The organism is Paracoccus sp. J55 (assembly GCF_000513975.1).
Lineage (GTDB): Bacteria > Pseudomonadota > Alphaproteobacteria > Rhodobacterales > Rhodobacteraceae > Paracoccus.
Genome location: NZ_AZVA01000008.1, coordinates 54,117 through 164,640 on the forward strand (window position 1 = coordinate 54,117; position 110,524 = coordinate 164,640).

General features: G+C 69.7%; 108 protein-coding genes and 1 other RNA gene (2 of these 109 only partly in view). 48 read left to right on the plus strand and 61 right to left on the minus strand.

Annotation, left to right across the window (positions count from 1 at the left end):
* The 4 genes from PARJ55_RS0109660 to PARJ55_RS0109675 all read left to right on the plus strand — a co-directional run.
* On the plus strand, positions 1-1,010 hold the 3' portion of the coding sequence (locus PARJ55_RS0109660) for an acyl-CoA dehydrogenase family protein (RefSeq protein WP_028712845.1). The gene continues 136 nt to the left of window position 1, outside the view; the window shows 1,010 of its 1,146 coding nt (coding positions 137-1,146); the start codon falls outside the window, past its left edge; its stop codon occupies positions 1,008-1,010.
* Positions 1,011-2,018, plus strand: a complete 1,008-nt coding sequence (locus PARJ55_RS0109665) for an enoyl-CoA hydratase/isomerase family protein (protein ID WP_028712846.1) — start codon at positions 1,011-1,013, stop codon at positions 2,016-2,018.
* The gene (gene mmsB / locus PARJ55_RS0109670) at positions 2,015-2,890 is read left to right on the plus strand and encodes a 3-hydroxyisobutyrate dehydrogenase (RefSeq protein ID WP_028712847.1); all 876 of its coding nucleotides are present in this window, start codon (positions 2,015-2,017) and stop codon (positions 2,888-2,890) included. Before PARJ55_RS0109665 ends, mmsB begins: the two co-directional genes overlap by 4 nt.
* An 80-nt stretch (positions 2,891-2,970) precedes the next feature.
* A complete protein-coding gene (locus PARJ55_RS0109675; RefSeq protein ID WP_028712848.1) occupies positions 2,971-3,285 on the plus strand; it encodes a hypothetical protein in 315 nt (104 codons plus the stop codon).
* On the opposite strand, the gene recN is transcribed toward PARJ55_RS0109675, so the two are convergent.
* The 15 genes from recN to PARJ55_RS0109750 all read right to left on the minus strand — a co-directional run bounded on the left by recN (position 3,282) and on the right by PARJ55_RS0109750 (position 19,773).
* Positions 3,282-4,925: a DNA repair protein RecN gene (gene recN / locus PARJ55_RS0109680; protein ID WP_028712849.1), complete on the minus strand. Its 1,644-nt coding sequence runs from the start codon at positions 4,923-4,925 to the stop codon at positions 3,282-3,284. The two genes, PARJ55_RS0109675 and recN, sit on opposite strands and share 4 nt — an antisense overlap.
* A 33-nt stretch (positions 4,926-4,958) precedes the next feature.
* A complete protein-coding gene (locus PARJ55_RS0109685) occupies positions 4,959-5,801 on the minus strand; it encodes an outer membrane protein assembly factor BamD (RefSeq protein WP_028712850.1) in 843 nt (280 codons plus the stop codon).
* 130 nt (positions 5,802-5,931) lie between these two features.
* Complete coding sequence (gene lpxC / locus PARJ55_RS0109690) at positions 5,932-6,873, minus strand: UDP-3-O-acyl-N-acetylglucosamine deacetylase (RefSeq protein ID WP_028712851.1); 942 nt, start codon at positions 6,871-6,873, stop codon at positions 5,932-5,934.
* Positions 6,874-7,107: 234 nt separating this feature from the next.
* Positions 7,108-8,748: a cell division protein FtsZ gene (gene ftsZ / locus PARJ55_RS0109695; protein WP_028712852.1), complete on the minus strand. Its 1,641-nt coding sequence runs from the start codon at positions 8,746-8,748 to the stop codon at positions 7,108-7,110.
* Positions 8,749-8,964: 216 nt separating this feature from the next.
* Positions 8,965-10,299, minus strand: a complete 1,335-nt coding sequence (ftsA, locus tag PARJ55_RS0109700) for a cell division protein FtsA (protein WP_028712853.1) — start codon at positions 10,297-10,299, stop codon at positions 8,965-8,967.
* Between the two features lie 21 nt (positions 10,300-10,320).
* Positions 10,321-11,343, minus strand: a complete 1,023-nt coding sequence (locus PARJ55_RS0109705; RefSeq protein WP_028712854.1) for a cell division protein FtsQ/DivIB — start codon at positions 11,341-11,343, stop codon at positions 10,321-10,323.
* Positions 11,331-12,254: a D-alanine--D-alanine ligase gene (locus PARJ55_RS0109710; RefSeq protein WP_028712855.1), complete on the minus strand. Its 924-nt coding sequence runs from the start codon at positions 12,252-12,254 to the stop codon at positions 11,331-11,333. Before PARJ55_RS0109710 ends, PARJ55_RS0109705 begins: the two co-directional genes overlap by 13 nt.
* A gap of 130 nt (positions 12,255-12,384) precedes the next feature.
* Positions 12,385-13,305 (minus strand): UDP-N-acetylmuramate dehydrogenase, encoded by a 921-nt coding sequence (murB, locus tag PARJ55_RS0109715; RefSeq protein ID WP_028712856.1) that lies wholly within the window; start codon positions 13,303-13,305, stop codon positions 12,385-12,387.
* A 116-nt stretch (positions 13,306-13,421) separates the two neighbouring features.
* Entirely contained in the window at positions 13,422-14,117 is a 696-nt protein-coding gene (locus PARJ55_RS0109720) for a metal-binding protein ZinT (protein WP_028712857.1), read from the minus strand.
* 120 nt (positions 14,118-14,237) lie between these two features.
* Positions 14,238-14,606 (minus strand): hypothetical protein, encoded by a 369-nt coding sequence (locus PARJ55_RS0109725; protein WP_028712858.1) that lies wholly within the window; start codon positions 14,604-14,606, stop codon positions 14,238-14,240.
* Between the two features lie 4 nt (positions 14,607-14,610).
* Positions 14,611-14,877 (minus strand): DUF2484 family protein, encoded by a 267-nt coding sequence (locus PARJ55_RS0109730; RefSeq protein WP_028712859.1) that lies wholly within the window; start codon positions 14,875-14,877, stop codon positions 14,611-14,613.
* Entirely contained in the window at positions 14,874-16,301 is a 1,428-nt protein-coding gene (gene murC / locus PARJ55_RS0109735) for a UDP-N-acetylmuramate--L-alanine ligase (RefSeq protein ID WP_028712860.1), read from the minus strand. The genes PARJ55_RS0109730 and murC overlap by 4 nt, the downstream gene beginning before the upstream one ends.
* Positions 16,298-17,401 (minus strand): undecaprenyldiphospho-muramoylpentapeptide beta-N-acetylglucosaminyltransferase, encoded by a 1,104-nt coding sequence (gene murG, locus PARJ55_RS0109740; protein ID WP_028712861.1) that lies wholly within the window; start codon positions 17,399-17,401, stop codon positions 16,298-16,300. The genes murC and murG overlap by 4 nt, the downstream gene beginning before the upstream one ends.
* Entirely contained in the window at positions 17,398-18,567 is a 1,170-nt protein-coding gene (locus tag PARJ55_RS0109745; RefSeq protein ID WP_028712862.1) for a putative peptidoglycan glycosyltransferase FtsW, read from the minus strand. The genes murG and PARJ55_RS0109745 overlap by 4 nt, the downstream gene beginning before the upstream one ends.
* Positions 18,568-18,792: 225 nt before the next feature.
* A complete protein-coding gene (locus PARJ55_RS0109750; RefSeq protein ID WP_028712863.1) occupies positions 18,793-19,773 on the minus strand; it encodes a TerC family protein in 981 nt (326 codons plus the stop codon).
* 271 nt (positions 19,774-20,044) lie between these two features.
* Here PARJ55_RS0109750 and PARJ55_RS0109755 point away from each other — a divergent pair, with 271 nt between their 5' ends.
* The 8 genes from PARJ55_RS0109755 (at position 20,045) to PARJ55_RS22995 (ending at position 27,705) form a co-directional block, all read left to right on the plus strand.
* Complete coding sequence (locus tag PARJ55_RS0109755) at positions 20,045-20,935, plus strand: hypothetical protein (RefSeq protein ID WP_028712864.1); 891 nt, start codon at positions 20,045-20,047, stop codon at positions 20,933-20,935.
* A complete protein-coding gene (metA, locus tag PARJ55_RS0109760; RefSeq protein ID WP_028712865.1) occupies positions 20,935-21,861 on the plus strand; it encodes a homoserine O-succinyltransferase in 927 nt (308 codons plus the stop codon). The genes PARJ55_RS0109755 and metA overlap by 1 nt, the downstream gene beginning before the upstream one ends.
* Before the next feature lie 2 nt (positions 21,862-21,863).
* Positions 21,864-22,796 (plus strand): polyphosphate kinase 2, encoded by a 933-nt coding sequence (gene ppk2, locus PARJ55_RS0109765; protein WP_156929467.1) that lies wholly within the window; start codon positions 21,864-21,866, stop codon positions 22,794-22,796.
* Positions 22,797-22,817: 21 nt separating this feature from the next.
* Positions 22,818-23,609 (plus strand): YgcG family protein, encoded by a 792-nt coding sequence (locus PARJ55_RS21835; protein ID WP_232215688.1) that lies wholly within the window; start codon positions 22,818-22,820, stop codon positions 23,607-23,609.
* 231 nt (positions 23,610-23,840) lie between these two features.
* On the plus strand, positions 23,841-24,893 hold the full coding sequence (locus PARJ55_RS0109775) for a PotD/PotF family extracellular solute-binding protein (RefSeq protein WP_028712867.1): 1,053 nt from the start codon (positions 23,841-23,843) through the stop codon (positions 24,891-24,893).
* A gap of 175 nt (positions 24,894-25,068) precedes the next feature.
* Positions 25,069-25,422: a transfer-messenger RNA gene (gene ssrA, locus PARJ55_RS23310) on the plus strand.
* Positions 25,423-25,492: 70 nt separating this feature from the next.
* The gene (locus PARJ55_RS0109780; protein WP_028712868.1) at positions 25,493-26,764 is read left to right on the plus strand and encodes a glutamate-5-semialdehyde dehydrogenase; all 1,272 of its coding nucleotides are present in this window, start codon (positions 25,493-25,495) and stop codon (positions 26,762-26,764) included.
* Positions 26,764-27,705, plus strand: a complete 942-nt coding sequence (locus PARJ55_RS22995) for an alpha/beta hydrolase (protein ID WP_051416227.1) — start codon at positions 26,764-26,766, stop codon at positions 27,703-27,705. The genes PARJ55_RS0109780 and PARJ55_RS22995 overlap by 1 nt, the downstream gene beginning before the upstream one ends.
* 3 nt (positions 27,706-27,708) lie before the next feature.
* Here the strand turns inward: PARJ55_RS22995 and PARJ55_RS0109790 are convergent, their stop codons facing one another.
* On the minus strand, positions 27,709-28,365 hold the full coding sequence (locus tag PARJ55_RS0109790) for a histidine phosphotransferase family protein (protein ID WP_028712869.1): 657 nt from the start codon (positions 28,363-28,365) through the stop codon (positions 27,709-27,711).
* 40 nt (positions 28,366-28,405) lie between these two features.
* On the opposite strand from PARJ55_RS0109790, the gene PARJ55_RS0109795 reads away from it, so the two are divergent.
* From PARJ55_RS0109795 to PARJ55_RS0109805, 3 genes are all read left to right on the plus strand, one after another.
* Positions 28,406-28,585 carry a DUF3553 domain-containing protein gene (locus tag PARJ55_RS0109795; RefSeq protein WP_028712870.1) on the plus strand — a complete coding sequence of 60 codons (180 nt, stop codon included), beginning with the start codon at positions 28,406-28,408 and terminating at the stop codon, positions 28,583-28,585.
* 139 nt (positions 28,586-28,724) lie between these two features.
* Positions 28,725-29,504 (plus strand): GNAT family N-acetyltransferase, encoded by a 780-nt coding sequence (locus tag PARJ55_RS0109800; protein ID WP_028712871.1) that lies wholly within the window; start codon positions 28,725-28,727, stop codon positions 29,502-29,504.
* The gene (locus PARJ55_RS0109805) at positions 29,501-30,334 is read left to right on the plus strand and encodes a 1-acyl-sn-glycerol-3-phosphate acyltransferase (protein WP_028712872.1); all 834 of its coding nucleotides are present in this window, start codon (positions 29,501-29,503) and stop codon (positions 30,332-30,334) included. The genes PARJ55_RS0109800 and PARJ55_RS0109805 overlap by 4 nt, the downstream gene beginning before the upstream one ends.
* A gap of 177 nt (positions 30,335-30,511) precedes the next feature.
* On the opposite strand, the gene PARJ55_RS0109810 is transcribed toward PARJ55_RS0109805, so the two are convergent.
* The 4 genes from PARJ55_RS0109810 to ubiE all read right to left on the minus strand — a co-directional run bounded on the left by PARJ55_RS0109810 (position 30,512) and on the right by ubiE (position 35,569).
* Positions 30,512-32,290, minus strand: a complete 1,779-nt coding sequence (locus PARJ55_RS0109810; protein ID WP_028712873.1) for an SLC13 family permease — start codon at positions 32,288-32,290, stop codon at positions 30,512-30,514.
* Between the two features lie 98 nt (positions 32,291-32,388).
* The gene (locus PARJ55_RS0109815; protein WP_028712874.1) at positions 32,389-33,207 is read right to left on the minus strand and encodes a TIGR00282 family metallophosphoesterase; all 819 of its coding nucleotides are present in this window, start codon (positions 33,205-33,207) and stop codon (positions 32,389-32,391) included.
* A gap of 60 nt (positions 33,208-33,267) precedes the next feature.
* Positions 33,268-34,803: a 2-polyprenylphenol 6-hydroxylase gene (gene ubiB, locus PARJ55_RS0109820; RefSeq protein ID WP_028712875.1), complete on the minus strand. Its 1,536-nt coding sequence runs from the start codon at positions 34,801-34,803 to the stop codon at positions 33,268-33,270.
* Between the two features lies 1 nt (position 34,804).
* Entirely contained in the window at positions 34,805-35,569 is a 765-nt protein-coding gene (gene ubiE, locus PARJ55_RS0109825; RefSeq protein ID WP_028712876.1) for a bifunctional demethylmenaquinone methyltransferase/2-methoxy-6-polyprenyl-1,4-benzoquinol methylase UbiE, read from the minus strand.
* Between the two features lie 99 nt (positions 35,570-35,668).
* Here ubiE and mutM point away from each other — a divergent pair, with 99 nt between their 5' ends.
* The 6 genes from mutM to recF all read left to right on the plus strand — a co-directional run bounded on the left by mutM (position 35,669) and on the right by recF (position 41,967).
* Positions 35,669-36,514, plus strand: a complete 846-nt coding sequence (gene mutM / locus PARJ55_RS0109830; RefSeq protein WP_028712877.1) for a bifunctional DNA-formamidopyrimidine glycosylase/DNA-(apurinic or apyrimidinic site) lyase — start codon at positions 35,669-35,671, stop codon at positions 36,512-36,514.
* Between the two features lie 119 nt (positions 36,515-36,633).
* Complete coding sequence (locus tag PARJ55_RS0109835) at positions 36,634-37,410, plus strand: enoyl-CoA hydratase (RefSeq protein WP_028712878.1); 777 nt, start codon at positions 36,634-36,636, stop codon at positions 37,408-37,410.
* Between the two features lie 147 nt (positions 37,411-37,557).
* Entirely contained in the window at positions 37,558-37,827 is a 270-nt protein-coding gene (rpsT, locus tag PARJ55_RS0109840; protein WP_028712879.1) for a 30S ribosomal protein S20, read from the plus strand.
* 509 nt (positions 37,828-38,336) lie between these two features.
* Complete coding sequence (gene dnaA, locus PARJ55_RS0109845; RefSeq protein ID WP_028712880.1) at positions 38,337-39,683, plus strand: chromosomal replication initiator protein DnaA; 1,347 nt, start codon at positions 38,337-38,339, stop codon at positions 39,681-39,683.
* A gap of 89 nt (positions 39,684-39,772) precedes the next feature.
* Entirely contained in the window at positions 39,773-40,891 is a 1,119-nt protein-coding gene (gene dnaN, locus PARJ55_RS0109850) for a DNA polymerase III subunit beta (RefSeq protein ID WP_028712881.1), read from the plus strand.
* Positions 40,888-41,967 (plus strand): DNA replication/repair protein RecF, encoded by a 1,080-nt coding sequence (recF, locus tag PARJ55_RS0109855; protein ID WP_028712882.1) that lies wholly within the window; start codon positions 40,888-40,890, stop codon positions 41,965-41,967. Before dnaN ends, recF begins: the two co-directional genes overlap by 4 nt.
* A gap of 53 nt (positions 41,968-42,020) precedes the next feature.
* Here the strand turns inward: recF and ade are convergent, their stop codons facing one another.
* Positions 42,021-43,802, minus strand: coding sequence for an adenine deaminase (ade, locus tag PARJ55_RS0109860; RefSeq protein ID WP_028712883.1), 1,782 nt, complete (start codon positions 43,800-43,802; stop codon positions 42,021-42,023).
* A gap of 63 nt (positions 43,803-43,865) precedes the next feature.
* Here ade and recO point away from each other — a divergent pair, with 63 nt between their 5' ends.
* A complete protein-coding gene (gene recO / locus PARJ55_RS0109865; protein WP_028712884.1) occupies positions 43,866-44,594 on the plus strand; it encodes a DNA repair protein RecO in 729 nt (242 codons plus the stop codon).
* Here the strand turns inward: recO and PARJ55_RS0109870 are convergent.
* A complete protein-coding gene (locus tag PARJ55_RS0109870) occupies positions 44,563-44,952 on the minus strand; it encodes an META domain-containing protein (protein WP_232215689.1) in 390 nt (129 codons plus the stop codon). The genes recO and PARJ55_RS0109870 overlap by 32 nt on opposite strands.
* A 22-nt stretch (positions 44,953-44,974) precedes the next feature.
* Positions 44,975-45,400 carry an META domain-containing protein gene (locus tag PARJ55_RS0109875; RefSeq protein WP_028712886.1) on the minus strand — a complete coding sequence of 142 codons (426 nt, stop codon included), beginning with the start codon at positions 45,398-45,400 and terminating at the stop codon, positions 44,975-44,977.
* Between the two features lie 271 nt (positions 45,401-45,671).
* Here PARJ55_RS0109875 and PARJ55_RS0109880 point away from each other — a divergent pair, with 271 nt between their 5' ends.
* A complete protein-coding gene (locus tag PARJ55_RS0109880; protein WP_028712887.1) occupies positions 45,672-46,346 on the plus strand; it encodes a nitroreductase in 675 nt (224 codons plus the stop codon).
* A 196-nt stretch (positions 46,347-46,542) separates the two neighbouring features.
* Here the strand turns inward: PARJ55_RS0109880 and PARJ55_RS0109885 are convergent, their stop codons facing one another.
* Genes PARJ55_RS0109885 through PARJ55_RS0109905 form a run of 5 tightly spaced genes read right to left on the minus strand, consistent with a single transcriptional unit; the run spans position 46,543 to position 50,730 of the window.
* On the minus strand, positions 46,543-47,655 hold the full coding sequence (locus tag PARJ55_RS0109885; RefSeq protein ID WP_028712888.1) for a thiolase family protein: 1,113 nt from the start codon (positions 47,653-47,655) through the stop codon (positions 46,543-46,545).
* Complete coding sequence (locus PARJ55_RS0109890; protein ID WP_028712889.1) at positions 47,652-48,815, minus strand: AMP-binding protein; 1,164 nt, start codon at positions 48,813-48,815, stop codon at positions 47,652-47,654. Before PARJ55_RS0109890 ends, PARJ55_RS0109885 begins: the two co-directional genes overlap by 4 nt.
* The gene (locus tag PARJ55_RS0109895; protein ID WP_028712890.1) at positions 48,812-49,387 is read right to left on the minus strand and encodes a biotin transporter BioY; all 576 of its coding nucleotides are present in this window, start codon (positions 49,385-49,387) and stop codon (positions 48,812-48,814) included. The genes PARJ55_RS0109890 and PARJ55_RS0109895 overlap by 4 nt, the downstream gene beginning before the upstream one ends.
* 4 nt (positions 49,388-49,391) lie before the next feature.
* On the minus strand, positions 49,392-50,009 hold the full coding sequence (locus PARJ55_RS0109900) for an energy-coupling factor transporter transmembrane protein EcfT (protein ID WP_028712891.1): 618 nt from the start codon (positions 50,007-50,009) through the stop codon (positions 49,392-49,394).
* Complete coding sequence (locus tag PARJ55_RS0109905) at positions 49,984-50,730, minus strand: energy-coupling factor ABC transporter ATP-binding protein (protein WP_036697517.1); 747 nt, start codon at positions 50,728-50,730, stop codon at positions 49,984-49,986. The genes PARJ55_RS0109900 and PARJ55_RS0109905 overlap by 26 nt, the downstream gene beginning before the upstream one ends.
* Positions 50,731-51,769: 1,039 nt before the next feature.
* Here PARJ55_RS0109905 and PARJ55_RS0109915 point away from each other — a divergent pair.
* Entirely contained in the window at positions 51,770-53,140 is a 1,371-nt protein-coding gene (locus tag PARJ55_RS0109915; protein WP_084637819.1) for an amidohydrolase family protein, read from the plus strand.
* Between the two features lie 2 nt (positions 53,141-53,142).
* Positions 53,143-53,871 (plus strand): hypothetical protein, encoded by a 729-nt coding sequence (locus PARJ55_RS0109920; protein WP_028712895.1) that lies wholly within the window; start codon positions 53,143-53,145, stop codon positions 53,869-53,871.
* A 272-nt stretch (positions 53,872-54,143) separates the two neighbouring features.
* Here the strand turns inward: PARJ55_RS0109920 and PARJ55_RS0109925 are convergent, their stop codons facing one another.
* The 5 genes from PARJ55_RS0109925 to PARJ55_RS0109945 all read right to left on the minus strand — a co-directional run bounded on the left by PARJ55_RS0109925 (position 54,144) and on the right by PARJ55_RS0109945 (position 60,399).
* Positions 54,144-55,430 (minus strand): glycosyltransferase, encoded by a 1,287-nt coding sequence (locus PARJ55_RS0109925; protein ID WP_036697515.1) that lies wholly within the window; start codon positions 55,428-55,430, stop codon positions 54,144-54,146.
* Between the two features lie 34 nt (positions 55,431-55,464).
* Complete coding sequence (locus PARJ55_RS0109930; RefSeq protein ID WP_028712897.1) at positions 55,465-56,202, minus strand: HAD family hydrolase; 738 nt, start codon at positions 56,200-56,202, stop codon at positions 55,465-55,467.
* Complete coding sequence (locus PARJ55_RS21845) at positions 56,199-57,743, minus strand: glycosyl hydrolase (RefSeq protein ID WP_036697513.1); 1,545 nt, start codon at positions 57,741-57,743, stop codon at positions 56,199-56,201. The genes PARJ55_RS0109930 and PARJ55_RS21845 overlap by 4 nt, the downstream gene beginning before the upstream one ends.
* A 338-nt stretch (positions 57,744-58,081) precedes the next feature.
* The gene (locus PARJ55_RS0109940; protein WP_028712898.1) at positions 58,082-59,683 is read right to left on the minus strand and encodes a glucan biosynthesis protein; all 1,602 of its coding nucleotides are present in this window, start codon (positions 59,681-59,683) and stop codon (positions 58,082-58,084) included.
* Positions 59,684-59,850: 167 nt separating this feature from the next.
* On the minus strand, positions 59,851-60,399 hold the full coding sequence (locus PARJ55_RS0109945) for a cytochrome b (RefSeq protein WP_028712899.1): 549 nt from the start codon (positions 60,397-60,399) through the stop codon (positions 59,851-59,853).
* A gap of 93 nt (positions 60,400-60,492) precedes the next feature.
* Here PARJ55_RS0109945 and PARJ55_RS0109950 point away from each other — a divergent pair, with 93 nt between their 5' ends.
* The 6 genes from PARJ55_RS0109950 to PARJ55_RS0109975 are packed head-to-tail and all read left to right on the plus strand — an operon-like array spanning position 60,493 to position 67,164.
* Positions 60,493-61,230, plus strand: coding sequence for a CDP-alcohol phosphatidyltransferase family protein (locus PARJ55_RS0109950; protein ID WP_028712900.1), 738 nt, complete (start codon positions 60,493-60,495; stop codon positions 61,228-61,230).
* Positions 61,227-62,825, plus strand: coding sequence for a sulfatase-like hydrolase/transferase (locus PARJ55_RS21850; RefSeq protein ID WP_036713997.1), 1,599 nt, complete (start codon positions 61,227-61,229; stop codon positions 62,823-62,825). The genes PARJ55_RS0109950 and PARJ55_RS21850 overlap by 4 nt, the downstream gene beginning before the upstream one ends.
* Positions 62,822-63,817, plus strand: coding sequence for an ABC transporter substrate-binding protein (locus tag PARJ55_RS0109960; RefSeq protein WP_028712901.1), 996 nt, complete (start codon positions 62,822-62,824; stop codon positions 63,815-63,817). Before PARJ55_RS21850 ends, PARJ55_RS0109960 begins: the two co-directional genes overlap by 4 nt.
* Positions 63,807-64,577, plus strand: a complete 771-nt coding sequence (locus PARJ55_RS21855; protein WP_028716516.1) for an ABC transporter ATP-binding protein — start codon at positions 63,807-63,809, stop codon at positions 64,575-64,577. The genes PARJ55_RS0109960 and PARJ55_RS21855 overlap by 11 nt, the downstream gene beginning before the upstream one ends.
* A complete protein-coding gene (locus PARJ55_RS0109970; protein ID WP_028712902.1) occupies positions 64,574-66,118 on the plus strand; it encodes an ABC transporter permease in 1,545 nt (514 codons plus the stop codon). Before PARJ55_RS21855 ends, PARJ55_RS0109970 begins: the two co-directional genes overlap by 4 nt.
* Positions 66,115-67,164, plus strand: coding sequence for a glycosyltransferase family 4 protein (locus tag PARJ55_RS0109975; protein WP_028712903.1), 1,050 nt, complete (start codon positions 66,115-66,117; stop codon positions 67,162-67,164). The genes PARJ55_RS0109970 and PARJ55_RS0109975 overlap by 4 nt, the downstream gene beginning before the upstream one ends.
* Before the next feature lie 30 nt (positions 67,165-67,194).
* Here the strand turns inward: PARJ55_RS0109975 and PARJ55_RS0109980 are convergent, their stop codons facing one another.
* From PARJ55_RS0109980 to PARJ55_RS0110045, 14 genes are all read right to left on the minus strand, one after another.
* Entirely contained in the window at positions 67,195-67,698 is a 504-nt protein-coding gene (locus tag PARJ55_RS0109980; protein WP_028712904.1) for a cell wall hydrolase, read from the minus strand.
* 201 nt (positions 67,699-67,899) lie between these two features.
* Positions 67,900-69,270: an aspartate aminotransferase family protein gene (locus PARJ55_RS0109985; RefSeq protein WP_028712905.1), complete on the minus strand. Its 1,371-nt coding sequence runs from the start codon at positions 69,268-69,270 to the stop codon at positions 67,900-67,902.
* Entirely contained in the window at positions 69,270-70,721 is a 1,452-nt protein-coding gene (locus PARJ55_RS0109990; protein WP_028712906.1) for an NAD-dependent succinate-semialdehyde dehydrogenase, read from the minus strand. Before PARJ55_RS0109990 ends, PARJ55_RS0109985 begins: the two co-directional genes overlap by 1 nt.
* The gene (gene doeB / locus PARJ55_RS0109995; RefSeq protein ID WP_028712907.1) at positions 70,718-71,728 is read right to left on the minus strand and encodes a N(2)-acetyl-L-2,4-diaminobutanoate deacetylase DoeB; all 1,011 of its coding nucleotides are present in this window, start codon (positions 71,726-71,728) and stop codon (positions 70,718-70,720) included. Before doeB ends, PARJ55_RS0109990 begins: the two co-directional genes overlap by 4 nt.
* Before the next feature lie 4 nt (positions 71,729-71,732).
* Positions 71,733-72,914: an ectoine hydrolase DoeA gene (doeA, locus tag PARJ55_RS0110000; protein WP_028712908.1), complete on the minus strand. Its 1,182-nt coding sequence runs from the start codon at positions 72,912-72,914 to the stop codon at positions 71,733-71,735.
* An 11-nt stretch (positions 72,915-72,925) separates the two neighbouring features.
* The gene (locus tag PARJ55_RS0110005; RefSeq protein WP_028712909.1) at positions 72,926-73,906 is read right to left on the minus strand and encodes a cyclodeaminase; all 981 of its coding nucleotides are present in this window, start codon (positions 73,904-73,906) and stop codon (positions 72,926-72,928) included.
* Complete coding sequence (gene eutB, locus PARJ55_RS0110010) at positions 73,903-74,853, minus strand: hydroxyectoine utilization dehydratase EutB (RefSeq protein ID WP_028712910.1); 951 nt, start codon at positions 74,851-74,853, stop codon at positions 73,903-73,905. Before eutB ends, PARJ55_RS0110005 begins: the two co-directional genes overlap by 4 nt.
* Entirely contained in the window at positions 74,850-75,593 is a 744-nt protein-coding gene (locus PARJ55_RS0110015; RefSeq protein ID WP_028712911.1) for an aspartate/glutamate racemase family protein, read from the minus strand. Before PARJ55_RS0110015 ends, eutB begins: the two co-directional genes overlap by 4 nt.
* Positions 75,590-76,249 carry an ectoine/hydroxyectoine ABC transporter permease subunit EhuD gene (gene ehuD, locus PARJ55_RS0110020; protein ID WP_028712912.1) on the minus strand — a complete coding sequence of 220 codons (660 nt, stop codon included), beginning with the start codon at positions 76,247-76,249 and terminating at the stop codon, positions 75,590-75,592. The genes PARJ55_RS0110015 and ehuD overlap by 4 nt, the downstream gene beginning before the upstream one ends.
* A 1-nt stretch (position 76,250) precedes the next feature.
* Complete coding sequence (ehuC, locus tag PARJ55_RS0110025; RefSeq protein WP_028712913.1) at positions 76,251-76,907, minus strand: ectoine/hydroxyectoine ABC transporter permease subunit EhuC; 657 nt, start codon at positions 76,905-76,907, stop codon at positions 76,251-76,253.
* 60 nt (positions 76,908-76,967) lie between these two features.
* Positions 76,968-77,789 (minus strand): ectoine/hydroxyectoine ABC transporter substrate-binding protein EhuB, encoded by an 822-nt coding sequence (ehuB, locus tag PARJ55_RS0110030; RefSeq protein ID WP_028712914.1) that lies wholly within the window; start codon positions 77,787-77,789, stop codon positions 76,968-76,970.
* Between the two features lie 22 nt (positions 77,790-77,811).
* Positions 77,812-78,597: an ectoine/hydroxyectoine ABC transporter ATP-binding protein EhuA gene (gene ehuA / locus PARJ55_RS0110035; RefSeq protein ID WP_028712915.1), complete on the minus strand. Its 786-nt coding sequence runs from the start codon at positions 78,595-78,597 to the stop codon at positions 77,812-77,814.
* Between the two features lie 97 nt (positions 78,598-78,694).
* Positions 78,695-80,080 (minus strand): PLP-dependent aminotransferase family protein, encoded by a 1,386-nt coding sequence (locus tag PARJ55_RS0110040; protein WP_028712916.1) that lies wholly within the window; start codon positions 80,078-80,080, stop codon positions 78,695-78,697.
* A gap of 129 nt (positions 80,081-80,209) precedes the next feature.
* Entirely contained in the window at positions 80,210-81,403 is a 1,194-nt protein-coding gene (locus tag PARJ55_RS0110045; RefSeq protein ID WP_036713999.1) for a winged helix-turn-helix domain-containing protein, read from the minus strand.
* A 68-nt stretch (positions 81,404-81,471) separates the two neighbouring features.
* Here PARJ55_RS0110045 and PARJ55_RS0110050 point away from each other — a divergent pair, with 68 nt between their 5' ends.
* The 3 genes from PARJ55_RS0110050 to fes all read left to right on the plus strand — a co-directional run bounded on the left by PARJ55_RS0110050 (position 81,472) and on the right by fes (position 84,818).
* Positions 81,472-81,783, plus strand: a complete 312-nt coding sequence (locus PARJ55_RS0110050; RefSeq protein WP_028712918.1) for an H-NS family nucleoid-associated regulatory protein — start codon at positions 81,472-81,474, stop codon at positions 81,781-81,783.
* A 96-nt stretch (positions 81,784-81,879) separates the two neighbouring features.
* Positions 81,880-82,836 (plus strand): agmatinase, encoded by a 957-nt coding sequence (gene speB / locus PARJ55_RS0110055; protein ID WP_028712919.1) that lies wholly within the window; start codon positions 81,880-81,882, stop codon positions 82,834-82,836.
* A 356-nt stretch (positions 82,837-83,192) separates the two neighbouring features.
* A complete protein-coding gene (gene fes / locus PARJ55_RS0110060; RefSeq protein ID WP_036697505.1) occupies positions 83,193-84,818 on the plus strand; it encodes an enterochelin esterase in 1,626 nt (541 codons plus the stop codon).
* 156 nt (positions 84,819-84,974) lie between these two features.
* Here fes and PARJ55_RS0110065 read toward each other — a convergent pair whose 3' ends face one another.
* Positions 84,975-85,157, minus strand: a complete 183-nt coding sequence (locus PARJ55_RS0110065; protein WP_028712921.1) for a DUF3008 family protein — start codon at positions 85,155-85,157, stop codon at positions 84,975-84,977.
* Positions 85,158-85,387: 230 nt separating this feature from the next.
* Between PARJ55_RS0110065 and PARJ55_RS24305 the strand changes: the two genes are divergently transcribed.
* The 5 genes from PARJ55_RS24305 to ilvD all read left to right on the plus strand — a co-directional run bounded on the left by PARJ55_RS24305 (position 85,388) and on the right by ilvD (position 89,873).
* Entirely contained in the window at positions 85,388-85,564 is a 177-nt protein-coding gene (locus PARJ55_RS24305; protein ID WP_198019343.1) for a hypothetical protein, read from the plus strand.
* Positions 85,565-85,709: 145 nt separating this feature from the next.
* On the plus strand, positions 85,710-86,342 hold the full coding sequence (locus PARJ55_RS0110075; protein WP_028712922.1) for a lysophospholipid acyltransferase family protein: 633 nt from the start codon (positions 85,710-85,712) through the stop codon (positions 86,340-86,342).
* A gap of 3 nt (positions 86,343-86,345) precedes the next feature.
* The gene (locus PARJ55_RS0110080; protein ID WP_028712923.1) at positions 86,346-87,284 is read left to right on the plus strand and encodes a phosphatidate cytidylyltransferase; all 939 of its coding nucleotides are present in this window, start codon (positions 86,346-86,348) and stop codon (positions 87,282-87,284) included.
* Positions 87,281-87,928: a CDP-alcohol phosphatidyltransferase family protein gene (locus tag PARJ55_RS0110085; protein ID WP_028716509.1), complete on the plus strand. Its 648-nt coding sequence runs from the start codon at positions 87,281-87,283 to the stop codon at positions 87,926-87,928. Before PARJ55_RS0110080 ends, PARJ55_RS0110085 begins: the two co-directional genes overlap by 4 nt.
* A 106-nt stretch (positions 87,929-88,034) precedes the next feature.
* Positions 88,035-89,873 carry a dihydroxy-acid dehydratase gene (gene ilvD / locus PARJ55_RS0110090; RefSeq protein ID WP_028712925.1) on the plus strand — a complete coding sequence of 613 codons (1,839 nt, stop codon included), beginning with the start codon at positions 88,035-88,037 and terminating at the stop codon, positions 89,871-89,873.
* An 89-nt stretch (positions 89,874-89,962) separates the two neighbouring features.
* Here ilvD and PARJ55_RS0110095 read toward each other — a convergent pair whose 3' ends face one another.
* From PARJ55_RS0110095 to PARJ55_RS0110115, 5 genes are all read right to left on the minus strand, one after another.
* Positions 89,963-90,895 carry a pirin family protein gene (locus PARJ55_RS0110095; RefSeq protein ID WP_028712926.1) on the minus strand — a complete coding sequence of 311 codons (933 nt, stop codon included), beginning with the start codon at positions 90,893-90,895 and terminating at the stop codon, positions 89,963-89,965.
* Positions 90,896-90,923: 28 nt separating this feature from the next.
* A complete protein-coding gene (locus PARJ55_RS0110100) occupies positions 90,924-91,439 on the minus strand; it encodes a gluconokinase (protein ID WP_028712927.1) in 516 nt (171 codons plus the stop codon).
* Positions 91,436-92,812 (minus strand): GntP family permease, encoded by a 1,377-nt coding sequence (locus PARJ55_RS0110105; protein ID WP_028712928.1) that lies wholly within the window; start codon positions 92,810-92,812, stop codon positions 91,436-91,438. The genes PARJ55_RS0110100 and PARJ55_RS0110105 overlap by 4 nt, the downstream gene beginning before the upstream one ends.
* Before the next feature lie 127 nt (positions 92,813-92,939).
* Positions 92,940-93,206: a hypothetical protein gene (locus tag PARJ55_RS0110110; RefSeq protein ID WP_028712929.1), complete on the minus strand. Its 267-nt coding sequence runs from the start codon at positions 93,204-93,206 to the stop codon at positions 92,940-92,942.
* Between the two features lie 61 nt (positions 93,207-93,267).
* Positions 93,268-94,041: an FCD domain-containing protein gene (locus tag PARJ55_RS0110115; protein WP_028712930.1), complete on the minus strand. Its 774-nt coding sequence runs from the start codon at positions 94,039-94,041 to the stop codon at positions 93,268-93,270.
* A gap of 213 nt (positions 94,042-94,254) precedes the next feature.
* On the opposite strand from PARJ55_RS0110115, the gene dld reads away from it, so the two are divergent.
* The 7 genes from dld to PARJ55_RS0110150 all read left to right on the plus strand — a co-directional run bounded on the left by dld (position 94,255) and on the right by PARJ55_RS0110150 (position 101,977).
* Positions 94,255-95,964, plus strand: coding sequence for a D-lactate dehydrogenase (gene dld, locus PARJ55_RS0110120; protein WP_036714001.1), 1,710 nt, complete (start codon positions 94,255-94,257; stop codon positions 95,962-95,964).
* Between the two features lie 77 nt (positions 95,965-96,041).
* Positions 96,042-97,808, plus strand: coding sequence for an L-lactate permease (locus PARJ55_RS0110125; protein WP_028712932.1), 1,767 nt, complete (start codon positions 96,042-96,044; stop codon positions 97,806-97,808).
* A gap of 10 nt (positions 97,809-97,818) precedes the next feature.
* Positions 97,819-98,589, plus strand: a complete 771-nt coding sequence (locus PARJ55_RS0110130) for a (Fe-S)-binding protein (protein ID WP_028712933.1) — start codon at positions 97,819-97,821, stop codon at positions 98,587-98,589.
* Positions 98,586-99,995, plus strand: coding sequence for a lactate utilization protein B (locus PARJ55_RS0110135; RefSeq protein WP_028712934.1), 1,410 nt, complete (start codon positions 98,586-98,588; stop codon positions 99,993-99,995). The genes PARJ55_RS0110130 and PARJ55_RS0110135 overlap by 4 nt, the downstream gene beginning before the upstream one ends.
* Complete coding sequence (locus tag PARJ55_RS0110140) at positions 99,992-100,636, plus strand: LUD domain-containing protein (protein ID WP_028712935.1); 645 nt, start codon at positions 99,992-99,994, stop codon at positions 100,634-100,636. The genes PARJ55_RS0110135 and PARJ55_RS0110140 overlap by 4 nt, the downstream gene beginning before the upstream one ends.
* A gap of 48 nt (positions 100,637-100,684) precedes the next feature.
* A complete protein-coding gene (locus tag PARJ55_RS0110145) occupies positions 100,685-101,254 on the plus strand; it encodes a 2'-5' RNA ligase family protein (protein WP_028712936.1) in 570 nt (189 codons plus the stop codon).
* A gap of 54 nt (positions 101,255-101,308) precedes the next feature.
* Positions 101,309-101,977 (plus strand): GntR family transcriptional regulator, encoded by a 669-nt coding sequence (locus PARJ55_RS0110150; protein WP_028712937.1) that lies wholly within the window; start codon positions 101,309-101,311, stop codon positions 101,975-101,977.
* Here the strand turns inward: PARJ55_RS0110150 and PARJ55_RS0110155 are convergent.
* From PARJ55_RS0110155 to PARJ55_RS0110190, 8 genes are all read right to left on the minus strand, one after another.
* Positions 101,974-102,717: a methyltransferase domain-containing protein gene (locus PARJ55_RS0110155; RefSeq protein ID WP_028712938.1), complete on the minus strand. Its 744-nt coding sequence runs from the start codon at positions 102,715-102,717 to the stop codon at positions 101,974-101,976. The genes PARJ55_RS0110150 and PARJ55_RS0110155 overlap by 4 nt on opposite strands.
* A complete protein-coding gene (locus PARJ55_RS0110160) occupies positions 102,714-103,319 on the minus strand; it encodes a pimeloyl-ACP methyl esterase BioG family protein (protein ID WP_028712939.1) in 606 nt (201 codons plus the stop codon). Before PARJ55_RS0110160 ends, PARJ55_RS0110155 begins: the two co-directional genes overlap by 4 nt.
* Entirely contained in the window at positions 103,316-104,596 is a 1,281-nt protein-coding gene (gene bioA, locus PARJ55_RS0110165) for an adenosylmethionine--8-amino-7-oxononanoate transaminase (protein ID WP_028712940.1), read from the minus strand. Before bioA ends, PARJ55_RS0110160 begins: the two co-directional genes overlap by 4 nt.
* The gene (gene bioD / locus PARJ55_RS0110170; protein ID WP_028712941.1) at positions 104,596-105,213 is read right to left on the minus strand and encodes a dethiobiotin synthase; all 618 of its coding nucleotides are present in this window, start codon (positions 105,211-105,213) and stop codon (positions 104,596-104,598) included. Before bioD ends, bioA begins: the two co-directional genes overlap by 1 nt.
* On the minus strand, positions 105,210-106,331 hold the full coding sequence (locus PARJ55_RS0110175) for an aminotransferase class I/II-fold pyridoxal phosphate-dependent enzyme (protein WP_028712942.1): 1,122 nt from the start codon (positions 106,329-106,331) through the stop codon (positions 105,210-105,212). Before PARJ55_RS0110175 ends, bioD begins: the two co-directional genes overlap by 4 nt.
* On the minus strand, positions 106,328-107,290 hold the full coding sequence (bioB, locus tag PARJ55_RS0110180) for a biotin synthase BioB (RefSeq protein ID WP_028712943.1): 963 nt from the start codon (positions 107,288-107,290) through the stop codon (positions 106,328-106,330). The genes PARJ55_RS0110175 and bioB overlap by 4 nt, the downstream gene beginning before the upstream one ends.
* A gap of 139 nt (positions 107,291-107,429) precedes the next feature.
* Positions 107,430-107,687 carry a PepSY domain-containing protein gene (locus PARJ55_RS0110185; protein WP_028712944.1) on the minus strand — a complete coding sequence of 86 codons (258 nt, stop codon included), beginning with the start codon at positions 107,685-107,687 and terminating at the stop codon, positions 107,430-107,432.
* A 92-nt stretch (positions 107,688-107,779) separates the two neighbouring features.
* On the minus strand, positions 107,780-108,454 hold the full coding sequence (locus PARJ55_RS0110190; RefSeq protein ID WP_028712945.1) for a hypothetical protein: 675 nt from the start codon (positions 108,452-108,454) through the stop codon (positions 107,780-107,782).
* 484 nt (positions 108,455-108,938) lie between these two features.
* Between PARJ55_RS0110190 and PARJ55_RS0110195 the strand changes: the two genes are divergently transcribed.
* A complete protein-coding gene (locus PARJ55_RS0110195; RefSeq protein ID WP_028712946.1) occupies positions 108,939-110,243 on the plus strand; it encodes an AAA family ATPase in 1,305 nt (434 codons plus the stop codon).
* Positions 110,240-110,524: the 5' end (the start) of a ParB N-terminal domain-containing protein gene (locus PARJ55_RS0110200; RefSeq protein WP_028712947.1), read on the plus strand. It continues 819 nt past the right edge of the window; 285 of the gene's 1,104 nt are visible here — the first part of the coding sequence; it begins with the start codon at positions 110,240-110,242; its stop codon lies off the right edge, out of view. Before PARJ55_RS0110195 ends, PARJ55_RS0110200 begins: the two co-directional genes overlap by 4 nt.

Sequence of the window (110,524 nt, forward strand, 5' to 3'; positions counted from 1 at the left end):
CCGAGCTGGGCTTCGGCGGGGTCTATGTCGGCGAGGATCACGGCGGCACCGGGCTGTCGCGTCTGGACGCCACGCTGGTCTTCGAGGCGCTGGCCATGGCCTGCCCCTCGGTCGGATCGTTCCTGTCGATCCACAACATGTGCGGCGGCATGATCGACAAGTTCGGCACCGACGCGAACAAGGCGCGCTGGCTGCCTGGCCTGTGCAGCATGGAAAAGGTGTTCTCCTATTGCCTGACCGAGCCGGGCTCGGGCTCGGACGCCGCGGCGCTGCGCACCCGGGCCGAGCGGGTGCCGGGCGGCTGGAAGCTGAACGGCACCAAGGCCTTCATCTCGGGCGGCAGCTATTCGGATTGCTACCTGGTCATGGTCCGCACCGGCCAGGACGGGCCGCGCGGCATCTCGACCATGGTGGTCGAGGCCGGCACCCCGGGCCTGAGCTTCGGCGCGCTCGAACAGAAGATGGGCTGGAAGGCGCAGCCGACCGCGCAGGTGCAGTTCGACGATTGCGTGATCCCCGAGGAGAACCTGATCGGCGAGGAAGGCCGCGGCTTTGCCTATGCCATGGCCGGCCTGGACGGCGGGCGGCTGAACATCTCGGCCGGGGCACTTGGCGGCGCGCAGGCGGCGCTGGACGCGACGCTGCGCTACATGGGCGAGCGTCGCGCCTTCGGTCAGACGCTGGACCAGTTCCAGGCGCTGCAGTTCCGCCTGGCCGAGATGGAGACGGCGCTGCAATCCGCGCGCATCTTCCTTCGCCAGGCAGCCTGGAAGCTGGACCGGGGCGAGCGCGACGCGACCAAGTTCTGCGCCATGGCCAAGCTGCATGTGACCGACCGCGCCTTCGAGGTCGCCAATCAATGCCTGCAACTGCATGGCGGCTACGGCTATCTTGCCGATTACGGGATCGAAAAGATCGTGCGCGACCTGCGCGTGCACCAGATCCTGGAAGGCACCAATGAAATCATGCGGCTGATTATCGGCCGCGCCCTGCTGGCGGAGCGTGACTGAATGACCGAGATGATCATCCGCAAGGACCGCCGCGCCGGGCGGCTGACCTTCAACCGCCCGCAGGCGCTGAACGCGCTGAGCCACGAGATGGCGCTGGCCATCGACGCGGCGCTGCAAGAGTGGCGCGACGATCCGGAGGTGGCGCTGGTCGTCATCGACGCCGAGGGCGAGCGCGCCTTCTGCTCGGGCGGCGACATCGCCGCCGTCTATCGCGCCGGGCTGGAGGGCGACCACCGGGTCGGGCGCGAGTTCTTTCGCGACGAATACCGCATGAACGCGCGGATCGCCGAGTATCCCAAGCCCATCGTCGCCTTCATGCAGGGCTTCGTCATGGGCGGCGGCGTCGGCGTCGGCGGCCATGCCAGCCACCGCATCGTCGGCGACAGCACCCAGATCGCCATGCCCGAGACCGGCATCGGCCTGATCCCGGACGTGGGCGGCAGCTGGCTTCTGGGCCATGCGCCCGGCCGCTGCGGCGAATATCTGGGCCTGACCGGGGCGCGCATCGGCGCCGGCGACGCGATCTTCACCGGCTTCGCCGACAGCTATATCCCAGAGGCGGAATGGCCGGCGCTGATCGACCGGCTGGCCGAGACCGGCGACGTGGCCGCGATCGCGCCCCACCCCCGCCCCGAGGCGCCGCTGGAAGGCCGCGACCTTTCGGCCTTCGGCGGCCATACCGTGGCCGGGATCGTCGCCGCGCTGGAGGCGGCGGGCGACGAGGCGGCGCTGAAGCCCTTGCGCCGCAACTCGCCCCTGTCGATGGCCGCGACGCTGGCGCTGGTGCGCGCGGCGCGCGGCGATGCCAGCCTGCGCGACAGCCTGGCGCGCGAGCTGCGCTTCACCGCCCGCGCCACGGCCGAAAGCGATTTCCTGGAAGGCGTGCGGGCGCAGATCATCGACAAGGACCGCAATCCGCAATGGTCGGCCGATGCCAGCCCCGCGCATGTCGCGGCGATGCTGGCGCCGCTGGGCGAGGATGAAATCGAATGGGAGGACCGGACATGAAGATCGGATTCATCGGCTTGGGCAATATGGGCGGCCCGATGGCGGCCAATCTGGCCAAGGCAGGGCACGCGGTCGCGGGCTTCGACCTGGCCGCGCCGATGCCCGAGGGCGTCGTCAAGGCCGCCAGCGCCGCCGAGGCGGCGCAGGGCGCCGAGGTAGTGATCACCATGCTGCCGAACGGCGCCATCCTGCGCGCGGTCGCGGAGGAGGTAATTCCGGCCATGACCGCGGGCGCGGTGTTCTGCGACTGCTCGACGGTGGACGTGGAAAGCGCCCGCGCGGTGGCGGCGCAGGCGCAGGCGGTGGGCTTGGGCGCGCTGGACGCCCCGGTCTCGGGCGGGGTTGGCGGCGCGACCGCCGGCACCCTGACCTTCATGGTCGGCGGCTCGGCCGAGGCTTTCGACAAGGTGAAGCCGCTTTTCGACGTCATGGGTCAGAAGGCGGTGCATTGCGGCGCGGCGGGCGCCGGCCAGGCGGCCAAGATCTGCAACAACATGATCCTGGGCGTGACCATGATCGCCACCTGTGAGGCCTTTGCGCTGGCCGACAAGCTGGGGCTGGACCGGCAGAAGATGTTCGACGTGGTCTCGACCTCCTCGGGCTACAGCTGGACGATGAACGCCTATTGTCCGGCGCCGGGCGTGGGTCCGCAATCGCCTGCAGACAACGGTTACAAGCCGGGCTTCGCCTCCGAGCTGATGCTGAAAGACCTGCGGCTCAGCCAGCAGGCCGCCGAGGCCGCGGATGCCGACACGCCGATGGGCGAGCTGGCCGCCGCCCTCTATGCCCGCTTCGTCGAGGACGAGGACGGAAAGGGCCGCGACTTCTCGGCCATGCTGCCGAGATTCGAAAAACGTCACCGGCACGACTGATTTCTCGCATTCGTGAGGGAGCCGATCAGGGGTTTGCGGCGTTTAATCCCTGATCAAGATTATCGTGCCAGGCTGGAGCCATGTTCCGCAACCGCCAGAGCCTGTTTATCGCCGTCGGCCTTTTGGCCCTTGCTCCGGCTACTCTTGCCCAGAACGCCGGGCAGGCAGCGGCACCGGCCGCCCAGGTCGCCGCCGAGCCGCCGGGCATGCTGCGCGTCGGCGACCGCCTCGACAGCGCGCGCCTGCATCAGGTGACGCGCCCCGGGCTTTACGGCATGAGCGAGGCGCCTTCCGGCAGCCGCTACGGCATCGTCGACGGCAAGCTGATCCGCTATGATCCGGAAAGCGCCCAGGTGCTGTCCATCATCCGGCAGGTGGACCGGATCATGGATTAACCCTGCAGCAAGGCCCGCGCCGCCTCTTTCGCGGCCGGGGTGACCTCTTCGCCCGAGAGCATGCGGGCGATTTCCTCGATGCGCTGGCTGGCGGTCAGGGCGGCGACATTGGAGGTGGTCATGCCGCCCTCGACCGATTTCGCCACCCGGAAATGATGCCCGCCAAGCGCCGCCACCTGCGGGCTGTGCGTGACGACCAGCACCTGCGCCCCCTCGGCCAGCCGGGCCAGGCGCCGGCCCACCGCATCGGCGGTGGCGCCGCCGACGCCGCGGTCGATCTCGTCGAAGATCAGCACCAGCGCGTCGTTGCCGCGCGCCAGGCAGACCTTGAGCGCCAGCAGGAAGCGCGACAACTCGCCGCCCGAGGCGATGCGGTCCAGGGGTCCGGCCGGCGCGCCCGGATTGGTGGCGACGGTGAAGGCCACGGCATCGCGGCCCTCGGGGCCGGGCTCGGCGCCGGAGAGCCGGGTCTCGAAGACCGCGCGCTCCATCTTCAGCGGCGCGAGCTCGGCCGCCATCGCGGCATCGAGCCGCTCGGCGGCCAGGGCGCGCTGTTGCGACAGGGCAGCCGCGGCGGCGTCATAGGCGGCGTCGGCCGCCGCCACGGCCTCGCGCAGGCGCGCCAGATCCCCCTCGCCCGCGTCGATGCGGGACAGCCGGGCCCGCAGCGCGTCGGCGAGGCCCGCCAAGTCATCGGCCAGCACGTCATGCTTGCGCGCCAGCGCGCGCAGGGCAAAGAGCCGCTCCTCGGTGGCTTCCAGGTCGCGCGGGTCGAAATCCATCGCCTCCAGCGCCGCCTCGACGCCCGAGACCGCCTCGCCCAGCTCGATCAGCGCCCGCTGCAGGGCCGCGGCGGGGGCCTCCAGCCGGCCCTCGGCGCGCTCGGCGGCGCCATCGAGCCAGCGCACGGCGTCGAGCATGGCGCCCTCGGCCCCTTCCGACCCCAGGGCCTGCAAGGCCCGCGCCACGTCCTCGCGGATGCGCTCGGCGCCCTGCATGGCGCGGCGGCGGGTGTCCAGTTCTGCCTCCTCGCCCGGCTGCGGGGCAAGCTTGTCGAGCTCGGCCACGGCATGGCGCAGGAATTCCTCCTCGCCCTTCGCCGCCGCCAGCGCCGCCTCGGCCCGCTCCAGCGCCGCGCGCGCCTCGCGGCGGGCGGCCCAGGCGGCACGGGTCGGGCCCAGGTCAACGCCGGCAAAGGCGTCGAGCAGCAGCCGGTGGCCGCGCGGATTCAACAGCCCCCGGTCGTCGTGCTGGCCATGCAGCTCGACCAGCAGTTCGGAAAGCGTCCGCAGCACCTCGCCCGAGGCGCGCCGGTCGTTGATCCAGCCGGTCTTGCGCCCGTCGCCGGCATTCACGCGGCGGATGATCAACTCGTCCGAGACCGGGAAGCCCGCCTCGTCCAGCAAGCTGCGGGCGGGATGGCCGGGCGGCAGGTCGAAGACTGCCGTGACCTCGCCCTGGCTCGCGCCCTGGCGCACCAGGTCGGCTCGGCCGCGCCAGCCCAGCACGAAGCCCAGGCAATCGAGCAGGATCGACTTGCCCGCCCCGGTCTCGCCGGTCAGCACGTTCAGGCCCGGCCGGAACGCCAGTTCCAGCCGGTCGATCAGCAGCATGTCTCGGATTTCAAGCGAAAGCAGCATCACCCCACCCGTAGGGCGCGCTTCAGCGCACCCTCACAGCCATTTGCCCTGGATGACCTGGCGATAGACGCGGGTCAGCCAACTGTCGCCGCGCGCCTCGGGCTGCAACCCATGGCCGCGCAGCTGCGCATAGGCGTCCTGATAGAAGGGCGAGGAGCGGAAATTGTGGCCCAGGATCGCCCCCGCCGTCTGCGCCTGATCGTTCAGGCCAAGCGCCAGATAGGCCTCGACCAGCCGCATCAGCGCCTCGGGCGTGTGGGTGGTGGTCTGGAACTCCTCGACCACCACGCGGAAGCGGTTGATCGCCGCGGTGTAATGGCCGCGCTTCAGATAGTAGCGGCCGATCTCCATCTCCTTGGCGGCGAGATGGTCGAAGGCCAGATCGAATTTCAGGATGGCCGAACGGGCGTATTCCGTATCGGGATATTGTTCGATCACCTCGCGCAGCGATTGCAGCGCCTGGAAGGTCAGGCCCTGGTCGCGGCCGATCTCGTCGATCTGGTCGTAGTAGGAAAGCGCCAGCAGGTATTTCGCATAGGCCGCATCCTCATCGCCCGGATAGGTGTCGATGAAACGCTGCGCCGCGCCGCGCGCCTCTTCGTAGTCGCGGGCGCGGTGATGGGAATAGGCCTGCATGATCAGCGCGCGCTTGGCCCATTCGGAATAGGGATAGAGCCGCTCGACCTCGGTGAAATACTTCACCGCATCCTTCGGCTTGCGCGTGTTCTCAAGCTCGTATTCGCCGCGCTTGTAGATTTCCTCGGCGGTGAAATTCTCGAATGATTCGGGCTGATTGCCCGAGCCGCCGCCACAGCCCGCCAGAAGGCCCAACGACAGCACAGCCGCGACCAAGGAACCCGATCTGATGCCTGTCATTCCACCCTGCCCGTCAGAAATTCATGCCGCCGCACGGGCGGGAAGGCCCGCGCGGCCCGGTCGTCCTAGCACAGAAAATCGGGCTGCGCAAAATGCCAAAACCGCAAAAGCGGCGGCATGCCCGTCACCTTCAGGCGACGGCCAGCTGGCGGGCGCGGGGCGCAAGGCGCGCGGCCGAGGCCAGCACCCCGGCGCCGGGCAGGCGGCTTTCCATCGCCGGGGTCAGCGTGACCCATTCCCAGGCATCGGGCTGGGCGAAAAGCGCACGCAGCAGCTTGTTGGTCATGGCATGCCCGGCGCGATGGCCGGTATAGCGCGCCAGCAGCGGCGCACCGGCCAGCGCCAGGTCGCCCACCGCGTCCAGCATCTTGTGGCGCACCGCCTCGTCGCGGTGGCGCAACCCGCCGGGCGAGAGCACCTTGTCGCCATCGACGACAACGGCGTTCAGATAGGTGCCGCCAAGCGCCAGGCCGTTCCGCTGCATCTGCACCACATCGGCCTGGCGGCAGAAGGTGCGGCTGTCCATCAGCTCGTGCACGAAACTGCCATTGGCCATGTCGAGGCGCTTTTCCTGGTGGCCGATCGCCGCATCCGCGAAGTCGATGTCGAAATGGATCTCCAGGTGGTCGGCAGGCGACAGGCGGGCGAAGGCCTCGCCCTGCTGCACCTCGACCTCGCGCAGCACGCGGATGGCGCGCAAGGGCGCACCGGGTTGCTGGCGCAGGCCGGCCTCGAGGATACCCTGGACGAAGGGGGCCGAGGAGCCGTCGAGGATCGGCACTTCCGGCCCGTTCACCTCGACTACGGCATTGTTGATGCCGGTGCCGGCCAGCGCGGCCATCACATGCTCGACCGTCGAGACGGTGGCGCCGCGACCGTTGTCCAGCAGCGTGCAGAGCTGCGAAGGGGTGACGTGATCCCAATGCGCCGGAATACGCGCGCGGCCCAGATCGGTGCGCACGAAGATGATGCCGTGATCGGCGGGCGCCGGCAGGATCGCCAGGCGCACGGCCGCACCCGAATGCAGCCCGACGCCGCGGAACTGGGCTTTCTGAGCGATGGTGGTCTGCATGGTCTTGCCTGCCGCTTGCTGTGAACTTTCGTTGGCCGCGGGCGTGGCCACGGCGTGAAGCTCAGTTAGGCATGCCGGAGCGATTGCTCAATTAACGTTTTGTAACGGGGTGAAACAATCGCCGCGGCGCAGCATCGGCAGCCGCAGGACTGCCTGCAAGAGATTGATCCCAAAAGGGAAAAGGACCGCCTTGGCGGTCCCTTCCAATTCCGGGGCTGAAATAATGTGATCGGCTCAGTTCGCCTGGCGGCGCAGGAAAGCCGGGATCTCGACATTGTCGCCGGCCCGGTCGGGGCTGGCCAGATCGTCGAAACCGGCGTCGAAGCCGCTGCGGTTGCGGGCCGCGACGCGCTCGTTCACGCGCTCGGCGATGGTCGAGGGTGCCGGCTTCTCGGCCTGCTCGCCATGGCCCGAGATGCGCTCCAGCATGCGGCTCAGCCCGCCCATGCGACCCTGGGCCCGGCCCTGCTCGGCGGGCTGCTGCTGGGCGGCGCGGTTCTGGGCGGCGGCCTGACGCTCGGGCGCCTTCTGCACCGCGGCGGCCAGCCGCTGCATGACCGCATCCGAGGGGGTGCCGGCCGGGGCTTGCGGACGGCGGGTCGGGGCGACGAAGCCGCCGGCATCGCCGTTCAGCGCATCGCCTTGCGCGGCGGGTGCGGACGGCTGGCGCAGGTCGGGCTGATAGGCCGGGCGAGGCATGTCGTCCTCGTCGTAGCGCGCCGCCGGGGCGGCGGGCTGCGGACGCGCGACCGGCGCGGCGGCCGGTTGCGGCGCGGCCTCGGCCAGCGGCGCGGTGCGGCGCGGCGGCACCGGCAGCTCGTCCTCGACCGACTTTTGCGCCACGGGCGGGTGCTGGGTCAGCGGCTCTTTCATGCCACGGCGCGGCACGGGCAGTTCGGCCGCCGAGGCGTCGATGCCGGTGGCCACCACCGAGACGCGGATCGAGCCTTCCATCGACGGGTCCAGCGTCGAGCCGACGATGATGTTGGCGTCGGGATCGACCTTTTCGCGGATTTTCTCGGCTGCCTCGTCCATCTCGAACAGGGTCAGGTCGTAGCCGCCGGTGATGTTGATCAGCACGCCCTTGGCGCCGTTCAGGCTGATCTCGTCCAGCAGCGGGTTGGCGATGGCCTTCTCGGCGGCCTGCACGGCGCGGTTCTCGCCCGAGGCCTCGCCGGTGCCCATCATCGCCTTGCCCATCTCGTCCATCACCGCGCGCACGTCGGCGAAGTCGAGGTTGATCAGGCCCGGGCGCACCATCAGGTCGGTCACGCCCTTGACGCCCTGGTAGAGCACGTCGTCGGCCATGGCGAAGGCTTCGGTGAAGGTGGTCTTTTCGTTGGCCAGCCGGAACAGGTTCTGGTTCGGGATGATGATCAGCGTGTCCACGACCTTCTGCAGGGCCTCGACGCCCTCCTCGGCCTGGCGCATGCGCTTGGTGCCCTCGAACTGGAAGGGCTTGGTCACGACGCCGACGGTCAGGATGCCCATCTCGCGCGCGGCCTGGGCGATGATCGGCGCGGCGCCGGTGCCGGTGCCGCCGCCCATGCCGGCGGTGATGAAGCACATATGCGCGCCCATCAGGTGATCGACGATATCCTCGATGGTTTCCTCGGCGGCCTTGGCGCCGATCGAGGGCTTGGCGCCGGCGCCCAGCCCCTCGGTCACCTTGGGACCGATCTGGATGCGGCTTTCGGCCTTCGAGGACTGCAGCGCCTGGGCATCGGTATTCGCCACGACGAATTCGACGCCCTCCAGCTGCTTGTCGATCATGTTGTTGACCGCATTGCCACCCGCACCACCGACGCCGAAGACGGTGATGCGCGGCTTCAGTTCCTGGTCATCATTCAGCATCAGGTGGATCTGCCGTTCCATGTCTCGCCTGCCTTATGTTTGCGCCGGACATGTGCGCAGTCCGGTCGAATCCCCTATGCGGGCAGCCTAGCCAGATTCGCCCCCAGCGTCACCCGAAAAACACAGGTGACCCACCAAATATGGCGGTCAGAGCTGTTATTCTCGGCGGTATCTTGCCCATTCTCCACCATGTGGTGTGGACACCGGTCCACACCACCGCATCCGGGTTCCGCTCGCCTACCAGTTGTTGCGGAACCAGCGATAGGCCCGGCGCAGGCTGCGCGCCGGGTAATGTTCGGCGGGCATGTCGAAATCCCACCATTCGTCCTGCGGATGCGCCGTCAGCAGGGCCAGCCCGATGGCCGAGGAAAAGCCCGGCGCGGTGGCGTTATGCGGCAGGCCCTGGATGCGCAGCGGCCGGCCGATGCGCACGCTTTGCCCCAGCATGCGCGAGGCCAGCACGTCCAGCCCCGGGATCTGGCTGCCGCCGCCGGTCAGCACGATCTGGCGCGAGGGCATGCAGTCGAAGCCCGCCGCATCCAGGATCTCGCCCACCTTTTCCAGGATCTCCTCGACCCGCGGGCGCATGATGCCGATCAGGTCGGCGCGGCTGACGCTGCGGCGGTCCGTTTCCCAGTCGCCGGTCTCGCCGCCCAGCTCGATCATCTCGCGGTCGTCGCGGCCGGTGGCCTCCAGCCCGCCATGCAGGGTCTTGAGCCGTTCGGCCACGGCATGGCTGACCCGCAGCCCCTTGGCGATGTCCTGGGTGATCAGCTCGCCCCCGACACGGACGGCATCGGCGAAGATCATGTGCTTCTTGATGAAGACCGAAACCCCGGTCGTGCCGCCGCCCAGGTCGATGCAGGCGGCGCCCAGTTCCTGCTCGTCCTCGACCAGCGCGGCAAGGCCCGAGGCATAGGAGGCCGAGGCCACCCCCGCCAGTTCCATGTCGCAGCGCCGGATGCAATGCACCAGGTTGCCGGCCGCGTCGCCGTCGATAGTCAGCACATGCATGTCGCAGGCCAGCCGGCCGCCCGACTGGTCGCGCGGGTCCGACAGCCCCGAGCGACCGTCCAGGGCGAAGTTCACCGGCTGGGCGTGCAGCACCTCGCGGCCACGGCCGAAATCGGGCACGTCGCAGGCGGCCAGCACGCGGGCCACGTCGCCCTCGCCCACCTTGCCGGCGGGCAGCACGATCTCTCCCGCCAGGCCGTAGCTTGCCGGGCGCGCGCCCGAGATGCAGGCGATGACGTGATCGACGCGCACGCCCGCGACCTTCTGCGCCGACTGGATCACGGTGCGGATGGCGCGCTCGGTCTCGGCCATGGTCTCGATCTCGCCGTAGCGCATGCCGCGCGAGCGGGTGGTGGCGGTGCCGATGACGCGGAAATTCGACTGGCCGGCCATGGGGCCGACCCCGTCCGTCTCGCGGAACTGGCTGGGGCCGTCGAATTGCAGGACCAGGCAGGCGATCTTCGAGGTGCCGATGTCGAGAACCGCGATGACCCCGCGCTGCATGGCTTGGCGGCGCATGTTCCGCATCGCCCGCTGGCCCTGATACAGATCCTTCATATCCGCTGACTCCCCAAGCTGTTAACCGCTCTTCTTCGTGCTTTTGCCGGTCTTGCCCGCCGTCGCCTCCGGCTTGACCGGCAATCCGTCCGGACCAAGCTCGGGCTGGCCGCGGGCGCGGCGGATGGCGTTCTGCGCCTCCAGCCCCAGCCGGACCACCGGACGCGCCTCCTGCCGCAGGTCGACGACCGAGATGTCGCGGTCCAGCATGTGCAGGGCGCGGTCCAGCGCGATGGCGCGCTCCAGCGCCTGAAGCGCCTTGTCCTCGGGCAGCTGGATGCGCTGACCGCGGTCCAGAACCACGTCCCAGCGCCGTTCGCCCATGCGCTCCAGCCCGCGCAGGCGTGGCAGGATGGGCCCAGAGGCATCGATCAGCGCCAGCGCCTCGCGTGCGGCGCGGTCGGCGCCCTCGCCGGCGATGATCGGCAGGTCGGTGCGCACGTCGCGCGAGGTGACCGAGGCGACCCGGTGCCCGGTCTTGTCCAGAAGCTCGATGCCGCGTCCATGGCGCCACAGCACCACCGGCACCCGCTCGGTCACCACGGCCGACAGCACGCCGCCCGGCTTGATGCGCAGTTCCACCGCCTCGACCGCGTCGAGCTTCAGCACCCGCTCGCGCAGCTTTTCCAGGTCGATGTCGAAGCTCGATGCCGGCAGTTCGACCGGCAGCATGGCGCGCAGCCCCTTGTCCACCGCCGGCGAGGCGCCCTCGATGGTCATCATCTTGACCATGAATTCGTCGCGGTGCTGGATGCGGTCCACGATGGCGTCGATGCCGCCGGTCAGATTGGCGCGGCGGGTGTCGTCCGACAGCCAGATCCCCGCCACCAGCGCCGCCAGAAAGGCGGGCAGGCCGACATGCACCAGCCGGCGCACGATGGGCCGCAGCATCATCCGGTTCAGCCGATAGGCCAGCCGCGAGGGGGCCGGGTCCCTGCGCGGCGCGCGCGCCGCCATCGGCGCCGGGCGCGCAGGCGCGGGGCGCGTCGGGGCCGGGCGCCCGCCGTCGCCCTGTCCGCGGTGGAAGGGGTTCAGGCCCTGCATAGCGCCTCCTCGACGATCCAGCGGCAGAGCGCGGGGAAATCCATGCCGGCATGCGCCGCCTGTTCGGGGGCAAGCGAGGTGGGGGTCATGCCGGGCTGGGTGTTCACCTCCAGGATGATCAGCCCGGCCAGCCCGCGGCTTTCGTCCCAGCGGAAATCGGTTCGGGTCAGCCCCCGGCATCCCAGCGCCTGATGCGCCCGCACCGCCTGCTCGCGGCAGGCGGCGGCGATCTCGTCGGGGATCGCGGCCGGGATCACATGGGTCGAGCCGCCGGGCTTGTATTTGGCGTCGTAGTCATACCAGCCCTCGGTCACGATCTCGGTCACGCCAAGCGCGCGGTCGCCCAGCACCGCCACGGTCAGCTCGCGGCCCGGCGCATAGGTTTCGACCATGACCCGGGCCGGCATCTGCGGGGAAAGCTGCGGCGGGCCGTTCGCGGCCTCGTGCACGATATAGACCCCGACCGAAGAGCCCTCGTCATTCGGCTTGACCACATAGGGCGGCGCCATGACATGGCCGGCGCGCACCTCGTCCGCATCGGCGATGAGGCTGTCCACCACCGGCAGCCCGGCCTCGCGCAGCGCCTGCTTGGCCCGGGACTTGTCCATGGCCAGCGCCGAGGCCAGCACGCCGGAATGGGTATAGCGCCAGCCCAGCCATTCCAGCAGGCCCTGCACGCAGCCGTCCTCGCCCCAGCGGCCGTGCAGGGCGTTGAAGACCACATCCGGCGCATGCTCGGCCAGACGCGCGGGCAGATCCCTGCCCGCGTCCAATTCGACGACTTCATAGCCCGCCTGCCGCAGCGCAATCGCGCATTCACGCCCCGACGAAAGCGACACCTCGCGCTCGGCCGAGGGTCCGCCCATCAGGACCACGACTTTCGGGGCTGTCCTGCTCGACCTGCCCGCCAATTTCTGCCTCTTGTCCCCGGTTGATCCGGGTATTTGTCGGGTCAGGATAGCGGGTCGGGCGGAATCGCAAAAGTCCCTTTTCGCGTTCCACGCGATATTTCCGGCAATGCCGGCGGGTTACGGCCGGTTCCTAGGGCTGGCCTACGCGGATCACTTCCCATTGCAGCTCGTGCCCGCTGGTCTCGCGCACCTTCTGCCGCACCAGTTCGCCCAGGGCCTCCAGCTCGGCGGCGGTGGCGCCGCCGGCATTGAGCAGGAAATTCGGATGCTTTTCCGACATCTGCGCCCCGCCCAGGCGGTGGCCGCGCAGGCCGGCGGCATCGATCAGCGACCAGGCCTTCAATTCGTGGCTGTCATCCGCCCGCCCGGTCGAGGAAAAGCCGGCCGGGTTGCGGAAGGTCGAACCGGCGCTACGGTCCCGGGTCGGCTGGCTGGCGTCGCGACGCGCCAGCTGCTCCTCCATCCGCGCGGCCAGTTCGGCGGGATCGCCCGGCTCGGCGCGGAAACGGGCCTCGGTCACGACCCAGTCCTCGGGGATCTCGGAATGGCGATAGCCGAGGCGCAGGTCGGCGGCCGCGATCTCGTGCAGGCTGCCGTCGCGGGCCACGGCACGGACCGAGATCAGGTGATCGGCGACATAAGCGCCGTAGCAGCCGGCATTCATCCGCACCGCGCCGCCGATGCTGCCGGGAATGGTGCGCAGGAAGGTCAGGTCCAGCCCCGCCTCGGCGGCGCGGCGCGCGACATGGGCATCCAGCGCGGCGGCCCCGGCGGTAACGATGCCGCCCTCGCAGGAGATGGCGTTGAAGCCGCGTCCCAGCCGGATCACCACGCCGCGGATGCCGCCATCGCGCACGATCAGGTTCGAACCGACGCCCATCGGAAACACCGGCAACGCCGGATCGAGGCCGCGCAGGAACTCGGACAGATCCCCCTCGTCCGCGGGCTGGAACAGCCAGTCGGCCGGGCCGCCGACCCGCAGCCAGGTCAGATCGGCAAGGACACGGTTCGGGGTCAGGGCGCCGCGCGGGCTGGGAAGCGTCTGGGTCATGCCGCGCTCCTAATCAGCGCGGGCCGGGCCGTCAATGCGCCCGCATCCGCGCCGCCGGCATTGCGCGGCATGCCGCAAGCCGGCGGCCCCCGACGGGCCGGCGGCCTGGCCGGCGATCAATGCGCCATCATCTCGGCCAGGATCTGCGCGCCATCCAGCGAAGCGGGGTAATAGGTCGGCCAGTTCGTCACCTCCTGCAGCAGCGCCGCACGGTCGTCGCCCCAATAGAGGTGATAATGGTCGGCCTTTTCGGGCGCGATGCGGTGGTCGCTGAACTGGATGAATTGCGGAGCCGCCTCGTCGCCCGCGGTCTTCCTGAAGACATAGCGCACGCCGCGATTGCCCTTGGCATAGGTCAGGATCTCATGGCCGTCGCCGGCATATTGCCCCGAGACCACGGCATCGCCGCTGCGGAAGCTGACGCGGTCGCCCTCGATGGTGATGCGGTCGACATCGGTCTTGTAGCCGGCCTCGTAATAGGCGCGATATTCCTCGGCCGTCTTGTCGCCATGTTCGGCCTTATGCGCCATGACCGGGTCCAGCGTCCCGTCGCGCAGATAGGGATAGACCGATTGCCAGTCGCCCTGCCAGTCCGACAGCGGACGGTCCCGGACCTGATCGTCCTCGAAATAACCGTTATGGATCGCCTCCTGGGCGGCATCCTTGTGCTCATGCGCATGGTCGTGGCCGTGGTCGTGGCCGTGGCTGTGGTCATGGCCGGCATCGCTGGTCTGCGCGACGGCCGCGGCCGCGAAAAACAGCATCGAACCCAGCGCCAGCGCGCCGATCTGCGTGGTGATTGCCCTTTGCATCTGGTCAGACCTCTAGCGGTTGTCGGAGACATATATGAAATGTGATTACATCACATTCATTGCCTAGACGGCTTTCCCCGCCGTGACAAGGGAGGCGCAGCATTTACGCGGCGGGCGGCTTCATTCGACCGCGCTGAGGATCACTGCTAGCGCGGCGAAGGCGCCAAGGCCCATCAGGTCCCAGGCCGGGCGCAGGGCCGCGCGCGGCGGCGCGGGCGGGCTCAGCCGTTCGTAGAGCCAGCGCAGCAGCGTCCCGGCCAGCACGCCGCCGGCGGCGATCAGCATCAGCAGGCACAGAAGCATGCCGACGATGCCGGCAAGATAGCCACCGGTCTTGGCCTCGCCGATCAGCCAGCACAGGCCGGCCGAACCCAGCAGCACCGCCAGCCCCGCCCCCAGCACCCCGAAGGAGCGCGCACCCATGCGCGCCGCACCGAACCACAGCGTCGCGGCCAGCGTGACGCCGATGACCAGCCAGACGATCTCCATGGGCTCAATGCGCGCCGTGCCGGCGCCGGCGGCGACGCGGGTCGAAAGGCGGCCAGACCAGCAGGGACAGGCCAAGGGACAGGAACAGCACGCCGAAGCCGGGACCGCACAGATAGGTCAGCCAGCCCAGCACCGGCACGCCGCACAGCACCAGCGCCCAGAGCGCCGAATGACGCCAGCGCAGCCGCACGAAGGGCAGAAGGCAGGCCGCGATGCCCCAGAGCACCGCGCAGAACGCCGCCGTGGCGGGATGGCTCGCCAGCGCGATCACGCGGCTTTCTCCGTCAGCCGCTCAGGCAGGTTGTTGGCCCAGGTCGAGATGGTGCCGGCACCCAGACAGACCACCATGTCGCCCGGCCGCGCCTGCTCGCGCACCAGCCGTTCCAGGTCGCCCTCGTCCATCACCGCGCGGGCGTGGCGGTGGCCGTGGGCGATCAGCCCGGCGACCAGATCGTCGCGCGAGGCGCCGGGGATCGGCTCTTCACCGGCCGAATAGACCTCGGCGATGGCGACGACATCGGCCTCGTTGAAACAGGTGCAGAAATCGTCGAACAGGCTCGACAGCCGGCTGTAGCGATGCGGCTGATGCACGGCGATCACCCGGCCCTTGGTGGCCTGCCGGGCTGCCTTCAGCACCGCCGCGATCTCGACCGGGTGATGGCCGTAATCGTCGATGATGGTCACCCCGTTCACCTCGCCCACACGGGTGAAGCGGCGGCTGACCCCGCCGAAGCGCGCCAGCGCCTCGCGGATCTGGGCGCGCTTCATGCCCAGGTGGCGGGCGACGGCCACGGCGGCCAGCGCATTGCTGACATTGTGGTCGCCCGGCATCGGCAGGCTGCAGCCCTCGATCACCGGCACCTCGCCGTCGTTCAGCTCGGCCTCGCCTTGCAGCGCGATGTCGAAATGCGCCACGCCGTTCTCATAGCGCAGGTTCACGGCCCGCACGTCGGCCTGGGCGTTGAAGCCGAAGGTCGCCACGCGGCGATCGGTCAGCTTGCCGACCAGTGCCTGCACCTCGGGGTGGTCGGTGCAGCAGACGGCGAGCCCGTAAAAGGGGATGTTCGAGACGAAATCCTGGAAGCCCTTGCGCAGCGCGTCGAAGCTGCCCCAGTGCTCCATATGCTCGGGGTCGATATTGGTGACGATGGCGATGGTGGCGGGCAGGCGGTTGAAGCTGCCGTCGCTCTCGTCCGCCTCGACCACCATCCACTCGCCGGCGCCGGCGCGGGCGTTCGAGCCGTAAGCGTGGATGACGCCGCCGTTGATCACGGTCGGATCGAAGCCGCCCGCGTCCAGCAGCGTCGCGACCATGGTGGTGGTCGTGGTCTTGCCATGGGTGCCGGCGATGGCGACGTTGGATTTCAGCCGCATCAGCTCGGCCAGCATCTCGGCCCGGCGCACCACGGGCAAGCCGCGACGGCGCGCCTCCTCAAGCTCGGGATTGCCCTTCTTGATGGCGGTCGAGATCACCACCACCCCGGCCTCGCCGATATTCTCGGCACGCTGGCCTTCGAAGACGGTGGCGCCCAGGCTTTCCAGCCGGTCGGTGATCTTGGAGCGTTTCGCGTCCGAACCCTGCACCTGGTAGCCCAGCGTCATCAGCACCTCGGCGATACCGGACATGCCGATGCCGCCGATGCCGACGAAATGGATGGGGCCCAGTTCGCCCGGGAGTTTGGTCGCTGCGTTCATCGGGTCAGTTCCGTCACTAGTTCTGCAAGGCGCTGCGCCGCATCGGGGCGGCCCAGCGACAGCGCCGCGGCTGCCATGGCGGTGGCGCGGGCGCTGTCGGAAAGGATGTCCCGCATGTCGCGCCTGAGGCTCTCGGCGTCAAGCACGGATTCGGGCAGGACGACAGCGGCACCGGATTCCGCAAGGGCACGCGCATTGGCGGTCTGGTGGTCGCCGGTGGCGGCGGCATAGGGGATCAGGATGGCCGGACGGCCGATCACGGTGATGTCGGCGATGGACGATGCCCCCGCCCGACTGACCACCAGCTGCGCCTGCGCCAGCCGCTGCGGCACGTCGTCGAAGAAGGGCCGCACCACGGCGTCGATGCCGGCCGCGGCATAGGCGGCGGTCACCCGCTCGGCATCCTCGGCCCGGGCCTGGTGACTGACCGACAGGCGGGCGCGCAGCTCCTCGGGCAGGCCGGCGACGGCCTGGGGCACCACATCGGAAAGCACGCGCGCGCCCTGGCTGCCGCCGATGACCAAGAGGTTCACCGGCCCGTCCGAGGAGGGCGGCAGATAGGGCGCGGCGGCGCGGTCCAGCACTGCCTGCCGCACCGGGTTGCCGGTATGGATGCCCTGCACGCCCGGCGGCAGCGCGGTCGGCCAGGTGCCGCAGGCAACGCGGTCCACCCGGCGGGCGAAAGCCATATTGACCCGGCCCATGATGCCGTTCTGCTCGTGGATCATGCGCGGGATCTTCAGCGCCAGCGCCGCCGACATGGCGGGAATGGTCGGATAGCCGCCGAAGCCCACCACCACGGCCGGACGGTCGGTCCGCATCCGGCGCATGGCCGAAAGCACGCCCGCAGCGATGCGGAAGGGCACGGCGAGTCTGGCCAGCGCACCGCCGCGCGCGGTGGTGGCGGAGCTGACCACCTCGCGCGCGACCTCGGCCGGGAAGGCGCCGGCATAGCGGGCGCCCCGTTCGTCGGTGGACAGCTTCACGCGCCAGCCTTGGGCCAGCAACACCTCGGTCAGCGACTGCGCCGGGAACATGTGCCCGCCGGTGCCGCCGGCGGCGATCAGGCAAAGCCGCCGCTGGGCCTGAGGAACGCTCATCCCCGACCCCGGCCCAGCACGTCGCCGATGCGGCCCTGCGGGCGCGATCGGGTCAGCGCCAGAAGCATCCCCATGGCGATGCCCGAGGCGATCACCGACGAGCCGCCATAGCTGACGAAGGGCAGCGTCATGCCCTTGGCCGGCAGAAGCCGCACCGCCACGCCCATGTTGATCAGCGCCTGCACGCCGAAGGCGCAGGCCAGCCCGGTGCCGGCGATGCGCACGAAGGGATCGCGTTCGTCCTGCAGCCGCAGGAGCGAGCGGATGACGATGGTAGAATAAAGCGCGATGATGATGAGGACCAGGATCAGCCCGTATTCCTCGGCCGCCACCGCGATGATGAAATCGGTATGCGCGTCCGGCAGCGACCACTTGACCGAGCCCTCGCCGACGCCGACGCCGAAGAAGCCGCCCTCCTGGATGGCGTTGGTGGCATAGCCGAGCTGGGTGCGCGGATCGACCTCGGCCGCGAGGAAGCCGTTGATGCGGCGCGCGAAATGTTCCGAGGCGCCATAGGCGAAGATGCCGCCGACGCAGGCCAGCCCCATCACCCCCCCCAGAAGGTAAAGCGGCGCGCCGGCGATGAAATACATCACGCACCAGGAAAACAGCACCAGCGAGGCCTGGCCGAAATCGGGCTGCATCGCCAGAAGCAGCACCACGATCACCGCCAGCCCGAACGAGAAGGACTTGCCGGGCGGGCCGCCGACCTCCTGGCTTGCGGCCATGAACCAGGCGCAGATGGCGACGAAACAGGGCTTGAGGAACTCCGAGGGCTGGACCGACATGCCGCCGGGCAGCCGCAGCCAGCGCACCGCGCCCTTGCCGAAATCGGTGCCGACGAAGGGCAGTATCGCCAGGATCAGCAGCGCCACCAGAAAGCCCAGCACCCCGATGCGCCGCACCTGCCGGGGCGAGAAGGTCGAGATCACCAGCATCACCCCCAGCGCCATGGCGCCGAAGACCGCCTGGCGGCTGACGTAGTAGAATTGCGGCAGGCCGTTCTTTTCGGCCAGCGGCACCGAAGCCGCCAGTCCCAGAAGAAGCCCGACCGCGAACAGTCCCAGCACGCAGGCCAGGGACCATCGGTCCAGCGTGCGCCACCAGCGTGGAAGAATCGGATCACCTGCCCGCACGGGCGTGGTGCCAAAGACCATCTCGGTCATGGGTTACCGCCGTCACTGCCTCGTTTGCATCGCCCGTTTTCCGGGTCTGAGCGGCAGCATAGCGCGATTGAACCCGAGGCGCTACTGCGGATTGGTTAACGCTGCGGCAACCCGGATCACATCGCACGGAGACGGCCGGGTCTCGCACCCCGCCTCCCCGCTTTCTCTGTTTCTCAAATACCCACGGCTACCGCACGGCCGGGCGCGGCGCCGCGGGTTTGGCGCTCAGGCCTGCGCCGCGTCCTTGCGGGTGCGCCACAGCGACCAGCCGACGCCGGCGCCGAGGATGGCGAAGGTGATGCCCAGCGAGACCGCGGGCGGGAATTTCGCCAGCCCCATCAGATCGGCCAGGAACACCTTGGAGCCGATGAAGATCAGCAGCACCGCCAGCGCCTGCTTGAGATATTCGAAGCGGTGGATGATCGCCGCCAGCGCGAAGAACAGCGCGCGCAGGCCCAGGATGGCGAAGATGTTCGAGGTATAGACGATATAGGGGTCGATGGTGATGGCAAAGACCGCCGGCACCGAATCCACCGCAAAGATCACGTCGGCGATCTCGATCATCACCAGGGCCAGCAGCAGCGGCGTGGCGTAACGGCGGATGCGGCCGGTCGCGGGGTCGGACCTCTTCACGACGAAGGCATGGCCGTGCAGTTCGTCGGTCAGCCGCATCCGGCGGCGCAGGAAGGCCAGGATGGGGTTCGATCCCATGTCATGCTCCTTGTCGCCGATGAACAGCATCTTGATGCCGGTCAGGATCAGGAAGCCGGCGAAGATATAGAGGATCCAGCCATATTGCGCGACCAGCGTCGCGCCGACGCCGATCATGATGCCGCGCAGCACGATCACGCCCAGGATGCCCCAGAACAGCACCCGGTGCTGGTAGCGGCGCGGGATCGACAGCGTGGCGAAGATCAGCGCGATGACGAAGACATTGTCCATCGCCAGCGTCTTTTCGACCACGAAGGCGGTCATGTATTCTGCGGCGGCATTGCTGCCCAGCTGATACCAGACGAAACCGCCGAACAGCACGCCCAGAGTGATGTAGAAGGCCGAAAGCTTGAGGCTTTCAGTCACGCCGATTTCCTTGTCGCCGCGATTCAGCACGCCAAGATCGAAGGCCAGCAGCGCCGCGACGAGGCCGAAGAAGACCAGCCACAGCCAGATCGGCGTGCCGAGAAAGAGGGTCAGGTAGAAAGGTTCCATGTCAGACTCCGCATTGGACGAATGCCGGTGCGAAGCCTTGGCGAGGAATGGGTTCCGGGCTGGCACCGAGCAAGGCTCGATGCGGTCCGACATCACGACATGCGTCGTCAGAGGGGCCCGGTCCGCCCGTCCCAGATAGGGGCTCGGGGTCGGGATGCAATGGCTGGCCGGCCGCTTTTCCGGGCTGCGGGCCGAGGGGCGGGGACAGCCACCCCTTTTCCTTGGCCCTGCGCAGGACTAACTATCGCCAAGCCCCGCAAAAGGATCGCCCATGCTCTACAAGACCCAAGCCGAATGGCTGGCCGCACCCCGCAAGCGCGTGCTGTTCTTCGGCATGTCGGGGCTGGGCAAGACCTTCCTCGCCTCGATGCTGCGCGGCTCGGGGGAATGGTTCCACTATTCGGTCGATTACCGCATCGGCACCCGCTACATGGGCGAGCTGATCGCCGACAACTTCAAGCGCGAGGCGATGAAGGTGCCCTTCCTGCGCGAGCTGCTGCTGTCGGATTCGGTCTATATCGCCAGCAACATCACCTTCGAGAACCTGGCGCCGCTGTCCACCTATCTGGGCAAGCCCGGCAGCGTGACCCGCGGCGGGCTGGAATTCGACGAATACATGCGCCGCCAGGACCAGCACCGCATGGCCGAGATCGCGGCGCTGCTGGATACCGGCCACTTCATCCGCCGCGCGCAAGAGATCTACAATCTGGGGAATTTCGTCTGCGATTCCGGCGGCTCGGTCTGCGAGGTGGTGGACCCCTGGGCCGAAAGCGACCCGGTGCTGGACGCGCTGGAACGCGACCTGCTGCTGGTCTGGATCAAGGGCTCGGCCGAACATACCGAGGAGCTGGTGCGCCGCTTCGACCGCGCGCCGAAACCGATGTATTACCAGCCGGACTTCCTCGACCGCGCCTGGACCGACTATCGCGTGGAAAAGGGCCTGACCGAGGAGCAGGTCAATCCCGACGACTTCATCCGCTGGACCTATGCCCGGGCGCTGGCCCACCGGCAGCCGCGCTACGAAGCCATGGCGCGGCGCGGCGTGACCCTGCTGGCCGAGGAGGTGGCGCAGGTGAAAAGCCCCGACGACCTGCTCCGCCTGGTCGGCCAGGCGATCGACAGGCGGGCCCCCGAAGAAAAGACCGACAGAAAGGACGCATGATGCCCATCACCCTGCCCAATGACCTGCCCGCCTTTGACATCCTGTCGAACGAAGGCGTCATGGTCATGTCGCCGGGCCGGGCGGCGATGCAGGACATCCGGCCGCTGCGCATCGGGCTTCTGAACCTGATGCCCAAGAAGATCCAGACCGAGAACCAGTTCGCCCGGCTGATCGGCGCCACGCCCCTGCAGATCGACTTCCAGCTGATCCGCATGTCGGACCACGAAAGCCGCAACACGGCGGCCGACCACATGGAAAGCTTCTACCGCCGCTTCTGCGAGGTCGAGGAGACGGGCGAGAAGTTCGACGGGCTGATCATCACCGGCGCGCCCATCGAGCACCTGCCCTTCGAGCAGGTGACCTATTGGGACGAGATCACCCGCGTCTTCGAATGGACGCAAAGCCATGTGCATTCCACCTTCGGCGTCTGCTGGGGCGGCATGGCGATGGCCTGGCATTTCCATCGCCTCGAAAAGCACATGCTGGACCACAAGGCCTTCGGCTGCTTCCGCCACCGCAACCTCGCCCCCGCCTCGCCCTATCTGCGCGGCTTCTCGGACGACGTGCTGGTCCCGGTCAGCCGCTGGACCGAGGTGCGCCAGGACGAGGTGGACGCCATCCCGGCGCTGCGGACGCTGATCGCCTCGGACCAGGTCGGGCCCTGCCTGATCGAGGATGCCGGCCACCGCGCGCTCTATGTCTTCAACCATTTCGAATATGACAGCACGACGCTGAAGGACGAATACGACCGCGACGTGGTCTCGGGCAAGCCGATCAACGTGCCGGTGAACTACTACCCGGACGACGATCCCGGCCAGACGCCGACGAACCGCTGGCGCAGCCATGCGCATCTGCTCTATGGCAACTGGATCAACGAGATCTACCAGACCACCCCCTTCGACCTGAACCGCATCGGCGAGGCATAGGCATGGGCAAGAACGGCAATGGCTGGAAGGATGGGAAGGACGGGACCGGGGCGCCGAAATCGCTGCCCGACCTGCCCTTCGTGGGCGCCATCACCCGCTACCTGGAAAAGCAGGCGCCCGAGGCATTGCGCAAGGCCGTGAAGGCGGCGGAAAAGGGCCGCATCCTCGACCCCTCCTATCCCTATCCCGAGGAGATGAAGGGCAAGGATTACGACGAGCGCATGGCCGGGCTGCAGTTGCAGCTGGTGCGGCTGATGCGCGACGTGATCCATACCGGCAAGCGCATGGTGGTGCTGTTCGAGGGCCGCGACGCCGCCGGAAAGGGCGGCACCATCGAGCGGGTGCGCGAGAACCTCAACCCGCGTTCGGCCTATATCGTCGCCCTGCCCAAGCCCAGCGAGCGCGAGGCCGGGGAATGGTATTTCCAGCGCTATGTCGACTGGCTGCCCGCGCGCGGCGAGATCGCGCTCTTCGACCGCAGCTGGTATAATCGCGGAGTGGTCGAGAAGGTCTTCGGCTTCTGCACCGACGCGCAGCGCGAGACCTTCTTCCGGCAATTGCCGCCCTTCGAGACCATGCTGGCCGACGACGGGGTGATCCTGGTCAAGCTGTGGCTGGAGGTGGGCCGGCCCGAGCAGCTCCAGCGTTTCCTCGACCGCGAGCGCGATCCGCTGAAGCAATGGAAGCTCAGCGCGATCGACGTGGACGGGCTGGCGAAATGGGACGATTACAGCGCCGCGATCCGCGACACGCTGCTGCGCAGCCATTCCGGCATCGCGCCCTGGACGGTGATCCGCGCCGACGACAAGAGGCGGGCGCGGATCGCCGCCATCCAGACCATCCTGCGCGCGGTCGATTTCGCCGGCCGCGACGACGAGGTGATAGGCCAGCCCGACCCGCAGATCACCGGCGGCCCCGAGATCCTGCCGGGATAGGGCGCAAGACGAGAAGCGACGATGGATAGCCCGTTCAGGACCGCCCCGCCCGCCAAGATCCCGCAGCGCGCCATCCGGGCGGCGGCATGGCTGTCCGCGCTCCTCTGGCTGGCGCTGCTGGCCCCGGCCCATGCGCAGACCCTGCCCGACTGGCAGCACCTGCGCATCAACGATTTCGCCGGGCTGCTCACGCCCGAGGATGCCCAGACCGTCGACGCGGCGCTGAGCACGCTCCGGGACCAGGCCGGCATCGAGGGCACGGTCGTCACGCTGGCCGACCGGGCGCGCTACGGCGGGACCGACGGGCTGGAGCCCTTCACCACCCGGCTTTTCAACCATTGGGGCGTGGGCGACGCCGCGCGCAGCGACGGCTTCATGGTCCTGGTGCTGGCCGGAGACCGCGAGGCGCGGATCGAACTCGGCCGCGGCTACGAGAACGACGCCGACATCCTGCCGCAGGAGATCATGCGCAACACCATGCTGCCCGCCTTTCGCGACGGCCGGATGTCGCAGGGCATCCGCGACGGCACGCTGGCGGTGATCGAGCTGATCGCCCGGCCGGTCGCGGCGGGCCAGCCGGCCGGGGCGCCCGAACGCGGGCTGATGGACAGGATCATCCCCTTCCTCTTCGGCGGCGCCTGGCTGCTGATCCTCGGCGCCATCGCGCGGCAGGCCTGGCGGCGCAACCGCTGCCCGCAATGCGGCCGTCGCGGCCTCGAGACGCAGGTCGCGCCGCTGGAAACCCCGCTGCCCGAGGGCGGCTACATGGTCTCGCATGACAATGTCACGCGACGCTGCCCGGCTTGCGGCTAGTCCGACAGCCGGCAACGCCTCCGCCCGCAGACCGTCTGGCATGGGCCGACCGGCACGGTGCTGCGCAGCGAGCCGACGCCCGGCTATCGCGCCTCGCGGGGCGCCTCGGGCTTCGGCGGCGGCTCGTCGCGCGGCGGCGGCGCATCGGGGCGCTGGTAGGCGCGGGCGCGCTTGCGAGGTCGCCGCGGGGCGGCTAGCGTCGTGCCAGACTGCCTCAACGAAAGCTCCGACATGAAACCTCTCCGCTTCCCCGCCCTGGCGCTCGCACTTGCCAGCACCAGCCTGACGGCCGCCTGGGCCGCCGACCCCGAACTCACGGTCTTCGACTGGGCCGGGTTCGAGGAACCGGTGATCTTCCAGGGCTATATCGACAAGCACGGCACCGGCCCGACCTTCGCCTTCTACGGCGATGACGACGAGGCCTATCAGAAGCTCGCCTCGGGCTTCAAGGCGGACGTGGCGCATCCCTGCTCGCAGATGGTGTCGAAATACCGCGACGCCGGGCTGATCGAGCCCTGGGATGTCTCGAAGATCCCGGCCTTCGAAACCCTCGACCCGGAATTCCTCGATTCGGAAATTTTCAAGGACGACGAGGGCGTCTGGTACATCCCGACCGACTGGGGCGCCACCGCCGTCGCCTACAATACCGAAACCGTGCCGGCCGAAGATGTCGCCAGCCTGAACATCTTCATCGACCCGAAATACCAGGGCCGCACCTCGCTGCCCGATTCGGCCGACGATGTCTGGGCGCTGGCCTATCTGGCCACCGGCACCACCGACTGGACCGAGGTCACGGATGAGCAGTTCGCCGCCGCCGCCGACTGGCTGCGCCAGGCGCATCAGAACGTCGCGGCCTATTGGGCCGACCCGGCCGAGCAGGCGCAGCTGATGGCCTCGGGCGCGGTAGACGTGGCCTGGTCGTGGAACGACGGCGTGGTGCTGCTGGAAAACGACGGCTTCCCGGTCGGCTTCCAGCGCGCGGCCAAGGAGGGCAGCTCGACCTTCTTCTGCGGCTTCATCAACCTCAAGAACGGCCCGGGCAACGAGGACAAGGCCTACGATTTCATCAACGCCTGGCTCGCGCCCGAATCGGCCAAGGGCCTCCTCGACACGATCGGCTACGGCCATACCTCGACCGTCGCCATGGAGACGATCAAGGACGAGCCGGCGGTGCAGGAAGGGCTGTCGCCCGTGGACGCCCCGATCCTGGCCCAGACCCCGAACGACCCGCAGCAGCGCGAGCGCCAGCTGCAGGAATTCGAAAAGATCAAGGCCGGCTTCTGACGCCTTCTCTTGCAGCGCCCCGCCCCTCGGCGGGGCGTTTCGCCGGCGAAGCGGCTGAATGAGTATTCAAGGAACGAAGAAGGCCGGGCACCGCGCCCCGGCTTTCTCCGTTTTGCAAATACTCCAAGGGGTGAATTGGCCCGCGCAGCGGGACAAGAGGGGAACGGCGTTCCCCTCCCTTGCGTGCCGGAATGGCGGCGCCTATATTCGTGGGGTCCGGGTTCGCCCGGACTATGGACATAAACGCGCAGGTAATAAGCGGATCGGACCCGGGGGCGGTACCCGGCGGCTCCACCATCATCCCTCGTTGGGGGCACATGGGGCCGAAACAGGATCGACGAACGTCTAAAGCTGTTTGCTTTGTCTCGGTGAGCTACCACCGTCATCGGTGCAAAATGTACAGTTGCCAACGACAACCGTGCTCCGGTGGCTCTGGCTGCGTAAGCAGCTCGGGTAACCGAAACCTAAGCCCTTCCGCCTAGCAGCGTAAGGCGGGGCCCGCAGGAGCCTGGCAACAGAATCCTGCACCTTCCCCCTTTCCTCTCTGGTTTTTCGGCACGCCCGGGCCTATCTCAGGCCTCATGCAAGGGAATGCCGCCATGAAAGACCTGACCACTTCCGAGGCCGATGCGCTGATCGCGGATCTGGGGCAAAAGGCCCGCGCCGCCGCCGCCGTGCTGGCCGAGGCCTCGCCCGAGCGCAAGCATGCCGCGCTGATCGGCACCGCCGAGGCGATCCTCAAGGCCGAGGACGCGATCCTCGACGCCAATATCCTCGACATGCACCATGCCGAGGAAAAGGGCCTTTCCCCCGCCATGCTGGACCGGCTGAAGCTCGACCCAGCGCGCATTCGCGCCATGGCCGAGGGGCTGCGCTCGGTCGCGGCGCAAGAGGATCCGGTCGGCAAGGTGCTGGCGGAATGGGACCGGCCGAACGGGCTCAACATCCGGCGCGTCGCGACGCCGCTGGGCGTGATCGGCGTGATCTACGAAAGCCGGCCCAATGTCACCGCAGATGCCGCGGCGCTGGCGCTGAAGGCCGGCAATGCGGTGATCCTGCGCGGCGGCTCGGAAAGCCTGGAAAGTTCGACCGCCATCCACGAGGCGCTGGTCGCGGGCCTGAAGCAGGCCGGGCTGCCCGAGGCGGCGATCCAGATGGTCCCGACCCGCGACCGCGAGGCCGTCGCCGCCATGCTGCGGGCGCAGGAATTCATCGACGTCATCGTGCCGCGCGGCGGCAAGGGCCTGGTCGGGCTGGTGCAGAGAGAGGCCCGCGTGCCGGTCTTTGCCCATCTGGAGGGCATCTGCCATGTCTATGCCGACCGCGACGCCGACCTGGAAAAGGCGCGCCGCGTGGTGCTGAACGCCAAGACCCGGCGCACCGGCATCTGCGGCGCCGCCGAATGCCTGCTGATCGACTGGCAGTTCTACACCAAGCACGGCCCCGTGCTGGTGCAGGACCTGCTGGATGCCGGCGTCGAGGTGCGGGCCGAGGGCGAATTGGCCAAGGTGCCCGGCACGGTCCCGGCCGAGCCCTCGGATTTCGGGCAAGAGTTCCTGGACAAGATCATCGCCGTCAGGCTGGTCGACGGCGTCGAGGAGGCGATCGCCCATATCCGCCGCTACGGCTCGGGCCATACCGAATCGATCCTGACCGAGAACGACGCCACCGCCGAACGCTTCTTCAAGGGGCTCGACAGCGCCATCCTGATGCGCAACGCCTCGACGCAATTCGCCGATGGCGGCGAGTTCGGCATGGGGGGCGAGATCGGCATCGCCACCGGCAAGATGCATGCGCGCGGGCCGGTCGGCGCCGAGCAGCTGACCAGCTTCAAGTATCTGGTCACCGGCGACGGCACCATCCGCCCCTGATGCGGGCCGAACAGCTGCACCAGGACGACCGCCACCGCATCACGCTGTTCCGCGGCGCCGGCGACGGGCGCCGCGCCGTGGTCGGCTTCGAACATGGCCGGGACCGCATGGCGGGCTTCGCGCCCGCCGCCGCGCCGCGCCACGCCGAAAGGCTGGGGATCGACGCGCTGGTGGTGCAGACGGCGCGGCGCGACTGGTTCGTCCCGGACCGCGACGCCGCGCTGGCCGGGGCGCTGCGAGAGGCGACCCGGAACTATGCCGAGGTCATTGTGACCGGATTCTCGATGGGCGGCTATGCGGCGCTGCTCTATTCCGCCGCCTGCCATGCCGACCGGATCATGGCGGTCTCGCCGCAATATTGCATCGACCCGGCGGTGGCGCCCTTCGATCCCGACCGCCATGCGAAATTCGCCCGCATCGGCCGGCCCATGCCGCGGCCCGAGACGCTGGGCAATCGCGGCGCGCGCGGCGCGCTGATCTATGATCCGGCCATCCGCGCCGACCGTGCCCATGCGGCGCTGATCCGGGCCGGGTTTCCGCATCTGACGCCCATCGCCCTGCCCTTCGGCGGCCATCCGGCGACCGGGGTGATCGGCGCGACGGGCGGCACCGGCCGCATCGCCGAGATGGTGGTGCAGGACCGGCTGGACGCGGCGCTGGTCCGGCAGATGCATCGTGCCGCACGGCCCCGGGCCGAGCTCTACCGGCTGAACCTGGCGGCTGCCGCCCTGACCCGACATCCCGCCCGCGCGCTGCGCGAATTGCGGGCGCTGGCGGCCGGTGCCACCCCGCGCATCCGCCTGGAGGCGGGGCTGATCCTGCTGGAACGGGGCGAGGAGCTGGCGGTCGCACTGCTGTCCGAACTGCTCGACAGCGTCGAGGCTGTCCCGCCGGCGCTGGCGCGACGGCTGGACCGGGCGCTGAAGTCCGGCGGGATCTGACGCTCAGAACGCGATCTCGCCGCCCGTCTCGTCCAGCTCCCAAGCGAGGGGCCGGCCGGCGGCACGGGCGAAACCGGCAAGCAGCGGAAAATGCACCTCCGAGGCGGCGGGCTCGGGCCGCTCGCGCCCGGGGGCGGCATCGAGCCAGGACCACAGCGCCGGATCGGGCTTGGTGCGGCTGCATTCGGCCACCAGCCGCCAGCCGCTGGCGCCGCGGCAGACCAGCACGCCGCCGCCCCAGGGCATCGCGGTCTCGAAACACATCAGCGCCAGCAGGATCATGCGGCCCTCGGCGCGCGGCAGGTCGCCCTCGGCTTCCAGCCGGACGCGGATGCGCCCGCCCCGCTCGACATCGGCAAGCAGCGCCGCCAGCTCGGCCAGGCTCAGCCGCTGGTCGGGCGCGGCTTGGCCGAAGGCCATGCGGAACCAGCGCACCCGCGCCCGGGCCGCCTCGACGCTTTCCGCCATCAGCTGCATCTCGGCGCTCTTGCCGATGCCCGGCCAGGCGCCGGACAGCTGCAAGAGCTCCAGCCCGTTGCCGATGGCGCCCAGCGGCGAGACGATGTCGTGGCAGAGCCGCGAGCCGACCAGCGCTGCAAGACGCTCGGGCGGGATCGCCGCGGATGCATCGGGCGGGCGGCGGATTGTCAGATCGTCCATGAAAGGCTAGCCTGCATGTTTCCTCGGGAAAGGGCGTGAGATGAATGAAATCCTGGAACCCGGCATGATCGTGCGCCATCCCGGCGCCCCCGAATGGGGCACCGGACAGGTCCAGTCGCGCATCGGGGATCGCATCACCATCAATTTCACCAATGCCGGAAAGCAGGTGGTGAACGGCAGGCATATCGAGCTTGAACTGGTCACAACCGAGCCCCATTAAGCGATACGTGCAGAGTAATTCAACTTTTGCGTTAGTCAATCGCCGTTGAATCGCGCGACGCGCCAGCGGTTGCAATGTCGCGCCCCCCCGCCTAGACACGGGGCCAGAGACCATCAGCCCGGGTTCCAAGGCCGTAACGATGACGCCAGAGACGTCCTATTTCGCGACCCGTCTTGCCACGGACGAGACCGACCTTCTGGCGGCGCAGCGCCTGCGCTATCGCGTCTTCGTCGAGGAGCTGGGCGGCGACGGGCCGCTGGTCGATCATCAGTCCCGGTTCGAGCGCGACGAGTTCGATCCGGTCGTCGATCATCTGGTGCTGGTGGACAATCGCCGCTCGCGCGAGGCGCTGGACCATGTGGTCGGCGTCTATCGCCTGCTGCCGGGCGACCGGGCCGAGGCGTTCGGCCGCTTCTATTGCGACAGCGAATACGACCTCGCGCCGCTGCGCGCCTCGGGGCGGTCGCTGCTGGAGCTGGGCCGGTCCTGCGTCGATCCGGCCTATCGCGGCGGCTCGGGCATGTTCCTGATGTGGAACGCCCTGGCCGATTACGTGCTGGCGCGCGGCATCGAGATCCTGTTCGGCGTCGCCTCGTTCCACGGCACCGACGTGCAGGCGCTGGCCCAGCCGCTCAGCTGGCTCCACCATCATCACCTCGCGCCCGAGGCGATCCGTCCCCGCGCCCGTCCCGACGGCTATCGCCGCATGGACCTGATCCCGCCCGGGCAGCTGGACCGCCGCGCCGCCATGACCGGCATGCCGGCGCTGATCAAGGCCTATCTGCGGCTGGGCGGCATGGTCGGCGAAGGCGCCTGGCTGGACCGCGCCTTCAACACCACCGACGTGTTCCTGCTGGTCGATACCAAGGCCATGTCGGAAAAGCACCGCAAGTTCTACGAAACCCGGCAGGGGCAATGAGCGGGGGCGCCCGCGCCACCTGGCGGGACGAAGTGCCGCCGCCCGCCATCCCGCGCCCCGGCGCATTGGGCTGGCTGCTGGTCCTGCTGCGCGGCGGCGGCATCGTGCTGGTTCTGGCGCTCGGCGTGCTGCTGATCCTGCCGCTGCGCCTGGCCGAGCGGCTGTTCACCGGCCCGCGCCGGCCCGTCACCGGGCCGCATGTGCAGATCGTCTGCCGCCTCTGCCTGTGGATCATGGGACTGCGATGGCGCTGCATCGGCCGGCCGATGCGCGGCCCCGGGGCGGCGGTGGCGAACCATTCCAGCTGGCTCGACATCTTCGTGCTGAATGCGGCGATGCCTGTGTTCTTCGTCTCGAAATCCGAGGTGGCGGGCTGGCCGGGCATCAACATCCTGACCCGCGTGACTGACACGCATTTCGTCGCCCGCGACCCCCGCCTGGCCCGCGCCCAGGCCGAGGAATTCGCCGAGCGCACCCGCGCCGGCCATCGGCTGCTGTTCTTTCCCGAGGGCACCAGCAGCGACGGCTGCCGGGTGCTGCCCTTCAAGCCGACGCTGTTCCAGGGCTTCCTCGACCCGGCCCTGCCCGAAGGGCTGGCGATCCAGCCGATGAGCGCACATTACCATGCGCCGGAAAGCCGCGACCCGCGATTCTACGGCTGGTGGGGCGACATGGATCTGGGGCCGCATCTGCTGGCGGTGCTGGCGCAATATCCGCAGGGCTCGGTGACCGTGCGGCTGCACGCGCCGATCCCGGTGGCGGGCGAGACGCGCAAGACGCTGGCGATCAGGGCCGAGACCGAGATTCGCGAAGGTTTTTCGCAGGATTGAGCGGCAGCGCTTCAAGGCCGACCGCCATGCGAGCGGCACGGCCGCATGGGTATTTTCAAAACAGAGAAGTCATGGGCCGGCCCGCCTAGCTGCGGGCGGCGTTTCTGGTCTTCTCTGTTTTGAAAATACCCATGCAACAACGAAGCCCGGGCGAAGGCCGGGAATCGAGCACCGAGCTCAGAGCGGCCAGAACAGCGGAATCGTCAGGCAGGCGACAATGCCGCAGATGATGTCCAGAGGCACGCCGACCTTGACAAAATCGCTGAACCGGTAGCCGCCGGGGCCGTAGACCATCAGATGCGTCTGGTAGCCGATGGGGGTGGCGAAGGCGACGGTGGCCGAGAACATCACCGCCACCACATAGGCGCGCGGATCGTGGCCCAGCGATTTCGCCAGCGCGATGGCCACCGGGGTCAAGAGCACCGCGACGGCGTTGTTCGACAGCACCTCGGTCATGACGAGGCCGAGGAAATAGACCGCAATCAGGGTGGCGAAGGGCGGCAGGCCGCGCAGGTGGGGCGCCACGGCATCCACCACCAGATTGACCGTGCCGGTGTGCTCCAGCGCCTCGCCCACCGCCAGCATGGCGAAGATCATCGCCAGCAGCCGGGCATCGACAAACGAGAACGCTTCCTCGGCATCAACGCAGCGGGTGATCAGGATGATCGCCGAGGCGATGAAGGCCAGCGCCATGATCGGCGCCACGTCCAGCGCCGCCAGCGACACCACCGACAGAAGGCAGAGGATGGCGATGGGCGCGCGCTCGCGGCGGAACGGCCGGGCCGAGGGGCGCGAGACGTCGACCAACTCCATGTCGGCGGCCAGCCGGGCGATATCCTCGGGCGCGCCTTCCAGAAGCAGCGTGTCGCCGACCTGCACCACCAGGTCGTCGAGCTGGCGGCCGATGTTCTGGCTGCGGCGATGCGCGGCCAGGACATAGACCCCGTATCGGCGGCGCAGGCGCATGTCGCCCAGCCGGCGCCCGACCAGCCGCGCGCCGGGCGAGATCAGCACCTCGACGGTCTCGGTGGCGACCGAGCTGAGCTTGTCCACCATCTGGAAATTCTTGTTGGCCTGCATCTCCAGCAGATCGGCCATTTCCGAGCGCAGCACCACGCGGTCACCCGGCTCCAGCGCCACCTCGGCCAGGTTGCGGCGCAGCGAGGCATCGCCGCGCAGCACGTCGATCACCCGCACCGCGTCGCGCTTGAAGATCGGCGCGGTCAGCACCGGCTGGCCGACCAGGCTGGATTCCTCGGGGATGGCCACCTCGGTGAAGTATTTCATCTCGCGCCGGGTGCCGAGGAAGCCGGCCAGCGAGGTGCGGTCGGGCAGAAGCCGCCAGCCGATGGTGGCGAAATAGGCGATGCCCGCCAGCGTGATGGCGATGCCGACCGGGGCGATCTCGAAGATGGTGAAGGGCACCATGCCCTGCTCGCGCGCCACGCCGTCGACCAGCAGGTTGGTCGAGGTGCCGATCAGCGTCATCATCCCGCCCAGGATGGTGAAATAGCTCAGCGGCATCAGCAGCTTCGAGGGCGAGAACCCCAGCCGCAGCGCCAGCTGGATGAAGATGGGGATCATGACCGCCACCACCGGCGTGTTGTTCATGATCGCCGAGGCCAGGATCACGAACAGGAACAGCGCGCCGATGGTGAAGCGCGGATGGCTGGCCGCCCGCGCGGTCACGAGGCGGGACATGATTTCCAGGGCACCGGTCCGCAGAAGTCCGCCCATGATCAGGAACATGAAGGCGATGGTCCAGGGCGCCGAGTTCGACAGCACCCCGGCCGCGTCCTTGATCGGCAGAAGGCCCAGCAGCATCATCACCGCGGCGGTGCCGATGGCCACGACTTCGGGCGGATGCTTTTCGCGAATGAACTCGATGAACATGATGGTCACGATGATCAGCATCGCGAATGCCGCATTGGTTCCGGTCAGTTCAAAGCCCAGCATGCAATCCCGTCCCGTGCGCCGCTAAATCACGGCCTGTTCGATGGGTCATAGAATTATTTTCCCCCGCGTCGCAAGCAAAAGCGGGGGCCATGGCCGGTTCAGGCGGGAAGCTGCGTCGGGGCCAGCCGGCCGCCCCGGCGCAGCGGCTCGACCGCCACCGCCTTGCCGGTGCGATCGTCGGTCGTGACCAGCACGCCCGACAGCGTGGCCTCGCCCTCGGCGGGGGTGAAGCGTTCCTGGGCCATGCCGGTCAGGAAGCGGCGCAGCGGCTCGGCCTTCTCCATGCCGATCACGCTGTCGTAGTCGCCGCACATGCCGGCATCGGTCTGGTAGGCGGTGCCGCGGTTCAGGATCGTCGCATCGGCGGTGGGCACATGGGTATGGGTGCCGACGACCAGGCTGGCGCGGCCGTCGCACCAATGGCCCATCGCCATCTTCTCGCTCGTCGCCTCGGCATGGATGTCCACCACGCTGGCCTGCACCAGCCCCCCCAGCGGATGGGCGCGCAGCACCGCGTCGATGGCCGAGAACGGGTCGTCGAAGGGCCGCTTCATGAAGACCTGGCCCAGCACCTGCGCCACCAGAACCTTGCGGCCGCGCGTCGCCTCGAAAACCCGGGCGCCGTGGCCGGGTGCGACCTTGGAATAGTTCAGCGGCCGGATGATGCGCGGTTCGGTCTCGATATAGGACAGCATCTCCTTCTGGTCGAAGGCATGGTCGCCCAGCGTGATGCAGTCGGCGCCGGCATCGAGGATCAGCTTGGCATGCCCTCCGGTCAGGCCCATGCCGCCGCTGGCATTCTCGCCGTTCACGATGGTGAAATCGACGCCCAGTTGCTGCTTCAGGGGCGCAAGCCCCTCTGCAATCGCGCGCCGGCCCGCGCGTCCCATCACATCGCCAAGATACAGAATCCGCATGGGGCAGCGTTAGGCGAAAGCGGGCGCGCGCTCAAGCCCCGGCGGGGGGCCCGGGCGGCCTTATCCCAGCCATGCGCCAAGCGCCGCGCCCGCCAGCGCGACCATGGCGCCAAGCGCGATGCCCGCGGCGAATCCCGGGCGTCTCCGCGTCTGGGCCGGCGGCGGCGGCTCGCGCAGGAGTTCGGGCATGCGGCGTTCCAGGAATTCCGGCAGGAGCGGCGCGAAGCGCCCCAGCACCTGCGCGGCCCGGGTCAGGTCGCGCACCGCGGCGCGCGGCCCGAGATTGTCGCGGATATAGCTTTCCACCACCGGCCGGGCGACCTGCCACATGTTGATCTGCGGGTCGAGCGAGCGCGCCACGCCCTCGACCACCACCATGGTGCGCTGCAGCAGGATCAATTCGGTCCGCGTCGCCATGCCGAAGCGTTCGGTGACCTCGAACAGATAGGCCAGCAGGTTGGCCATCGAGATCCGGCTGGCATCGGCGCCGAAGATCGGCTCGCCCACGGCACGCAGCGCGCGGGCGAATTCCTTGATGTCGCGGTCGCGGGGCACGTAGCCCGCCTCGAAATGCACCCGCGCCACGCGCTCGTAGTCGCGGCGGATGAAGCCCATCAGGATCTCGGCATAGACGCGGCGGGTATATTCGTCGATCTCGCCCATGATGCCGAAATCGTAGATGACGATGTCGCCGTTCGCCGCCACCTTCAGATTGCCCTGATGCATGTCGGCGTGGAAATAGCCGTCGCGCAGCGCATGGCGCAGGAACAGCTGCAGCACCCGCGCGCCGATGGTCGGCAGGTCGTGTCCCGCCGCCCGCAGCGCGGCGATATCGCCCATCGGCACGCCCTCGGCCCAATCGGTGGTCAGCACCCGCCGGGCGCTGAGATGCCAATAGGGGGCGGGCACCGCCATGCCCTCGTCGCCCGCGGTGTTCTCGGCGAATTCCGAGGCCGAGGCGGCTTCGAGCCGCAGGTCCAGCTCTCCGGTCACCACCGATTCGAAATGCGCCACCACGTCGCGCGGCCGCAGCCGGCGGGTGGCCGGCGACAGCCGCTCGATCATGCCGGCGGCGAAGTGGAAGGCGTCGATGTCGCGGCGGAAGGCGGATTCGATCCCCGGGCGCAGCACCTTGACCGCGACCTCGCGGCCATTGTCGGCGCGGCGCGCACGATGCACCTGGGCGATGGAGGCGGCGGCCACCGGTTCGGAGAACTCGCTGAACAGCGTCTCGACCGGGCGGCCCAGCTCGGCCGCGACGGTGCGCAGCGCCTGGTCCTGCGGAAAGGGCGCCAGCCGGTCCTGCAGCATCGAAAGCTGGTCGGCCAGGTCCACCCCCACCACGTCCGGCCGGGTCGAGAGGATCTGGCCGAATTTCACATAGGCCGGCCCCAGCGCGGTGATGGCGCGGGTGACGGGCGGCAGGGCCGGGTCGCCCTTGTAGCCCAGCCAGGCGAAGGGCCAGCCCAGGATGCGGGCGGCGATGCGGATGCGGGCCGGCGCATCCGCCGCGTCCAGCGCCACCTTCATCGCGCCGGTGCGCTCGAAGGTGGCGCCGGTGCGGATCAGGCGCCAGATATTGTGAGGACCGCGCATGTCAGAGCTTCCAGCCGGAATGCAGCGCGGCGATGCCCATGGAGAGGTTGCGCCATTGCACGCGGCCGAAGCCCGCCTCGCGGATCATGGTGGCGAAGGTTTCCTGATCGGGGAACTTGCGGATCGATTCGACCAGATACTGATAGCTGTCGCGGTCGTTCGCGACGATCTGGCCCATGACCGGGATCACGTTGAAGGAATAGCGGTCGTAGAGCCATTGCAGCATCGGCACCGGCATCTGGCTGAATTCCAGCACCATCAGCCGGCCGCCGGGGCGCAGGACGCGCCGCGCCTCGGCCAGGGCATCGGGGATGCGGGTGACGTTGCGGATGCCGAAGCTGATCGTATAGCGGTCGAAGCTGTCATCGGCGAAAGGCAGCTGCATGGCGTCGCCGGTGACCCAGGCGAGCCGGTCGGCGAGCTTGCCGGCCTCGGCCCGCTTCCTGCCCTCGACCAGCATCGACTCGGTCATGTCGCAGACGGTGACGCGGGCGCCCGGCGCGCGGTCCAGGAAGCGGAAGGCGATGTCGCCGGTGCCGCCCGCCACGTCCAGCAGGTGCTGGCCGTCGCGCGGCGCCAGCCAGTCCATCATCGCGGTCTTCCAGATGCGGTGAATGCCGGCGCTCATCAGGTCGTTCATCACGTCATAGCGCGAGGCGACGCGAGAGAAGACGCCATGGACCAGCCCGGCCTTGTCCGCCTCGGCCACGGTGCGAAAGCCGAAATGGGTTTCCCCGTTGCTGTTGCCGCGCTCGTCAGAGGTCATATCGCTTGTCCATCCGTCGTTTCGCGCCCAGATAGTCCGAAAGCGCGCCGCGCGCCATAGCTGGGACGCGGGCCGCACCATGCGACGAACGGGAAGAAAATGCCAGAACTGCCAGAGGTCGAAACCGTCCGACGCGGCCTTCAGCCGCATCTTGAGGGGCGGGTGATCGCCCGCGCCGAAGCCCGCCGCCCCGACCTGCGCCGGCCCCTGCCGCCCGATCTGGTGCAGGTTCTGACCGGGGCGCGGGTGACGCGCCTGCTGCGACGCTCGAAATACATCCTGGCCGAGCTGGAGGATCGCGGCAGCCTGCTTCTGCATCTGGGCATGTCGGGGCGGATGCTGATCGAGGGGAAAAGCCAGGGCGAGTTTCACCGCGACCCGGCGATCCTGCCGCGCCATGACCATGTCGTGTTCTGGACCGACCAGGGCACGCGCATCACCTTCAACGACGCGCGGCGATTCGGCATGGTCGATCTGGTGGCGCCGGGGGCGACGCATCCGCTGCTGGCGCATCTGGGGCCCGAGCCGCTGTCGGAGGCCTTCACCGCCGAGGCGCTGGGACGCGCCTTCGCCGGGCGGCGCATGCCGGTCAAGGCGGCGCTGCTCGACCAGCGAATCGTGGCCGGGCTGGGCAATATCTACGTCTCCGAGGCGCTCTACCGCGCCGGCATCGACCCCCGCCGGCTGGCCGGGGCGGTCGCGGCGCCCGAGCTGGCGGCGCTGGTCGGCCATGTCCGCGCCGTGCTGGAGGAGGCGATCGCGGCCGGCGGCTCGTCCCTGCGCGACCACCGGCAGGCGACGGGCGAGCTGGGCTATTTCCAGCACTCCTTCCGCGTCTACGACCGCGAGGGGGCGCCCTGCCCCAGGCCGGGCTGCGCGGGCACGGTCCAGCGCATCGTGCAATCGGGCCGGTCGAGCTATTTCTGCCCGCTCTGCCAGCAGTGAAGCGGCCCCTGGCCGCTGCCTCCGGCGGGGGTATTTGGACAACAGAGAAGCGCGCTGGCCTTGCGGTCGCGCTTTTGTTACGAGTCGCGGTCAGCTTGTTTGCGAAAGGCTAGGAGTCGATGGCTTACCAGACCCTCACCGTCGAGATCGACGATTATGTGGCGCTGATCCGGCTGAACCGGCCCGAGGCGCTGAACGCCCTCAACTCGCAGCTCCTGGGAGAGCTGGGCGATGCACTGGCCGAGGCCGACCGGAACGAGAAGGTGCGCTGCATCGTGCTGACCGGCAGCGAAAAGGCCTTCGCCGCCGGCGCCGACATCAAGGAGATGTCGGCCAAGAGTTTCGTCGATGTCTATACCGAGGACCTGTTCGGCGCCGAGATCGACCGCATCACCGCCACCCGCAAGCCGATCGTCGCCGCCGTCTCGGGCTATGCGCTGGGGGGCGGCTGCGAGCTGGCCATGGCCTGCGACTTCATTCTCTGCGCCGACAACGCCAAGTTCGGCCAGCCCGAGATCAACCTCGGGGTGATGGCCGGCATCGGCGGCACCCAGCGCCTGACCCGCTTCGTCGGCAAATCGAAATCGATGGAGATGCATCTGACCGGGCGCTTCATGGATGCGGCCGAGGCCGAACGCTCGGGCCTGGTCAGCCGCGTGGTGCCGGCGGCCAGGCTGATCCCCGAGGCGCTGGCGGCGGCGAAGAAGATCGCCGAAAAGAGCCAGATCGCCGTGCTGGCCGCCAAGGAGGCGGTGAACCGCGCCTATGAGACCACGCTGCGCGAGGGCATCCTGTTCGAGCGCCGCAGCTTCCAGGCGCTGTTCGCCACCGAGGACCAGAAGGAGGGCATGGCCGCTTTCCTGGAGAAGCGCGAGCCGCAGTTCCGCGACCGCTGATTTCGCTTGGCATTCGGCCCGGGGCGCTGTATAGGCCCGGGCTTACATGCGCGTGGGCCCGCTTAAGGCAAGAATCATGACCGTCCGGCAAGGGACGGGGCCGTGGGGCTTTTGCGTAATCGAAATACGAGAAAGAGAATAGGACCCATGGCCAACACGCCCCAGTCGAAGAAGCGCGCCCGCCAGATCGAGCGCCGCACCGCCGTCAACAAGGCCCGCCGCTCGCGCATCCGCACCTTCCTGCGCAAGGTCGAGGAAGCCATCGCCAGCGGCAATGCCGAAGCCGCCCGCGAAGCCCTGCAGAGCGCCCAGCCCGAACTGATGCGCGGCGTGACCAAGGGCGTCGTCCACAAGAACACCGCCGCGCGCAAGATCTCGCGCCTCTCGGCCCGGGTGAAGGCGCTGGCCACCGCCTGATCGGCTGCGGCATTTGTGCAACTATCAGTGGAATTGCCTAGGGGCGCGATCCATCGGAACGCGCCCTTTCGCATGAGGAAGCCCCGGGTTTTCCCACATTTTCCAGCCTGTTGGCGACCACCCCGCCATGCCCGCGAAGCGGCGAGATTCGATCCGGCAAAGTGACTGTCAAGCGCGAAGATCGGTTGCTGGCCGGCTGCGGTTCTTGCTAGCTTGTTTTCTGCGATTCACCGTCGCGCCTGGGGGACATGCTCTGAACCGTCGGCTTTGCCGCCGACAGGCAGGGTGGCAGCAGGATCAGACAGATCCGCTACCGATAATGCGCAAAGCCGGCTGCCACCGGCCTGCGCTGCGTGTCTGAAAGTTTCGGCCGCAGGACGGCCCGCACACCGCCTTGGCGGCGCGGGCTTTCTGTTGCCGAAACTTCATGCGTTCAGGCCGCGGCACCGAATCGCCTCACGCCGGAAAATCCCGGCGGCATGTGGGGACAAGAGACGGAACTGGGCGAGATGGACAGACTTTGGGGGCAGGCGCGTGAAGAACTTCAGAAGATCGTCGGAGCGGACAGTTTCTCCACCTGGATCGAGCCCCTGCGCCTGACCGGCGTCGCGGACGGCACCGCCACCATCGCCTGCCCGACCCGCTTCCTGTCCGACTGGGTCTCGCGCCATTACAGCGACGATATCCTCAAGGTGCTGGACCGCATGGGCGGCCCCGTGCAGCGCCTGAGCTTCGAGACCCGCAGCCAGACCGCCCGCCAGGCCGCCGCGCCCGCCGTCAAGCGCCCCGCCGCCCCGCGCCCCTCGGGCGAAGAGGACCTGGCCGCGCCGCTGGACAGCCGTTTCACCTTCGAGAATTTCGTGGTCGGCAAGCCGAACGAGCTGGCCCATGCCGCCGCCCGCCGGGTGGCCGAGGGCGGGCCGGTGACCTTCAACCCGCTGTTCCTCTATGGCGGCGTCGGCCTGGGCAAGACCCACCTGATGCATGCCATCGCCCGCGAGATCCAGATGCGCCAGCCCGAGGCGCGGGTGCTCTATCTCTCGGCCGAACAGTTCATGTATCGCTTCGTCCAGGCGCTGCGCGACCGCACGGTGATGGATTTCAAGGAACTGTTCCGCACCGTCTCGGTGCTGATGGTCGATGACGTGCAGTTCATCGCCGGCAAGGAATCCACGCAGGAGGAATTCTTCCACACCTTCAACACCCTGGTCGATCAGGGCAAGCAGATCGTCATCTCGGCCGACCGCGCGCCGGGCGAGATCAAGGACATGGAGGAGCGCATCAAGTCCCGCCTGCAATGCGGGCTGGTGGTGGACCTGCACCCGACCGATTACGAGCTGCGCCTGGGCATCCTGCAAAGCAAGACCGACAGCTTCCGCGTGCAATATCCCGGGCTGCTGATCGCGCCGGGCGTGCTGGAATTCCTGGCGCACCGCATCACCTCGAATGTCCGGGTGCTGGAAGGCGCGTTGCAGCGGCTCTTCGCCTTCGCCAGCCTGATGGGCCGCGAGATCACGCTGGACATGACGCAAGAATGCCTGGCCGACATCCTGCGCGCCAACGACCGCAAGGTTTCCATCGAGGAGATCCAGCGCAAGGTGGCCGAGCATTACAACATCCGCCTGGCCGACATGATCGGGCCCAAGCGCGTGCGCACCGTCGCCCGGCCGCGGCAGATCGCCATGTATCTGTCCAAGCAGATGACCTCGCGCAGCCTGCCCGAGATCGGGCGGCGTTTCGGCGGCCGCGACCACACCACCATCATGCATGGGGTGAAGAAGATCGAGGAGCTGCGCAGCGCCGACCGCGGCCTGGCGGAAGACATCGACCTGCTGCGCCGCCTTCTGGAAGCCTGAACGCATGCGCTTGACCTTGCGCGGGAATGTGCCAAATTGGCGCCCCGCGCCAGACCGGCATGAGACCAGAAGGACATGAGGGTGGACCTATGAAATTTTCGATTGAACGCGCCGATCTGGTCAAGGCCGTTTCCCAGGCCCAGTCCGTCGTCGAACGCCGCAACACCATTCCGATCCTGGCCAATGTGCTGATCGAGGCTACGCCCGAAGGCGTCAGCTTCCGCGCCACCGACCTGGATACCGAGATCGTGGACCGCGCGCATGCGCAGGTCGAGCGGCCCGGCGCCACCACCGTCTCGGCCGGGATGCTCAACGACATCGCCCGCAAGCTGCCGGACGGCGCGCTGGTGCAGCTCAGCCTCGACGCTGCCTCGCAGCGGCTGTCGGTGCAGGCCGGGCGCTCGAATTTCAGCCTGGCGACGCTGCCGCGCGAGGATTTTCCGGTCATGTCCTCGTCGGAATATTCGGCGAATTTCTCGGCCCCCGCCGTGGTGCTGCGCCGGCTGTTCGACAAGTCGAAATTCGCCATCTCGAACGAGGAAACCCGCTATTACCTGAACGGCGTCTACATGCATGTCGCGCAGGGCGAGGACGGCCCGACCCTGCGCTGCGTCGCCACCGACGGCCACCGGCTGGCGCGGATCGACGCGCCGCTGCCCTCGGGCGCCGAAGAGATGCCGGGCGTGATCGTGCCGCGCAAGACCGTGGCCGAACTGCGCAAGCTGCTGGACGACGACGAGGCCGAGATCGCGGTTTCGGTCAGCGAAACCAAGGTGCGCTTTGCCACGCCCACCATCACCCTGACCTCGAAGGTGATCGACGGCACCTTCCCGGATTACAGCCGCGTGATCCCCTCGGCCAATGCCCGCAAGCTGGAAGTCGATGCCGGCGATTTCGCCAAGGCCGTCGACCGGGTGGCCACCGTCAGCAGCGAGCGTTCGCGGGCCGTCAAGCTGTCCCTGGACGAGGACCGGCTGGTCCTGTCGGTGAACGCCCCCGATGCCGGCGCGGCCGACGAGGAGCTGCCGGTGGCCTATGCCGACGATCCGCTGGAGATCGGCTTCAACGCCAAATACCTGCACGAGATCGCCAGCCAGATCGAGCGCGAGAATGCGGTCTTCCTGTTCAACGGCTCGGGCGACGCGGCGCTGATCCGCGAAGGCGGCGACACCAGCGCGGTCTATGTCGTCATGCCGATGCGCGTGTGACGCTGACCCGGCTGCACCTGACCCAGTTCCGCAGCTGGGCCAGGCTGGAGATCGAGGCCGACCGCCGCCCCGTCGCCATCCACGGCCCGAACGGGGCGGGCAAGACCAATATCCTGGAAGCCATCTCGATGCTGTCGCCCGGCCGCGGCATGCGCGGCGCCGCGCCCGGCGACCAGGCCCGCAAGGGCCCGGATGTCGGCTGGCAGATCCGCGCCCGGATCGGCAAGCGTGAGGTCCTGACCCGCGCCCTGCCCGGCGAGCGGCGCGAGGTCGTGATCGACGACAGGCCCGCGACGCAGATCGCGCTTGGCGGGCTGATGCGGCTGATCTGGCTGACCCCGGCCATGGACCGGCTGTGGACCGACGCGCCGGAACAGCGGCGGCGCTTTCTCGACCGCGTGACGCTGAGCTTCACCCCCGGCCATGCCGAAGATGCGCTGGCCTATGACAAGGCCATGCGCGAGCGCAACCGGCTGCTCAAGGACGAGATCCGCGACCCCGGCTGGTATCGCGCGCTGGAGGCGCAGATGGCCGAGACCGGCTCGGCGGTGACGCGCAACCGGCTGGACGCCATCGCCCGGATCATGGCGGCGCAGGACGGGGCCGGCACCGCCTTTCCCTCGGCCAGCCTGACCCTGCTGCCCGGCGAGGGTTTTGCCTGCGATCCCGATCCCGACAGCATCGCCGCCCGGCTGGCCGAGGGCCGCAGCCGCGACATAGCCGCCGGCCGCACCCTGACCGGCCCGCATCGCGCCGACCTGGGCGCGCATTGGGGGCCGCATTCCATGCCCGCGGCGCTGTCCTCGACCGGCGAGCAGAAGGCGCTGCTTCTGTCGCTGGTCCTCGCCAATGCCCGGGCGCTGGAGGGCGAAACTCCGGTGCTGCTGCTTGACGAAGTGGCGGCGCATCTGGACGCCGAGCGCCGCGCCGCGCTTTACGACGAGATCTGCGCGCTTGGCGCCCAGAGCTGGCTGACCGGCACCGGGCCGGAACTGTTCGAGGCGCTGCACGGCCGGGCGCAATTCCTGGCGATCGAGCGGCAGGGTGAGACTTCGACCCTCGCAATGGGTATTTGAGGAGCAAAGAAGCCGGTTTCACGTCGATTTGAGTATTTGGGAAACGGTGAAGCTCAGGGGTCGAGCATCAAGTCCACCCGTTCGAACCGGCTCACGTCGATGATGCCGAGATCCGAGATCCGCAGTTCCGGGATCACCACCAGCGCCAGCAGCGAATGCTGCATATAGGCGTTGTTGAGCGTGCAGCCGCAATCCTGCATCGCCTTGACGATGGCCTGCGCGGCCTCGGCCACCTCCTCGGCCGGGCGGTCGGACATCAGCCCGGCGATGGGCAGCGGCACGGTCGCCAGTTCCTCGCCGTCGCGGAACACGGTGACGCCGCCGCCGATCCCGCCCAGGTGGTTCGCGGCCGCCGCCATGCTGTCGCGATCCGTGCCGACGACGATCATGTGGTGGCTGTCATGCGCCACGGTCGAGGCGACCGCCATCCGGCCCCGGTAGCCGAAGCCCGAGACGAAGCCGTTCACCACGCCGCCCGTCGCCCGGTGCCGTTCGACCAGGGCGATGTGGCAGGTGTCGCCCTGCCCCTCGATCACGCCGTCGCGGATCGGCAGCTCGGCGGTCAGCGCACGGGTCGGCGCCTGGTTCTCGACCACGCCGATGACGCGGACGCGGGCGCTGGCGCCGGTGGCGCGGACCTCGAAATCCGGGGCGGCGAGGCGCTTGCCCAGATGCACCGAGTTGCGCGCCGCTTCGGGCCAGGCGATGCGCGGGCAATCGACCAGCAGCCTGCCGGCTTCCGCCACCAGCCGGCCCTGGGCGATCACCGCCTCGATGGGCAGGGTCCGCAGCTCCGAGGTCAGGATCACATCCGCCCGCCGGCCCGGGGTGATGCTGCCCAACTCGCGTTCCAGCCCGAAATGCTGCGCCGCATTGATGGTCGCCATCTGGATCGCCACCAGCGGATCGCAGCCGCAGTCGATGGCGTGGCGCACCACCCGGTTCATGTGGCCCTCATGGACCAGCGTGCCGGAATGGCTGTCATCGGTGCAGAGGATGAAGAAGCGCGGATCGAGCCCCTTTTCGGTGATCGCGGTGATCTGGCTTGCCACGTCATACCAGGCCGAGCCGAGGCGCATCATGCAGCCCATGCCCTGCCGCACGCGGGCGATGCCCTGCGCCTCGGTCGTGGTCTCGTGGTCGTCGTTGGCACCGCCGGCGACATAGGCGTGGAAGGGCCGGCCGAGGTCGGGGCTGGCGTAATGCCCGCCCACCGTCTTGCCGGCGGCGCGGGTCGCCGCGATCTCGGCCAGCATCTGCGGGTCGCCCGCGGCCACCCCGGGAAAGTTCATCATCTCGCCCAGGCCGACGATGCCGTCCCAGCCCATGGCCTGCGCCACCTCGCCCTCGGTAATCGGCTGGCCGGTGGTTTCCAGCCCCGGCGCCGAGGGCGCGCAGCTGGGCATCTGCGTGAACATGCTGATCGGCTGGAGCAGCGATTCGTCGCGCATCAGCCGCACGCCCTCCAGCCCCAGCACATTGGCGATCTCGTGCGGGTCGTGGAAGATCGTCGTGGTGCCGTGCGGGATCACCGCCGCCGCGAAGCCGGCAGGCGTCAGCATCCCCGATTCGACATGCATATGCGCATCGATCAGGCCCGGGACCATGAAACGGCCCGCGGCCTCGATCACCTGCGTATCGGGGCCGATCGAGGGTCCGGCATCGGGGCCGACATAGGCCACCCGGCCATCGGCCACCGCCAGGTCGATCCCCGGGATCACCTCGCGCGCATGGACATTGACCCATTGCCCGCCCCGGATCACCAGATCGGCCGGGGCGCGCCCCGCCGCCACCTCGACCAGCCGGGCCTGCGATTGGATCCACGGTTTCAACATGCCTGCCTCCTTGTTCATCGCCCCCAGATTGCGGCAGGGTGGCGCGGAAGGAAAGGCGGCGCGATGGAATGGAGCGGCGAGGCCAGCGTGATGGCGCAGCAAAGGCACGGCGAAAGCGCCGTGATCCTGACCGTGCTGACGCGCGACGCGGGGCTGATCCGCGGCCTCGTTCCCGGCGGGGCCAGCACCAAGCGCGCCGCCATGCTGCAACCGGGCAACCGGATCAGCCTGCGCTGGCGGGCGCGGCTGGAGGAGCAGCTGGGCACCTTCGCCGTCGAACCGGCGCGGGCGCGGCCGGGGCTGCTGGGGGGCGCCGATGCGCTGGCCGGGGTGAACGCGGTCACGGCGCTGCTGACCTATGCCCTGCCCGAGCGCGACCCGCATCCGCGCCTGGCCGACGCGACCGAGGCGCTGCTGGACCTGATGGATGCGGGCGGGAACTGGGCCGAGGCCTATCTGCGCTGGGAGATGCGGCTTCTGGACGAGCTGGGCTTCGGCCTCGACCTGGCCAGCTGCGCGGTGACCGGCTCGCGCGAGGGGCTGGCCTATGTCAGCCCGCGCTCGGGCCGGGCGGTTTCGGCCCAGGCGGCGGGGGAATGGGCGCCGCGGCTGCTGCCCTTGCCGGCCATGCTGGGCGGGCGCGGCAATGGCGGCATCGAGGATGCGCTGGCCCTGACCGGGCATTTCCTGCGATCGCGGCTGGCCGAGGCGCATGCGGGCAAGCCCTTGCCGTCCGCCCGCGCCCGGCTGGTCGCCCGGCTTATCGCGTCGCCGCCCGCCAGCGGATGGTGACGCCGGGACCGGTCATCACCAGTTCGCCGCCCTCGCGCCTTGCCTCGCGCACCGCGCCGAGCGCCTGGAAGAAGGCGTGTTCGCCCCCCTCCTGCAGGCAGGCGCGGCGGGTGGTGGCCAGCGCGCCCAGGTCCAGCGCCGGCAATGCGGCCTTGTTGCGGCCGGTGAACAGGTTGCAGGGCCCCTGCCCCGAGACCGTGCCATCCTCGGCGATATGCAGGCTGGGCGTGCCCGAGACCTCGAGGCCCTCCACCGCGATCAGCGTGTATGCGCCGGGGATCGGCGCCGCCGCCTCGGAATCCGGCATGCAGCCAGCCAGCGTCAGGACCAGGGCCAGGGCCAGGATTGGCATTCGCATCGCTTGCCCTCCTCGGGTCGGGTCATTCCTTGCGATAGCCCGGCTCGTAGGTCAGATAGGTCGGCCCCTTGATGGTCAGCACGCCGCCCTCGTAGGTGATGCCATTGGCCGCCGACAGCGCCTGGAAGTAGCGCGATTCCAGCCGTCCGGCCAGCCCGCTGCAGCCCATCTGGGACGTGGTCAGCGGCCCAAGCGCGAAGGCCGGCGGCTCGGCGTTCTGCTTGGCCGAGTAATGGTTGCAGGGCGCCTGACCCGAGATCGAGCCGTCCGCCTCGATGGTCATGCCGACATTGCGCTGCGGCACGGTATCGGAACCGATGCCGACCAGCACATAGGGGCCGGTCGGGATATTGGCGCCGGGCGTGTCCGAGGCGGTCGAGGTCGGCTCGCAGGCGGCAAGGCCGAGCGTGGCGGCAATTGCCGCCGAAATCATCGGGATGCGGGTCATGGGCAGCTCCGTTCTGTTCTCTTGCCGCCATAATGCCCTAACGCCCCCCGCTGTCCAGCCGGGCCCGGTATTTCCTCCTGCCCCAGTAACCTGCATGCAATAGCTGCGCTCTGCCCCACGGTTTACCCCGGCGCAACGCCATGGCCGCCATGGACCCGCGGCCCCTTCCCGGCCGCCCCCTTCGCGCCCGCGAGCGGCGACCGCCGGCTTGACGCCCCGCCCGGCATCGGACAGGTTGCGCCTGCCTCCGGGCGAATGCGCAAGGCAAGGGATGCACAAGAGTTTCAGCGAATTGATGCGGCGCCGGCGCTCGGTCCGGGCCTATCGCGACGAGCCGGTCCCGCGCGCCACGGTCGAGGAGATCTGCCGCCTCGCCCGCACCGCGCCCAGCGGGGCGAACCTGCAGCCCGGGCGCTTTCACGTCCTGACCGGAACCGCGCTTGCCGATCTGGTGCGCGGCCTTCAGGCGGCCATCGATGCCGGCCTGCCCGAGACGGCGGAATATTCCTATTTCCCCGACCCCATGCCCGCGACGCTGAAAGCGCGGCAGCGGGCGGCGGGCTATGCGCTTTACCAGGCGCTGGGGATCGCGCGGCGCGATCTGGAGGGGCGCCGCCAGCAGTTCCGGCGCAACTATGCCTTTTTCGGCGCGCCGGTGGGCGTGGTGGTGACCATCGACCGGGCCATGGGCAAGGGCTGCTTCATGGACCTGGGGATGAGCCTGATGGGCTTCCTGCTGGCCGCCGAGGCGCAGGGGCTGGGGGCGACCGGCATCGGCGCGCTGGCCAATTACGGCCCCACCATCCACCGCCTGCTGGACCTGCCCGGGGACGAGATGGTGGTCTGCGGCATCGCCTTGGGCTGGCCGGACCCGGAGGCGCCCGAGAACCGCCTGCGCACCGGGCGCGAGGACCTGCCGGCCTATACCAGCTTCCGCGGCTTCTAGCCCGGCGGCATCCACGGCCCGGCGGGCGCGCTTTGGAGCAGGCCGCCGATCGCCCGCAAGAACCCGCGCCGGGGCGCGACATCCTCTGTCCGGGCAGGCATGGCCTGCAGGGCGGCGTCGACCGGCGCCGACCCGGTTCCTCGGCCATCCGTCGGGCGTTTCCCGAACCGAGGTCCCGGCCCGCCTTGGCTTCGGCCTAGTCCAGCCGCTCCAGCACCGCGGCGCTGCCCAGCCCGCCGGCGGCGGCGATGGCGGCAAGGCCGCGCTGGCCGGGGCGGTCCAGCTCGTGCACCAGCCGCACCAGATTGATCGCGCCCGAGGCGCCGATGGGATGGCCGCGCGCCAGCGCGCCGCCGCCGCGATTGATCGCGGCCTCGGGCAGGCCGGCCAGCCGGGCGCAGGCGATGGCCTGCACGGCGAAGGCCTCCATCAGCTCGACGGCCGAAAGGGCCTCGGGCTTCAGCTCGGCCGCATCCAGCACCGCGCGGATCGCGGGGACCGGTGCCAGCCCGGGCAGCTCGGGATCGGCGCCCAGCGTCGTCCCCGCCAGAATGCGCAGCCGCGGCGCCGCCAGCCGCCGCGCCACGGCCCCCGAGACCAGCAGGCAGAACCCCGCGCCATCGGCCGCCGCGGCGGTATTGGCGGCGGTGACGCTGCCCGCCAGCACCGGCGCGCGGGCGCAGGTGCGCAGGGTCATGCGCCGCGCGAAGGGGTCGGCGCCGATGTCCGCCAGCGGCGTGATCTCGGCCCGCATCCGGTCCTGCGCGGCCAATGCGCGGGCATGGCTGGCGACGGTCCAGGCGTCCTGTTCCGCCCGCCCGATGCCCAGCCGCAGCGCGATGGCCTCGGCCGCCTCGGCCATGTCCGGGTCGCGGTCCGGCCAGGGCGTGAAGGGCGGCTGGTCATAGGCCACGGGCGGGCCGCCGGCCGGATCGCTGCGCAGCCGCAGCGGCCGGCGCGAATAGCTTTCCGCGCCGCCGGCGAGGACGACCTGATGCCGGCCGGCGCGGATCAGCGCCTCGGCCAGCAGCACCGCATCCATGCCGCCGCAGCATTGCCGGTCGATGGAAAGCCCCGCCACCCGCTCGGGCAGCCCCGCCGCCAGCGCCGCGACGCGGGCCGGATTGCCGCCCGCCCCCAGAGCGTTGCCCAGCACCAGTTCGTCGACATCGCCGGGCGCCAGTCCGGCATCGCGCAGCAGGTCGCGGATCACCGGGGCGGCAAGCTGGTGGACCTCCAGCGCCCGGAACGCGCCGCCGCGCGGCACCACCGGGCTGCGCCGGGCCGCGACGATGAAGGCCTCGCTCATGGCGGGGCGCCGACCAGCCGGGCCAGGGCCGCGAGATCCGGCTTGTCCGACCCCAGCAGCGGCAGGCGCGGCAGAAACAGGATGCGGCGCGGGGCGGCGTGATCGCCCAGCCCGTCCCGGCAGGCGCGGCGCAGCCGGGCGGCCAGAGCCTCGTCCTCGGCGCCTTCGACCACGGCGACGACGGCATGGCCGCGCCGCGCATCGGGAACCGCCAGCGCCGCGCAGAGCCCGGCGCCCGCCGCCGCCAGGGCGGCCTCGACATCCTCAAGGAACAGGTTCTGGTCGGCCACCGTCACCATGCGGCTTTCCCGGCCGCGCAGGAACAGGCTGCCCCGCGCGTCCAGCCGGCCGATATCGCCGGTGAACAGGTAGCCGCCGCGGCGCGGCGGCGGCGGCAGGTCGGGCTCGGCATAGCCCTCGCACAGATAGGGGCTGGCGACGCCGATCCGGCCCTCGTCATCCAGCCGCAGCCGCACCCCGGGATAGGCGCGGCCGACCGAGCCCTCGGGCGTGCCGGCATCGGCGATGGTGATGAAGCTGGTCTCGGAGGCGCCGTAGAATTCGCGGATCGCGGCGTTCGGGCACAGTGCCGCCATCCCCGCCCGGCAGGCCGCGTCCAGCTTGCCGCCGCCGCAGAACACATGCGTCAGCGCCGGCAGCCCGCCCGGCCCCGCCGCCAGCAGCAGCCGCCGCAACTGGCTGGGCGTGGCGTAAAGCACCGTCACGCCCGCCTCGGCCAGCTGCCGGACCTGGCTGCGCGGACCGTCCCCGGCCAGAACCAGCAGCCCTGCGCCCAGATGCAGCGCCTCCAGCGCGGCGTAAAGCGCCAGCGAATGGCCAAGCTGGCCCAGAACGGCATAGCGGTCGCCGGCCGACAGGCCGAAGGCGGCGCGGTTGACCTCGAAGCTGGCGATCCATGAGCCATGGCTGCGCCGGATGGTCTTGACCCGCCCGCCCGAGCCCGAGCTCTGGCAGCAGAGCATCGGCGCGGGTGCGGGACCGGCAGGGCGGATGCCCGTCAGGCTCGCATGGATCGGCAGGCCGCGCGCCAGACAGTCGAGCAGCGCGGCGACCGCCGCCGCATTCTGCCCGCGCGCCCCGCAGCCCAGCACCGCGCCCGGCCGGGCGGCGACAAAGCCCTGGCCCGCCGCCCCGGTCACAGCCGCGTCTGGGCCCCGTCGGCGTCGGCGCGATGCCAGGCCAGCGTCTGCGGCCGCACCCGGGCCAGCGCCTGCACCAGCATGCCGGTGATCGCCGCCTTCAGAAGATCGCCGGGGATGAAGACCGCGACCAGCCCGAAGGCCTCGGCCAGGCCCTTGCCGCTGACGACGGCCAGCCCGGCCGCGCCGAGCACATAGAGCACCAGGATGCCGCCGAAGACCGCGCCCAGCCCCGCCGCAAGCCCGGCCGAGCGCAGCCGGACATGTTCGACGAACAGCCCGGTGGCGAAGGCCGCGACCGGAAAGCCCAGTGCGAAGCCCGCCGTGGGCGAGACGAAGACGCCAAGGCCCCCGCGGCCCCCGGCCAGCAGCGGCAGGCCAAGCGCGACCAGCAGCAGGAACAGCCCCGCCGCCGCCGCGCCGCGCCGCGCACCCAGCACCGCGCCGGCCAGCATGACGCCCAGCGTCTGCGCGGTGATCGGCACGCCGAAACCCAGGGTGATCTGCGGCACCAGCCCCAACGCCGCGATCATCGCGGCGAAAAGCGCGATCTGCGCGATATTGCGTTCCATGCGGTTACTCCGATCCTGAGGGTCCAAGGGCGCCGCCCCGCGCCCGCAAAGCTTCGCCGACATGATCGGCGTCGTCCAGTGCCTGCAGGGTCAGCGGCAGGATCAGCCGCCAGCCCGGCCGGCGACGGGAGCGGGCGCGCCACGCCTCGGCCAGCGTCTCGGCGCGCAAGACGAGGACGGGCGTGAAGCGGATCACCAGCGGCACGGCGATCTCCAGCGCCCCGGTCGGCAGGCCCATCCGGCGCAGCGGCGCGGTCAGGCGGCGGATCAGCGCCACCAGATCCTCGAGCGGCGTGGTCATGGTGACCAGATTGGCCAGGGCGACCAGCGTGACCATGCGCAGGGTGATCAGCAGGCCCTGGCGCATGTCGCCAGTCAGCGCGTGCCATGCCAGCAGGATGACGACAAAGGGCAGCACGACGCGCAGGCTGCCCAGACCGGCGCGCAGGAAGACCGGCCCCGGCGCGGCGTAAAGCGCCAGCACCGCCGCCAGCGCCCCGGCATGGACGGCAAGGCCCGGGACCAGAAACAGCCCGGTCGAGGCCAGGCACAGCGCCCCCAGCTTCAGCCCCGCGGGCCAGCGATGGGCGCGGGCCTCAACCGGCGAGGTCAGCGATATCATCGAGGTCCCCCAGCCGGATCATCTCGGCGGTGAAGTCGGGCAGCACCGCGGCGGGTGCGCCCTGCGCGACGATGCGGCCGCGATCCAGCCAGAACAGCTCGTCGCAGCCTTCCAGATCGCCCGGCTCGTGCGAGATGTGCAAAAGCCGCGTTTCCGCCCGGTGCAGATAGCGGCCGAGCTGGCGCCGGGTCGGGATGTCGAGCCCGGCATAGGGTTCGTCCAGGATCAGCAGGCGCGGCCGCATGGCCAGCACCGCCATCATGCAGACCAGATGCTTCTGTCCCTGCGACAGGGCCGAAACCGGCGCGTCCCGCCAATGCGGCTTGTCGAAAGACCGCAGCACCGCCTCGACCCTTGCCCCCGCCTGCGCCTTGTCCAGCCCCTGCTGGCGCAGCCCGAAGGCGATCTCTTCGGCGACGCGGGGGAAGATGATCTGGTGCTCGGGGTTCTGGAACAGGATGCCGACGGTCCGCAGCGCCGCGCGGCGGTCGCGGCAGAGGTCGTGGCCGCCGACGCGGACCTGCCCGCTGGTCGGCGCCAGCAACCCGGCAAGCAGCCGCGCCAGCGTGCTCTTGCCCGAGCCGTTCCGGCCCACCACGCCGATGCGCCGGGCCGAGGAATGCAGCGTCACCCCCGAAAGCACCGGACGCCCGCCGGCCTCGTAGCCCAGGTCGTCCAGCCGGATGGCGAAATCGGCGTTGTCGTTCTGCGATCCCTGCATCCCGGGGTGTTTCTCTTGCTGCATCGGCGGGCGGAAGGTCCCGGGCCCGTTTAAGCGCAAACGCCCGGCCAGAGAAGCCCCGATGCAGGATCTGGGGCAGCCTCCGCCCGGCATGCGCGCCCGCCCCTTTGCGGTTCATGCAGCGGACCGGACGGGAACCCTGCGCCGGCGACCGGCCTTACCCGGGCGCACCTTTCCGCCCGGGGCCTGCATGTCCAGCGCCGCCAGCATCTCGCACTCGACGGTGCATCTGACCGAATCGGGCGGCAGGGCGTTGGGCGCCGTGCCGAAAGGGTCCTCGATCTGATGGCCGAGCGCGCCTTTTTCACCGTCGTCCAGATGCCCCCGGCAAGCCATAGGCCATGCCGATGCACAGATGAACCGCCAGCGCCGTAGGCAGCGCCATCCGGCGGTTGAAGCCGACCCGGGCGACCCGAAAGGGTCCTCCTGCTCAGTCCACTTGCCTTGCAATGCGGTCCATGTCCTCCCCTCCCATGGGAAAGCCGTTCCTTTCGGGTGCCTGCCATCCGCATCTTGCGAGACCTGGAGGTATCTGATCGGAGCCAAGCCCCGGAATGGTCGGAACGGGACGAGCCCAGCATTCCGGCAGTCCGGGCGGTCCGGGGCCGGGTCCGCATTGCCGATGATCTGCGCCCTCTCCTCTGGCGGGCGGGAACAACGCGCCAAATTATTCCATTGATTTCAATAGAAAATTTGCCCGCGCAGCCTGCCATTCTGTCCGGCGCGCCGCAGCCGGGGCGCCGTCTCGGCACCGATCCGGCCGGCGGCGCGGGCCGCATGCGCCGCGGCCCGGCCGGCGGAAGCGCCTGTGCGCGCGGGATTTTCTTGACGCCGTCCCGGTTCAGCAGGCAGGTTTGGCAAAAGCGCATGGCGCTCGCCTTCCCGGGCTTCCCATCCGGTCGGGGCTGTCACCGGGGGACCTTGGGGATCGGCAATATGTCAGACCTGTTTTCAATCCTTTGCCCAAAGCGGCCGGCTGCGTTTCTGCCGCTGCGGCGCGCCCGAGACCCTGGCCGCGATGCGCCGGATCGAGGCCGACATCTCGCGCCGCCAGATGCTGGGCGGAATGGCGGCGGTCACCGGCATGTTCGCGGGCTTCGGCCTGGCACCGAAGCCGGCGCGCGGCCAGGCGGCGGGGCGGCCGCTGCTGCTGACCAACCTGCGGCTGTTCGACGGCAACACCCTGTCGCTGCGCCAGGGCGTCGAGGTGCTGATCGAGGGCGACCGCATCGCCGCGCTGCCGGCGCCCGGCCAGGGCCCGGCAGAGGCGGAGCGCATCGACTGCGGCGGGCGCACGGTGATTCCCGGCCTGATCGACACGCATTGGCACACCACGCTGGTCGCGGTCAGCCAGATCGCCGCCATGACGCAGGACATCGGCTTTGTGCACCTGATGGCGGGGCGCGAGGCCGGCAACACGCTGATGCGCGGCTTCACCACCGTGCGCGACGTGGGCGGGCCGGCCTTCGGCCTGCAGGCGGCGGTGGATCGCGGTGTCGTCACCGGCCCGCGCATCTTTCCGGCGGGGGCGATCATCTCGCAGACTTCGGGGCACGGCGATTTCCGCTTCTCGAACAGCTTGCCGACGATGCCCGCCGACCCGGCGGATTACGCCAGCGCCGCCGGCATGTCGGGGCTGGCCGACGGCGTGCCCGAGGTCCTGCGCCGCACGCGCGAACAGCTGATGAAGGGCGCCAGCCAGATCAAGATCGCCGCCGGCGGCGGCGTCGCCTCGCAATACGACCCGCTCGAATCGCTGCAGTTCACCGAGGCCGAGATGCGCGCGGCGGTGGATGCCGCCAGCGACTGGGGCACCTATGTCTGCGCCCATGTCTATACATCGCCCGGGATCCGGCGCTGCGTCGCGGCCGGGGTGAAATCCATCGAGCACGGACAGCTGGCGGACGAGGACACCGTCCGACTGATGGCCGACAGCGGCACCTGGTGGTCGATCCAGCCCTTCCTGGCCGACGAGGATGCCAACCAATACACCGACCCCAAGGCCGTCGCGGCCCAGAAGACCGTGGCCGAGGGCACGATGCGCGCCTTCGAATGGGCCGACAAGCACAAGGTGAACTGGGCCTTCGGCACCGACATCCTCTATGGCGGCGGTGAATCGCAGGGCCGGCAGCTGACCAAGCTGGCCCGCTTCATGTCGCCGCTGGCGGCGCTGCACCGCGCGACGGGGGCGGCGGGCGAGCTGCTGGCGCTGTCGGGGGCGCGGGCGCCCTATGACGGGCCGCTGGGCGTGATCGCCGAGGGGGCGCTGGCCGATCTGCTGGTCATCGACGGCGATGCCGAGGCCGGCCTCGACTGGCTGGCCGATACCGACAACCTGCGGCTGATCGTGAAGGGCGGCCGCATCTTCAAGAACAGCCTCGGGGGGTGACCATGAAACGCCTGCTGCCAGCCGCGATCGCCGCACTTGCCCTCTCCGCCGGCCTGCCCGCCACGGCGCAGGACTGGGCCGGGCAGCTTACCCCCTATGTCTGGGCGACCGGGCTCGGGGGCGACCTCACCCCGCGCGCGGGCGCGCCGACGCTGTCCTTCGACAAGTCCTTTTCGGATGTGCTGGAGGATCTGGACGGCGCCTTCTTCCTGTCCGGCTATGCCCGGCGCGACCGGCTGGTGATCCTGGGCGATCTGAGCTGGTCGTCCAGTTCGAGGGAGGGGCTGGTTCCGCCCGGCCTGCCGGCCAGCGGCAAGCTGACCCAGCGGTCGCTGACGCTGCTGGCCGGCTACCGCGCCCTGGAGGCCGAGGGCGTGGCGGTGGACCTGCTGGCCGGGGCCCGCGCCTGGAGCATCAAGAGCAGCATCTCGGTCGCCGCAGGCGCAAGGACGGCCTCGCCCCGGGAAAGCTTCGTCGATCCCATCGTCGCCCTGCGCGCCAATGTCGCGCTGGCCCCGCGCTGGTCGGCCATCCTTTACGCCGATCTGGGCGGCTTCGGCGCCGGTTCCGAAAGCACCAGCCAGATCGTCGCCACCGCCAACTGGCAGGCGAACGACAACCTTTATATCTCGGCCGGCTATCGCATGCTGAACGTCGATTATGAAAGCGGCGGCACGCGCATGGACGTGACCATGTCCGGACCGCTGTTCGGCCTGACCTGGCGCTTCTGAACCTGCCGCCAAGACCGCCGCGCCGGTCCGCGCGACCCGAGGCCGCCGCGACCGGCCCCGGGCCGGTCGCCAGCGCCAGCATCGGCAAGGTCGCAAAGCCGATGGTCTGACCCGCGGAACCGCGGCACATGCATGGGATCCGGCCACCCGTCACCCCTGCCCCTGGACAGGGGGACGGCGGACAGGGCTTCGCCGGGCTGATCGGCCCCTTCTTCGGCGCCCGGGGCCGACCAAGCCGCGCATCCGCCCGGCCAACCGGCACGCGGCCCGGGCTAGGGCTGGAAATCGGCCTGATAGGCGTCGTAGCGGCCGCGGAACTGCTCGAAGACGGCGATGGTCCGGCGCGCGATGCCGGTCCAGCCGAAGACGCGGCGGGCGAAGCGCGCGCCCTCGACGGCAAGCACGTCGCGCAGCCAGGGATATTGCAGCGGCATGTTGATCATCGCCGCGAATTCCTCGGGCCGCTTCGGGTCGGCCACCAGCGCGTGGCGGCCGAATTCGACCTGCTCGTGCAGGCCCCCGTGGATCGTCGTCACCGTGGGCGTGCCGCAGGCCATCGCCTCGACCGCCGTCATGCCGAAAGGCTCGTAGCGCGAGGGCAGCGCAAAGACCCCGGGGGCGCGGTAATAATCCACCAGCTCCTCGTCGGGAACATAGCCGCGCCAGTCGATGAAATCGGCGACGCCGGCCTCGGCGGCCACCGCCTTCCATTCGTCGATCAGCGCGAAATCCGCCTCGGAATTGCCGCCGGCGGCCAGGACCAGCCGCGCCTCGGGCTGCAGGACCTTCAGCGCCGGCAGCGCCTGGATGATCAGGTCGTAGCCCTTGTTCTCGGCGGCGCGGCCAACGACATAGACGTCGGAGGGGCCCATGTTCAGCCGCGCCCGCGCCGCGGCCACCTTGTCGGGCGTGGCGGGGGTGAAGCGGTTTTCGTCGATGCCGGGCGGGATCATGGTGATATGCTCGCGCGGCAGGGCATATTCGGCGACGATCAGGTCGACCTGCTGCTCCGAGGTGGCGATGACGTGATCGCAGTTGCGGTAAAGCACGAATTCCTTCTGGATACGCTCGTCGAAGCGATAGCCCGCCATCTCCTCGGCGGTGGCGCCGTGCATGTCGTGCTTTTTCCACCAGCCGAGCGAATGCGGGGTGTGGATATGCGGGATCTGCAATTCCTCGGCGATCTTCTGGCCGCAGACCCCGGCATCCCAGTAATGGCTGTTGACCACGTCATAGCGCAGCTCGCGGCGGCGGATGGCGGCCAGGGCGTTGGTGATGAAATCGCCATACCAGTCGTGCATGTCCTCCTTGCGGATGAAATCCGGGCCGCCGAAGGGGATGCGCCAGATGCGCAGGTTGTCGTTGATGATGTCCTCGGCCGGCTGGTCCTCGAAGCGCCGGGTCATCACGTCGACCTTGTAGCCCAGCCGCGCGAAGCGCTTGGCGAGTTCCAGCACGAAGACCACCTGGCCGCCGGTATCGGGCTTGCCCAGTTCGGGCGAGCCCGCGACATAGCCATGCAATGAAATCATCAGCAGCGAACCCACGGATTGGGCCATGCTCTCGTCTCCTCTCTTTTGTTGCGGCCGTGTGTCAGCCGGGCAGGATGCCCAGCGCGACAAGCCCCTCCAGGACACCCGCCGCATGGGGCGCCCGCGCGCGATAGCTCTTGCCTCGGGGCATGGCCTCGATCAGTTCCCGCCGCGCATTGCCGACGGCAATGGCGCGAAACCCAACGTCGAAAAGCGCCAGATCGTTTCCCGAATCCCCCGCCACCACCATGCGCTCGGCCGGAATGCCCAGCCTTTCGGCAAGAAACCGCGCTGCCGCGTCCTTTCCGGCCCCGGGGGCGAGCAGGTCGAGATCGCTTTGCCCGGAAAACACCGCCCGCACCGGCAGGTCCGCTGCGGCAAGCGCCTCCAGCACCCGGGCGCGCGCCTCGGCATCGGGCACTGCGAAGCTGAGTTTTCCGGGGGTCAGGAACTCGGCCGGATGCGGGGCGAAGCCCATGCCGGAGACCAGCGCGAAGACGGCCTCGGCCGGCCATTGCCGGAAACGGGCGGACCAGTCCTCGAGCCAGGCGCCGGCGACGCGGATCTCGGTGCCCATGCCGGTGATGATCGCGTCGGGGGCGAAATCCGCGGGGAATTCCCGGGCCAGGGTCGCATCGACGCTGGCCGCCGGCCGCGACGAGTTCAGCGCCAGCCGCAGCCGGTCGGGATGGCGCCGCACCGCCGTCCATAGCCGCTCCAGCGCCGGCCGGTCGCCGGTCAGCGTGTCGTCCACATCGCTGACCAGAAGCCAGGGGCCCTGCCCGGTCCCGCCGCTCATTCGCCCGCCCCGGCGCCGGCCAGCAGCTCGGGTGCCTGGGTGGTGGTATAGACCATTTCGGGCGCATGTTCGCTGACCGGTCGGCTCAGGGTCTCAAGCGTCACATCGCGAAGCCCCAGCGTCGCGGATTCGGTCCAGAACCCCACGGCGCCGCACAGGAAGCTGTCATCGACCAGGCTCAGCACCACATGGCCGTCGATGGACAGTTCCAGATAGGTGCCATGCGCGACCACCTCGATCCGCCACGGTCCATGCGCCGAGCTGCGGAAACGCGCCTCCTGCAGCGACTTGTAGCGGAATGCGTGTTCGAATTCCGGCGTGGGATTGGCGCCCCAGGCGCGCATCTGCGCGATGCCGTTCACGCAATCGAGCGACAGGTGATAGCCGTCGCCCTCGTCGCTGGCGCGCAGGATCAGGCCGGTCTTGCCCGGCCCCTTGAGGGTCATCTCGGCCCGCAGGCGGAATTCCTCGTGCTGGCCGGGCAGTAGGAAGGCCTCGAAACCGCTATGGCTGCCGATGGACAGGCTGTCGCCGCGGATCTCGGCCCAGGCGGTGGGATTGCCGCAGAGCAGCCGGCATTCGGCCGCGCTGTCGACGGCCAGCCGGTCGGTCACCAGCGCGTCGAAGCCGTGAAAGGATTTCAGCCGCAGCCGGCCGTCGGGCAGGGCGACGATCTCCTTGGGGGGCGGCAGCAGCCGCTTGATGAATTCATGGCCGTTGATCAGCAGCTCGGTCTTGCTGAAGAAGCTGAACAGCAGCAGCCGGTCGCCGGCCCGGCAGATGCGGCCGGCATAGTTGCCATGCGGCAGCAGCACGTCGTCGCTGAAATTCTCGTAGGGCCCCTCGATGCCATCGGCATACCAGTAATGGATCTTGGTATCCTCGCGGATCGAGCCCATGAGGTAATAGCGGCCGTGGAAATGAAACAGGTTCGGCACCTCGATATCGTCGTAAAGCCCCGGCCGGTGCAGGGGCGGGCCGAATTCGAAGCGATCGGGCGCAACCTCGCGCGCCAGGCCGACGCAGCCGCGGCGGATCACCGGCCCGTCCTTGACCCGCGCGGCGGCCAGCAGCAGGCGGGTGCCGGTGCCGGGCTCGTGAAAGAAGAACGGGTCGCGGAAGCTGACCCAGTGGCGCCCCTCCTCGACGCCGGATTCGTAATGCGGGCCGCCGATCTCCAGCGGATAGGCCGCCTCGCAGCGGGTCCAGGCATAAAGATCCGGGGACCGCGCCATGCCGACCCGCTGGATGCGGCCGAATTCGGCACGGGTCAGGCCGGTATAGAACATCCGCCACTGGCCCGGCCGGTCCGGGTCGGGGGTGACATGCATGGTCCAGAGCATGTCGTCGTCCCATTCGCCGGGATCGCCGACGAAGAAGGCGTTCTTCACCCGCCGCCAGGACAGCCCGTCGGAGCTGACCGCATGGGCGATGAAATCATGGTTCGGCAGGACGAGGTGGAAGAGATGATAGATGCCCTCGTGAAACACCACGTCGACGTCGCCGATGTCCGAGCGCAGGAAGCCGTGCGAAGCATACATGCCCCGAACTTGCCGATCCCGGGCGCAAAGGTAAACCCCGTTTTCTGCCCCGCCGCCGAAGGTGCCACGCGGACCCGCCGGCACCATCCCGCCGGAGGTCGGCCGCGCGGAATGGCGGTGCCCGTCCGCGGCCGCTACGGCGGGCGTGCAACTGCTGCGGGGCTATGGGCCGAAGGACCTGCTGCAATCGGGCGGCCGGCGGCGCGAGGCTGGCCGATCCGCGCCGATTGCGCTTGCTCCCTATCCTGCCCCGAGCCCGCGGCTTTCGGAGCGCGCCCGCCGCGCAACACCGATGTGCCGGTATGCGGCGGGCGCAGCAAGGCCACCCGCCCGCCAGGTCAGGGCCTGCTGGCCAGCAGGGCCCGCAATTGCGCGGGAAACAGCTGCAGCAGCAGGGTCTCGGTGACCGCGTCCTCGGATCTCGCCACAAAGACCCGCAGGTCGATGGGGCTGTCGTCGCGGGGCATCAGCTCCTCGGGTCCGCCGAAGCCCAGGTCGAACATGGCGCGCCAGGTCGGGCGGCCGACGACGGGATAGACCGCGTCGTTGGACACCACCCCGCGCGAGGCGGTGATGTCGAGATGCGGCTTGTCGCCGGATTCCAGCGAAACCGGCGCGAAGTCGCAGACGATCTTCACCGTCTCCTGCGGGCGCGGCTGGCCGGGCACGCCGCCGGCGCCGATGCGGACCGCGACGAATTGCCCGGTGCTGCCGGCCAGCGGGCTGTCCTCGAGCCAGGACAGCCGGTAGTCCAGCCGGTATTCCTCGCCGGGGCCGGGCGGAACGGCAGGCTGCCAGAAGGCCACGATATTGTCGTGGATCTCGTCATCGGTGCTCAGTTCGACCAGGGTGACCGCGCCGTCGCCCCAATCGCCCTTGGGCGCGACCCAGGCGCTGGCGCGCTTTTCGTAAAAGACGCCGTCATCCTGATATTCCTCGAAATTCCTTTCGCGCTGCATCAGGCCGAAGCCCTTGACCGAGGGCGCGCTGAAGGCGTTCGCCATGGTATGCGGCGGATTGTTCAGCGGCCGCCAGATGCGCTCGCCCGTATGGGTCAGGATCTCGAGCCCGTCCGAGTCGTGGACCTCGGGCCGCCAGTCCGGCGCGATATGCGGTGCGTTCTTGCCGAACCAATACATCGAGGTCAGCGGCGCGATGCCCAGCCGCTCGACGCCCTCGCGCATGAAGATATGGGCGGTCACGTCCTGCTCGATCCCCGCCCCGCGGCGCGAGACGATGCGATAGGCGCCGGTCGCGCGCGGGCTGTCCAGCAGCGCATAGGTGGTCATGCCGCTGTCGGTTTCCGGCTCCAGCCAGAAATGGGTGAAAAGCGGGAACTCCTCGGGCCCGTCGGGGATGGCGGTGTCGATCGCCAGGCCGCGGGCCGAGAGGCCGAACTGGCCGCTATAGCCCGAGGTCCGCCAGTAGGAGGCGCCCAGGAACGCCACCCAGTCGAGCCCGGTTTCCGCATCCATGACGCTGAAGCCGGCGAAGCCGTCGGTCCGGGCCAGCCGACGCGCCGGATTGTCGGCGGGGATGTCGAAGAGATCCAGCGAGAAGGGGATCTCTGTCGCCATCCCGTCCTTGAGCGCATGGATGTGGACCGGCTGCTTGAAATAGCGGCCGGGAAAGAAGAACCGCACCTGTGACGAAGCCGGCTCGTCGCCCCAGAGCGCCCGGTCCTGGCGAAAGCGGATCTCGTTGTGGCGGTCGTAATCCACCTCTTCGAGGATCTCGGCCTCCTCGATCTCGGGCGGCCGATAGGCGGCCTCTGCCAACGCCCGGGCCCGCTCCGTCAGGCCCTCGAAGGAAAACGCCTCCGGCTCGGCATCGCCGGCGATGCTGTCCGCCGCACGCGCGATCCGGGGCAGCAGGAAGAAGGCGCCGCCCCCCAGAGCGGCCTGCAGCACGGTGCGACGGAGAAGTTTTTGCGAATACATGTTGCCCCAAGGATAGGTGATTCAGTCGCTTGCCATCGAGGCCCAGCCGGGGCGGTATTTCAAGGCATCGATCCCGCATTGGCCAAGTCTTGCCGATCGCCGCCGCAGACAAGGGCCGGTCGCGGCCGGCGGGCCGCGATCCAGGCCCCATCCCAGCAGGCAGGCCCTCACCCGCCGCCGGGCGGCCACATGCGCTGCCAGACCCCGTCGCGGCGCACCAGCGCATGATGCAGGGCGGCAGAGACATGCAGCGCCAGCAGCGCAATCAGCAGCAGGGCGGCGATGAAATGCAGCCCCTGCGCGGCGGCGGCCAGGGGCTCGGATTTCGGCAGCCAGGGCCCGGCGCCCATCGCGTCGAGCAACTCGATGGGAAAGCCGCCCGCCCGCACCCGCACGAAGCCGCTCAGCGGCATGACCAACAGCAGGACATACAGCGCCACATGCGAGGCCGCGGCCGCCCGCCGCTGCCAGCCGGGGACCGAGGCCGGCAGGGGCGGCGGCGGATGCAGGCGGCGATAGACGATCCGCGCCAGGATCACCGGGATCAGCAGCGTGCCGGTATTCTTGTGAAAGATGAACAGCGCATCCTGCAAGCCGCGGTCCAGCCCCTCGCGCGTCATGGTCAGCCCCGCCGGGATCATCAGCAGCACGGCAAGCGCGACGATCCAGTGAAACAGGCGGGCGGGCGTTCGGTAACCGGATGCGGGCTCGGTCATCGGCTGGCTCCTTTGCGCCATCCTAGCGCAAACGCCGCCGGGCGCAAAGCCGTGGCATCTTGACGGAACCCACGCTTGGCGTAGCATTTTCCCATGTCAGACCCCGATCACGGCCCGCTTGCGCCGCCGCCTCGTCCGGCGGCCGGGATACCGGCGCAGGTTGCCGCCAGCGCCGCCATGGGCGTTTTCGCCATGCAGGCGCTGCGGCTTGGCGGCATCGGCGGCACGGCCGGGGGCTGGCTCGCCGCCAGCGCGCTTTATCTGGGCTGCTGCGCCGTGGTGCTGGCGCAGATGCGGCATAGCTATCCGCATGACCGGATCGGCGGCTGCAATGCGGTGACGCTGCTGCGGGCCGCGATCACCTGCGCGCTGCTGGCGCCGCTTGCGGACGGCGCCGCGGCGGGATGGGCGGTCACCATCGTCGGAGGCGTCGCGCTGGCGCTCGACGGGCTGGACGGCTGGCTGGCGCGGCGCGCGGGCCTCGTCTCGGGCTTCGGAGCCCGCTTCGACATGGAGGTCGATGCCGCTTTCGCCCTGACCCTGGCGCTGCATGCCTGGCTGGGCACGACGCTGGGGCCCGGGGTGCTGCTGCTTGGGGTGCTGCGCTATGGCTTCGTCGCCGCCGGCCTCGTCCTACCCTGGCTGCGGGCCGAACTGCCGCAGCGGCTGCGGCGCAAGGCGATCTGCGTGCTGCAGCTCGGCACGCTGGTCCTGCTGCAAACGCCGCTGCCCAGCCATGCGCAGGCCGGGTTCCTGGCATGGCTCGCCACGGCGGCGCTGGCGCTGTCCTTCGCGCTCGACATCCGCTGGCTGTGGCGGCATCGGCGATGACGATGCGCCGCGCGCTGCCGCTGCTGATCGCGGCGCTGGCGATCCAGCTGGCGCTGACCCTGCCCGGGGCCGCGATGCGCCCGACGCCGGAACTGCCGCTGCTGCTGCTTGCGCTGGTCCTCGGCGGCGGCATGGCGCGCCTGCCGGTTGCGGCGGCGCTTACGCTGCTGGCGGTGCAGAAGCTGGCCGATCTGGGCATGGTCGCGGCGCTGGGGCGGCCCTTCAACATCGCGGCCGATCTGCCGCTGCTGGATGCGGCGGTGCGGCTGCTTGCCGGCAGCTTCGGCGGGCTCGCGGGTCTTGGCGCCGTGCTCGCCGCCGCCCTCGCCGCCCTGGGCATCGGCGGGGCGCTGTGGTGGGCGACGGGGCTCTGGACCCGCCCGGCCACGGGGCGACGTGCGGGCATCGCCCTTGCCGCGGCAGTCGGGCTGGCGCTGCTGCCGGCCATGACGCCCAGGCTTGAGAATCTCCGCTATGCCAGCCAGCGCGCCGGGCTGGCCGCCGCAACCGTCGCCGCGCTGCGCGACTTCCGGGCGGCCGCGGCACAGGACCCGATGGCGGAGCGGCCGGGCCTGCTGGGCGCCATCGACCGCGACGTGCTGGTGATCTTCGTGGAAAGCTACGGCCGGGCGAGCTTCGCGACGCCCCTCTATGCCGAAACCCACCGCGCCACCCTGCGCCGGGCCGAGGCCGATCTGGCGCGGGCCGGCCTTGCCATGCGCTCGGGATACCTGGTCTCGCCGACGCAGGGCGGGCAAAGCTGGCTGGCGCATGCGACATTCGCCTCGGGGCTCTGGATCGGCGATCAGGCGCTTTATCAGGCCATGCTGGCCAGCGGGCGGCAGGGACTGTTCCACCACGCGCGGCGCGCCGGTTTCCGCACCGCCGCCGTCATGCCGGCCATCACCCGCCCCTGGCCCGAGGCGGCGCAGATGGGTTTCGACCGCATCCTGGCCGCGCCGGATCTGGGCTATCGCGGCCCGCCCTTCAACTGGGTCACCATGCCCGACCAGTTCACCCTGGCCGCCGCCGACCGGCTGCTGCGCGGGCAGGACGGCGCGCCGCTTTTCGCACAGGTGGCGCTGATTTCCTCGCACGCGCCCTGGGTGCCGGTGCCGCGGCTGATCGGCTGGGACGAGGTCGGGGACGGCTCGGCCTTCGCCGCCATGGCCGCCGCCGGGGAAAGCCCGCAAGAGGTCTGGCGCGACCGCGACAACATCCGCCGGCATTACCGCGACGCGATCGACTATGCCTTGCAGACCGTCATAGCCTATGCGCTGCGCCATGCGGACGAACCGCCGCTGATCCTGGTGCTGGGCGATCATCAGGCCGCGCAAGGGATTGCGCCGGATGGCGGACGCGACGTGCCCATGCATGTGATCGGTCCCGCGGCGCTGGTCGAACGCAGCGCCGCATGGGGCTTTGCCCCCGGCCTGGTCCCGCCGCCGGACAGCGCCGCGATACCGATGGACCGGATGCGCGACCTGATCCTGCAGGGCTTTGCCGCGCCGGGAATCGCGCCGATGGAACGCCCGGCCGCGCAGGGCCGTTCCTCCCCCAGTCCCACCACGACCCGAACGGAGGTGCCTTCATGACCCATTCCCCGCTCACACGGCGCCGGCTTCTGCAGACGGGGGCGGCGGGGCTGGCGCTCGGCCTCTCGGGCCTGCCGCGCCCGGCGCGGGCGCAGGAAGCCGTGGCGCTGCAGCTGTCCTGGCTGCATTCGGTGCAGTTCGCCGGCAGCTACATCGCGCTGCAGAACGGCTGGTGGCGCGAGGCGGGGCTGGAGGTCGCGCTGCTGCAGGGCGGCCCGAACGCCCCGGTCGAGCCGCCGGTGGTGGCGGGCACGGCGCTGGTGGGCATCTCTGCCGCCGATTACGCCGCAGCGGCGGTGGCGCAGGGGGCGCCGTTCCGCATCATCGGCGTCGCCATGCAGAAGAACCCCTTCGCCATCGCCTCTCTGCCGGGCAATCCCGTGGAAACCCCCGCCGACCTGCCGGGGAAAAGCATCGGCATGGCCATCGCCAACACGCCGGTGCTTCAGGCGCTGTGCAAGCTGAACGATGTCGATTTCGACGCCATCCGCATCGTGCCCACGCAATATTCCGCCCAGCCGCTGATCGCGGGCGAGGTGGATTGCCTGCTCTGCTGGGAAACCGACCTGCCGGTCGCCATGGCGATCCAGGGCATCGAGGCCCGCACCATGCTGATGGCCGATCACGGCTATGCCCTGCATTCCCAGACCTATATCGCCACCGAGGACAGCCTTGCCCACCGCCGCGAGGCGCTGGTGGCCCTGATGGCGGGCGAGGCGCGGGGCTGGGAAGCCTGCCGCGCCGACAGCGATGCGGCCGCCGATCTGACCGTCGCCCTGTTCCCCGATGCCGGGCTGGACCTGCCCACGCAAAAGCTGCAGGCGCGCCGGCAATTGCCGCTGATGTTCTCGGACCTGACCGAGCGGCACGGGTTCGGCTGGTGGAGCGACGAGGCGGTCGAGGCCAATATCCGCACCCTCTCGCTGCTGGGGCGCGAGATGACGCCCGCGCTCTGGGACCGCTCGATCCTGGAGGCGGTCCATGCAGGATAGCCGCGCCGGGATCGCCTGCCGGGCGCTGACCAAGACCTGGCCCGGCGGCGTGCAGGCAGTCGCGGGCTTCGATGCCGATTTCGCCGCGGGGCAGACCACGGCGCTGATCGGCCCCTCGGGCTGCGGCAAGTCCACGCTGCTGCGGCTGGTCGCGGGGCTTGAGCTGCCGGAGGGCGGGCAGGTGCGCATCGGCGGGCTGGACCCGGCCCGGCAGCGCGCGCGCGGCGCGATCTCGGTGGCGTTCCAGGACCCCTCGCTGCTGCCCTGGCTCAGCGCCGCGCAGAACGTGGCGCTGGCGCGCAAGCTCGCCCGCCAGCCCGCCGATCCGGGCAAGGTGGCGCAACTGCTGCGGCTGGTCGGGCTGGAGGGCTTCGCCGCCACCCGCCCCGCGGCGCTGTCGGGCGGCATGCGCCAGCGCGCCGCCATCGCCCGCGCGCTGGCCACCGCGCCGCAGGTGCTGCTGCTGGACGAGCCCTTCGGCGCAGTCGACGAGCTGACCCGCCGCCAGCTGGCGCAGGACCTGCCGCCGCTCTGGCAGGCGCAGGGCACCACGGCGCTGCTGGTCACCCATTCGCTGGCCGAGGCGGTGCTGCTCGCCGACCGCATCCTGGTCCTGTCGCCCCGCCCGGCGCGGATCGTCGCGGACATCGCCGTGCCCCTGCCGCATCCGCGCCGCCCCGGACTGGCCGACAGCCCCGCCTTCCGCCGCATCGAGGCCGAGGCGCGGGCGGCGCTCTCGGCCCCGGCCGGCGCGGCATGAGCATGCGGAACGCGCTGGCCGGGCTGGTGCTGCTGCTTGCCCTGTGGCAGGCCGCGGCCCTGGCCCTGTCGGGCCGCTACCTGATCGCCGGCCCGGCCGAGGTCGCGCAATGGACCGCCGCCCATGCCGGCCTGCTGTCGCGGGCGCTGGCCGTCACCGGGGCCAATGCGGCGGCGGGCTTTCTGCTGGGCAACCTGGCCGCCGTGGCGCTGGCCGGCCTGGCGCTGCTCTGGCCCAAGCTGACCGGGCTGGTCTCGGGCCTGGCGCTGGTGGTCTTCTGCCTGCCGCTGGTCGCGACCGGGCCGATCCTGCGGGTGATGATGGGACCGGGCGAGGGGCCACAGATCGCCCTGGCGGCGCTGGCGGTCTATTACACCACGCTGATCCCGCTGCTGGCCGGCCTGCGCGCCGTGCCCGCCGCCTGGCTGGACCTGATCCGCGTCTATGGCCGCGGCCGCATGGCCGAACTGCGCCATGTCCGGCTGCGCGCCGCCCTGCCCTATCTGGTTGCCGGGCTGCAGATCTCGGCCCCCGCCGCCTTCCTCGGGGCGCTGGTGGGCGAGTTCACCGGGGCCGAGCGCGGCATGGGCGTGCTGACCATCCGCTTCACCCGCGCGCTGGACGTCCCCGCGCTCTGGAGCATCGCGGCGCTCTCCGCCGCCGTCGCGGTCGCGGCCTATGCGCTGATCGGCGGGGCGGCCCGGCGCTTCCTGGACGAACCGCCGCCCGTGCTGCTGGCCCCGCCGGGCGCGGCGCCCGGCGCGCGCCGCGCGGCGCTGGCCTCGACGCTCGCCGTGGTCGCGGCGGTGCTTGCCGCGTGGTGGGCGGGGCTGCGGCTGGCCGGGCTCAGCCCGTTCTTCGCCAAGCGGCCGGGCGACGTGCTGGCGGCGCTGGCCTGGGCGCCGGATGCCGCCCAGACCCGGCAGGCCCTTGCGCAGGCGCTGGCGCAGACCGGGGCGCATGTGCTGCCCGGCTATGCGGCGGGGCTGGCGGCGGGGGCGGGACTCGCCATCCTGCTGGCGCTGCTGCCGGCGCTTTCGGCGCTGGTCACGCCGGTTGCCATCGCGCTGCGCGCCATCCCGATCGTGACCACGGCGCCGCTGATCGTGCTGCTGGTCGGGCGCGGCGCGGCGGGGGTGGTGGTGCTGGTCGCGGTCATGGTGTTCTTCCCGACCTTCGTCGCCTGCCAGCACGGGCTGCGGCAAGCGCCCGGCCAGATCCTCGACGTGTTCCGCAGCTATGCCGCCGGCCGCTGGCGGCAGATGATCCATGTCCGCATCCCGGCCATGCTGCCCGCACTTTTCGCCTCGGCGCGGATGAGCGTGCCGGCGGCGGTGCTGGCCGTCACCGTGGTCGAATGGCTGGCGACCGGCGGCGGCATCGGCGGGCTGATGGCGCTGTCGGCCTCGGTCTCGGATTACGACATGCTCTGGTCCGCGGTGGTGCTGGTGACGGCGCTGTCCTGGCTGGGCCATGCCGGTGTCGGCGCGGCCGAGCGCCGGGTGCTGGCCCGCTACGCCCCCGAACAGGTGCGCCCATGACCCGACCCTGCGACGCCGCCTTCGCCATCCCCGGCGACATCGCCACGCTGACCGGCGGCTATATCTATGAACGCCGCCTGCTGGAGGGGCTGCGCGCCCTGGGCCACGACATGCGTCACCTGCAGCTGCCCGCCAGCTTCCCCGACCCGACGCCGGCCGAGATGGCGGCGGCCGTGGCGGCGCTGGCGGCCGAGGACCGGCCGCTGATCATCGACGGGCTGGTCTTCGGCGCCGTCGACACGGCCGGTCTCGCCCGGGTCCGTGCGCCCGTCGTGGCGATGATCCACCACCCGCTGGCGATGGAGACCGGCCTGGACCCGGCGCGGCGCGCGCATCTCTACCGGACCGAGCGCGACAACCTGCAGCTGGCGCGGCATGTGCTGGTCCCCAGCCGCCATGCCCGGGCCATGCTGACCGACCGCTACGGCGTGCCCGCCGAGCGCATCACCATCGCCCGGCCGGGGGTCGAGCCGGCGCGGCTTGCCCCGTCGCCGGCCAACCCGCCGCTGATCCTGTCGGTCGGCATCCTCCATCCGCGCAAGGGCCATGACCTGCTGCTGACCGCGCTGGCGGAGCTGGCCGATCTGGACTGGCAGGCGGTGATCGTCGGCAATCCCTGGGACCGCGCCCATGCCGCCGCGCTGGCCCGGCAACTGGCCGAAAGCCCGGTCGCGGATCGGGTGACGCTGGCGGGGCGGGTCGATGCCGGGCGGCTGGAGCGGCTTTACGCGCGCGCGTCGATCTTCGCGCTCGCGACGCGATACGAGGGCCACGGCCTGGTCTTCGACGAGGCCCTGGCGCATGGCCTGCCGATCGTCAGCTGCGCGACCGGCGCCGTCCCCGACACCGTGCCCGCCACCGCGGGGCTGCTGGTGCCGCCCGACGATCCGCCGGCCTTCGCCTCTGCGCTGCGCCGCCTGCTGGGCAACGAAACGCTGCGGGCGCGGATGGGCGATGCGGCGGCCCGGGCCGGCGCCGCCCTGCCCGGCTGGCAGGAGACCGCGGCCGTCGCCAGCCGCGTCCTGCAGCGCCTGCGCCTGCCGTGATCCCTTCGGGTGCCGATGCGCCGGAGGGGGCTAGCGGCGGGTGATGCCCTCAAGCGGCGGCGGCGGGACCGGCCGCGTCACCAGATGGCTTTTGCGCTTTTCGTAGAAGGCATTGCCGCCGGCCACCAGGACGTAATGCATGTTGTCATAGGAAAACCGGTGCCCGGCCGCGTGAAAGAACATCGCGTTGCCGATCAGGGGATGGCGCTCGCCGCGCAGGACGGCGCGCGCCGCCTCGCTGACCTGCGGCGAGGGCCTGTCCATCCGCCGCGTCATGATCCCCGGCGCGAACTGCCCCTTTTGTCCGACGACACCGCAGACGGAATTGGGAAACTGATCTGACCGGACGCGGTTCATGACCACGCTGCCGACGGCGATCATGCCGTCCCGGCTCGAGCGGTTCGATTCGAAATACATCGCCCGCTCCATGCATTCCTGCGGGCTGTGCCGGTGGAACATCGAACAGCCTGTCAGCACCAGCAGCGCGGCCGCAAGCGCCGCGCCCATGCGCAGTCTTGGATAGGGAATCGTCATCGTCTGCTCGTCCTGCCGCTCGTGGAAGGGTTCTTCTCGTTGCGGCCATGCTTAACAGCAGCGGGCGCAGGGCATCAACACCGCCGCGACCCCCGCAGGGCATCATGGTCCGGCATTCGCCCCCGCGCGGACCCGATGCGCCGCCGGAACACCGAAGGCGCAAACACGCAAGCCGTGTTCCGGTCCGATCCCCGTCCTCGCTCAGCCGAGGATTTCGCGCACGGATGCGTCAGTGGCCTCGACGATCACATCCGCCTCGGCCTCGGTCAGGCAGAGCGGCGGGGCCAGGCCGATAATGTCGCCCTGCGGCATGGCCCGCGCGATCACGCCGCGCTTCAGCATCGCGGCGACGACCTTGCCGCCGATGCCCTCGGCCGCGTCGAAGAAGCCGCGGCTGTCGCGGTCGCGGACCAGCTCGACGGCGCAGAGCATGCCCTCGCCGCGGATCTCGCCCACGTTCGGATGATCGCCCAGCGCCGCCCGCATCCGATCGTTCAGCGTGCGGCCGACCCGGCCGGCATTCTCGACCAGCCCCAGCTTGTCGATCAGCTGCAAGTTGGCGATGCCCGCCGCCGCGCCGATGGGATGGGCGGAATAGGTCCAGCCATGGCCGAGCACGCCATATTCGTCGCTGCCCTGCATCAGCACCTCCCAGACCTTCTGCCCGACGATGCTGCCCGACAGCGGCGCATAGGCCGAGGTCAGGCCCTTGGCGATGGTAATGATGTCGGGGGTCATGCCGTAATGGTCGCTGCCGAACATGCTGCCCAGCCGGCCGAAGCCCGTCACCACCTCGTCCGCGATCAGCAGGATGTCGTGGCGCGCCAGCACCTTCTGGATCGCCTGCCAATAGCCCTTGGGCGGCGGCACGATGCCGCCCGTGCCCAGCACCGGCTCGCCGATGAAGGCGGCGATGGTCTCGGCGCCCTCGGCGGCGATCAGCCGCTCCAGCTCCTCGGCGCAATGGGCGCTGAATTGTTCCTCGGACATGCCGGCGTCCTTGCGGCGATAGTAATAGGGCGCCTCGGTATGGATCACCTGCGCCAGCGGCAGGTCGAATTTCTTGTGGAACAGCTCCAGCCCGGTCAGCGAGCCGGTCATCAGCCCCGAGCCGTGATAGCCCCGCCAGCGCGAGATGATCTTCTTCTTCTGCGGCAAGCCACGGATGTTGTTGTAATACCAGACCAGCTTGATGTTCGTCTCATTGGCGTCCGAGCCGCCCAGGCCGAAATAGACCCGCGCCATGCTCTTGGGCGCCCGGTCCATGACCATTTTCGCCAGCGTGATCGAGGCTTCCGAGCCATGCCCCGCATAGGCGTGGTAATAGGCCAGCTCGCGCGCCTGTGCGGCGATGGCTTCGGCGATCTCGGGCCGGCCATAGCCCACGTTCACGCAATAGAGCCCGGCGAAGCCGTCCAGCAGCCGGTTGCCGTCCCGATCCGTGATATGGACGCCTTCCGCGCCCGAGACGATGCGCTGCGCGCCTTCGCCGCGCGCGAACTGGCCGAGGTTGGTCGAGGGATGGAACAGGCTCTCGCGGTCCCATTTGGACAGCTGGTCATTGGTCAGCATCATGCTCTCCTTGTCTCTGCCCAGTCGCGGCAGACGTATTTGATCTCGGTGAAGGCTTCGAGCCCGTGGCGGCTGCCCTCGCGGCCCAGGCCCGACTGCTTCATGCCGCCGAAGGGGATCGGCGCGCCGGTGACCTTGGTGCGGTTCACCGCGACCATGCCGAACGACAGCGCGCGCGACAGGCGGTAGATGCGGCGCGGATCGCGGCTGTGGACATAGGCGACCAGCCCGTATTCGGTGGCATTGGCGATACGCACCGCCTCGTCCTCGGTGTCGAAGGCGGCGATGGCGGCGACGGGGCCGAAGGTCTCCTCGTGGAAGATCCGCGCCTCGGCCGGCACGTCGGCCAGCACGGTCGGGCGATAGAACAGCGGCCCCTGCGGATCGCGGCTGCCGCCGGTCAGAAGGCGCGCGCCATGCGCCAAGGCATCGGCCACGTGCTCCTCCTGCTTCTGGACCGCGCCCTCGTTCATCAAGGGGCCAAGGTCGCGATCCTCGACCCCCGGCCCCAGGGTCAGCGCGGCGGCAGCAGCGGTGAAGCGGCGGCAGAATTCGTCATAGACCGGCCGCTCGATCAGGAAACGGTTGGCGCCCAGGCAGTCCTGGCCCGAGGTGGCGAACTTGGCCTTGATCGCCTCATCCACCGCCAGGTCGAGGTCGCAATCGGCAAAGGCGATGAAGGGCGCGTGCCCGCCCAGTTCCAGCACCAGCCGCTTCACCGTCTCGGCGCTTTGGCGATAAAGCAGCTTGCCGACCTGCGTCGAGCCGGTGAAGGACAGCGCCCGCACCCGCGGATCGGCGCACCATTCCCCGACGATCTCGGGCGCGTCGCCCGTCACCACGTTGAAGACGCCGGCCGGAAACCCCGCCCGATCCGCCAGCTCCGCCAGCGCGGTGGCCGACAGCGGCGTCTCGGCCGAGGGATGCACGACCACGGTGCAGCCCGCCGCCAAGGCCGCGGCCGCCTTGCGGGTGATCATGGCGCAGGGAAAGTTCCAGGGCGTGACCAGCGCCGCGACGCCCAGGGGTTCGCGCCACAGCTCCATCTCGGCGGTCGAAAGATGCGAGGTCACGCTTTCGATGTTCGGCCGCTTGGCTTCCTCGGCATAGAACTCGACGAAACTGGCGGCATAGTCAATCTCGCCGCGCGATTCGGACAGCGGCTTGCCCTGCTCGGCGGTCATGATCCGCGCCAGATCCTCGCGCGCATCGACGATCAGCCGGTGCCAGCGCATCAGCACGGCGGCGCGTTCCTGCGGCAGCAGCGCGGACCAGCCGGCGAAAGCCGCCTGCGCCGCATCGACGGCCGCGCGCGCCTGCGCAGCGGCCAGCCGCGCCACCTGCGCCACGGGCCTGCCCGTGGCGGGGTCGGTGACGGCAAAGCGCGGCCCGGCCACCCAGGCGCCGTTCACGAAGGCATCCTCGCGCATCAGGGTCTTGTCGGTGATCATGGCTGAACCTCCTCGCCGATGACGGCGACGCAATCGCCGGGTTTCACGATGCCGGGGAAATGCCGCGCCATCATCAGCCCGCCGCGGCGGGCATGGACCGCGACCGGGGCCAAGCCGGTGCGGGTCACCGGGAAGATGCGGGCGACCGGCTGGCCTTGTTCCACGGCATCGCCCAGATCGGCCAGGAACTCGATCAGCCCGCCATCCTCGGCAAAGGTGAAGCAATCCGCGTCGGGCATGTCCAGCCAGCGCGTCGGCTGCGCCACCACCTCGCCGCGCATCACGCCCGCCGCGACCAGCAGGTTGCGCAGGCCGCGCCTGGCGATGCCGGCGGTGCGGGCGGTCGCCGTGCCGCCGCCGCCCAGCTCGGTGGTGACGAAGACCTTGCCCATTTCCTCGGCCGCGGTGTCATACATGCCGACCGCGTCGATCTCGAGCATCCTGACCGACCAGGGCGCCCCGAAGGCGCGCACAAGATCGAAGGCCGCCGCCTCCTGCCGCTTGTCGGGCAGGATATGGGCGGCGCAATAGGGCAGGAAATCCAGGGTCTTGCCGCCGGAATGGAAATCCAGCACCACATCCGCCATCGGCAGCAGCACGCGCTGGAAGTAATCCGCGATCTTCTGCGTGACCGTGCCGTCCGGCCGCCCCGGAAAGCTGCGGTTCAGGTTGCCCCGGTCGATGGGCGAGGTGCGGGTGCCCGCGACGAAAGCCGGGTAGTTCATCGCCGGCACGATGATGATACGGCCGGTGACGTCCTCGGCCCGCACGGTCGCGGCCAGGTCGAACAGCGCGATCGGCCCCTCGTATTCGTCGCCGTGGTTGGCACCGGTCAGAAGCGCCGTCGGCCCCTCGCCGTTGTTGACCACGGTGATCGGCGTCATGACCGAGCCCCAGGCTGCGTCGTCGCGCGAATGCGGCAGGCGCAGGAAGCCGTGGTGAACCCCCGGCGCCGCGAAATCCACCGTCGCCGCGATGGGCGAGGGCGCAGGCTGCATCTGCAACATGGCGCTAGTCCTTCACGAACAGCTGGCGCGGGACATGGGCGAGGCATTCCACGCCGGTCTCGGTGATCAGGATCGACTCGGTGATCTCCAGCCCCATGTCCTCCAGCCACAGGCCGGTCATGAAATGGAAGGTCATGCCGGGCTGCAGCACGGTGCGGTCGCCGGGGCGCAGCGACATGGTGCGCTCGCCCCAGTCTGGCGGATAGCTGACGCCGATGCCGTAGCCGGTGCGGTTGTCCTTGACGATGCCGTATTTCGCCAGCACGTCGAAGAAACCCTTGGCGATGTCCTCGCAGGTATTGCCGGGCTTCGCTGCGGCAAGCCCGGCTTCCATCCCCTCCAGCGTGGCCTTTTCCGCATCGAGGAAAGCCTGCGTCGGCTGGCCCAGGAACACCGTGCGCGACAGCGGCACGTGGTAGCGGTGATAGCAGCCGGCGATCTCGAAGAAGGTGCCCTCGCCCGGTTTCATCGGCTTGTCGTCCCAGGTCAGATGCGGGGCCGAGGCGTCGCGACCCGAGGGCAGCAGCGGCACGATGGCCGGATAGTCGCCGCCGATGCCGTCGACGCCGCGGGTGCCGGCATCGTAGATTTCCGCCACCAGGTCGCATTTGCGCATCCCGACCTGCACCTTGTCGAGGATGCGGACATGCATCGCCTCGACGATGCGCGCCGCGTTGCGCATATAGGCGATCTCCTGCGGCGATTTCACCGCGCGCTGCCAGTTCACCAGCGCCGTGCAATCGGTGAAGCGCGCGTCCGGCAGGTTCCGCGTCAGGCTGGCGAAGGCGGCGGCGGTGAACCAGTAATTGTCCATCTCGACGCCGATGCGCTTCGTGCCCCAGCCCTTGTCGCGCAAGATGCCCGAGAGGTAATCCATCGGGTGCATCTCGGGGTTCTGCACGTAATGGTCGGGATAGCCGATGATGTTTTCGGGCTTCAGGTAAGCCGTCAGCCTGGCACCGTTGGCGTCCTGTCCGCGGCCATACCAGACCGGCTCGCCCTCGGGCGGCACCACCACGCATTGATGGACATAGAAGGACCAGCCGTCATAGCCGGTCAGCCAGTTCATGTTCGACGGATCGGTGACGATCAGCAGATCGACGCCCTTGTCCTCCATCGCCCGGCGGGTCTTGGCGAGGCGGTCGGCATATTCCTCGCGGGTGAACTTCAATGCGACGTCTGTCATGGCGGTTTCTCTTACAGGGTGAAGCTGCGTCCGGCCCCGGCCTTGCCCGCGCGGGCAAGCGCCAGGGTGGCGATGGCGGTGTCCTGGATGCCGGTGCCGGTCAGGTCGGCCAGGGTGATCTGTTCGGGATCGCTGCGGCCGGGGCGCTGCCCGGCCAGGATCTGGCCCAGCTCGGGGAAGTCCCGCCCGGCCAGCGGCGCGTGGTGCAGCTCCCCCAGCTCGCGGGTCTGCGACAGGCGGTCGGCGACGTAATGGGCGCGCGCGATCAGGTCGGGGGCGATCTCGTTCTTGTGCTGGGCGTCCGAGCCCATGGCGGTGACATGCGTGCCGGCGGCGATATCGGCGGCGGCCAGGATGGGCCTTTCGGACGGCGTGGTCGTGACCACCAGATCGGCATCCCGCGTCGCCTTGGCCACGCTGGCGGCGGCGGCGGTGACGGGGATGCGCAGGGTGGCGGTCATCTCGGCCGCGAAAGCCTGCGCCTTGGCGGGATCCCGCGCCCAGACACGTGCGCCGGTCAGCCGCCGGACCAGCGCCAGCGCCTGCAACTGCATCCGCGCCTGCATCCCGGCGCCAAGGATCGCCGCCGTGGCCGCATCCGGCCGGGCCAGCGCATCGGCGGCCACCGCCCCGGCGGCGGCGGTGCGCACATCGGTCAGGTAGCCGTTGTCCAGCAGCAGCGCCTCGACCAGCCCGGTCGTCGCGGACAGCACCACCATCATGCCGTTGGTCGAGGGCAGGCCGAGCGCCGGGTTGCCGAAGAAACCGGGCGAGATCTTGATGGCGAAATGCGTGAGGCCGGGAACATAGGCGGTCTTCACATCAACCTCGCCCCGGTGTTCGGGAATGTCCAGGCGCAGGATCGGCGGCATGGCGACGGGCTTGGTCGCCAGCGCCACGAAGGCGTCGCGGATGCAGGCGACGGCCTCGCCGTCCAGCGGCACCAGGGCGCGCAGGTCGGTCTCGGTCAGGATGGTCACGGGCGGTCTCATGCGGCCTCCGCCATGATGCGGGCATGCAGCGCGGGGTCGATATTCGCGCCGGAAAGGATGCAGACGGTCGGGCCTTGCGGGACGACCTTGCCGGCCAGCAGCGCGGCGGTGCCAACGCTGGCCGCGCCCTCGACGACATGGCCGGCACGGCCGAGATGGCGGATGCCGGCGGCGATCTCGGCCTCGGTCAGCAGGATCACATCGTCCAGCAGGTCGCGGCACAGCGGATAGGTCACGCGGTTGCGCAACCCGATGCCGCCGCCGAGGCTGTCGGCAAGGCTGGGGCTTTCGGCGACCTCGACCGGATGGCCGGCAGCGAGGCTCGCAGCCATGGCGGCGCCGTTCTCCATGGTCAGGCCGATGACGCGCGTGGCGGGTGACAGCGCCTTGATCGCCACCGCCACCCCGGCCGCGAGACCGCCGCCGGACAGTGGCACCAGCACCGCCTGGGGCGTGCCGATTTCCAGGCCGATGGTGCCCTGGCCCGCCACAACGGCCTCGTGGTCGAAGGGCGGGATCTCGGTCATGCCCTCTTCAGCCACGGCGCGGGCGACTTCCTGCATCGCCTCGTCCTGGCTGGCGCCGATGATGCGGACCTCGGCCCCCAACTCGCGGATCGCCCGCACCTTGTTCTCGGGCACCAGCCGGGACAGGCAGACGGTGGCGGGCACGCCCAGCGCCCGGGCGGCATAGGCCAGGGCGCGGCCGTGATTGCCGGTCGAGGCGGTGACGACGCCGCGCGCCAGCGCCTCGGGCGGCAGCGACAGGATGGCATTGGTCGCGCCCCGCAGCTTGAAGGCGCCGGTGGTCTGGCGGTATTCGCATTTCAGCCAGACCGGCTGGCCCAGCCGCGCCGACAGCAGCTCGTCGCGCAGCAGCGGCGTTTCCACCACATGGCCGCGGATGCGTTCAGCGGCGGCGCGGATGTCGTCCAGGGTCACGGTCATGGCTGCCTCATCAACTGGCCCGGAGCGACCGGCCCGGTCACGCCGCAAGCCCGCGCCGCGGCCCAGAGCGTCGCGGAATTGGCCGAGACCACCGGCACGCCGACCGCATCCTCGATCCGGTCGATGATCGCGCAGGCGCGGACGGCGGTGCAGGCGAGAAACAGCGCCTGGCTGCCCGGCGCGAGTGCGGCGCGTGCGGCCTCGATGATCGTCGCATGGGAAATCCGCGCCATCTCGCGGTCGTCGGTCAGGTTCAGGCAGGAGACGCCCTGCAAGGCGAAGCCCCCCGCCTCGAAACATTCCGCCATCGGCTGGGTGGTGCGGGGCGTGTAGGGGGTCAGCAGGGTGATCCGCTCGGCCCCCAGCGCCCTGAGCGCCGCGAAGCCGGCCGAGATCGGCGTGATCGGTTCCGCCGAGGGCTTGCCCAGCCGGATCGCATCCCGCACCGCCCGGTCCCCGATCACCACCGAGGCCGAGGTGCAGCTATAGACCACCGCGTCCAGATCCTCCTCGGGCAGGATCAGCGCCGCGGCGGCGGTCACGTCGCGGGCCATGGCGGCCAGCGTCTCGGGCGTCACCGGGTTGGCGAAGGGGATGCGGGTGGCATAGACGCCCACGCCATGCGCCGGCAGGGCGGCGAAATCCACCTCGGTCGTGTGGTCGGTGGCCAGCGTCACCAGACCGACCCGGCGCGGCAGCGGGCGGTCGTCCAGCTCGACCGGAACGGACAGGACAGTCACCGCGAAATCCTCCCGTAACGGCGTTCCAGCCAGCGCAGCACCACCACCGAGATCAGGCTGACGACCAGGAACATCACGCCGACCAGCGTCATCGGCTCGACATAGCGATAGGAGCTGTTCGCGACCGACTTCGCCTGGTTCATCAGCTCCAGCACGGTGATCGCGGACAGCAGCGGCGTTTCCTTGAACATGGCCAGCAGATAATTCGCCATGGCCGGGATCATCGGCGGCACCGCCTGCGGCAGCACCACATGCAGCCAGGTCTGGCGCGTGGTTAGGTTGGTGGCCTTGGCCGCCTCCCATTGCCCGCGCAACACCGCCTCGATGCCGCCGCGATAGACCTCGGCGGCATAGGTCGCGTAATGCAGCCCCATGCCGATCACCCCTGCGGTCAGCGCCGGCAGGCGGATGCCCAGCCCGGGCAGCACGTAGAAGATGAAGTAAAGCTGCACCAGCAGCGGCGTGCCGCGGATGAACTCGACCACGAAGCCGGTGCCGCGCGCCACCAGCCGGTTGGGCGAGCGGCGCAGGATGGCGAAGACCAGCCCCAGCACCGCCGCGACGATGGCGCCGAGGAAGGTGGCGACAAGGGTGATGCGAAACCCGGCCAGCAGGGTCGGCATGATCGACCAGGCGAAATCCCAATCCCATTCCATCTCAGCGCACCCCGTCCAGGCCGCGCGTCACCCGCCGCTCCAGCCGGCGCATGCCGAAGGAAAGCGCCGAGGACATGGCGAAATACAGCAGCAGGATGGTGACGAAGGGCATCAGCGTGCTGCCGGTCTGCGAGCGCACCACCTGCGCCTGAAAGGTCATGTCCGACAGCGAGATCAGCGACACGACCGAAGTCGCCTTCAGAAGCTCGATGGCATTGTTGCCGAAGGTCGGCAGCATCAGCGGCAGCGCCTGCGGCAGGATGACGTGGCGCATGCGCTGGAAGCGGGTCAGGTTGACGGCGACGCAGGCCTCGTGCTGGTCGCGCGGCACGGCGAGGATGGCGCCGCGCACCACCTCGGCCCCATAGGCGCCCACGTTCAGCCCCAGCGCCATCACCCCGGCCTGCATCGGCGTCAGCTGCATCCCGGTCATCGGCAGCACGAAATAGATCCAGAACAGCTGCACGAAGATCGAGGTGCCGCGGAAGAACTCGATATAGGCGGTCGCCAGCCAGCGCACCGGAGCATGGCGCGAGATGCGCCCCAGCCCGGCGATGAAGGCCACGACCAGCGCCAGGGCCGAGCCCATCAGCGTCAGCTTGACCGTGACCCATGCCCCCATAAGGATGAGTGTCAGATATCCTGCCCAGTCGCCCATGCGCTGATGCCTGCCTCTCTTGCTGATGGATGGGCAGGGGTCTCCCCCCGCCCGGCTGCCTTACTGCGCGGCGCAGAGCGCGTCGCGGGTGGTGGACATCGCCGCGGCGGCCGAGAAGCCATAGGGTTCGACGATGGCGGCGAATTCGCCCGATTCCTTCAGCTTGGCCAGCTCCACATCGAAGGCGTCGCGCAGCGCGGTGTCCTTCTTGTTGAAAGCGGCGCCGTCGCAATAGACCGGCGCGCCCTCGACCGGGGCAAAGACTTCCAGGTTGGCGTCGCCCGACTTCGCCAGCAGGTCGTTCAGCGACAGGACCGGCAGCGAATAGGCGTCGATCCGGCCGTCCTGCACCATCTTCAGCCCCGATTGCGGGTCGGGCACCACCACCAGCCGGTCGCGCGGCACGCCGGCATCCAGCGCCAGCTTTTCCTCGGTGCCGCCGCCGGGCGCGCCCAGCCGGGCCGAGCCGTCATTGGCGATGTCGGCATAGGACTTGAAGCCCTTGGGATTGCCCTTGGGCAGTAAGAGCGCCTCGGCATCGCACAGGATCGGCTCGGAATAGGCCACGGCGTTGCAGCGTTCCGGCTTCATGAACAGGCCGGCGGTGATCGCATCGACGCGGCCGGCCTGCAGGCTGGGGATCATCGCGCCATATTCGGCGATGGACGCCTCCAGGTCCTTGATGCCCAGCTTTTCGAACACCGCGCGGGCCACGTCCGGCGCCGCGCCCGAGACCTTGCCGTCCGAGGCGACGGCGGTATAGGGCGGCTCGTTGCCGATGGCGATGCGGACATAGCCCTGCTTCTGCAGGTCCTCTAGCTTGTCGGCCATGGCGGGCAGCGGCGCGGCCAGCAGCGCCGCGACAATCAGGCATTTCTTCATCATTCTCTCCTGTTGGGTTGCATCACACGCGCTGTCCTGCGGCGATGATCTTGCGCAGGAAGGACTTCGTGCGGTCCTCTTGCGGCGCGGTGAATATCTGGGTGGGCGGGCCCTGCTCGACGATGCGGCCCTTGTCGAAGAACAGCACGCGATCGGCGAAATCATGGGCGAAGCCCATCTCATGCGTGACCAGCAGCATGGTCATGTCGGTCTCGGCGGCCAGGCGCTTCATCACCTCCAGCACCTCCTCGACCAGTTCGGGGTCCAGCGCCGAGGTCACCTCGTCGAACAGCATGATCTGCGGCTGGAGCGCCAGGGCGCGGGCGATGGCGACGCGCTGCTTCTGGCCGCCGGACAGCTGGCTGGGCATGTAGTCGGCCTTGTCGGCCAGCCCCACCATGTCCAGCAACTCGCGCGCCCGCTGCTCGGCCACGGCCCGCGGCTCGCCCTTGGTCAGCATCGGCGCCAGCGTGATGTTCTGCAAGACCGACTTGTGCGGGAACAGGTTGAAATGCTGGAACACCATGCCGATGTGGCGGCGCATCCTGTGCAGATGCGCCTCGTCCGCGGGCACCTCGGCGCCGTGCTTCTGCATGTGGTAAAGCGGCTCGCCGCAGACCTCGATGCGGCCGCCGGAAATATCCTCGAGCGTCATCAGGATGCGCAGGATGGTGGTCTTGCCCGAACCCGAGGGGCCGATCAGCGCCAGCTTCTCGCCCTTCATCACGTCGAAATTCAGCCCGTCGATGACGGTCAGCGTCCCAAAGGACTTGCGCAGGTTCTGGATGCGAATGATCGGCTGGTCCAAAGACGTCCCCCTTGCTGTCCAGAGGAACTTTGCAGCGAGATCAAATCAGGTCAATATTTAAATAATATCATAACAATTTTCCGCGACAATCTGCCCGTCAAATCAGCGGAAGCAGGGGTTCGGCGCTGCCGCCCAGGGTTTCGGCCACCAGGGACAGGCCCCGGCGCAGCTCTTCCGCGCTGGTCGAGCCAAGCGCGATTCGCACCGCGTCGCGCCGGCCGCGCTCGCTCAGCCGGAAGGCCCGGCCCGAGGCGACGGCCACGCCGCGCTGGCGGGCCTGGGCGACGAATTCCTCCTCGTCGCGGCCGGGGGGCAGTTCCAGCCAGATATGCAGGCTTTGCGGATGGGCGCGGAACGGCGCCGCGCCCAGAACTTCGCGGGCAATGCGGTGGCGGACGGCCAGCGCCTCGCGCTGCCACAGGATCAGCCGCTCCACGGTGCCGTCGCTGATCCAGTGGCTCAGCAGCTCGACCATGGCGGGGGTGGCCATCCAGTTCGTCACCAGATGCCGGTTGGCGGTGGCCGAGGCAAGCCGCGCCGGCGACAGCAGCCAGGCGACCCGCAGGCCGGGCAGCGTGGTCTTGGTGAAGCCGTTGATGTGCAGCACCCGCTCGGGCGCCAGCGCCGCCATCGGCGGCGGCCGGTCGGGGATCATCGCGTTCAGCATGTCGTTCTCGACGATCAGCAGGTCGTGGCGGCGGGCAATGGCGGCCAGTTCGGCGCGGCGCTCGGCGCCGGTCATGATCGCCATGGGGTTGATCGCCGCCGGCTGCATGTAAAGCGCGCGCAGGCTGCCCTTGCGCGCCAGATGGTCCAGCGCCTCGGGCACGATGCCGTCGTCATCGACCGGCAGGGCCTCCAGATGCAGGCCGAGGTATTTGCACAGCGGCATCAGCAGGTGATGGGTCAGCGCGGCTGCGGCCAGCGTGCCGCCGGCGGGCACCGCGCTCATCACCGCGGTGGTGATGGCCGAGGTGGCGCCGTCGGTGATGGTGATGTTTTCCGGCGCGGCCTCGATGCCCTTGCGGCGCAGCCAGTCGGCCGCGACCTGCCGGTGCTGCGGCAGGACCGAGTTCGGCCGGAAGGACAGCGCGGCCGGGGCGGTCAGGTTCTCGGCCACCCAATGCAGCCCCTCGCGAAAGGTTTCGACATGCATGCGCTCGGTCACGGGCTTCAGGATCGACAGATCGACCAGCTCGCCCAGCCGCTCGGCCAGATAGGGCGGGCTGTTCTCGGACCCCGGCGGCAGCACGAAGGAGCCGCGCCCGACCTCTCCGACCACCAGGCCGCGGCGGATCAGTTCTTCATAGGCGCGCGAGACGGTCTGGACCGACAGTCCCAGATCGTCGGCCAGCCGGCGCTGCGGCGGCAGGCGGCTGCCGGCGGGCAGCATGCCGTCGCGAATCGCCCGCGCATATTGCTCGGCAAGCGAGAGATAGGCCGGACGATGCAAGCCGCCGGGATCGGGGGTCCATATTGTCATGGGTCGAGATTAAGACAATCCTGCCGATAGGCAACAATGTTATGATTTCTTCGGCGCCGGCCGATCAGGACCGGGCGAGCGCGCAGTGGCGCCGGACTTTGCAGCCGCCCCGACCGCGCGCCGGGCGCGCTATCCGCGCAGCCAGTCCGGCGCATGGCGGATGTCTTGCACCCCGGCCAGCGGCGCGATGCGCCGCAGTTCGGCGGCCAGCCCCGCGATGCGGCCCTGGCCCATGCGCAGCCCCGGCTCGGGCCAGAAGGCGCGGACGGCCAGCGCGCCCTCCTCGCGCCGGGCGTCCAGCCGCCCGATCAGCCGGTCGCCCTGCAGGACCGGAAAGACGTAATAGCCGTATTGCCGCCGCCCGGCGGGCACGAAGATCTCGATGCGGTAGCGGAAGCCGAACAGCCGCTCGGCCCGCGCCCGGTCGCGCAGGGCCGGATCGAAGGGCGAAAGCAGCCGGATGCGCGAGGACGGCTCGGGCAGCGCGGGGACCAGATCCAGCAGCGCCGGGCTGGAATAGCTGCGCCGGATCGCGCCATCGGCCATTTCCACGTCGATTTCCACGATCCGGCCCGCCGCCAGCGCCTCGGCGCACCACCGCTTCGCCTCGTCCGGCGTGGCGATGGCGAAGAAGGCGGCCAGCTCGCCGCTGGTGGCAAAGCCCAGCCGCTCCAGCGCCGCCGCCAGCGCCCAGTCGACGATCTCGGCATCGTCGAGCCGCCTCGCCAGATGCTCGGCCGGGATCACCCGCTCGGCCAGGTCGTAGACCTTGCGGAAGCCCGAACGGTGGCGGATCGCCAGCCGGCCCGAGCGCCACAGATATTCCAGCGCCGTCTTGGACGGATGCCAGTCCCACCAGCCGCCCGAGCCCCTGGGCTCCTCTCCGCCCAGATCCGAGGAACTGGCCGGGCCGTGATCGGCGATATGGCGCAGCACGCTGTCGAATTCCGCGTCCCAGCCCTCGCGCCGCCATTTCGGCCAGCGGCGCTGCATATGCGCCTCGTCCCGGGCGAATTTCAGCCGCCACATCGGATAGAAGCGCATCGGGATCACGGCCGCGTCATGGGTCCAGTGCTCGAAGGCGGCGCGGTGGCGGGCGATCAACCCCTCCAGCGCCGGGGGCCGGTAGCGCCCGCGCCGCGACCACAGGATCAGGTCATGCGCGCGGGCCAGGGTGTTCACGCTGTCCACCTGCGCGAAGCCCAGGCCATTGAGCACGGCTTCCAGATCCGCGCCCCGGCCCGCGCCCGAACCGGGTCGCAGCAGCAGGTGACGGTCCAGAAACAGCCGGCGCGCATCGCGGTTTTTCAGGAAATGGGGCATTTGCGGGATCTGTTTCATCCTCGGACGGTTTGTGAAATACAGGTTTGCCACATCAAGGGGGACAGACAATGACCAATCCCGACCTGAATGCGCTGTCGCTGGCCGAGCTGAAGCAGCTGCGCAAGGATGTCGAAAAGGCGATCGAGGGTTTCGAGGCCCGCCGCAAGGCCGAGGCGCGGGCCAAGGCCGAAGAGGCCGCGAAGCAGTTCGGCTTTTCGCTGGCCGATCTGGTCGCGGCGGCCGCAAGCCGGCCTGCGGCGGTGCCGAAATACGCCCATCCGGAAAACCCCGAGCTGACCTGGAGCGGCCGCGGCCGCAAGCCGGGCTGGATCGCCGAAGCCCTGGCCGCCGGCAAGACGCTCGAGGATTTCGCGATCTGAACCGGCCGGGCGCGGCGGGGGTTTGCGAATCGCGGCGCGGGCGGCGAATGTTGGCGACAGCCCCAGGGCACCCTTGCCAGCAGCCGCGGAACCGTCATGCCGAAGACCCTGCCCCAGCCCGTCGACGCCGAGCGCATCCCGCGCTTCGCCGGGCATTCCACCTTCATGCGGCTGCCCGCCGCCGACAGCGCCCGGGGGCTTGACGTCGCCATCGTCGGCATCCCCTGGGACGGCGGCACCACCAATCGCGCCGGGGCCCGCCACGGCCCGCGCGAGGTGCGCAACCAGTCCAGCCTGATGCGCCGCGTCCACCACGCCACCGGCATCGCCCCCTATGAGCGGCTGGCGGTGGCCGATATCGGCGACCTGATCGTGCAGCCCATCGACCTGATGGCGGCGCTGCGGCAGATCGAGGAAGGCATCGCCGCGATCTGCGCCGCCGGCGCGCTGCCGCTTGCCGTGGGGGGCGATCACCTGACGACGCTGCCGGTGCTGCGGGCGCTTCGCAAGGCCGATCCCGGGCGCGGGCCCTTGGGCCTGGTGCAGTTCGACGCCCATTCCGACACCAACGACCGCTATTTCGGCGACAATCCCTATACCCATGGCACGCCCTTCCGCCGCGCCATCGAGGAGGGCATCCTGGACCCCCGGCGCGTGGTGCAGATCGGCATCCGCGGCTCGATCTACGCCGCCGACGAGCATCGCTGGGCGCAGGACCAAGGGGTGCGCATCGTCTATATCGAGGAATTCGCCCGCCGCGGCCCCGAGGAGGTGATGGCCGAGGTCCGCGCGCTGATGGGCGATGCGCCCGCCTATGTGACCTTCGACATCGACGGCATCGACCCTTCCATGGCGCCCGGCACCGGCACGCCCGAGATCGGCGGCTTCACCACCCGTGAGGCGCAGGCCATGCTGCGCGGGCTGGCCGGGCTGAAGATCGTCGGCGCCGATGTGGTCGAGGTCTCGCCGCCCTTCGATGTCGGCGGCATCACCGCGCTGACCGGCGCGACAATGCTGTTCGAGCTGCTCTGCGTGCTGGCGGGCGGCGCCTAGGACCGCCGCGCGTCGGTCCGGGTCCGATTTCCGCCGTTTTCCCGCGCCATTGTGCGCCGGCGCACAGACCGCCGCCCGCGCGCAGGGTAAGGCGGCGGCATTTCAAGGTTGACGAGTTCCTTGTTACCCGTTCCGCATTTCGTCACCAAATCCTTGACCGCAGGCCAAGGCCCGCCCCGTTCCCTGCCGGAGCGGGGCTTTTTCCTGCGCCTCCCCCGCCCCGGCGCCGATCCCGGCGGGCTGTCCGCGGGGCTTTCCTCGGCGGCCCGGCGGCTCTATAGGGAAACCTGCGATTTTACTCGGGAATGCGGCGCCACGATTCCGTCCAGCCAGTCCGCGCAAACCATGACGGTGACATGATCGGAAAACACGGCGCTTGCCGCGACATCCTTCTGCGCGCCCTGCCGCACCGCATCCTGGCCGCGGCGCTGGCGCTTCTGCTGGCCCCCGCCCTGCCCGCCGCGGCGCAGGACCGGCTGGCGGCGGGCGAAAGCCTGGCGCTGCGGCTCGACCCGGCCAGGCCGGTGCAGCTGCGCATCGAGGCCCCGCCCGGCAGCTATCTGGCCGGCCGGATCGAGGCCGGGGCGCAGCCGGTCGATGCCGCGCTGCTGACCGCAGAGGGCGCGCATTTCCGCCAGCTGGCGCAGCAGGACCGCGGCGCCATCCGCTTCCAGGCGATGAGCGAGGGCGAGGCGATGATCCTGCGCCTGTCGGGGGCCGGCGAAACCCGGGTGGCGCTGGACCAGCTGGTCGCCCCCGCCGACCTGCAGCCGCCGGCGCCGGACTATCTCAGCCCGCGCATGGCGGCGCTGGCCGAGACGCTGGCCCAGGGCGGCGACACGGCCGGGTTCTGGCGCGCCGTCGCGGCCGAGGGCACGCCGCTGGTCGAGGAGGCCGAGGCCGGCGAGGTCGTCCTGACCTTTCTGTGGCGCGGGGCGCAGCGCAATGTCCGGCTGTTCGGCGGCCCGTCGAGCGATCACGACTGGCTCGACCGGCTGGGCGACAGCGACGTCTGGTTCAAGAGCTTCCGCGTGCCGCGCGCGACCCGGCTGTCCTACAAGCTGGCGCCCGACGTGCCCGACCTGCCCGGCAATGCCCGGGCGCGGCGCATGGCCATCCTGGCCACGGCGCAGATGGACCCGCTGAACCGCCATCCCTGGCCCGCAGAGGCGCCCGACCGCTTCAACCAGCACGCGACGCTTACCCTGCCGCAAGCGCCGCCGCAGCCAGGCACCCCGCCCGCGCCCGAGGCCGATCCGGCCATGCGGCGGGTCGTCTTCGACAGCCCGACCCTGGGCAACAGCCGCGAGCTGCTGATCGCGCATCCGCGCGATTTCGACCCCGCCGATCCGCGTCTGGTGCTGGCGCTGATCTTCGACGGCGAGCGGGCGCTGGCCGAGATGCAGGCGCCGCAGATGCTGGACACGCTGACGCGGCAGGGCCGGCTGCCGCCGGTGCTGGCGGTGCTGATCCCCTCGATCGACGGCATGACCCGGGCGCGCGAGCTGCCCGGCAACGACGCCTTCGCCGACGCGCTGGCCGATGAGCTGCTGCCGCTGATCGCGGTCGAGACCGGCATCACCCCCGACCCGGCCCGCACCGTGCTGGCCGGGGCCAGCTATGGCGGGCTGGCCGCCGCCACCGTCGCGCTGCGCCGGTCCGACCGTTTCGGCAATGCCCTGTCCATGTCGGGCTCGTTCTGGTGGGCGCCGCAGGGCTCGGCCAGCGACGGCACGCCGCATGTCGCGGCCGAATTCGCCGCGCGCGAGCGCCTGCCGATCCGCTTCTTCCTCAGCGCCGGCAGTTTCGAGACCTCGCGCCATGGCGGAGACGGCATCCTGCAGACCTCGCGCAGCCTGCGCGACATCCTGCTGCTCAAGGGCTATGCGGTCGACTGGCGCGAATATGCCGGCGGGCACGATTATCTGGTCTGGCGCGGCGCGCTGGCGGACGGGCTGATCGCGCTGTTCGGCGCGCGCTAGGCGGCAGGCAAGCTTCCAAGGCGAAGGGTCAGGACCGGCCGGAAGGGCGCGCGTCATCCGGGCAACGCCCTTCCCGCACGCCCGGGTTCGCGCGGCGATCTTCCCGGGACGTGACGCCGGCCCCGGATGCAGCCCTTGCCCGCGCCGCGGCGGGGGTCAGCCCTTGTGTTCGGGCTTGCCCTTGCGCTTGGTGGCAGCCAGCTCCTCCAGCTGCTTTTCGCTCATCGATTCATACATATCCCGCGAGGCGTCGCGCAGTTCGCTTTTGCTGGTCTCGCCGCGCTTGGCGGCAAGGGCCGCGCCGGCCGCCTTCTGCTGCGCCTTGGACTTGGCAGGCATGGTCTCGTCCTCCGGATTGCCGCGGCTTCGGAAATGGCCCGAAGCCTTCCGCGAAAGAAACCGCCCGCGGCCCGTCATGTTCCCGCCGCACCGCGCTGAGACAGGGGATTCGGGTCCGGGCGGGGGTGTGACCTCTGGCACACAGGCGGCGCACCTGTCTCAAAGGCGAACTTCCGCGACTCGGCGCAAGCGCGCAAGGTGCTGGTATGGAAGGAGGAAGGGACAGGCAAATGAAACGCACGGTCACCCTTACAGGCCGCAAGGGCGCGCTGGTTTCCGGCGAATACGAGGTCGTCGGCGACACGATCCGGGTTTCCTACGCAGGGCACGAAAGATGCGTGCGGATCGACGGCGGCTCGGTGGACCATCTCGCGCAATCGCTGCTGCGGGATCTTTGGCTGGAATGACGCAGGCCGGCTGAGCGTCGCGGGCGCGCACCGCTCGCAGGCCCCTGGGCCACCCTGCCGTGGCGGCGGAAAGCGCATCAGCGCCCCTTCCGCCCTGCCGCGATTTCATGCGAGAAACCGCAAGGACAGGCGGACGAGGGACTGAATGACGGCAAAGATACCGGCAAGACTGACCCGCGCGGGCCTGGTTGCGACCGCGCGCATCCTCATCAGCCTGCGCGCCATCGACCTGCCGCCGCCGGGCGGCGCGCCGCGCATCCTGGTCGCGAACCATGTCAGCCATGCCGATTTCGTGGCGCTGTGGTCGGCGCTGCCGAAGCCGCACCGGCTGCGCACCCGCCCCGTCGCCGGCGCCGATTACTGGGAACGCTCGGCCATCCGCCGCTGGATCGCCCATCAGGTGTTCCGCGCCGTGCTGATCGACCGCGACCCCGCCAGCCGCCGCGCCGATCCCGTCGAGACCGTGGCCCAGGTGCTGCGCGGCGGCGAGGACGTGATCTTCTTTCCCGAGGGCACGCGCAACCTGACCGACGCCCGGCTGCTGCCGCTGAAATCCGGCATCTACCACCTGGCCCGCGCCGTCCCCGAGGCCGAGATCGTGCCGGCCTGGATCCTGAACCTCGACCGCATCCTGCCCAAGGGCGCCTTCCTGCCGGTGCCGCTGAACTGCGCCGTGCGCTTCGGCAGCCCGATGCGGGTCGAGACCGGCGAGAGCCGCGAGGATTTCCTGCAACGCCTCGCCGCCGCGATGCTGGCGCTGGCCGAGGCGAAAGGCTGATCCATGGACCGTTTTCATTCCCCCTCGGCCTTCTTCTTCTACGGGCTCTTCGCCTTCCTGATCCTGGCCTCGCTGGTGGCGCGGATGCTGATCCGCTCGGGGCGCGTCGCCGGACCGACGGCGCAGAACCTCGCCGACCGCATCCGCGCCTGGTGGGTGATGATCGGCGTGCTGGCGCTGATCTTCACCCTGGGCGCCGGGGCGATCACGCTGTTCTTCGCGCTCTGCTCGATGGCGGCGCTGCGCGAATTCGCCACCATCACCCACACCCGGCGCGACGACCATGACGGGCTGGCCATCGCCTTCTACCTGATCCTGCCGCTGCAATACCTGCTGGTCTATTTCCACGTGCCGGTCTTTGCCGCGCTGCTGATCCCGGTCTACAGCTTCCTGCTCTTGCCGGTCGTGACCGTGTTCAAGGGCGAGGTGCAGGGCTTCCTGACTCGGGTGTCAGAGACGCAATGGGGGCTGATGGTCTGCGTCTATTGCGTCTCGCATATCCCGGCGATCCTGACGCTGGATATTCCCGACTATCGCTACAGCGCCTTCACGCTGGTCGCCTGGCTGATCCTGGTGGTGCAGGCTTCGGACGTGCTGCAATATGTCTGGGGCAAGAGCATCGGCCGGCACCTGCTCGCGCCGCGCGTCTCGCCCTCGAAGACGGTCGAGGGGCTGGTCGGCGGCGTGCTCAGCGCCAGCGCGCTGGGTGTGGCGCTGACGCCCTTCACCCCGTTCCGCTGGTGGGAGGCGGGGCTGATCGCGTTGACCGTGACCACCTTCGGCTTCTTCGGCGGGCTGATCATGTCGGCGATCAAGCGCGACCGCGGCGTCAAGGACTGGGGCACGCTGGTGCAGGGGCATGGGGGCATCCTCGACCGGCTGGACAGCCTGGTGTTCTCGGCCCCGATCTTTCTGCACATTCTGGCATGGGGGTGGATGTGACCGAGGATTTCAGCAGGCGGCCGATCGCCAGCCGCAACACGAAATGGGCCGCCCATGTCACCCGGCGGCTGGTCGAGAAGGGCGTGGCCCCGAACCGCATCTCGGCCGGCTCTGTGCTGGCAGCGGCGCTGTCGGGCGGGGCCTTCGCCCTGTCCGCGCTGGTCGGGCCCGGCTGGGCGGCGGGGCTTCTGCTGGTGCTGGGCGCGGCCTTCTGCCAGCTGCGGCTGCTCTGCAACCTCTTCGACGGGCTGGTGGCGGTCGAGGGCGGCATGGGCACGCCGGACGGCGCCTTCTGGAACGAGGTGCCGGACCGGCTCTCGGACCTGATGATCCTTGCCGGCTTCGGCCTGGCGGCGGGCTGGCCGGCGCTGGGGCTGCTGGCCGGGGCGCTGGCGATCCTGACCGCATATCTGCGCGAATTCGGCCGCGCCTCGGGGCTCGGCTCGGATTTCTCGGGCCCGGGGGCCAAGGCGCACCGCATGGCCGCCGTGACGCTGGGCGCGCTGGCGCAGACCGGCGCCTGGATCGCCGGCGCGGGCTGGCCGGTGCTGGCCTGGGCGCTGGGGCTGGTGCTGGCGCTGACGGTGGCGACGATCATCCGCCGCAGCCAGCGCATCCTGTGCGGGCTGGCCGGCGGGGCGTGAAATCGGGGGTGGTCGCCGCCGTCCAGCGTGATATGGGGTAACCTCGCCAATTCCTTCGTGATACTGGCCGCTCAGCACGGACAATCAGACGACAGAGAACCCAGCCATGCCCGCATACCGTTCCCGCACCACCACCCACGGCCGCAACATGGCGGGGGCCCGTGGCCTCTGGCGTGCGACCGGGGTGAAGAACAGCGATTTCGGCAAGCCCATCATCGCCATCGTGAACAGCTTCACGCAGTTCGTGCCGGGCCATGTGCATCTGAAGGACCTGGGCCAGATGGTCGCGCGCGAGGTCGAGGCGGCGGGCGGCATCGCCAAGGAATTCAACACCATCGCGGTCGACGACGGCATCGCCATGGGCCATGACGGGATGCTGTATTCCCTGCCCTCGCGCGAGCTGATCGCCGACTCGGTCGAATACATGGTGAATGCCCATTGCGCCGACGCCATGGTCTGCATCTCGAACTGCGACAAGATCACGCCGGGCATGCTGATGGCGGCGATGCGGCTGAACATCCCGGCGATCTTCGTCTCGGGCGGGCCGATGGAGGCGGGCAAGGTCACGCTGGGCGACGGGCGCAAGGTCTCGCTGGACCTGGTGGACGCCATGGTCGCGGCCGCCGACGACAAGGTCTCGGACGCGGACCTTGCCGCCATCGAAGAGGCCGCCTGCCCGACCTGCGGCTCCTGCTCGGGCATGTTCACCGCCAATTCCATGAACTGCCTGTCCGAAGCCCTTGGCCTGTCGCTGCCCGGCAACGGCTCGACGCTGGCCACCCATGCCTTGCGCAAGAACCTGTTCCTGGAAGCCGGCCGCCGCATCGTCGAGGTGACGCGCCGCCATTACGAACAGGACGACGCTTCGGTCCTGCCGCGCGCCATCGCCAGCAAGGCGGCGTTCCGGAACGCCATGTCGCTGGACATCGCCATGGGCGGCTCGACCAATACCGTGCTGCACCTCCTGGCCATCGCGCAGGAGGGCGGGGTCGATTTCACCATGGACGACATCGACGCGCTGTCGCGCAAGGTGCCCTGCCTCTGCAAGGTCGCGCCGAACACCGCCAACGTGCATATGGAAGACGTCCACCGCGCCGGCGGCATCATGGCGATCCTTGGGGAACTCGACCGCGCCGGGCTGATCGACCGCGACTGCCCGACCGTGCATGCCCCCACCATCGGCGCCGCCATCGACCAATGGGACATCGCCCGCAGCAACGACCCAGCTGCGCGAGAACTGTTCCTGGCCGCGCCGGGCGGCGTGCCGACGCAGGTCGCCTTCAGCCAGGCGACGCTCTGGCCCGACCTGGACCTCGACCGCGAGAAGGGCGTGATCCGCTCGGCCAAGGCGCCGTTCTCCAAGGATGGCGGGCTGGCGGTGCTGAAGGGCAATATCGCGCTGGACGGCTGCATCGTGAAGACCGCCGGCGTGGACGAATCGATCCTGGTGTTTTCCGGCCGTGCCAAGGTCTATGAAAGCCAGGACGCCGCGGTGTCCGGCATCCTGACCGGCAAGGTCGAGGCCGGCGACGTGGTGGTCATCCGCTACGAAGGCCCCAAGGGCGGGCCGGGCATGCAGGAGATGCTGTATCCGACCAGCTACCTGAAATCGAAAGGGCTGGGCAAGGCCTGCGCGCTCATCACCGACGGGCGTTTCTCGGGCGGCACCTCGGGCCTTTCCATCGGCCATGTCAGCCCCGAGGCGGCGGCCGGCGGCACCATCGGCCTGGTGCGCGACGGCGACCTGATCGAGATCGACATCCCCAACCGCTCGATCCGGCTGGCGGTGCCCGAGGACGAGTTGGCCGCGCGCCGCACCGAGCAGGACGCCAAGGGCTGGAAGCCCGCGCAGCCGCGCCAGCGCCAGGTCTCGGCGGCGCTCAAGGTCTATGCGCAATTCGCCGCCTCGGCCGACAAGGGCGCGGTGCGCATCCTGCCCGACTGAGGACGGCTGCCCCGGCAGCGCCGTTCTCGGGTCCATGCTGCCCGAGCCCCTCGCGCAGGGCGGGCGCCGATCCGCCCGGGGGACCGGCTTCAGGGCAGCGGGATATGTTCGTCGCGGTCGGTGGGCGGCAGGTCGAACAGCCCCTGCCCCCAATTCGCGGCGCGCCATTGTTCCTTGGCATGTTCGATGCGCTCGCGCGACGAGGCGACGAAGTTCCACCAGATGAAGCGCGGCCCGTTCAGCGTCGCGCCCCCCAGCGCCATCAGCCGCGCGCCCCGCGGCCCGGCGGCGACGGTGATGCGGTCGCCGGGGCGGAACACCATCATCCGCCCGGATTCGAATTCCTGCCCGGCGATGCCGACCGAGCCCTGGGTGATGTAGAGCCCGCGATCCTCGTGATCGTCGGGCAGCGGAAAGCGCGCGCCGGGCGCCAGCGTCACGTCCAGATAGAAGGTCTCGGAATACAGCGTCGCCGGCGCCCGCTCGCCATAGGCATGGCCCAGGATCAGCCTGGCATGCACGCCCTCGGCCTCGATCTCGGGCAGCGCCTCCTTGCCGTGATGCTCGAAGATCGGCGCCATGTCCTCGCGATCCTCGGGCAGGGCGATCCAGGTCTGGATGCCGAACAGCCCGTGCGGCCCGGCGCGGCCCGCGGCCGAGGTGCGCTCGGAATGGGTCACGCCCCGGCCCGCCACCATCCAGTTGACCGCGCCGGGCAGGATCACCTGATCGCTGCCGATGCTGTCGCGGTGATGGAAATCGCCGCGATAGAGATAGGTCACCGTGCCCAGCCCGATATGCGGATGCGGGCGGATGTCGATGCCCTGCCCGGTCAGGAACTCGGCCGGCCCGGCCTGGTCGAAGAAGATGAACGGCCCGACCATCTGCCGCTTCGGCGCGGGCAGGGCCCGGCGCACCTCGAAGCCGCCGATGTCGCGGGCCCGCGGGATGATCAGCGTCTCGATCTGGTCCATGCCGGCCGCATCGGGGCAACCGGGGGTCAGGGCGGGATTCCAGCTCATTGCGGCCTCTCCTTCTTCCTGCCGCGCTTCAGCCGTCCAGTTCCAGCAGGCGCAGCGCCTCGCGCAGCTGATCCTCGACCGACAGGGCCATGTCGACCACCACGCCGTCCTCGTCGGCGGCCAGCGGCTCCAGCGTCGCCAGCTGCGAATCCAGCAGCTTGGCGGGAAAGAAATGCCCCGCGCGATGCGAGAGCCGGCTTTCCAGCAGCGCGCGCGTGCCATGCACGTGCAGGAAGCGCACGACCGGCGCCCCCTCGCGCAGGATGTCGCGATAGGCCCGCTTCAGCGACGAGCAGCCCATGACCGAGGACTGGCCACGCGCCTCGTTGCGGGCGATCTCGGCGGCCAGCGCCCGCAGCCAGGGCGCGCGGTCGTCGTCGTCCAGCGGAATGCCGGCGCGCATCTTGGCGACATTGGCCTCGGGGTGGAAGCTGTCGCCCTCGACGAAGGGCCAGCCCAGATGCCGGGCCAGCGCCTCGCCCGTGGTGCTTTTCCCGCAGCCCGAGACGCCCATCACCACGATATGCTGCACCGCGCCCTTCACAGCAGCCACCAGCCGATCAGCGCGAAGCCGAAGGCGATGCTGCCCAGCAGCGTCTCCATCACCGTCCAGGTCTTCAGCGTGGTCTTTTCGTCCATCTCCAGGAACCGCCCGACCAGCCAGAAGCCGGAATCGTTGAAATGGCTCAGCACCGTGGCGCCGCCGGCGATGGCCACCACCAGGAAGCAGCGGTCGAATTCGGAAAGCCCCGTGGTCGCCGCCACCGTGGGCGCGATCAGCCCGGCGGTGGTGGTCAGCGCCACCGTGGCCGAGCCCTGCGCCACCCGCAGGGCCATCGAGATGACGAAGGCCGCGACGATCAGCGGCATGCCCACCGCGTCGAGGCTGGAGGCCAGCGCCTCGCCGATGCCGCTGGCGCGCAGCACGCCGCCGAACATGCCGCCCGCGCCGGTGACCAGGATGATGGCGCAGATCGGCGCCAGCGCGCCGTCCATGATCTTCTCGATCTCGGCCGCGCCGCGGCCCCGGCCCAGCAGCGCCATGGCGACCAGCACGGTGATGAGCAGCGCGATGGGCGTCTGCCCGATCAGCCGCAGGATCGTGACCCAGCCCGCACCGCCATCCACCACCCCGGCCGTCGCCAGCGTCCCCAGCCCGGTGTTCAGGAAGATCAGCACCAGCGGCAGCAGCAGCACCAGCATGACGGTGCCGAAGCTTGGCGGGATGCGGTCATGGCTGCTGTCGTCGACCGCGCCCAGGATCTGCGGGATCGGCAGCACGAAGCGCCGCCCAGCCCAAAGCCCGAACAGATAGCTGCCGAAGAACCAGGTCGGCAGCGCGACGACCAGCCCGACCAGCACCAGCAGGCCGATATCGGCCCCCAGCAGGTCGCCCGCCGCCACCGGCCCCGGATGCGGCGGCAGCAGCGCATGCATGGCCGCGAAGGCCCCCGCCGCCGGCAGCGCGTAAAGCAGCACCGAGCCGCCGAAGCGATAGGCTACGCTGAAGATGATCGGCAGCATCACCACCAGCCCGGCATCGAAGAAGATCGGAAAGCCGAACAGCAGCGAGGCCACGCCCAGCGCAAAGGGTGCGCGCTCGGCGCCGAACTGGCCGATCAGCCGGTCCGCCAGCACCTGCGCGCCGCCGGTGATCTCCAGCAGCCGCCCGATCATGGCGCCAAAGCCCACCAGCAGGGCCACCGTGGCCAGGGTCGAGCCGAAGCCCTGCAGCAGCGTCGGGATCACGTCGGCCAGGGGAATGCCCGCGACCATGGCGGTCATCAGGCTGACCAGCACCAGCGAGACAAAGGCATGCAGCCGGAACCGCATGATCAGGACCAGCAGGACAAGCACCGCCGCCAGGGCGATGAACAACAGCATGGCCGTGCTGTAAGCGGGCTCGACAGAATTCATGAAACTCCTCCAGCGGAATGGTTTGGGTCAGCCTGCGATCTGGTGCTGCCGCGCCTCCTCCGGGGGTTCGCGGCAGCTTTGGGTTGTTAGCGTTAACACGTGCCGGACGAAAGGTTAAGAGGCTTCGCTAGCGCCGCGCCGCGCTGGCCAGATGGTCGTGCAGCAGGCGCATCTCGTCCGACAGGGCCAGCTCCAGCGCCGCCTCGGGGCCGGAAACCACGCCGGGATCTTCCTGCCCGTCCAGCATCACCTCGCGATCTTCCAGCCATCGCAGCATCTCGGCCCGGACGCTTTCGGGCGAAAGGTCCAGCAGCCTCTCAAGCGTGCGGCGATGCGCGATCATCCGGCCCTCGATGCCGTCGATCCGGGCGGCCAGCCTGTCCATCCTGTCCATGCCATCTCCCTGCGGTTGTTGGGAATCATGATGGCACAGAAGCCGGAACCGGCAAACCCGTTCAGTTGCGCGCGGTCAGGCTGCCGCCCTCGATGCGGCGCAACGAGATTTCCAGCCGCGCCTCGGCGGCCATGATCTCGGCGCGGACGCGCTTGGTATAGCTCATGTGATCCTGGGCGGCGCGGGCCGCCGCCTCGGGGTCGCGGGCCATGATCGCGTCATGGATGGCGCGGTGCTGGGCGCGCAGCACGTCGCGCACCTCGGGCCGGGCATAAAGCTTTTCGCGGTTGTGGAACACGCCCTTGCGCAGCATGCCCGACAGCGCCCGCATGATCTGCAGCAGCACGATGTTGTGGCTGGCCTCGTAGACCGCGATATGCAGGTCGACATCGGCCTCGGCCTCGTGGCGGGGATCGGCCTCGTCATGGGCCAGGTCGATGCGCTCCATGCAGCGGGCCAGCGTCGCGCGGTCCACGTCATTGGCCCGGGTCGCGGCCAGGCTTGCCGCCATGCCCTCCAGCGTGCCGCGCAGTTCCAGATAATCGTCCACCACCTCCCCGCGCGAGGCCATCAGCTCGACCAGCGGATCGGTGATGCTGGTGGCCAGCGCCGCCACACGCCGCCCGCCGGCCGGATCGGCGACGATCAGCCCCTTCTCCTCCAGCATGCGGATGCCCTGGCGCAAAGTCGGGCGCGAGACGTTCAGGCGCAGCGCCATCTCGCGCTCGGGCAGCAGCGGGTCGCCGGGACGCAGCGAGCCTTCGAGAATCAGGTCCTCGATATGCCGGGCGGTGGTTTCCGCGGCGGGGGGACCCTTGTTCACTTCGCTGGCCATGCTCGACTCCTTCGGGGGCTGCCGGGATTTCAGGGCTTTAGCCTGCGGCATCCGGCCTTGAAAGATAGCTGAATCGCCCGATCTGGTGCAATCGATTTCCCGCTTGACCCAAATGGTCAAATTATTTTACCAAGACAGAGGGGAAGGTAAAGCGATCTGCTCATGCCGTGCCATGCGGCGCGGAACCTGCCCCCATGACGGGAGGGGAAAGCCATGACGCGACCCGGCCATGCCGAGGCAGCCGCAGACCGTGGGCCATTGCTGGATCGCCTGCGCGAAATCGTGGGGCCGGCGCATGTGCTGACCGCCGACCGCGCCACCCGCCGCTATACCCGCGGCTTCCGCTATGGCGAGGGGCCGGTCGCGGCGGTGGTCCGCCCCGGCTCGCTGGTGCAGATGTGGCGGGTGCTGAACGCCGCCGTCGCCTCGGGCCGCGCGGTGATCCTGCAGGCGGCGAATACTGGGCTGACCGGCGGCTCGACCCCCTGGGGCCAGGATTACGACCGCGAGATCGTGCTGCTCTCGGTCATGCGCCTGCGCGGCATCCATCTGCTCGGCGCCGGCGAACAGGTGCTCTGCCTGCCCGGCGCCACGCTCGACGCGCTGGAAAAGCGCCTGCGCCCGCTGGGACGAGAGCCGCATTCGGTGATCGGCTCAAGCTGCATCGGCGCCTCGGTTCTGGGCGGCATCTGCAACAATTCCGGCGGCGCGCTGATCCAGCGCGGCCCGGCCTATACCGAGATGAGCCTTTACGCCGAGGTGCGCGCCGACGGCTCGGTGGCGCTGGTCAACCACCTTGGCCTTGATCTGGGCGACGACCCCGAGGACATCCTCGCCCGCGTCGAGGCGGGCGACCTGCCTGCGCCTGCGCCCACCGACGCCTGGGCCTCGGACCGCGAATATGCCGACCATGTCCGCGACATCGAGGCCGCGACGCCCGCCCGCTTCAACGCCGACCCGCGCCGGCTGCACGAATCCTCGGGCTGCGCCGGCAAGCTCGCGGTCTTTGCCGTGCGGCTGGACACGTTCCAGGCCGAAAAGGACACGGCGGTCTTCTATATCGGCAGCAACGACCCCGACGAGCTGACCCGGATCCGCCGGCATATCCTGACGAATTTCGACAGCCTGCCCATCGCCGGCGAGTACATCCACCGCGAAGCCTATGACGTGGCGGCGAAATACGGCAAGGACACCTTCCTGTTCATCCGCCATGCCGGCACCGACCGCATGCCGGCCCTGTTCGCCGCCAAGGCGCGCATGGACGCGCTGACCGAGCGGCTGGGGCTGGGCGCCACCCTTTCCGACCGGCTGGCGCAGGGGATCGCCGCGCTGGCGCCCCAGCACCTGCCCAAGCGGATGAACGCCTTCCGCGACCGCTACGAGCACCACCTGCTGCTGCGCATGGGCGGCACGGGCATCGCCGAGGCGCGCGACTATCTCTCAGCCATCTTCCCCTCGGCGCAGGGCGACATGTTCGAATGCACCCCGGACGAGGGCAAGGCCGCCTTCCTGCACCGTTTCGCCGTGGCCGGCGCCGCCGTGCGCTATCGCGCCATCCATGCCCGCGAGGTCGAGGACATCGTGGCCCTCGACATCGCCCTGCGCCGCAACGACCGCGACTGGATCGAGCGCCTGCCGCCAGACCTGGACGCGAAGCTCGCGAAGAAGCTCTATTACGGCCATTTCTTCTGCCACGTCTTCCACCAGGACTATGTGGTGAAGAAGGGCCAGGACTGCCTGGCCGTGGAACATGAGATGTGGCGCCTGCTGGACGACCGCGGCGCCGAATACCCGGCCGAGCACAATGTCGGCCACCTTTACCACGCCAAGCCGGAGTTGGCGGGCTTCTATCGTCAGCTGGACCCGACCAACAGCCTGAACCCCGGCATCGGCCAGACCTCGAAATGCGCGCATTGGCACTAGGCCGCGCCATCCAAGACGACCGCGCAGGAATGCGCACCCGCAACGGCGGAACCGCCCGCCCCATCTGAGGAGGAAAGATGGCTGGACTAATCACATTCATCCTGGCCCTGCTGCCCATCGCCACGGTCTTCGTGCTGCTGGTGGTGCTGGCGAAATCGGCCAAGTTCTCGATGCTGGTGGCCTATCTCGTCACCGTCGCCACCGCCCTGCTGATCTGGGGCACCCAGCTGAACACGGTCATGGGCGCCACGGTGAACGGCGTCGTCACCGCCGTCAGCCTGCTCTACATCGTGTTCGGCGCCATCCTGATGCTCTACACGCTGGAGGAAAGCGGCGGCATCCGCTCGATCCGGGCCGGCTTCACCTCGATCTCGCCCGACCGGCGGGTGCAGGCGATCATCATCGCCTGGCTCTTCGGCTCGCTGATCGAGGGCGCCTCGGGCTTCGGCACGCCGGCGGCCATCGCCGCGCCGCTGCTGGTCGCCATCGGCTTTCCCGCCATGGCCGCCGTCATGGTGACGCTGATCATCCAGAGCACGCCGGTGTCCTTCGGCGCGGTCGGCACGCCGATCCTGGTCGGCGTGCGCACCGGGCTGGCCGACCAGCAGATCGTCGAGTCCACCATCGCCCCGATGGCCTTCGGCGACTACCTGCTGGAGATCGCGGTCAAGGTCGCCACCCTCCACGGGCTGATCGGCTTCCTGATCCCGCTGATCCTGGTCGGCATGTTGACCCGCTTCTTCGGCGCCAACCGCTCCTTTGCCGAGGGCTTCCGCATCTGGAAATTCGCGCTGTTCGCGGGCCTCGCCTTCACCGTGCCCTATTACATCATCGCAGCGACCTTGGGGCCGGAATTCCCCTCGCTGCTGGGCGGCATCATCGGGCTGCTGATCGTGGTGCCGGCGGCGCAGCGCGGCTTCCTGATCCCGAAGGAAAGCTTCGACTTCCCGCCGCGCCGCGACTGGAACGACAACTGGGTCGGCAAGCTCGACGATCTCGAGGATCACAACGCCCACAAGCCGGTGATGCCGCTGGCCAAGGCATGGGCGCCCTATGTCTTCGTCGTCGCCCTGCTGGTCGTCACCCGCTCGATCGCGCCGATCAAGGCATGGCTCACCTCGCCCGAGATGACGATCGCCTTCCGCGACCTGTTCGGCTCGGGCATCAACGCCTCGGTGCAGGTGCTGTTCCTGCCCGGCACCATCCTGATCCTGGCTTCGCTGTTCACCTTCGTGCTGCATGGCATGTCGGGGCGCGACTACGGGCGGGCGCTGAAATCCTCGGGCACGACCATGATCGCCGCCGCCCCGGCGCTGCTGCTGGCGGTGCCGATGGTGCAGGTGTTCCTGAACTCGGCCTCGGACAGCTATGCCAGCATGCCCATCGTGCTGGCCCAGGGCGTCTCCTCGGTGGTGGGCGATGCCTGGCCGATGTTCGCGCCGCTGATCGGGGCCATGGGCGCCTTCGTCGCCGGCTCGAACACGGTCAGCAACATGATGTTCTCGCTCTTCCAGTTCTCGACCGCCGAACAGATCGGCCTGGGGGCTGCGGGCGCGGGCACCGTGGTGGCGCTGCAGGCCATCGGGGGCGCGGCGGGCAACATGATCTGCGTGCATAACGTCGTCGCCGCCTCGGCCACTGTCGGCCTGACCGACCGCGAGGGCGCGATCATCCGCCAGACCCTGATCCCCATGGCCTATTACGTGGTGCAGGGCGGGCTGATCGGCTTTGCGCTGCTGACCGGCAACCTGATGTGGTGGGCCGCCGCCGCGATCTGGGCCGCCGCGGTGCTGTTCTTCATGTCGCGCAGCCGCGGTTCCGTGCCGGCCACCGTGACCAATTAGGGGAAAGCCCATGACCGGAGAGCCAAAACCGACGGTCGGTCTGTTCGTGACCTGCCTTGTCGACGCCATCCGCCCGCAGATCGGCTTCGCAACCCTCCAGCTTCTTGAGGAAGCGGGCTGCGTGGTCGAGGTGCCGCAGGCCCAGACCTGCTGCGGCCAGCCGGCGCTGAACAGCGGCGACGACCGCGACGCGGCGCATCTGGCCCGCCAGACCATCGCGGCGTTCGAGGGCTACGACCATGTCGTCCTGCCCTCGGGCTCCTGCGCGGCGACCATGGTGCATGGCTACCCGGACCTTCTGGCGGGCGACCCGGACTGGGCCGCCCGCGCCCAAGCCATGGCGGCGAAAACCCATGAGATCACCAGCTTCCTCTACGATGTCATGGGCTACGCGCCCGCGGGGCGGAGGCTCAATGCCTCCGCCACCTATCACGACAGCTGCTCGGGCCTGCGCGAGCTTGGCATCGCCGCCCAGCCGCGCGCGCTGCTCAGCCATGTCGAAGGGCTGGAGATGCGCGGCCTGCCCGGCAACGATGTCTGCTGCGGCTTCGGCGGCACCTTCTGCGTGAAATATTCCGACATCTCGAACGCCATCGTCACCGAAAAGGCCGAGGCCATCGAGGAGACCGGCGCCGAGATCCTGCTGGCCGGCGATCTCGGCTGCCTGATGAACATGGCCGGCAAGCTCAACCGCCGCGGCGCAAAGACGCGCTGCTTCCACACCGTCGAGGTGCTGGCCGGCCAGGCGGATGGCCCCGCCATCGGCGAGGAGGCATCATGAGCGCCCTGCCCGATTTCAAGAACCGCGCCAGGGCGGCCCTGGCCGACCCGGTGCTGAAGGTCGCCATCGACCGCACCACCGGCAATGCCGAAAGGAAGCGCGCCGCCGCCGTCGCCGCCTTCCCGGAATTCGAAGCCGCCCGGGCCCGCGGCAAGGCGATCAAGGACCATGTCACCGCCCATCTCGACCATTACCTGGAACTGTTCGAGCGGAACGCCACCGCCCGCGGCGCGCAGGTCCACTGGGCCGCCGACGATGCCGAGGCCCGCGCCATCGTCACCCGCATCTGCCTGGCCGCCGACGCCAAGCTCGTGACCCGTGCCAAATCCATGCTGGGCGAGGAAATCGGCCTGCCCCACGCCCTTGCCGATGCCGGCATCGAGCGGGTCGAGACCGACCTGGCCGAGCATATCATCCAGCTGGCGGGCGAGGCGCCCTCGCATATCATCTGGCCCGCCATGCACCGCACCCGCGAACAGGTGGCCGAGCTTTTCAAGGCCGGTCACCAGCCGCCCCCCGCCGCCGAGGACCCGGCGACCATGGTGCAAAGTGCCCGCCGGGTGCTGCGTCAGAAATTCCTGTCCGCCGATATCGGCATCTCGGGCGCGAATTTCCTGGTCGCCGATACCGGCGCCACCTGCACGGTCACCAACGAGGGCAATGCCGAGCTGACCACCACGCCGCCGCGCATCCATATCGTGACCGCGGGGATCGAGAAGCTGGTGCCCTCGACCGCCCATGCCTTCGCGCTGCTGCGCCTGCTGGTGCGTTCGGCCACCGGCGGCGAGATGACGCAATACACCACCTTCCACGCCGGCCCCGGGCGCCCCGGCGATGCCGACGGCCCCGAGGAGATGCATATCGTCCTGGTCGACAACGGCCGCACGAAGATGCTGGCGAACGAGTTCCGCGAGATGCTGCGCTGCATCCGCTGCGGCGCCTGCATGAACCATTGCGTCGTCTATCGCCAGATCGGCGGCCATGCCTATGGCGGCACCTATCCCGGCCCGATGGGCTCGGTGCTGACGCCGGTGCTGGACGGGCTGGCGGCGTCCCGCGACCTGCCCAATGCCTGCACCATGAACGGCCGCTGCGCCGAGGTCTGCCCGGTCGGCATCCCGCTGCCCACCCTTCTGCGCGCCTGGCGCCGCCGCAGCTGGCGCGAGGGGCTGGAGCCCGGATCGCTCCGCGCCGGCATCGGGATCTGGGCGCAATTGGCCCGCCGCCCCCGGCTCTATCGCCTCGCCACCCGCATCAGCCTGCCGCTGATGCGGCTGTTCGGCAAGGGCGGCTGGATCGCGCGCCTGCCGCTGGCCGGGGGCTGGACCGATCACCGCAACCTGCCCCGCCCGGCGGCGCAAAGCTTCATGGACCAATACCGCGCCCGGCAGAAAGGCCGCAAATGACCGCCCGCACCCGCATCCTCTCGGCGATCCGCACGGCCCTCGGCCCCGGCAAGCCGCCGGCGCAGATCGCGGACGAGGCCGCCGCCCTGCTCGACCCCGCCGACATCGCCCGCCCGCGCCTGGCCGCGCCGAGCCTGCCCGACGCCTTCGCGCAGAAGGCGACCGCGCTCGGCACCAGCATCGACCGCGTGGCCAGCCTGGCCGAGGTGCCGCGGGCCATGGCCCGCTATCTCGACGCCCATGGCCTACCGCCCCGCTTCGCCATGCAGCCCGCGCCGGACCTGGCGGCGCTCGACTGGTCGGGCCTCGCCCCGCATCCGGGCATCGCCCCGGATGAGCCCGCCGCGCTCGGCCTCGCGCTGCACGGCATCGCAGAAAGCGGCTCGCTGGTCATCCATTCGGGACCGGAAAACCCGATCCTCATGGCCTTCCTGCCGCTGCACCATGTCGTGCTGCTGCGCGAAGCCACGCTCCTGCCCTATCTGGAAGACTACGCCGCCCGCCTCTCGGCCGAGACCGTGCCGCGCAACGCCATCCTCATCACCGGCCCCAGCGGCACCACCGATATCGAGGGCAGCTATGTGCGCGGCGCCCACGGCCCCGGCTTCCTGCATGTGATCCTGATCGCGGAACCGGGCTGACCGCCGCCGCGATCTGGCCTAGCATGGCGGCAGCCATGGGAGGCCGCGATGACCGACGCCCCGCAAACGCAGGAAAGGCCGCAGGACATCCCCCGCGAGCATTTCCTGCTTTTCGTCGCCATCCCGCCGCCCGGGGTGGCGGCGCAGATCGAGGACGCCTGGCGCCTCGCGAACCGCCGCGACCGCTTTCGCCGCGCCACGCTGCACATGACCATCCTGCCGGTGCTGCGCACCCCGCAGCTGGCGCCGGGCATGGCCGAGGCGCTTGGCCGGCCGCTCGACGGGCTCGACTTTCCCGCCTTCGACCTGGTGCTGGACCGGCTGACCACCTTCGGCCCGCCGCGCCGCCGCGACCGGCCGCTGGTGCTGGTCGGCCAGCAGGAAAACCCCGCCCCGGACGCGCTGTGCCAGACGCTCTGGCAGCGCCTCGCTGCCGCCGGGCTGGCCGTCGCCCGCCACCGCGTCACCCCGCATGTGACCCTGGCCTATGGCAAGCCCCTGCCGCCCGAAGGCATCGCCGTGCCGCCCGTGCATTGGCGCGTGGACGAGCTGGTGCTGATCGACAGCCTGCAGGGCCTGGGCCGGCATGTTCCGCTGGCGCGCTGGCGGCTGCCCTGAAACGGCCCCGAAGCCTTATCGACAATCCCCGCCCCCCGGCTTATCCATGCCGCCATGAGCGCAGGAACGGAAGAAACCCTGGCGGTCCGCATCAGCCGCGTGCTGGCCGACCGGATCGTATCGGGCGAGATCGGCCCGGGCGAGCGGCTGCGCCAGGACCATATCGCCGAGGAATTCGGCGCCAGCCACGTCCCGGTGCGCGAGGCCTTCCGCCGGCTGGAAGCCCAAGGCCTGGCGATCAGCGAACCGCGCCGCGGCGTGCGCGTCGCCGCCTTCGACCTGCCCGAGGTCAAGGAGGTGGCCGAGATGCGCGCCGCGCTCGAGGAACTCGCGCTGCGCCACGCCGCGCCGCACCTGACCCCGGCGATCCTGCACGCGGCGGAAGAGGCGACCAAGGCCGGCGACGCCTCGCGCGACGTGCGCAGCTGGGAGGCGGCGAACCGCCGCTTTCACAAGCTGATCCTGACCCCCTGCGCCATGCCGCGCCTGCTCGCCGCCATCGACGACCTCCATGCGGCCAGCGCCCGGTTCCTGTTCGCCGCCTGGCAGTCGAACTGGGAAACGCGCACCGACCACGACCACCGCGCCATCCTGGCCGCGCTGCGCAAGGGCGAGGTAGACCTGGCTTGCGCCACGCTGGCGCGGCATGTGCGCTGGATCGGCCGCCGCCCGGTGCCCGGCAGCGGCGACAAGCAGCGCGACGCCTTCGCCATCCACGGCTAGGGCGTCTTTCGCGCCACCAGCCAGCTTGCGACATAGGTCAGGGCCACGCCTCGCCCCCCGCCCTGCCGCGCCTCGTAACGCGCCATGAAATCGCGCAGCGCCCCGGGTGAACGGATCTGCCCGGCGCAGGCGTTGACCCCGGTGGCGCGCAGATGCCGCAGCACCTCCAGCGCGCCGGGGAAATGCAGCGCGATGCGCCATTCCCCCGCGCCCCGGACCTGCCAGCCCGCCGGCAGCAGCGCCGCCATCTCCTCCCCGGTCAGATAGGACGGCGCCGCCGCCCGGCTGCCTAGGTCGCGCAACTCGGGAAAATGTCCGGGCGCGAAGCCCGAGAGCGCCAGATACCCACCCGGCGCCACCGCCCGGCACAGCCGGCCGACGACCCACGCCGGATCGGGAACCCATTGGATCATCGAGGCCGAGGCGGCCAGCTCCACCGCCCCCGGCAGCGCCACCTCGGCCACGTCGCCCGGCAGGTAGCCCGCCGCGACGCCCGGCAGTTCCGGCGCCGCCAGGTCGTTCAGCCACAGCCGCGCCGGCCGCAACCCCAGCAGGTGCCGGGTCAGATGGCCCGAACCATAACCCGCCTCCAGCACCCTTGCCGGGCAATGCCCCGGCGCGGCGCGGCGATAGGCCGCGAACAGCCGCGCCGCAATCCGGCGCTGCGCCAGCGCCGCCCCGTCATAGGTCGCCATGCCGCGCGCGAAGGACCGCGCCACCCGCCCGGCCAGCGCGTTCATGCCAGCACCTCGGACCAGTCGCGCCATTGCGCAAAGGGATTATGCCCGCAATCCAGCAGCGCAACCGGCCCGCCCCACCAGGCACGGCGCAGGTTCTCCGGCGGAAAGATGCGGTCGGCGGCGCCCAGCCAGATGCGGTCGAAGCCGGGGTCCCGCCCGCTGTCCCGGTCCATCACCGCCTCCAGCTCCTCGCGCAGCGCGGCCAGATCGGCGCCGCCCGACGCCATGGGACACCCCGCCCGCCGCGCGAATTGCCGCAGCGAGGCTTCGGACAGATTCTCCGCCGTGGCGCGCACCATATCGCGCGGAATCCCCAGATCGTCGTCGCAAGGCGCCCAGGAGCCGCAGACCGCCACCTTGCGCCGAAAGCCCCACAGATCCGGCAAATGGCAGGCCGCCGCCACGCCGAAGGACCAGGCGACCAGGTCCATCGCCGCATAGCCGCCGGGCCAGTCCGGCGGCGTCAGCTCGCGGTAATCCGACAGCACCAGCACATCGGCCGGCCCGGCCAGATGCCGCAGCGGCGCGGACCCGACCGCCCAGCCGGTCAGCACCACGATCAGCTCCTCGGCGCCCGTGCGGCGCAGCCATTCCGCCCTCATCGCCAGCCCGCGATCTCGACCATGGCGGCACAGATGCGCGCCACCTCCTCGGGCCGGGCGACAAAGGGCGGCATGCAGTAAAGCAGCCGCCCGAAGGGCCGCAGCCACACCCCGCGCTCGCGGCAGAACCCGTGCACGCGCGCCATGTCCACCGGCGCCTGCGTCTCGATCACCCCGATGGCGCCCAGCACCCGCACATCGCGCACGCCGGACAACCCGCGCGCCGGGGCAAGGCCGTGGCGCAACCCCGCCTCGATCCCCGCGACCTGCCCCGGCCATGCGCCTTCCGCCAGCAGATCGAGGCTTGCGCAGGCCGCGGCGCAGGCCAGCGGATTGCCCATGAAGGTCGGCCCGTGCATCAGCACCGGCGTCGGCCCCTCCGCAATCGCCTCGGCCACCCGGCCTGACGCGACGGTGGCGGCAAAGCTCATCATGCCGCCGGTCAGCGCCTTGCCGAGGCACAGGATATCCGGCACCACCCCGGCGCGTTCCATGGCGAAAAGCGTGCCGGTGCGGCCGAAGCCGGTGGCGATCTCGTCCAGGATCAGCAGCACGCCGTGCCGGTCGCACAGCGCGCGCAGCCCGGCCAGCCAGCGCGGGTGATAGAACCACATGCCGCCCGCGCCCTGCACCACCGGCTCGACGATGAAGCCGGCGATCTCATGCGCCTTTTCGGCAAACAGCGTCTCGACCGCGGCAAGCCCGTTCCGCGCCGGGTCCTCGTCCCATTCCGCGCCGAAGGGAATGGGCGGGCGCGGCACGAAATGCTGCACCTGCAAGGCGGCGCCGAAATGACGGTGCATCCCGGTCACCGGATCGCAGAGGCTCATCGCCTTCCAGGTATCGCCGTAATAGCCGCCGCGGGCGCTGGCGAAAGCCACCCGCCCCGCCTGCCCCAGCCCAAGCTGCGCCTGCACCGCCATCTTCAGCGCCACCTCGACCGCGACCGAGCCGCTGTCGCTGTAAAAGATGCGGCCCAGCCCCGCCGGCAGCATCGCGACCAGCCGCCGCGCCAGCCCGACGGCCGGGGCGTGCGTCAGCCCGCCGAACATCACATGCGGCAGGCGGTCCAGCTGCGCCTGCATCGCCCCGACCAGCTTCGGGTGGCGATGCCCATGCGCCGCCGCCCACCATGACGACATGGCGTCGATCATCCGCGCGCCATCGGCCAGTTCCAGCCAGACCCCCTCGGCCGCCGCGACCTCATGCACCGGCCCCGGATCGCGCATCGAGGAATAGGGATGCCACAGGTGCCGCCGGTCGAACGCCGCGTCCATCACAGCACCCCCCGGATCGCCGCCACGTCGATGCCGGCGAAGGCATCGGCCAGCGCCTCCTCCGTCACCCTTTCCAGCACCGGCAGCCGGCCCAGGTCGCGCACCGCGCCGATCTCGCAGATCACCCGGCGGCTGTCCTCGGCCTCCGCGCCGATGAAGGCCACGCCGGCCACCCGGCAGCCGGCGGCGCGCAGGGCCCAAAGCGACAGCAGCGCATGGTTGATGGTGCCAAGCGCGGTGCGGCAGCACAGCACCACCGGCGCCCCCCAGCCCGCGATCACCTGCAGATAAAGCAGGCGCCGGGTCAGCGGCACCATCAGCCCGCCCGCCCCCTCGACCACCAGCGGGGCCACCGCGGGCAAGGCCAGCCGCGCCGGATCGATCTCAACCCCCTCGCGCTCGGCCGCCAGATGCGGCGAGGCGGGCAGGCGCAGCCGATAGGCCTCGGGCAGCACCGGACGCCCGGAAAGCCGCGCCACGACCTCGCTGTCGGTCTCCTCCTCCAGACCGGCCTGCACCGGCTTCCAATAACTCGCGCCCAGCGCGCGGGTCAGCCCGGCGCTGAACACGGTCTTGCCGATGCCGGTATCGGTGCCGGCGACCACGACCGCGCTCATGCCGCCGCCCTTTCCAGCGCCGCGATGGTCGCGAACAGCGCCGCGATATCCCCCGCCCCGACATTGCCGGTGACCGAGACCCGCAGCCGCGCCGTCCCCTTCGGCACGGTGGGCGGCCGGATGGCGCGGATGTCGAAGCCCCGCGCCTGCAAATCCGCGGCCATCGCCAGCGCCCGGAAATCCTCGCCGACGAGTACCGGAACGATCTGGCTCTGCGCCGCGATCCCGCAATCCCGCGCCGCCTCGGCTGCCAGCGCCATGCGCGCCCGCGCGCCCTCGACCAGCGCCGGCACCTCCGCCAGCGCCCGCAAGGCCGCGCGCAGCACCGCCGCCGACAAAGGCGAGGGCGCGGTGGCATAGATGAAGGGCCGCGCCTTGTTCACCAGCGTCTCGACCAGCGCCCGGTCGGCGCAGACCAGCGCGCCCGAGCCGCCCAGCCCCTTGCCCCCGGTATGCAGGCTCACCAGCGGGCAGGCCAGTCCATGCGCCAGCCCCCTGCCCTGCGGGCCGAAAACGCCGGTCGCATGCGCCTCGTCCACCACCAGCACCGCGTCCTCGCGCGCCGCCAATGCCGCAAGCGCCTCCAGCGGCGCCAGATCGCCCTCCATCGAATAGACGCTTTCGACCGCGATCCAGACCCGGCCGCGCCCGCCCGAGGCGCGCCAGTCCGCGATCACCCGCGCCGCATCGCCCGTGTCGTTATGGGCAAAGCCGCGGCATTCCGCCCGGCCCAGCCGCATCCCCTCATGCGCGCTGGCATGGACCAGCGCGTCATGCAGCACCAGATCGCCCTGCATCGGCAGCGCCGAAAAGATCGCCTGATTGGCCTGGAAGCCGCCGCCCATATACAAGGCGGCCTCGGCGCCGAAGAACGCGGCCGCCTCGGCCTCCAGCGCCTCATGCTCGGCATGGTTGCCGCGCAGCAGCCGCGACCCCCCTGCCCCGACCGGCACGCCGCGCGCCAGCGCATCCCGCGCCGCGCCGGCCAGCAGGTCCGACCCCGCCAGCCCAAGATAGTCGTTCGAGGCGAAATCCAGCCCCGCAGCCGGCGCCAGCCGCCGCAGCCGGCCGCGTTGCGCCAGCGCCTCCAGCGCCGCCGCGTGCCGAGGGAAGCTCATGCCGCACAGCCCTCGGACGCGGCGTCCAGCACCTCGGCGCGCAACCCGAGCTTGGCGAACAGCACCGCGTCCTTGTCCTCGCCCGGGTTGCCCGCGGTCAGCAGCGTGTCGCCGACAAAGATCGAATTGGCACCGGCAAGGAAGCACATGGCCTGCATCTCGTCGCTCATCTCGGACCGCCCGGCCGAGAGCCGCACATAGGATGCCGGCATCAGGATGCGCGCCGTGGCGATGGTGCGCACCATCTCGATCGGGTCCAGCTTCGGCACATCGGCCAGGGGCGTGCCCGCCATCGGCATCAGCATGTTGATCGGCACCGATTGCGGCGGCACCTCCAGCCCGGCCAGCGTCTCCAGCATGGAAATGCGGTCCTCGGCCGTCTCGCCCATGCCGACGATGCCGCCGGCGCAGACATTGATTCCCGCCGCCTGCACCCGGTCCAGCGTGTCCAGCCGGTCCTGGAAGGTCCGCGTGGTGATGATCTCGGAATAATAGCATTCCGAAGTGTCGATATTGTGGTTGTAGTAATCCAGCCCCGCATCCTTCAGCCGCAGCGCCTGGTCCGCGTCCAGCATGCCCAGCGTCATGCAGGTCTCCATCCCCAGCGCCTTGACGCCGCGGATCATCGCCAGCACGGCGGGCATGTCGCGTTCCTTGGGCGAGCGCCAGGCGGCGCCCATGCAATAGCGCGTGGCCCCGGCTTCCTTGGCGCGCCTGGCCTCGGCCAGCACCCGCTGCACCTCGACCAGCTTCGAGGCCGACAGTTCCGAGCCGTTGCGCGCCGATTGCGCGCAATAGGCGCAATCCTCGGGGCAACCGCCGGTCTTGATCGACAACAGCTTCGAGCATTGCACCAGATTCGGGTCGAAATGCGCCCGGTGGACGGTCTGGGCCTGAAACAGCAGGTCCATCAGCGGCTGGTGATAGATCTCGGCGGCGCGGCGCGCTTGCTGGGGCATGGATACCTCCCTAAGCCTCATGTGGAGATATCTATAAAACCGCCGGAGGCGCTTTGTTAATCCATATATATTATCTATTATTCTCAGAAACGATCACGGAGCCGCGGCGCGCGCCTTCCACCAGAGGCGCGCCGCCTGTTCAATCATCCCGGCCGATTTCCTGAAAACTGACCGGATCGAACAGGACTTCGACCGACAGGCCGGTCTGGTCCTCTCCGCGAACCTCGTAGCAGCCTTCCTCCAGTTCGATCTTGCCCACGGTCCAGCCCTTGGCCGTCAGTTCGGCGCGCAACGCAGTGGCCGGGCGGCGCTGCTCCTGCGGCACAGTGCAGCGGTCATGGGCGGCGGCCGGGCTCGCCAAGGCCGGAATGGCCAGCATCAAAGTGACAAGACGCATGATTCCCTCTCCTGCATTTGCGTTCTGCACGACCGTCTTAGCAGGGTCAGGCTTACAGCCCGCTTACAGCGCCGAGCGATTCGCGGCGCGGCTCAGGGACCGATCAGGCGCACCTTGCCGACGCGCCCGTCGCTGCGCTGCACGGCGATGCGCAGCCGCTCCAGCAGATGCGTCTGCACATAGGCGGCGTGAAAGCGGCTTGGGGCGAACAGGGTCAGGCATGTCTCGGTCCGCTCGGCCTCGATCAGCCCGGCGAACCAGGCGTCGAACAGCGCCGGATCCTCCTCGGCCAGCCGGGCCCGCGCCTCGGCCCACAGCCCCTCTGCCGGCATCGGTTCGGGCCGGTGCAGCGGCACGACATTACTGGCCGGCTCGGCGCGCTGGCCGCCGACGCGCTCGACGAAATCCGGGCCGATATTCGGCCATTCCGCCTTTGTATCCAACAAGATGCGTTCAAGATTCAGCCGCAGCACCGAGACCCGTCCCCGCGCGCCCTGCTGCTTGATCTCGATCCAGCCAAGCGCCCGCAGCTTGGCCATCTCGCGCTTGACGGTGCGCTCGTCGACGCACCACAGCCGGGCGATCTCGCGCTGGCCGATGGTCAGCTCGTCGCGCTGCCAGTTATAGCGGGTGGTGATCAGTGCCATCAGCCGCAGCACCAGGCGCTGGCGATGCTTGTCGCCGGCCAGCCCGTGCGCCATCATCGCCGAGAGCAAATCGTATTTCTTGGCCGCGGCCTCTCGGCCGACGGCACGGATCACCTGCATGTCTGCTCCTGCCCCCGGATGCGTCCGGCTGCCTTTCCTCTGCCCGATGGGCCCTGCCTGCTGGGTCAGAACCCGGATGACGGCGTCGGTCTGGTGCCGTTTGAAACGCTTTTCGCCATCTGTTTCGTATTTGCGTCCTGAAATCCGATTCTGTCAAGCGATTCCCAGCCGGGCCGATTTTCCGGCCCAAATCATCAAAGAAAAAACGGTATCAATGGTATAGCGGGACATCCTGAACGTCCCCCTATCGCGCGGTTTTGTCCCCTATTCCGGCACGCTCCGGGTCGTGGCGTCCCCCATTTCCGGCTTTGCGTCCGGCCGGGTCCGGCCAGGGGATTCGCCGGGCGATTCGCCGGCGGGGGCCGGGAAATCCGGGATTTTCCGCATCTTGGCACGGTCAATGAAAACGCCTTTTGCCAAAAGTGCAAATCCGGCGTAAAAGCGAAACGGAAGAAAATCTGCGTCCTATCAATACAGGCATCCTATGTACACGCATGAAGACCTCGCCAAGCTGCAGGCGCAATCGCTGAAGATGCAGGGCTGGATCCGGCGCCAGACCTTCAGCCCGGCCAACGAGAAGACCCTGCGCCGCTTTTCCAGCTGGGAGGTCGCCGAGCTGATCTTCCGCATCAACCAGTCCACCTTCCGCGGCAAGCTGGCGGCCGAGCCGAACCTTCCCCTCGGGGAAGTCGAGGAGGACGGCCGCCAGCGCTGGTTCTCGCTCGACGAGATCAACGAGCTGCGCCGCCGCATCCGCATCAACCGCAAGACGCTGATGCCCTGGCGGCCCGAGGGCAAGCGCGCCTTCCGCGCCGCCATCGCCAATTTCAAGGGCGGCGCCGGCAAGTCGACCGTGGCGCTGCACTTCGCCCATGCCGCGGCGCTGGACGGCTATCGGGTGCTGGTGGTGGACTTCGACCCGCAGGCGACGCTGAGCCATTCCATGGGCCTGACCGATGTCGGCGAGGACCATACCGTCTGGGGCATCATGGCCCGCGACCTGGAGCGCGAGACCGACCGCATGAACGCCGCCGCACGCGGCGCGGAAAGCGGCACCGCCCTGCCCCAGCGCAAGCTGCCGGCCTCGATCCGCGCCATGGGGCTTGGCACGCTGCGCCCGGCCGATTTCATCAAGCCGACCGCCTGGTCCACCATCGACATCGTGCCGAGCTGCGCCAATGCCGCCTTCGTCGAGTTCGCCAGCGCCCAGTATCGGCATCTGAACCCGGAATGGACCTTCTTCGGCGCGGTGTCGCGCTTCCTCGACAGCCTGGCGGACGATGCCTATGACCTGATCCTGTTCGACTGCCCGCCGGCCATCGGCTACCAGTCGATGAATGCCGTCTTTGCCGCCGACATGCTCTATATCCCTTCGGGCCCCGGCTATTGGGAATACGACTCGACCACCAGCTTCATCGGCCAGCTTTCCGAGGCGCTGGAGGACCTGTCGCATGGTTTCGAGAACTTCCCCACGGGGAAGATCAAGCTGCCCAAGGCCTTTGCCGACATCCGCTTCCTGATGACCCGCTTCGAGCCCTCGAACGAATTGCATCAGGCGATGTATGGCGCCTTCCAGCAGGTCTTCGGCAATCACATGGCCCAGCACCCGATCGAGCTGACCCGTGCGGTCGAGCAATCCGGACGCTTCCTGTCCTCGATCTACGAGATCGACTATCGCGAGATGACGCGCGGCACCTGGCGGCGGGCGCGGGCGACCTTCGATCAGGCCTATGAGGAGTTCAAGTCCCATGTCGTCGCCGCCTGGGACAAGCTGGAGGATGAGGCATGACCCGCAAGCGCCGCATGTTCGAGATCGAGATGCCGGATGCCGAGGCGGCGCCGGAAACCTTCCCCGCGGGGAAGGAGGAAAAGGAGCATCGCCGCGGTCCGATGGCGACGGCGATCAGCGAGACGGCGGAATCCACCCGCGACCGTGCCCGGCTGGAGGCGCAGATCCGCGCCGAAAACGATGCGCTGGCGCAGGAGCATGTGCGGCTGAAGCGCGCCGGGCTGATCACCGACATGATCCCGCTGGATGCCATCGACACCCGCAAGCTGATCCGCGACCGT

Bases quoted from the DNA above. Each gene is read 5' to 3' on its own strand.
- PARJ55_RS0110075 (WP_028712922.1), top strand. From the start codon at position 85,710: ATGACGGCAAAGATACCGGCAAGACTGACCCGCGCGGGCCTGGTTGCG.
- PARJ55_RS21835 (WP_232215688.1), top strand. From the start codon at position 22,818: ATGGATAGCCCGTTCAGGACCGCCCCGCCCGCCAAGATCCCGCAGCGC.
- PARJ55_RS0109920 (WP_028712895.1), top strand. From the start codon at position 53,143: ATGAAACGCCTGCTGCCAGCCGCGATCGCCGCACTTGCCCTCTCCGCC.
- PARJ55_RS0109780 (WP_028712868.1), top strand. From the start codon at position 25,493: ATGAAAGACCTGACCACTTCCGAGGCCGATGCGCTGATCGCGGATCTG.
- PARJ55_RS0109885 (WP_028712888.1), bottom strand. From the start codon at position 47,655: ATGAGCGAGGCCTTCATCGTCGCGGCCCGGCGCAGCCCGGTGGTGCCG.
- PARJ55_RS0109675 (WP_028712848.1), top strand. From the start codon at position 2,971: ATGTTCCGCAACCGCCAGAGCCTGTTTATCGCCGTCGGCCTTTTGGCC.
- PARJ55_RS0109665 (WP_028712846.1), top strand. From the start codon at position 1,011: ATGACCGAGATGATCATCCGCAAGGACCGCCGCGCCGGGCGGCTGACC.
- PARJ55_RS0109815 (WP_028712874.1), bottom strand. From the start codon at position 33,207: ATGCGGATTCTGTATCTTGGCGATGTGATGGGACGCGCGGGCCGGCGC.
- PARJ55_RS0110190 (WP_028712945.1), bottom strand. From the start codon at position 108,454: ATGCAGGTGATCCGTGCCGTCGGCCGAGAGGCCGCGGCCAAGAAATAC.
- PARJ55_RS0109685 (WP_028712850.1), bottom strand. From the start codon at position 5,801: ATGACAGGCATCAGATCGGGTTCCTTGGTCGCGGCTGTGCTGTCGTTG.
- PARJ55_RS0110110 (WP_028712929.1), bottom strand. From the start codon at position 93,206: ATGGACAGGATGGACAGGCTGGCCGCCCGGATCGACGGCATCGAGGGC.
- ehuB (WP_028712914.1), bottom strand. From the start codon at position 77,789: ATGAAGAAATGCCTGATTGTCGCGGCGCTGCTGGCCGCGCCGCTGCCC.
- PARJ55_RS0109900 (WP_028712891.1), bottom strand. From the start codon at position 50,009: ATGATATCGCTGACCTCGCCGGTTGAGGCCCGCGCCCATCGCTGGCCC.
- murB (WP_028712856.1), bottom strand. From the start codon at position 13,305: ATGACCCAGACGCTTCCCAGCCCGCGCGGCGCCCTGACCCCGAACCGT.
- PARJ55_RS0109930 (WP_028712897.1), bottom strand. From the start codon at position 56,202: ATGAGCGGCGGGACCGGGCAGGGCCCCTGGCTTCTGGTCAGCGATGTG.
- PARJ55_RS0110115 (WP_028712930.1), bottom strand. From the start codon at position 94,041: ATGGCCAGCGAAGTGAACAAGGGTCCCCCCGCCGCGGAAACCACCGCC.
- PARJ55_RS0109905 (WP_036697517.1), bottom strand. From the start codon at position 50,730: ATGCAGGGATCGCAGAACGACAACGCCGATTTCGCCATCCGGCTGGAC.
- PARJ55_RS0110045 (WP_036713999.1), bottom strand. From the start codon at position 81,403: ATGCCCCATTTCCTGAAAAACCGCGATGCGCGCCGGCTGTTTCTGGAC.
- PARJ55_RS0110175 (WP_028712942.1), bottom strand. From the start codon at position 106,331: ATGAGCTTCCCTCGGCACGCGGCGGCGCTGGAGGCGCTGGCGCAACGC.
- bioB (WP_028712943.1), bottom strand. From the start codon at position 107,290: ATGCCCCAGCAAGCGCGCCGCGCCGCCGAGATCTATCACCAGCCGCTG.
- mmsB (WP_028712847.1), top strand. From the start codon at position 2,015: ATGAAGATCGGATTCATCGGCTTGGGCAATATGGGCGGCCCGATGGCG.
- lpxC (WP_028712851.1), bottom strand. From the start codon at position 6,873: ATGCAGACCACCATCGCTCAGAAAGCCCAGTTCCGCGGCGTCGGGCTG.
- bioD (WP_028712941.1), bottom strand. From the start codon at position 105,213: ATGAGCGCGGTCGTGGTCGCCGGCACCGATACCGGCATCGGCAAGACC.
- rpsT (WP_028712879.1), top strand. From the start codon at position 37,558: ATGGCCAACACGCCCCAGTCGAAGAAGCGCGCCCGCCAGATCGAGCGC.
- PARJ55_RS0110005 (WP_028712909.1), bottom strand. From the start codon at position 73,906: ATGAGACCGCCCGTGACCATCCTGACCGAGACCGACCTGCGCGCCCTG.
- PARJ55_RS0110105 (WP_028712928.1), bottom strand. From the start codon at position 92,812: ATGAATTCTGTCGAGCCCGCTTACAGCACGGCCATGCTGTTGTTCATC.
- eutB (WP_028712910.1), bottom strand. From the start codon at position 74,853: ATGACCGTGACCCTGGACGACATCCGCGCCGCCGCTGAACGCATCCGC.
- speB (WP_028712919.1), top strand. From the start codon at position 81,880: ATGCCGAAGACCCTGCCCCAGCCCGTCGACGCCGAGCGCATCCCGCGC.
- PARJ55_RS0110050 (WP_028712918.1), top strand. From the start codon at position 81,472: ATGACCAATCCCGACCTGAATGCGCTGTCGCTGGCCGAGCTGAAGCAG.
- ehuC (WP_028712913.1), bottom strand. From the start codon at position 76,907: ATGGGCGACTGGGCAGGATATCTGACACTCATCCTTATGGGGGCATGG.
- PARJ55_RS0109895 (WP_028712890.1), bottom strand. From the start codon at position 49,387: ATGGAACGCAATATCGCGCAGATCGCGCTTTTCGCCGCGATGATCGCG.
- ftsZ (WP_028712852.1), bottom strand. From the start codon at position 8,748: ATGGAACGGCAGATCCACCTGATGCTGAATGATGACCAGGAACTGAAG.
- PARJ55_RS0109990 (WP_028712906.1), bottom strand. From the start codon at position 70,721: ATGATCACCGACAAGACCCTGATGCGCGAGGATGCCTTCGTGAACGGC.
- PARJ55_RS0109745 (WP_028712862.1), bottom strand. From the start codon at position 18,567: ATGACCGAGATGGTCTTTGGCACCACGCCCGTGCGGGCAGGTGATCCG.
- PARJ55_RS0109720 (WP_028712857.1), bottom strand. From the start codon at position 14,117: ATGCAAAGGGCAATCACCACGCAGATCGGCGCGCTGGCGCTGGGTTCG.
- recO (WP_028712884.1), top strand. From the start codon at position 43,866: ATGGAATGGAGCGGCGAGGCCAGCGTGATGGCGCAGCAAAGGCACGGC.
- PARJ55_RS0109880 (WP_028712887.1), top strand. From the start codon at position 45,672: ATGCACAAGAGTTTCAGCGAATTGATGCGGCGCCGGCGCTCGGTCCGG.
- PARJ55_RS0110195 (WP_028712946.1), top strand. From the start codon at position 108,939: ATGTACACGCATGAAGACCTCGCCAAGCTGCAGGCGCAATCGCTGAAG.
- PARJ55_RS0109800 (WP_028712871.1), top strand. From the start codon at position 28,725: ATGACGCCAGAGACGTCCTATTTCGCGACCCGTCTTGCCACGGACGAG.
- ubiB (WP_028712875.1), bottom strand. From the start codon at position 34,803: ATGCGCGGTCCTCACAATATCTGGCGCCTGATCCGCACCGGCGCCACC.
- dnaN (WP_028712881.1), top strand. From the start codon at position 39,773: ATGAAATTTTCGATTGAACGCGCCGATCTGGTCAAGGCCGTTTCCCAG.
- PARJ55_RS0110185 (WP_028712944.1), bottom strand. From the start codon at position 107,687: ATGCGTCTTGTCACTTTGATGCTGGCCATTCCGGCCTTGGCGAGCCCG.
- PARJ55_RS21850 (WP_036713997.1), top strand. From the start codon at position 61,227: ATGACGATGCGCCGCGCGCTGCCGCTGCTGATCGCGGCGCTGGCGATC.
- mutM (WP_028712877.1), top strand. From the start codon at position 35,669: ATGCCAGAACTGCCAGAGGTCGAAACCGTCCGACGCGGCCTTCAGCCG.
- recN (WP_028712849.1), bottom strand. From the start codon at position 4,925: ATGCTGCTTTCGCTTGAAATCCGAGACATGCTGCTGATCGACCGGCTG.
- PARJ55_RS0110150 (WP_028712937.1), top strand. From the start codon at position 101,309: ATGAGCGCAGGAACGGAAGAAACCCTGGCGGTCCGCATCAGCCGCGTG.
- PARJ55_RS22995 (WP_051416227.1), top strand. From the start codon at position 26,764: ATGCGGGCCGAACAGCTGCACCAGGACGACCGCCACCGCATCACGCTG.
- PARJ55_RS0110040 (WP_028712916.1), bottom strand. From the start codon at position 80,080: ATGACAATATGGACCCCCGATCCCGGCGGCTTGCATCGTCCGGCCTAT.
- PARJ55_RS0109875 (WP_028712886.1), bottom strand. From the start codon at position 45,400: ATGACCCGCATCCCGATGATTTCGGCGGCAATTGCCGCCACGCTCGGC.
- PARJ55_RS0109705 (WP_028712854.1), bottom strand. From the start codon at position 11,343: ATGCAGGGCCTGAACCCCTTCCACCGCGGACAGGGCGACGGCGGGCGC.
- PARJ55_RS0109915 (WP_084637819.1), top strand. From the start codon at position 51,770: ATGCGCCGGATCGAGGCCGACATCTCGCGCCGCCAGATGCTGGGCGGA.
- PARJ55_RS0109750 (WP_028712863.1), bottom strand. From the start codon at position 19,773: ATGGAACCTTTCTACCTGACCCTCTTTCTCGGCACGCCGATCTGGCTG.
- PARJ55_RS0109940 (WP_028712898.1), bottom strand. From the start codon at position 59,683: ATGTATTCGCAAAAACTTCTCCGTCGCACCGTGCTGCAGGCCGCTCTG.
- PARJ55_RS0110065 (WP_028712921.1), bottom strand. From the start codon at position 85,157: ATGCCTGCCAAGTCCAAGGCGCAGCAGAAGGCGGCCGGCGCGGCCCTT.
- PARJ55_RS0109810 (WP_028712873.1), bottom strand. From the start codon at position 32,290: ATGCTGGGCTTTGAACTGACCGGAACCAATGCGGCATTCGCGATGCTG.
- PARJ55_RS0109775 (WP_028712867.1), top strand. From the start codon at position 23,841: ATGAAACCTCTCCGCTTCCCCGCCCTGGCGCTCGCACTTGCCAGCACC.
- ubiE (WP_028712876.1), bottom strand. From the start codon at position 35,569: ATGACCTCTGACGAGCGCGGCAACAGCAACGGGGAAACCCATTTCGGC.
- fes (WP_036697505.1), top strand. From the start codon at position 83,193: ATGATCGGAAAACACGGCGCTTGCCGCGACATCCTTCTGCGCGCCCTG.
- ftsA (WP_028712853.1), bottom strand. From the start codon at position 10,299: ATGAAGGATCTGTATCAGGGCCAGCGGGCGATGCGGAACATGCGCCGC.
- ilvD (WP_028712925.1), top strand. From the start codon at position 88,035: ATGCCCGCATACCGTTCCCGCACCACCACCCACGGCCGCAACATGGCG.
- PARJ55_RS0109960 (WP_028712901.1), top strand. From the start codon at position 62,822: ATGACCCATTCCCCGCTCACACGGCGCCGGCTTCTGCAGACGGGGGCG.
- PARJ55_RS0109945 (WP_028712899.1), bottom strand. From the start codon at position 60,399: ATGACCGAGCCCGCATCCGGTTACCGAACGCCCGCCCGCCTGTTTCAC.
- PARJ55_RS0109835 (WP_028712878.1), top strand. From the start codon at position 36,634: ATGGCTTACCAGACCCTCACCGTCGAGATCGACGATTATGTGGCGCTG.
- PARJ55_RS0109755 (WP_028712864.1), top strand. From the start codon at position 20,045: ATGCTCTACAAGACCCAAGCCGAATGGCTGGCCGCACCCCGCAAGCGC.
- PARJ55_RS0110130 (WP_028712933.1), top strand. From the start codon at position 97,819: ATGACCGGAGAGCCAAAACCGACGGTCGGTCTGTTCGTGACCTGCCTT.
- PARJ55_RS0109790 (WP_028712869.1), bottom strand. From the start codon at position 28,365: ATGGACGATCTGACAATCCGCCGCCCGCCCGATGCATCCGCGGCGATC.
- ppk2 (WP_156929467.1), top strand. From the start codon at position 21,864: ATGGGCAAGAACGGCAATGGCTGGAAGGATGGGAAGGACGGGACCGGG.
- dnaA (WP_028712880.1), top strand. From the start codon at position 38,337: ATGGACAGACTTTGGGGGCAGGCGCGTGAAGAACTTCAGAAGATCGTC.
- PARJ55_RS0109870 (WP_232215689.1), bottom strand. From the start codon at position 44,952: ATGCGAATGCCAATCCTGGCCCTGGCCCTGGTCCTGACGCTGGCTGGC.
- PARJ55_RS0110135 (WP_028712934.1), top strand. From the start codon at position 98,586: ATGAGCGCCCTGCCCGATTTCAAGAACCGCGCCAGGGCGGCCCTGGCC.
- PARJ55_RS0110080 (WP_028712923.1), top strand. From the start codon at position 86,346: ATGGACCGTTTTCATTCCCCCTCGGCCTTCTTCTTCTACGGGCTCTTC.
- PARJ55_RS0110145 (WP_028712936.1), top strand. From the start codon at position 100,685: ATGACCGACGCCCCGCAAACGCAGGAAAGGCCGCAGGACATCCCCCGC.
- PARJ55_RS21845 (WP_036697513.1), bottom strand. From the start codon at position 57,743: ATGTATGCTTCGCACGGCTTCCTGCGCTCGGACATCGGCGACGTCGAC.
- PARJ55_RS21855 (WP_028716516.1), top strand. From the start codon at position 63,807: ATGCAGGATAGCCGCGCCGGGATCGCCTGCCGGGCGCTGACCAAGACC.
- ade (WP_028712883.1), bottom strand. From the start codon at position 43,802: ATGTTGAAACCGTGGATCCAATCGCAGGCCCGGCTGGTCGAGGTGGCG.
- murC (WP_028712860.1), bottom strand. From the start codon at position 16,301: ATGAACGCAGCGACCAAACTCCCGGGCGAACTGGGCCCCATCCATTTC.
- ehuD (WP_028712912.1), bottom strand. From the start codon at position 76,249: ATGGAATGGGATTGGGATTTCGCCTGGTCGATCATGCCGACCCTGCTG.
- dld (WP_036714001.1), top strand. From the start codon at position 94,255: ATGACGCGACCCGGCCATGCCGAGGCAGCCGCAGACCGTGGGCCATTG.
- PARJ55_RS0109985 (WP_028712905.1), bottom strand. From the start codon at position 69,270: ATGCTGACCAATGACCAGCTGTCCAAATGGGACCGCGAGAGCCTGTTC.
- PARJ55_RS0109725 (WP_028712858.1), bottom strand. From the start codon at position 14,606: ATGGAGATCGTCTGGCTGGTCATCGGCGTCACGCTGGCCGCGACGCTG.
- PARJ55_RS0109970 (WP_028712902.1), top strand. From the start codon at position 64,574: ATGAGCATGCGGAACGCGCTGGCCGGGCTGGTGCTGCTGCTTGCCCTG.
- metA (WP_028712865.1), top strand. From the start codon at position 20,935: ATGCCCATCACCCTGCCCAATGACCTGCCCGCCTTTGACATCCTGTCG.
- doeB (WP_028712907.1), bottom strand. From the start codon at position 71,728: ATGTTGCAGATGCAGCCTGCGCCCTCGCCCATCGCGGCGACGGTGGAT.
- PARJ55_RS0109925 (WP_036697515.1), bottom strand. From the start codon at position 55,430: ATGGCCCAATCCGTGGGTTCGCTGCTGATGATTTCATTGCATGGCTAT.
- PARJ55_RS0110125 (WP_028712932.1), top strand. From the start codon at position 96,042: ATGGCTGGACTAATCACATTCATCCTGGCCCTGCTGCCCATCGCCACG.
- PARJ55_RS0110140 (WP_028712935.1), top strand. From the start codon at position 99,992: ATGACCGCCCGCACCCGCATCCTCTCGGCGATCCGCACGGCCCTCGGC.
- bioA (WP_028712940.1), bottom strand. From the start codon at position 104,596: ATGGACGCGGCGTTCGACCGGCGGCACCTGTGGCATCCCTATTCCTCG.
- PARJ55_RS0110095 (WP_028712926.1), bottom strand. From the start codon at position 90,895: ATGAGCTGGAATCCCGCCCTGACCCCCGGTTGCCCCGATGCGGCCGGC.
- PARJ55_RS0109975 (WP_028712903.1), top strand. From the start codon at position 66,115: ATGACCCGACCCTGCGACGCCGCCTTCGCCATCCCCGGCGACATCGCC.
- PARJ55_RS0110155 (WP_028712938.1), bottom strand. From the start codon at position 102,717: ATGAACGCGCTGGCCGGGCGGGTGGCGCGGTCCTTCGCGCGCGGCATG.
- PARJ55_RS0109950 (WP_028712900.1), top strand. From the start codon at position 60,493: ATGTCAGACCCCGATCACGGCCCGCTTGCGCCGCCGCCTCGTCCGGCG.
- PARJ55_RS24305 (WP_198019343.1), top strand. From the start codon at position 85,388: ATGAAACGCACGGTCACCCTTACAGGCCGCAAGGGCGCGCTGGTTTCC.
- PARJ55_RS0110160 (WP_028712939.1), bottom strand. From the start codon at position 103,319: ATGAGGGCGGAATGGCTGCGCCGCACGGGCGCCGAGGAGCTGATCGTG.
- PARJ55_RS0109795 (WP_028712870.1), top strand. From the start codon at position 28,406: ATGAATGAAATCCTGGAACCCGGCATGATCGTGCGCCATCCCGGCGCC.
- PARJ55_RS0109805 (WP_028712872.1), top strand. From the start codon at position 29,501: ATGAGCGGGGGCGCCCGCGCCACCTGGCGGGACGAAGTGCCGCCGCCC.
- PARJ55_RS0109980 (WP_028712904.1), bottom strand. From the start codon at position 67,698: ATGACGATTCCCTATCCAAGACTGCGCATGGGCGCGGCGCTTGCGGCC.
- doeA (WP_028712908.1), bottom strand. From the start codon at position 72,914: ATGACAGACGTCGCATTGAAGTTCACCCGCGAGGAATATGCCGACCGC.
- murG (WP_028712861.1), bottom strand. From the start codon at position 17,401: ATGAGCGTTCCTCAGGCCCAGCGGCGGCTTTGCCTGATCGCCGCCGGC.